The organism is Hymenobacter sp. YIM 151500-1, assembly GCF_025979885.1.
In the GTDB taxonomy this organism is placed as follows: Bacteria; Bacteroidota; Bacteroidia; order Cytophagales; family Hymenobacteraceae; genus Hymenobacter.
Window position 1 is genome coordinate 2,304,612 of record NZ_CP110139.1, and the last position, 115,343, is coordinate 2,419,954.

General features: G+C 58.8%; 100 protein-coding genes, 2 tRNA genes and 1 pseudogene (1 of these 103 only partly in view). 42 read left to right on the plus strand and 61 right to left on the minus strand.

Annotation, left to right across the window (positions count from 1 at the left end; translation table 11 throughout):
• Positions 1–228: 228 nt before the first annotated feature.
• Complete coding sequence (locus tag OIS53_RS09615) at positions 229–591, minus strand: MGMT family protein (protein ID WP_264682186.1); 363 nt, start codon at positions 589–591, stop codon at positions 229–231.
• Between the two features lie 171 nt (positions 592–762).
• Between OIS53_RS09615 and OIS53_RS09620 the strand changes: the two genes are divergently transcribed.
• The 6 genes from OIS53_RS09620 (at position 763) to OIS53_RS09645 (ending at position 8,408) form a co-directional block, all read left to right on the plus strand.
• Positions 763–1,257 (plus strand): YciE/YciF ferroxidase family protein, encoded by a 495-nt coding sequence (locus OIS53_RS09620; protein ID WP_264682188.1) that lies wholly within the window; start codon positions 763–765, stop codon positions 1,255–1,257.
• A gap of 246 nt (positions 1,258–1,503) precedes the next feature.
• Positions 1,504–2,601, plus strand: coding sequence for an efflux RND transporter periplasmic adaptor subunit (locus OIS53_RS09625; RefSeq protein WP_264682190.1), 1,098 nt, complete (start codon positions 1,504–1,506; stop codon positions 2,599–2,601).
• Positions 2,602–2,639: 38 nt separating this feature from the next.
• Positions 2,640–3,029, plus strand: a complete 390-nt coding sequence (locus tag OIS53_RS09630; RefSeq protein ID WP_264682191.1) for a four helix bundle protein — start codon at positions 2,640–2,642, stop codon at positions 3,027–3,029.
• A 20-nt stretch (positions 3,030–3,049) separates the two neighbouring features.
• Positions 3,050–6,124: an efflux RND transporter permease subunit gene (locus tag OIS53_RS09635; RefSeq protein ID WP_264682193.1), complete on the plus strand. Its 3,075-nt coding sequence runs from the start codon at positions 3,050–3,052 to the stop codon at positions 6,122–6,124.
• Positions 6,125–6,341: 217 nt separating this feature from the next.
• Complete coding sequence (locus OIS53_RS09640) at positions 6,342–7,733, plus strand: TolC family protein (RefSeq protein ID WP_264682194.1); 1,392 nt, start codon at positions 6,342–6,344, stop codon at positions 7,731–7,733.
• 264 nt (positions 7,734–7,997) lie between these two features.
• The gene (locus OIS53_RS09645) at positions 7,998–8,408 is read left to right on the plus strand and encodes a hypothetical protein (protein ID WP_264682196.1); all 411 of its coding nucleotides are present in this window, start codon (positions 7,998–8,000) and stop codon (positions 8,406–8,408) included.
• A gap of 75 nt (positions 8,409–8,483) precedes the next feature.
• Here OIS53_RS09645 and OIS53_RS09650 read toward each other — a convergent pair whose 3' ends face one another.
• The gene (locus OIS53_RS09650) at positions 8,484–9,956 is read right to left on the minus strand and encodes a zinc dependent phospholipase C family protein (protein ID WP_264682197.1); all 1,473 of its coding nucleotides are present in this window, start codon (positions 9,954–9,956) and stop codon (positions 8,484–8,486) included.
• Between OIS53_RS09650 and OIS53_RS09655 the strand changes: the two genes are divergently transcribed.
• The 4 genes from OIS53_RS09655 to OIS53_RS09670 all read left to right on the plus strand — a co-directional run bounded on the left by OIS53_RS09655 (position 9,955) and on the right by OIS53_RS09670 (position 16,834).
• Positions 9,955–10,371 (plus strand): hypothetical protein, encoded by a 417-nt coding sequence (locus OIS53_RS09655; protein ID WP_264682198.1) that lies wholly within the window; start codon positions 9,955–9,957, stop codon positions 10,369–10,371. The two genes, OIS53_RS09650 and OIS53_RS09655, sit on opposite strands and share 2 nt — an antisense overlap.
• 356 nt (positions 10,372–10,727) lie before the next feature.
• Positions 10,728–13,847, plus strand: coding sequence for an efflux RND transporter permease subunit (locus OIS53_RS09660; RefSeq protein ID WP_264682199.1), 3,120 nt, complete (start codon positions 10,728–10,730; stop codon positions 13,845–13,847).
• Positions 13,848–14,137: 290 nt separating this feature from the next.
• Positions 14,138–15,382 carry a TolC family protein gene (locus OIS53_RS09665; RefSeq protein WP_264682200.1) on the plus strand — a complete coding sequence of 415 codons (1,245 nt, stop codon included), beginning with the start codon at positions 14,138–14,140 and terminating at the stop codon, positions 15,380–15,382.
• Positions 15,383–15,676: 294 nt separating this feature from the next.
• Positions 15,677–16,834 (plus strand): efflux RND transporter periplasmic adaptor subunit, encoded by a 1,158-nt coding sequence (locus tag OIS53_RS09670; RefSeq protein ID WP_264682201.1) that lies wholly within the window; start codon positions 15,677–15,679, stop codon positions 16,832–16,834.
• Between the two features lie 188 nt (positions 16,835–17,022).
• On the opposite strand, the gene OIS53_RS09675 is transcribed toward OIS53_RS09670, so the two are convergent.
• The 7 genes from OIS53_RS09675 to mltG all read right to left on the minus strand — a co-directional run bounded on the left by OIS53_RS09675 (position 17,023) and on the right by mltG (position 22,416).
• Positions 17,023–18,645: a PAS domain-containing protein gene (locus OIS53_RS09675; protein ID WP_264682202.1), complete on the minus strand. Its 1,623-nt coding sequence runs from the start codon at positions 18,643–18,645 to the stop codon at positions 17,023–17,025.
• 29 nt (positions 18,646–18,674) lie between these two features.
• The gene (locus OIS53_RS09680; RefSeq protein ID WP_264682203.1) at positions 18,675–19,034 is read right to left on the minus strand and encodes a hypothetical protein; all 360 of its coding nucleotides are present in this window, start codon (positions 19,032–19,034) and stop codon (positions 18,675–18,677) included.
• 208 nt (positions 19,035–19,242) lie between these two features.
• Positions 19,243–19,327: transfer RNA gene (locus OIS53_RS09685), tRNA-Ser, on the minus strand.
• A 75-nt stretch (positions 19,328–19,402) separates the two neighbouring features.
• Positions 19,403–19,489, minus strand: a tRNA-Ser gene (locus OIS53_RS09690).
• Between the two features lie 118 nt (positions 19,490–19,607).
• Positions 19,608–20,561, minus strand: a complete 954-nt coding sequence (locus OIS53_RS09695) for a YihY/virulence factor BrkB family protein (protein ID WP_264682205.1) — start codon at positions 20,559–20,561, stop codon at positions 19,608–19,610.
• A gap of 169 nt (positions 20,562–20,730) precedes the next feature.
• Entirely contained in the window at positions 20,731–21,219 is a 489-nt protein-coding gene (locus OIS53_RS09700; protein WP_264682206.1) for an acyl-CoA thioesterase, read from the minus strand.
• Positions 21,220–21,336: 117 nt separating this feature from the next.
• Entirely contained in the window at positions 21,337–22,416 is a 1,080-nt protein-coding gene (gene mltG / locus OIS53_RS09705) for an endolytic transglycosylase MltG (RefSeq protein WP_264682207.1), read from the minus strand.
• Positions 22,417–22,730: 314 nt separating this feature from the next.
• Here mltG and OIS53_RS09710 point away from each other — a divergent pair, with 314 nt between their 5' ends.
• The gene (locus OIS53_RS09710; protein ID WP_264682208.1) at positions 22,731–23,360 is read left to right on the plus strand and encodes an L-threonylcarbamoyladenylate synthase; all 630 of its coding nucleotides are present in this window, start codon (positions 22,731–22,733) and stop codon (positions 23,358–23,360) included.
• Between the two features lie 81 nt (positions 23,361–23,441).
• On the opposite strand, the gene OIS53_RS09715 is transcribed toward OIS53_RS09710, so the two are convergent.
• Together OIS53_RS09715 and OIS53_RS09720 are read right to left on the minus strand one after the other, a co-directional pair.
• Complete coding sequence (locus OIS53_RS09715; protein WP_264682209.1) at positions 23,442–24,356, minus strand: lysophospholipid acyltransferase family protein; 915 nt, start codon at positions 24,354–24,356, stop codon at positions 23,442–23,444.
• Positions 24,353–25,228, minus strand: coding sequence for a hypothetical protein (locus OIS53_RS09720; protein WP_264682210.1), 876 nt, complete (start codon positions 25,226–25,228; stop codon positions 24,353–24,355). Before OIS53_RS09720 ends, OIS53_RS09715 begins: the two co-directional genes overlap by 4 nt.
• A gap of 181 nt (positions 25,229–25,409) precedes the next feature.
• On the opposite strand from OIS53_RS09720, the gene OIS53_RS09725 reads away from it, so the two are divergent.
• The 3 genes from OIS53_RS09725 to OIS53_RS09735 all read left to right on the plus strand — a co-directional run bounded on the left by OIS53_RS09725 (position 25,410) and on the right by OIS53_RS09735 (position 29,505).
• Positions 25,410–26,057 carry a WbqC family protein gene (locus OIS53_RS09725; RefSeq protein ID WP_264682330.1) on the plus strand — a complete coding sequence of 216 codons (648 nt, stop codon included), beginning with the start codon at positions 25,410–25,412 and terminating at the stop codon, positions 26,055–26,057.
• A gap of 135 nt (positions 26,058–26,192) precedes the next feature.
• Positions 26,193–28,802, plus strand: coding sequence for an ATP-dependent Clp protease ATP-binding subunit (locus tag OIS53_RS09730; protein ID WP_264682211.1), 2,610 nt, complete (start codon positions 26,193–26,195; stop codon positions 28,800–28,802).
• 82 nt (positions 28,803–28,884) lie between these two features.
• Positions 28,885–29,505 carry a Uma2 family endonuclease gene (locus OIS53_RS09735; RefSeq protein ID WP_264682212.1) on the plus strand — a complete coding sequence of 207 codons (621 nt, stop codon included), beginning with the start codon at positions 28,885–28,887 and terminating at the stop codon, positions 29,503–29,505.
• A gap of 560 nt (positions 29,506–30,065) precedes the next feature.
• On the opposite strand, the gene OIS53_RS09740 is transcribed toward OIS53_RS09735, so the two are convergent.
• The 4 genes from OIS53_RS09740 to OIS53_RS09755 are packed head-to-tail and all read right to left on the minus strand — an operon-like array spanning position 30,066 to position 33,562.
• Positions 30,066–31,073 carry a glycosyltransferase family 2 protein gene (locus tag OIS53_RS09740; protein ID WP_264682213.1) on the minus strand — a complete coding sequence of 336 codons (1,008 nt, stop codon included), beginning with the start codon at positions 31,071–31,073 and terminating at the stop codon, positions 30,066–30,068.
• A 9-nt stretch (positions 31,074–31,082) separates the two neighbouring features.
• Positions 31,083–31,742, minus strand: coding sequence for a class I SAM-dependent methyltransferase (locus tag OIS53_RS09745; protein WP_264682214.1), 660 nt, complete (start codon positions 31,740–31,742; stop codon positions 31,083–31,085).
• A 35-nt stretch (positions 31,743–31,777) separates the two neighbouring features.
• Positions 31,778–32,464, minus strand: a complete 687-nt coding sequence (locus OIS53_RS09750) for a WbqC family protein (RefSeq protein WP_264682332.1) — start codon at positions 32,462–32,464, stop codon at positions 31,778–31,780.
• Between the two features lie 21 nt (positions 32,465–32,485).
• Positions 32,486–33,562, minus strand: coding sequence for a DegT/DnrJ/EryC1/StrS family aminotransferase (locus OIS53_RS09755; RefSeq protein ID WP_264682215.1), 1,077 nt, complete (start codon positions 33,560–33,562; stop codon positions 32,486–32,488).
• 352 nt (positions 33,563–33,914) lie between these two features.
• Here OIS53_RS09755 and OIS53_RS09760 point away from each other — a divergent pair, with 352 nt between their 5' ends.
• The 5 genes from OIS53_RS09760 to OIS53_RS09770 all read left to right on the plus strand — a co-directional run bounded on the left by OIS53_RS09760 (position 33,915) and on the right by OIS53_RS09770 (position 38,008).
• Positions 33,915–35,483 (plus strand): acyl-CoA carboxylase subunit beta, encoded by a 1,569-nt coding sequence (locus tag OIS53_RS09760; RefSeq protein WP_264682216.1) that lies wholly within the window; start codon positions 33,915–33,917, stop codon positions 35,481–35,483.
• Between the two features lie 8 nt (positions 35,484–35,491).
• The gene (locus tag OIS53_RS20475) at positions 35,492–35,785 is read left to right on the plus strand and encodes a DUF4258 domain-containing protein (RefSeq protein ID WP_413775185.1); all 294 of its coding nucleotides are present in this window, start codon (positions 35,492–35,494) and stop codon (positions 35,783–35,785) included.
• Positions 35,782–36,015, plus strand: coding sequence for a type II toxin-antitoxin system MqsA family antitoxin (locus tag OIS53_RS20480; protein WP_413775186.1), 234 nt, complete (start codon positions 35,782–35,784; stop codon positions 36,013–36,015). Before OIS53_RS20475 ends, OIS53_RS20480 begins: the two co-directional genes overlap by 4 nt.
• A gap of 16 nt (positions 36,016–36,031) precedes the next feature.
• A complete protein-coding gene (locus OIS53_RS09765; protein WP_264682217.1) occupies positions 36,032–37,102 on the plus strand; it encodes a M42 family metallopeptidase in 1,071 nt (356 codons plus the stop codon).
• Between the two features lie 144 nt (positions 37,103–37,246).
• Positions 37,247–38,008: an ABC transporter substrate-binding protein gene (locus OIS53_RS09770; RefSeq protein WP_264682334.1), complete on the plus strand. Its 762-nt coding sequence runs from the start codon at positions 37,247–37,249 to the stop codon at positions 38,006–38,008.
• A gap of 58 nt (positions 38,009–38,066) precedes the next feature.
• Here OIS53_RS09770 and OIS53_RS09775 read toward each other — a convergent pair whose 3' ends face one another.
• Both OIS53_RS09775 and aroB read right to left on the minus strand, forming a co-directional pair.
• Positions 38,067–39,308 carry a 3-phosphoshikimate 1-carboxyvinyltransferase gene (locus OIS53_RS09775; protein ID WP_264682219.1) on the minus strand — a complete coding sequence of 414 codons (1,242 nt, stop codon included), beginning with the start codon at positions 39,306–39,308 and terminating at the stop codon, positions 38,067–38,069.
• Between the two features lie 243 nt (positions 39,309–39,551).
• Positions 39,552–40,595 carry a 3-dehydroquinate synthase gene (gene aroB, locus OIS53_RS09780; protein ID WP_264682221.1) on the minus strand — a complete coding sequence of 348 codons (1,044 nt, stop codon included), beginning with the start codon at positions 40,593–40,595 and terminating at the stop codon, positions 39,552–39,554.
• Between the two features lie 176 nt (positions 40,596–40,771).
• On the opposite strand from aroB, the gene OIS53_RS09785 reads away from it, so the two are divergent.
• Together OIS53_RS09785 and OIS53_RS09790 are read left to right on the plus strand one after the other, a co-directional pair.
• Positions 40,772–41,176, plus strand: a complete 405-nt coding sequence (locus OIS53_RS09785) for a hypothetical protein (RefSeq protein ID WP_264682223.1) — start codon at positions 40,772–40,774, stop codon at positions 41,174–41,176.
• A 189-nt stretch (positions 41,177–41,365) separates the two neighbouring features.
• Entirely contained in the window at positions 41,366–41,791 is a 426-nt protein-coding gene (locus OIS53_RS09790) for a hypothetical protein (RefSeq protein WP_264682224.1), read from the plus strand.
• Between the two features lie 28 nt (positions 41,792–41,819).
• Here OIS53_RS09790 and OIS53_RS09795 read toward each other — a convergent pair whose 3' ends face one another.
• Positions 41,820–42,917, minus strand: a complete 1,098-nt coding sequence (locus OIS53_RS09795) for a bifunctional 3-deoxy-7-phosphoheptulonate synthase/chorismate mutase type II (protein WP_264682225.1) — start codon at positions 42,915–42,917, stop codon at positions 41,820–41,822.
• A gap of 148 nt (positions 42,918–43,065) precedes the next feature.
• On the opposite strand from OIS53_RS09795, the gene OIS53_RS09800 reads away from it, so the two are divergent.
• The 6 genes from OIS53_RS09800 (at position 43,066) to lysS (ending at position 51,494) form a co-directional block, all read left to right on the plus strand.
• Positions 43,066–44,259 (plus strand): proline dehydrogenase family protein, encoded by a 1,194-nt coding sequence (locus OIS53_RS09800; RefSeq protein WP_264682226.1) that lies wholly within the window; start codon positions 43,066–43,068, stop codon positions 44,257–44,259.
• A gap of 108 nt (positions 44,260–44,367) precedes the next feature.
• Positions 44,368–44,736: a hypothetical protein gene (locus tag OIS53_RS09805; RefSeq protein WP_264682228.1), complete on the plus strand. Its 369-nt coding sequence runs from the start codon at positions 44,368–44,370 to the stop codon at positions 44,734–44,736.
• Between the two features lie 315 nt (positions 44,737–45,051).
• Positions 45,052–45,921: a hypothetical protein gene (locus tag OIS53_RS20390; RefSeq protein WP_319805487.1), complete on the plus strand. Its 870-nt coding sequence runs from the start codon at positions 45,052–45,054 to the stop codon at positions 45,919–45,921.
• Positions 45,922–46,245: 324 nt separating this feature from the next.
• The gene (locus tag OIS53_RS09815; protein WP_264682229.1) at positions 46,246–48,393 is read left to right on the plus strand and encodes a carboxy terminal-processing peptidase; all 2,148 of its coding nucleotides are present in this window, start codon (positions 46,246–46,248) and stop codon (positions 48,391–48,393) included.
• A gap of 237 nt (positions 48,394–48,630) precedes the next feature.
• Positions 48,631–49,668 carry a hypothetical protein gene (locus tag OIS53_RS09820; protein ID WP_264682230.1) on the plus strand — a complete coding sequence of 346 codons (1,038 nt, stop codon included), beginning with the start codon at positions 48,631–48,633 and terminating at the stop codon, positions 49,666–49,668.
• A 275-nt stretch (positions 49,669–49,943) separates the two neighbouring features.
• Positions 49,944–51,494: a lysine--tRNA ligase gene (gene lysS / locus OIS53_RS09825; RefSeq protein ID WP_264682231.1), complete on the plus strand. Its 1,551-nt coding sequence runs from the start codon at positions 49,944–49,946 to the stop codon at positions 51,492–51,494.
• A gap of 624 nt (positions 51,495–52,118) precedes the next feature.
• Here the strand turns inward: lysS and OIS53_RS09830 are convergent.
• Together OIS53_RS09830 and OIS53_RS20395 are read right to left on the minus strand one after the other, a co-directional pair.
• Complete coding sequence (locus OIS53_RS09830) at positions 52,119–52,502, minus strand: YtxH domain-containing protein (RefSeq protein ID WP_264682232.1); 384 nt, start codon at positions 52,500–52,502, stop codon at positions 52,119–52,121.
• Between the two features lie 144 nt (positions 52,503–52,646).
• Entirely contained in the window at positions 52,647–53,081 is a 435-nt protein-coding gene (locus tag OIS53_RS20395; protein ID WP_319805488.1) for a CsbD family protein, read from the minus strand.
• Between the two features lie 241 nt (positions 53,082–53,322).
• On the opposite strand from OIS53_RS20395, the gene OIS53_RS09840 reads away from it, so the two are divergent.
• From OIS53_RS09840 to OIS53_RS09850, 3 genes are all read left to right on the plus strand, one after another.
• On the plus strand, positions 53,323–53,574 hold the full coding sequence (locus OIS53_RS09840) for a Kazal-type serine protease inhibitor family protein (RefSeq protein ID WP_264682233.1): 252 nt from the start codon (positions 53,323–53,325) through the stop codon (positions 53,572–53,574).
• A 33-nt stretch (positions 53,575–53,607) separates the two neighbouring features.
• Complete coding sequence (locus OIS53_RS09845) at positions 53,608–53,976, plus strand: cupin domain-containing protein (protein ID WP_264682234.1); 369 nt, start codon at positions 53,608–53,610, stop codon at positions 53,974–53,976.
• A gap of 88 nt (positions 53,977–54,064) precedes the next feature.
• A complete protein-coding gene (locus OIS53_RS09850; RefSeq protein WP_264682236.1) occupies positions 54,065–54,925 on the plus strand; it encodes a dienelactone hydrolase family protein in 861 nt (286 codons plus the stop codon).
• A gap of 193 nt (positions 54,926–55,118) precedes the next feature.
• Here the strand turns inward: OIS53_RS09850 and OIS53_RS09855 are convergent, their stop codons facing one another.
• Entirely contained in the window at positions 55,119–56,696 is a 1,578-nt protein-coding gene (locus tag OIS53_RS09855; protein WP_264682237.1) for a M28 family metallopeptidase, read from the minus strand.
• 274 nt (positions 56,697–56,970) lie between these two features.
• Here OIS53_RS09855 and OIS53_RS09860 point away from each other — a divergent pair, with 274 nt between their 5' ends.
• The gene (locus tag OIS53_RS09860) at positions 56,971–57,849 is read left to right on the plus strand and encodes a proline iminopeptidase-family hydrolase (RefSeq protein WP_264682238.1); all 879 of its coding nucleotides are present in this window, start codon (positions 56,971–56,973) and stop codon (positions 57,847–57,849) included.
• 70 nt (positions 57,850–57,919) lie between these two features.
• On the opposite strand, the gene OIS53_RS09865 is transcribed toward OIS53_RS09860, so the two are convergent.
• From OIS53_RS09865 to OIS53_RS09880, 4 genes are read right to left on the minus strand one after another with little or no spacing between them, the layout of a single operon-like run.
• Positions 57,920–58,552, minus strand: coding sequence for a class I SAM-dependent DNA methyltransferase (locus OIS53_RS09865; RefSeq protein ID WP_264682239.1), 633 nt, complete (start codon positions 58,550–58,552; stop codon positions 57,920–57,922).
• 40 nt (positions 58,553–58,592) lie between these two features.
• On the minus strand, positions 58,593–59,009 hold the full coding sequence (locus OIS53_RS09870) for a TerB family tellurite resistance protein (protein ID WP_264682240.1): 417 nt from the start codon (positions 59,007–59,009) through the stop codon (positions 58,593–58,595).
• A gap of 42 nt (positions 59,010–59,051) precedes the next feature.
• Positions 59,052–59,969 (minus strand): cytochrome P450, encoded by a 918-nt coding sequence (locus OIS53_RS09875; protein WP_264682241.1) that lies wholly within the window; start codon positions 59,967–59,969, stop codon positions 59,052–59,054.
• Between the two features lie 9 nt (positions 59,970–59,978).
• Positions 59,979–60,362: a cytochrome P450 family protein gene (locus tag OIS53_RS09880; RefSeq protein WP_264682242.1), complete on the minus strand. Its 384-nt coding sequence runs from the start codon at positions 60,360–60,362 to the stop codon at positions 59,979–59,981.
• A gap of 232 nt (positions 60,363–60,594) precedes the next feature.
• Here OIS53_RS09880 and OIS53_RS09885 point away from each other — a divergent pair, with 232 nt between their 5' ends.
• Positions 60,595–60,837 carry a Kazal-type serine protease inhibitor domain-containing protein gene (locus OIS53_RS09885; RefSeq protein ID WP_264682243.1) on the plus strand — a complete coding sequence of 81 codons (243 nt, stop codon included), beginning with the start codon at positions 60,595–60,597 and terminating at the stop codon, positions 60,835–60,837.
• An 86-nt stretch (positions 60,838–60,923) separates the two neighbouring features.
• Here OIS53_RS09885 and OIS53_RS09890 read toward each other — a convergent pair whose 3' ends face one another.
• From OIS53_RS09890 to OIS53_RS09925, 8 genes and pseudogenes are all read right to left on the minus strand, one after another.
• Positions 60,924–61,745, minus strand: a complete 822-nt coding sequence (locus OIS53_RS09890; RefSeq protein WP_264682244.1) for an enoyl-ACP reductase FabI — start codon at positions 61,743–61,745, stop codon at positions 60,924–60,926.
• A 137-nt stretch (positions 61,746–61,882) separates the two neighbouring features.
• Positions 61,883–63,556 carry a DNA repair protein RecN gene (recN, locus tag OIS53_RS09895; RefSeq protein ID WP_264682245.1) on the minus strand — a complete coding sequence of 558 codons (1,674 nt, stop codon included), beginning with the start codon at positions 63,554–63,556 and terminating at the stop codon, positions 61,883–61,885.
• Between the two features lie 172 nt (positions 63,557–63,728).
• Complete coding sequence (gene porD, locus OIS53_RS09900; RefSeq protein ID WP_264682246.1) at positions 63,729–64,655, minus strand: type IX secretion system protein PorD; 927 nt, start codon at positions 64,653–64,655, stop codon at positions 63,729–63,731.
• Positions 64,648–65,298, minus strand: coding sequence for a phosphopantothenoylcysteine decarboxylase (locus OIS53_RS09905; RefSeq protein WP_264682247.1), 651 nt, complete (start codon positions 65,296–65,298; stop codon positions 64,648–64,650). Before OIS53_RS09905 ends, porD begins: the two co-directional genes overlap by 8 nt.
• Before the next feature lie 307 nt (positions 65,299–65,605).
• A pseudogene (locus OIS53_RS09910) lies at positions 65,606–66,142 on the minus strand (flavoprotein); the annotation flags it as partial.
• Between the two features lie 201 nt (positions 66,143–66,343).
• Complete coding sequence (locus OIS53_RS09915; protein ID WP_264682248.1) at positions 66,344–66,688, minus strand: DNA-directed RNA polymerase subunit omega; 345 nt, start codon at positions 66,686–66,688, stop codon at positions 66,344–66,346.
• A 126-nt stretch (positions 66,689–66,814) separates the two neighbouring features.
• Entirely contained in the window at positions 66,815–67,642 is an 828-nt protein-coding gene (locus OIS53_RS09920) for an outer membrane protein assembly factor BamD (protein WP_264682249.1), read from the minus strand.
• Between the two features lie 60 nt (positions 67,643–67,702).
• A complete protein-coding gene (locus tag OIS53_RS09925; protein ID WP_264682250.1) occupies positions 67,703–69,352 on the minus strand; it encodes an OstA-like protein in 1,650 nt (549 codons plus the stop codon).
• A gap of 376 nt (positions 69,353–69,728) precedes the next feature.
• On the opposite strand from OIS53_RS09925, the gene tilS reads away from it, so the two are divergent.
• Positions 69,729–71,057 (plus strand): tRNA lysidine(34) synthetase TilS, encoded by a 1,329-nt coding sequence (tilS, locus tag OIS53_RS09930; protein ID WP_264682251.1) that lies wholly within the window; start codon positions 69,729–69,731, stop codon positions 71,055–71,057.
• 157 nt (positions 71,058–71,214) lie between these two features.
• Complete coding sequence (mdh, locus tag OIS53_RS09935) at positions 71,215–72,156, plus strand: malate dehydrogenase (RefSeq protein WP_264682252.1); 942 nt, start codon at positions 71,215–71,217, stop codon at positions 72,154–72,156.
• A 135-nt stretch (positions 72,157–72,291) separates the two neighbouring features.
• On the opposite strand, the gene OIS53_RS09940 is transcribed toward mdh, so the two are convergent.
• The 3 genes from OIS53_RS09940 to mutL all read right to left on the minus strand — a co-directional run bounded on the left by OIS53_RS09940 (position 72,292) and on the right by mutL (position 76,369).
• The gene (locus tag OIS53_RS09940; protein ID WP_264682253.1) at positions 72,292–73,191 is read right to left on the minus strand and encodes a rhomboid family intramembrane serine protease; all 900 of its coding nucleotides are present in this window, start codon (positions 73,189–73,191) and stop codon (positions 72,292–72,294) included.
• Between the two features lie 108 nt (positions 73,192–73,299).
• Positions 73,300–74,085: a rhomboid family intramembrane serine protease gene (locus tag OIS53_RS09945; protein ID WP_264682254.1), complete on the minus strand. Its 786-nt coding sequence runs from the start codon at positions 74,083–74,085 to the stop codon at positions 73,300–73,302.
• 232 nt (positions 74,086–74,317) lie between these two features.
• Complete coding sequence (mutL, locus tag OIS53_RS09950; protein ID WP_264682255.1) at positions 74,318–76,369, minus strand: DNA mismatch repair endonuclease MutL; 2,052 nt, start codon at positions 76,367–76,369, stop codon at positions 74,318–74,320.
• A 317-nt stretch (positions 76,370–76,686) separates the two neighbouring features.
• Here mutL and OIS53_RS09955 point away from each other — a divergent pair, with 317 nt between their 5' ends.
• On the plus strand, positions 76,687–79,644 hold the full coding sequence (locus tag OIS53_RS09955; RefSeq protein ID WP_264682257.1) for a glycoside hydrolase family 3 N-terminal domain-containing protein: 2,958 nt from the start codon (positions 76,687–76,689) through the stop codon (positions 79,642–79,644).
• A gap of 318 nt (positions 79,645–79,962) precedes the next feature.
• Positions 79,963–81,099: an N-acetyl-alpha-D-glucosaminyl L-malate synthase BshA gene (gene bshA, locus OIS53_RS09960; RefSeq protein WP_264682258.1), complete on the plus strand. Its 1,137-nt coding sequence runs from the start codon at positions 79,963–79,965 to the stop codon at positions 81,097–81,099.
• Positions 81,100–81,252: 153 nt separating this feature from the next.
• On the opposite strand, the gene OIS53_RS09965 is transcribed toward bshA, so the two are convergent.
• Both OIS53_RS09965 and OIS53_RS09970 read right to left on the minus strand, forming a co-directional pair.
• Positions 81,253–81,630 (minus strand): hypothetical protein, encoded by a 378-nt coding sequence (locus OIS53_RS09965; RefSeq protein ID WP_264682259.1) that lies wholly within the window; start codon positions 81,628–81,630, stop codon positions 81,253–81,255.
• 10 nt (positions 81,631–81,640) lie between these two features.
• On the minus strand, positions 81,641–82,177 hold the full coding sequence (locus tag OIS53_RS09970) for a DUF7935 family protein (RefSeq protein WP_264682261.1): 537 nt from the start codon (positions 82,175–82,177) through the stop codon (positions 81,641–81,643).
• Positions 82,178–82,440: 263 nt separating this feature from the next.
• Between OIS53_RS09970 and OIS53_RS09975 the strand changes: the two genes are divergently transcribed.
• Positions 82,441–82,794, plus strand: a complete 354-nt coding sequence (locus OIS53_RS09975; protein WP_264682262.1) for a HesB/IscA family protein — start codon at positions 82,441–82,443, stop codon at positions 82,792–82,794.
• Positions 82,795–82,893: 99 nt separating this feature from the next.
• Here OIS53_RS09975 and OIS53_RS09980 read toward each other — a convergent pair whose 3' ends face one another.
• From OIS53_RS09980 to OIS53_RS10055, 16 genes are all read right to left on the minus strand, one after another.
• The gene (locus OIS53_RS09980; RefSeq protein WP_264682263.1) at positions 82,894–83,250 is read right to left on the minus strand and encodes a PH domain-containing protein; all 357 of its coding nucleotides are present in this window, start codon (positions 83,248–83,250) and stop codon (positions 82,894–82,896) included.
• Between the two features lie 65 nt (positions 83,251–83,315).
• The gene (locus OIS53_RS09985) at positions 83,316–85,436 is read right to left on the minus strand and encodes a glycoside hydrolase family 97 protein (RefSeq protein ID WP_264682264.1); all 2,121 of its coding nucleotides are present in this window, start codon (positions 85,434–85,436) and stop codon (positions 83,316–83,318) included.
• A gap of 58 nt (positions 85,437–85,494) precedes the next feature.
• Complete coding sequence (locus OIS53_RS09990) at positions 85,495–86,028, minus strand: hypothetical protein (protein WP_264682265.1); 534 nt, start codon at positions 86,026–86,028, stop codon at positions 85,495–85,497.
• Between the two features lie 296 nt (positions 86,029–86,324).
• Positions 86,325–86,966 carry a hypothetical protein gene (locus OIS53_RS09995; RefSeq protein WP_264682266.1) on the minus strand — a complete coding sequence of 214 codons (642 nt, stop codon included), beginning with the start codon at positions 86,964–86,966 and terminating at the stop codon, positions 86,325–86,327.
• Positions 86,967–87,187: 221 nt separating this feature from the next.
• Complete coding sequence (locus OIS53_RS10000; protein ID WP_264682267.1) at positions 87,188–88,078, minus strand: ChaN family lipoprotein; 891 nt, start codon at positions 88,076–88,078, stop codon at positions 87,188–87,190.
• A 135-nt stretch (positions 88,079–88,213) separates the two neighbouring features.
• Positions 88,214–89,551, minus strand: coding sequence for an ABC transporter permease (locus tag OIS53_RS10005; RefSeq protein ID WP_264682268.1), 1,338 nt, complete (start codon positions 89,549–89,551; stop codon positions 88,214–88,216).
• A gap of 161 nt (positions 89,552–89,712) precedes the next feature.
• Positions 89,713–90,660 (minus strand): ABC transporter ATP-binding protein, encoded by a 948-nt coding sequence (locus OIS53_RS10010; RefSeq protein WP_264682270.1) that lies wholly within the window; start codon positions 90,658–90,660, stop codon positions 89,713–89,715.
• 90 nt (positions 90,661–90,750) lie between these two features.
• Positions 90,751–91,368 (minus strand): hypothetical protein, encoded by a 618-nt coding sequence (locus tag OIS53_RS10015; protein WP_264682271.1) that lies wholly within the window; start codon positions 91,366–91,368, stop codon positions 90,751–90,753.
• Complete coding sequence (locus OIS53_RS10020) at positions 91,355–91,897, minus strand: RNA polymerase sigma factor (RefSeq protein WP_264682273.1); 543 nt, start codon at positions 91,895–91,897, stop codon at positions 91,355–91,357. The genes OIS53_RS10015 and OIS53_RS10020 overlap by 14 nt, the downstream gene beginning before the upstream one ends.
• A 372-nt stretch (positions 91,898–92,269) precedes the next feature.
• Complete coding sequence (dnaJ, locus tag OIS53_RS10025) at positions 92,270–93,409, minus strand: molecular chaperone DnaJ (RefSeq protein WP_264682274.1); 1,140 nt, start codon at positions 93,407–93,409, stop codon at positions 92,270–92,272.
• 124 nt (positions 93,410–93,533) lie between these two features.
• Positions 93,534–94,118, minus strand: a complete 585-nt coding sequence (locus OIS53_RS10030; protein WP_264682275.1) for a nucleotide exchange factor GrpE — start codon at positions 94,116–94,118, stop codon at positions 93,534–93,536.
• Between the two features lie 183 nt (positions 94,119–94,301).
• Positions 94,302–95,297, minus strand: a complete 996-nt coding sequence (obgE, locus tag OIS53_RS10035) for a GTPase ObgE (RefSeq protein WP_264682276.1) — start codon at positions 95,295–95,297, stop codon at positions 94,302–94,304.
• A gap of 137 nt (positions 95,298–95,434) precedes the next feature.
• On the minus strand, positions 95,435–96,058 hold the full coding sequence (locus OIS53_RS10040; protein WP_264682277.1) for an adenylate kinase: 624 nt from the start codon (positions 96,056–96,058) through the stop codon (positions 95,435–95,437).
• A 113-nt stretch (positions 96,059–96,171) separates the two neighbouring features.
• Positions 96,172–96,711 carry a hypoxanthine phosphoribosyltransferase gene (gene hpt / locus OIS53_RS10045; protein WP_264682279.1) on the minus strand — a complete coding sequence of 180 codons (540 nt, stop codon included), beginning with the start codon at positions 96,709–96,711 and terminating at the stop codon, positions 96,172–96,174.
• Between the two features lie 235 nt (positions 96,712–96,946).
• Positions 96,947–99,187 (minus strand): sodium-translocating pyrophosphatase, encoded by a 2,241-nt coding sequence (locus tag OIS53_RS10050; protein ID WP_264682280.1) that lies wholly within the window; start codon positions 99,185–99,187, stop codon positions 96,947–96,949.
• A 186-nt stretch (positions 99,188–99,373) separates the two neighbouring features.
• Positions 99,374–100,288: a M20/M25/M40 family metallo-hydrolase gene (locus OIS53_RS10055; protein ID WP_264682281.1), complete on the minus strand. Its 915-nt coding sequence runs from the start codon at positions 100,286–100,288 to the stop codon at positions 99,374–99,376.
• Between the two features lie 112 nt (positions 100,289–100,400).
• Here OIS53_RS10055 and OIS53_RS10060 point away from each other — a divergent pair, with 112 nt between their 5' ends.
• Positions 100,401–101,660 carry a tol-pal system protein YbgF gene (locus tag OIS53_RS10060; protein WP_264682283.1) on the plus strand — a complete coding sequence of 420 codons (1,260 nt, stop codon included), beginning with the start codon at positions 100,401–100,403 and terminating at the stop codon, positions 101,658–101,660.
• A 15-nt stretch (positions 101,661–101,675) separates the two neighbouring features.
• The gene (locus OIS53_RS10065) at positions 101,676–103,037 is read left to right on the plus strand and encodes a hypothetical protein (protein WP_264682284.1); all 1,362 of its coding nucleotides are present in this window, start codon (positions 101,676–101,678) and stop codon (positions 103,035–103,037) included.
• Here OIS53_RS10065 and OIS53_RS10070 read toward each other — a convergent pair.
• Positions 102,989–104,056: a glycosyltransferase gene (locus OIS53_RS10070; RefSeq protein WP_264682286.1), complete on the minus strand. Its 1,068-nt coding sequence runs from the start codon at positions 104,054–104,056 to the stop codon at positions 102,989–102,991. The two genes, OIS53_RS10065 and OIS53_RS10070, sit on opposite strands and share 49 nt — an antisense overlap.
• A 254-nt stretch (positions 104,057–104,310) precedes the next feature.
• Between OIS53_RS10070 and rffA the strand changes: the two genes are divergently transcribed.
• Positions 104,311–105,474 (plus strand): dTDP-4-amino-4,6-dideoxygalactose transaminase, encoded by a 1,164-nt coding sequence (gene rffA, locus OIS53_RS10075; RefSeq protein ID WP_264678443.1) that lies wholly within the window; start codon positions 104,311–104,313, stop codon positions 105,472–105,474.
• 9 nt (positions 105,475–105,483) lie between these two features.
• Here rffA and OIS53_RS10080 read toward each other — a convergent pair whose 3' ends face one another.
• The 6 genes from OIS53_RS10080 to OIS53_RS10105 form a co-directional block, all read right to left on the minus strand.
• Positions 105,484–106,623 carry a glycosyltransferase family 4 protein gene (locus OIS53_RS10080; protein WP_264678444.1) on the minus strand — a complete coding sequence of 380 codons (1,140 nt, stop codon included), beginning with the start codon at positions 106,621–106,623 and terminating at the stop codon, positions 105,484–105,486.
• Positions 106,620–107,870 (minus strand): glycosyltransferase, encoded by a 1,251-nt coding sequence (locus OIS53_RS10085; RefSeq protein WP_264678445.1) that lies wholly within the window; start codon positions 107,868–107,870, stop codon positions 106,620–106,622. The genes OIS53_RS10080 and OIS53_RS10085 overlap by 4 nt, the downstream gene beginning before the upstream one ends.
• Positions 107,871–107,902: 32 nt before the next feature.
• Complete coding sequence (locus tag OIS53_RS10090) at positions 107,903–108,700, minus strand: glycosyltransferase family 25 protein (RefSeq protein WP_264678446.1); 798 nt, start codon at positions 108,698–108,700, stop codon at positions 107,903–107,905.
• Between the two features lie 104 nt (positions 108,701–108,804).
• A complete protein-coding gene (locus tag OIS53_RS10095; protein WP_264678447.1) occupies positions 108,805–110,052 on the minus strand; it encodes a glycosyltransferase family 4 protein in 1,248 nt (415 codons plus the stop codon).
• Between the two features lie 32 nt (positions 110,053–110,084).
• Complete coding sequence (locus OIS53_RS10100) at positions 110,085–111,272, minus strand: glycosyltransferase family 4 protein (RefSeq protein WP_264678448.1); 1,188 nt, start codon at positions 111,270–111,272, stop codon at positions 110,085–110,087.
• Positions 111,272–112,264 (minus strand): NAD-dependent epimerase/dehydratase family protein, encoded by a 993-nt coding sequence (locus tag OIS53_RS10105; RefSeq protein ID WP_264678449.1) that lies wholly within the window; start codon positions 112,262–112,264, stop codon positions 111,272–111,274. The genes OIS53_RS10100 and OIS53_RS10105 overlap by 1 nt, the downstream gene beginning before the upstream one ends.
• Before the next feature lie 776 nt (positions 112,265–113,040).
• Between OIS53_RS10105 and OIS53_RS10110 the strand changes: the two genes are divergently transcribed.
• Both OIS53_RS10110 and OIS53_RS10115 read left to right on the plus strand, forming a co-directional pair.
• Complete coding sequence (locus OIS53_RS10110) at positions 113,041–114,810, plus strand: ABC transporter ATP-binding protein (RefSeq protein ID WP_264678450.1); 1,770 nt, start codon at positions 113,041–113,043, stop codon at positions 114,808–114,810.
• A gap of 139 nt (positions 114,811–114,949) precedes the next feature.
• A protein-coding gene (locus OIS53_RS10115) for a glycosyltransferase family 4 protein (protein WP_264678451.1) crosses the window boundary here: on the plus strand, positions 114,950–115,343 show its start. The gene runs 884 nt beyond the window's last position; the window shows 394 of its 1,278 coding nt (coding positions 1–394); the start codon lies at positions 114,950–114,952; its stop codon lies off the right edge, out of view.

Genomic DNA, 115,343 nt, shown 5'->3' on the forward strand with positions numbered 1-115,343 from the left:
TAAGGCTCCCGGCAGAATGGTCGGACCTCCTCAGCCGCATAGCAGCCTATAGGTTTACAGAACAAACCGCACCTGGGAGTACCGCGCTGCATAGCGGTGCCGAAGACGCGCCCGTGCAACTCCGATACCTCTCTGGCACTGCTACGCGGCGCCGACCGGCTACAGCATGGCTTTGCTACAAAGCTTCGGGCTTACTATGCGGCTGAGGTGATACACTATAATAGTGGGTCAGATTAGCTCTTTGCTGGGGTTCCAGAACAGCTTGTCGAAGTCTACCACCTGGTCGTCGACTACGCGCACCCCTTCGGCTTCCAGGGCTTCCTGCATGGCGGTGGGGGTGGCGAAGTGGTGGCGGCCCGTGAGCAAGCCGTTGCGGTTGACGACGCGCTGGGCCGGGATGTCGTCGAGGCCGTGGGCGGGGACGGCGGCAATCAGGGCGTAGCCGACCATGCGGGCTCCGTGCCGGGCACCCAGGTAGTGGGCAATGGCGCCGTAGGTGCTCACCCGGCCCCGCGGAATCAGCCGTACTACCTCGTGTACATCCTGAAAAAACGTGGGCGCCGCCCCGGAAGAACGAGAAGCAGTGGTCATGCCGGCCAAGATACGCAACCGGGTCAGCACGCCCAAAAACAAGCTCAGCGGTAGAAAAAGCGCATTTTTTATACCAACCTCCCGTCAGCTCCTACCGTATGGTAACCCAGGCCGCCTGTGCTGGACGGCCTTACCCTTTCTTCCTGAGTAAACCACTAACCACCTAACACTATGTTCGACAAACTTGAAACCTTGGATGACCTGTTTGAAATGCAACTCAAGGACCTGTACAGCGCCGAGAATCAGCTGGTAAAGGCCCTGCCCAAAATGGCCAGCGCCGCCAAAGATGCTCGTTTGCGCCAGGGCTTCGAGAAGCACTTGCAGGAAACCCAAAACCAGGTAGCCCGCCTGGAGCAGATTGGTCAGGCGCTTAACCTCGACCTGGGTGGCCACACCTGCAAAGCCATGGAAGGCCTGATTGCCGAAGGCCAGGAAACCATGTCGGAGCGCGCCACCGATGAGGTAATGGACGCCGCCCTGATTGCCGCTTCCCAGCGCATCGAGCACTACGAAATTTCGGGCTACGGCACGGCCGCCCACTTTGCCGAGCGCTTGGGCTACGACGAAGCCGCCAACCTGCTACGCCAGACGCTGGAAGAGGAGCAGCTGACCGACACCAAGCTAAACGACCTGGCCAAGAGCTACATCAACCAGAAAGCCATGTAAGCTCTCTGCTTCTACCTGAAAAAAGCCTGCAACCCGCAGGCTTTTTTTGTGTCTTACCCGCATCCTTTTGAGGCTTTACTGCCTGGGCTCGAACTACACTTTGGTTTCACGCGTTGGAACTGATTGCGTTCTGCCGTTTGGCGAGGGTGCCGCTAGTTTACTTTTTACATGCAAACGCAAGAACGAGAAGAAGTTCTCATACCCGAAGACACTCCTTCCGCCCGGTCTTCCTCGGCTGGGCGCCGGTTGTTGTGGCTTTTAGTGGCCGCGGCCGTGGTGGCGGGTCTGGTATTCGTGAAGATGAAATACTTCCCTTCGCCATCGGCCGAGGGCAAAGGCAGCAAAGGCGGGCCCGCCGGAGGGCGGGGGGCCGGTGGTTCGGGCGGGGCCGGCCCCGGTGGTGCTCAGCGCCTGCCGGTGCAGGTGTACGTGCTGCGGCCCACCAGCCTAGCCGACGAAGTAGCCGCTACGGGCTCGGTGCTGGCCGAAGAAGCAGTGATTATCCGCAGTGAAATTGCGGGCAAGATTACGTCCCTCAACATCCGGGAAGGGCAGCCGGTCCGCAAGGGCCAGCTGCTGCTCAGCATCAACGCCGATGAAATGCAGGCCGAGCTGCGCAAGCAGGAGTATAACATCAGGCTGTATCGGGAGCAGGAAAAGCGCCAGCGCACCCTGCTCGACAAGGAGTACATCAGCGCCCAGGAATACGAGCAGGCCCAGAACCAGCTGCTCACAGCCCAGGCCGACTTGCAGGCCCTGCGCGCCTCCCTGGCCAAGGCCTACGTGCGCGCCCCCTTCGACGGGGTGCTGGGCCTGACCACTGCCACAGTAGGCACCTACGTGAGCCCCGGCACCGATATCACCACCCTATCGAAGGTCAAGCCGGTGAAAATCAGCTTCTCCATTCCCAGCCGCTTCGCCAACCTGGTGCGCGTCGGCGACGAGGTGCGCATCACTGACGAAGCCACTAACCGCCAGTACGAAGCGCGGGTGTACGCCCTCGACCCGCAGATTGACCCCGTAAGCCGCACCCTGACCGTGCGGGCCCGCTATGCCAATGCCGCTAACGAGCTGCGGCCCGGCGCCTTCGTGCGCGTGAACCTCCAGCTGGGCGAAACCAGCCAGGCCCTGCAAGTGCCCACCGAAGCGGTAATCCCCGAAGCCAGCGGCTACAGCGTGTACACCGTGCGGGGCGGCAAGATGGTCCCGAAGAAAGTGAAAATCGGGGTGCGCTCCGAAAAGCTGATCCAAGTAACGGAGGGCCTGGCCGTGGGCGACTCCGTGATTCGCACCGGGATTCTCCAGGTGAAGCCCGGCGACGCTGTTAAGGTAATTAGTAATTAGGAATTAATAATTAATAATTGACGTGTTAGGCGGATAGCATGAGAGAAGACAACATAATTTTACAAAAAAGCTATGCTTTTGCTGTTAGAGTTGTTAAGCTAAGTCAGTTTTCGGTTAGGAAAAAACAAGCCTATCAATTAGCCGATCAAGTGCGCCGGAGCGGCACTAGCGGCACTTCGATTGGAGCCAACATGGAGGAAGCAGTAGGCGGCTTCTCTCGCAAAGACTTTATTGCCAAGTGTGGTATTGCCTATAAAGAAACCCGTGAAACGTATTATTGGCTTCGGCTGCTCCGTGACACTGAATATATAGATATTACCCAGGCTAATTCGCTTCTACAGGATTGCGAGGAGTTATTGAAAAATAATTACCGCTATTATTCGGTCATCTCGCGACGACTCCGCCAATTCTTAATTATTAATTTCTAATTACTAATTAAAGACGAAGCATGAGTCTTTCATCCACCAGCATCAACCGCCCGGTTTTGGCTATTGTGATGAGCCTGGTCATTGTCATTTTTGGCGTGATTGGGTTCCGCTCACTCAGCATCCGGGAGTACCCCAGCGTCGACCCGCCCATTATTACGGTGTCGGCCTCCTACACCGGCGCCTCGGCCGACGTGATTCAGAGCCAGGTGACGGAGCCGCTGGAGGAAGCCCTCAACGGCATTGCCGGCATCCGGAACCTGACCTCGAACTCGCGCGACGGCCGCTCCCAGATTACGGTGGAGTTCGACCTCGATGCCGACCTGGAAACGGCCGCCAACGACGTACGCGACAAGGTGTCGGGGGCCCAGGGGCGCCTGCCGCGCGACATCGACCCGCCCGTGGTGAGCAAGGCTAATGCTGACTCCCAGCCCATCGTGCTCAGCTACCTCAGCTCCTCGAAGCGCAACCTGCTGGAGCTGACCGACTATGCTAACAACGTGCTCAAGGAGCGCCTGCAAACCATTCCGGGCGTGTCGGAAATCCGGGTGTACGGGGAGCGGCGCTACTCCATGCGCCTGTGGCTGGACCCGGTGAAGCTCTCGGCCCTGGGCGTGAGCCCCGTAGATGTGCAGGCCGCCCTCACCCGCGAGAACGTGGAGCTGCCCAGCGGCTCGGTGCAGGGCGCGGCCACCCAGCTTACCCTGCGCACCATGGGCCGCCTGAGCACCGTGGAGGAATTCAACAACCTCATCATCCGCCGCGACGCCGCCTCCCTGGTGCGCCTCTCCGACGTGGGCTACGCCGAGCTGTACCCCGAAAACGACCAGACCATCTTCCGCGTCAACGGCATTCCGGGCGTGGCCCTGGCGGTTATTCCGCAGCCAGGCTCCAACCAGATTGACATTGCCGACGAGTTCAACAAGCGCCTGGAGCAGTACGGCAAAGACCTGCCCGCCGACCTGGAGCTGCGCCCGGCCATCGACAACTCCATCTTTATCCGCAACTCCATCAGCGAGGTGGAGCACACCATCATCGAGGCCTTCGTGCTGGTGGTGGTCATCATCTTCCTGTTTCTGCGCGACTGGCGCTCCACGCTGATTCCGGTGGTAGCCATTCCGGTGTCCTTGGTGGGTATTTTCTTCGTGATGTACCTGCTCGACTTCTCCATCAACGTGCTGACGCTGCTGGGCGTGGTGCTGGCCATTGGCCTGGTAGTAGACGACGCCATTGTGGTACTGGAAAATATCTACTCCCGCATTGAGGAGGGCGAAGACCCGCGCACGGCCGCCATCCACGGCTCCGAGGAAATCTTGATGGCCGTTATCAGCACGACCATTGTGCTGGCGGCCGTGTTTCTGCCGGTGGTGTTTCTGACGGGCATCACCGGGCGCCTGTTCCGGGAGTTTGGCATTGTGGTGGCGGGCTCGGTGTTGATTTCGGCCTTCGTCTCGCTCACGCTCACGCCCATGATGTGCTCCAAGCTGCTGAAGCGTCAGGAAACGCACAACTGGTTTTACCGCAAGACCGAGCCGTTTTTTGAGCGTATGATTGGCGGCTACCAGGACAGCCTTCAGACCTTTTTGCGCAACCGCTGGCTAGCCTGGGTGGTGGTGGCGGGCACGGGCGTGGGCATCTGGTACTTCGTGGGCGCTCTGCCCTCGGAGCTGGCCCCGGTGGAGGACCGCAGCCGCGTCAACGTGAATGCCACAGGGCCCGAGGGCGCTTCGTTTGAGTTCATGGACGAGTATATGGCCCAGGTAACCCAGTTAGTCCAGGACTCGGCCGGCCGGGATTTGAGCAGCGTGTTTACCGTGACGTCGCCGGGCTTCGGGGGTGGCGCCAACTCTGGTTTTGCGCGGGTGCTGCTCAAGCCCGCCGATGAGCGGCCCCGCACCCAGGACCAGGTAGCCACCAGCCTCACGGCCGGCGTGAAGCGGCTCACGGCCGCCCGTACCTCTGTTAGCCAGGACCAGAGTATCGGCTCGGGCGGGGGCGGGCTGCCGGTGCAGTTTGTGGTGCAGACCCAGGACTTCGACAAGCTGCGCACGGCCGTGCCCAAGTTTCTGGAAGCTGCGCGCCAGGACCCCACGTTTCAGTTCGTGGACGTGAACTTGAAGTTCAACAAGCCCGAGCTGCGCATCAACATCGACCGGGAGAAGGCCCAGAGCCTGGGCGTAAGCGTGCAGAGCATCAGCCAGACCCTGCAAGCCGGCCTGAGCGGGCAGCGCTACGGTTACTTTATCCGGGGTGGCAAGCAGTACCAGATTATCGGGCAGGTGGCCCGCGAGGACCGGGACCAGCCCCTGGACGTGCGCCTGCTGTCGGTGAAGAATGCCAACGGGGAGCTGGTGCAGCTCGACAACGTGATTCGGCTGACCGAAAGCAGCACCCCGCCCCAGCTCTACCGCTTCAACCGCTACAACTCGGCCACTTTCTCGGCGGCGCTGGCGCCCGGCCGCACGCTTGGCGACGGTATTGCCGCTATGCAGGCCATTGCCGATAAGCAGCTCGACGACACCTTCTCCACGGAGCTGGCCGGCGCCTCCCGCGACTTCCAGGAAAGCTCCTCGTCCCTGCTGTTTGCCTTTGGCCTGGCCCTGGTCTTGATTTACTTGGTGCTGGCGGCCCAGTTCGAGAGCTTCCGCGACCCGGTGATTATCATGGTGACGGTGCCGCTGGCCTTGTCGGGCGCGTTGCTCAGCCTGTGGTACTTCAACCAGACGCTTAACCTGTTCTCGCAAATCGGCATCATCATGCTGGTGGGGCTGGTGACGAAGAACGGCATCCTCATCGTGGAATTTGCCAACCAGCGCGTAGAGCACGGCGTGGACTACATGACCGGCCTCATTGAAGGCGCTACGGCCCGCTTCCGCCCCATCCTGATGACTTCGCTCTGCGCCATCCTCGGCATTCTGCCTATTGCCATAGCTACCGGCGCGGGCGCCCTGAGCCGCCGGGCCATGGGCATCGGCGTGGTGGGCGGCCTGCTGTTTGCCACGGCTCTGACCCTGTACGTGGTGCCGGTGATGTACTCCTACTTCGCTACGGCCAAGAAGCACAGTGGCAAGGCCGTAGCCAGGAAGGCAGTGGCGTAGCCCTATCCTCCCGTTGACCCCACCCCAACCCCTCCCCAAAAGAGAGGGGCTCTAGTTCTAGTCTTAGTCTACTTAAACCACCTCCCAGTCATTCCTGACCTCTTGCTATCAGGAGGAAATTAACTCCAGGTTCTAACCTAGAAAACTAGCTCTAGAACTAGAGCCCCTCCCTTTTGGGGAGGGGTTGGGGTGGGGTCAACGGGAGGTCCTACTTGCAATGCGCCGTAACCTCTTCCTTTTTTTCTGCCTGCTTCCCCTCACGCTTCGGGCCCAACAGCCTACGGCCAAGCCGCAGTCGAAACCCCAGCTGGAGAAGCCGGCGACGGTGGCGCCCGCACCGCCGCTGACGCTGGAGGACGCCATCCGGCTGGGACTGGAAAACAACTACGGCATCCGGCTGGCGCGGCGCGACGAGCAGATTGCCGACAATAACGTGACCCGCGGCAACGCCGGGCAATTGCCCCAGCTGAACGGCAACTTCACCCGCACCTTCAACCGCAACAACGTGCGCCAGCAGCTGGGCACCCAGGACCCGCGCATCGCCAACGGAGCCCAGTCCAACCTGTTCAACACCAACGTGGCCCTGAACTGGACGGTGTTTGATGGGCTGGGCATGTTCATTGCCTACGACCGGCTGGAGGCCCTGCGCAGCCAGCAGCGCCAGGTGACCCGCGCCACCGTGCAGCAAACCGTGGCCGACATCACCGACGCCTACTATGCCGTGGTGCGCGAAGCTGGCCGTACCCGCTCTTTTGAGGAGGCCCTGACCATCGGCCAGCAGCGCATCGACCTGACCCAGGCCCGCGTGGACGTGGGGCTGAGCGCCAAGGTGGAGGTGCTGACGGCCCGCGTGGACTTCAACGCCGACCGTTCGGCCCTGATTCAGCAGCAGGAGGCCCTGGCTTCGGCCAAGATTCAGTTGAACACCCTGCTGGGCCGCACCCCGCGCATCGACTTCCAGCCTACCGACTCCATTGTGGTAGCCCGCTCCCTCGACCTGGGCGTGGTGGCCGAGCAGCTGCGCCAGCAGAACCCGCGCCTTCAGCAGGCCCGCCTGGGCATCGACGTGGCCACCTATGACCGGCGCCTGGTGCGCGCCTCCCGCTTCCCGCAAATAGGGCTGACCACGGGCTACGGCCTCAACCGCAACATCAACGGCGCGGCCTTTTTCGGGACCCAGCTGGCTACCAACGTCAGCCGCGTGTATGGCCTCAACTATGGTGTGGTGGCCTCGGTGCCTATTTTCGACGGCTTCAACCGGCGGCGCCTGGAGCAAAACGCCCGCGTGGCCGAGGAGCAGAGCCGCCTGAGCCTGGAGCAAACCCAGCTGCAGCTCGACGCGGAGCTGGAGCAGGCCTACGTGCAGTACCGCAACCGCCTGCAACTGCTGGAGCTGGAGGAAGACAACATCCTGCTGACCCGCCAGAATGTGGCCATTGCCCTGGAGCGCTACCGCCTGGGCCTGCTCACACCCCTGGTGCTGCGCGAGGCCCAGCGCACCCAGCTCGACGCCGAAATTCGCCTGCTCGACATCCGCTTCCAGGCCAAGCAGGCCGAAACCGTGCTGCGCCGCCTCAGCGGCGAGCTGGTGCAGGAAGTCGGGCAGTAACCCCTCCTCCCGTAGCCGCTTGGGCGCAGCATTCTACGCAGACAGGAGCTTGACGATTTTCGCCTTGCGGCCCTGCTGCGGCTTGCGCTTCCGGAACAACCACTGCTAGGCTAGTAGTCCGTTAGAATTCCTCTTCGAGCAATACCGCCAGCTCACGGCCCCCTGCCGCCAGATGCCCGGCCCACGGGCTGACGCGGGAGCCGGCGCAGCCCCTGACCTTGCGCGGGGCCTTGCTGGTACTGGCCCTGCCCCTATTTTTACCGCGTGAATGACCCTGCTCCCCTTCTCATCCAGTACCGCTCGGACCTGCACCTGCTCATTGGCCGCTGGCTCGACACGGCAACGTCGGAGCACTTGCAAGCCGGCTACCGCAGCCTCCTGGAAGCTGCCCAGCAGCACGGCAGCCACCGCTGGCTGATTGACGTGCGGCGGCGGCCCATTCCCACGCCCGAGCAGGCCCGCTGGATAACCCACGAATGGCTACCCCAGCTGGCTGCGGCCGTAGCTCCCCAACGCCTGCGCTTGGCTTATCTGCTCTCGCCCGCTTACGAGCAGAGCCTGAGCAGCAACCCCGCCATCCAGCCCAGCGTGCAAGCCGCCTTCGCCCCCGACCGTCCCTACGACCTGTCCACCTTCATCGACGAAGGCACCGCCATGGCCTGGCTTACGGAGTGAGGCGCGAACCGGCGGATTGAATACGCAGACGGCGCAGCTGGCGGCTCCATGGCACTGGGCGTGTCTACCTTGCGGCTACCTTGTCTTGGCGGTTCGCAGTTGGTGCAGGGCCTCCTGGGTTTGCTGGTACTTTTTCTTTTCTTCCTCATCCACCGGGGCGGCGCGGGAGCTGTCGAAAAAGGAAAGCAAGTGCTGCTGCTGAGCCGGTGTCAGGTACTCAAATTTTTTGTCGGCCAACTTGCGTAGCCACTCTCCGTAGGTTTCATCGGTGAGGGCGTACTCGCCCAGCTTGGTAGGCTGGCCGGTGTCGAAGTCGGTATTGGGCAGGCGAGGACCCGGAGTGGTGACGGCACGGGGTTCCTGGCTGGCCAGACGGCGGTAGTTCTGCATCACGGAGCTGAAACTGGCCTTGAACAGCTCCTGAGCTTCGGGCGTGGGCAGGGTGAAGGCAAACGGCTTAAGCGGCCCGATTTTGGGCAGCACGCGCACCACGTATGACAGCATCCGGGCCCCCGTGCCGGGATGCTCGTAGGTGGTGCCGAACTCCCGGCGGTAAGCCCGCTCACTCTGCCGGTACACGTACTCGCGCCGCCGGGCGCGGGGGCTCAGGCGACGGATTTCCTTTCGCTGACTTTGCCAAGCGGCCCGACTGGCAATGGGAATGAGGCTGCGCACGGCAAACCGAAATGAGCCGATGGCCAGGTCCACATTGAACACCACTTGTCCCAGCTCCAGGCCGTAAGTTTTCAGAAACGCCCGCTCCAGTACCGGCTTGCTCACCTCAAACCCAATGAAGCGCTGGTAGTCGCTGCTGCGGTAGCGCCCGGCCGCCACCTGCACCACGTCGAAGGCAAACTCCAGCTGGGTGTGCTGCACGGGAGCTTGCTCGTAGGTGATGCTGGGCCCAAACCTGGCTCCCAGCTCGGGGTACACCGAAGGCATGGCGCGGTTGGTGCCCTCGGGGTGGCCGCTGATGTCAGCGGCGTAGTGGGCCAGGGCGCCCAGGGCAAAGGCATACTCGTTGCGGTCCTGGGCCTCGTCGAGCAGGGCGCGCACGAAGTCACCGGAGCGCACGTAATGGGTCAGGTTGGTAAACAGTTCGGAGCCAAAGGGGTAGTAGCCCATGTCTTGCAGAATGGAGCCGCCGTAGGCGTAGCTTTTGGCCGTGTTGAGCTGGTCGTCGGTGGCGCCGGGGTAGCGCCCTTGCAGCAGGGGCACTAGGCTGCGTTGCCACGCCGAGTCGATGTTGGCCTGGTGCGTGAGCACGGAGTAGGCAGCGGCCGGGCGCGAGCTCAGCCACAACAGAGCCGCCACGCACCCTATCATCCACTTCATCATGCGTGGAAAAAGATAGGTCAAGAGAAATGCCGACGTGATGCCGCCGGTTGGCTTTTGGTCGTTTAACGAGGTCGTGGGCAAGATGGCTGTGCGCAGTTCGCTCAACGCCACCCGACTGTCGATGAGGGAGAGCCAGAGGCCGGCGAAGCTATTCTCCTGGGCCCCACCCCCAGCCCACCAACCACCCGTATCGTCTATCTTTACCGACATGAAATCCGTGGCGGCTTTCTTGCTGGGAGTGTGGATGCTGCTCGGGAGCATGGTGCCCCGGCACGACTTAACGGAGCTGAGCAAGCTGCCTCAACTGCTGGACCACTACCGCTACCACCGCAGCCTGGCCGCCGGCCGCCTGTCGATGCTGGAGTTTCTGGCCCTGCACTACGGCCCCCAAGGCCCCGGCCACCGCCGCCGTCCCGCCTCCGCCCGCGACGCCCAAGACCACCATCACCTCCCGCTGGAGCATCACCACCACGACTGCCTACTGGTGAGCTTCGTGCTGCCCGCCGGCCGCCTAGCCCTGCCTCCGCGCCTCCTGCCCTGGCCCGCGCCCACCTACCGCCCGGTCCCCGGCACCCTCTACACGTTCAGTGTCAGCTCCCCGCTGCCGCCGCCGCCGCGGGTGTAGCCCTAGCCCAACCCCGGTTCTAGTTCTAGTTGCCTCACCCCCAACCCCCTCTCCGGGGGAGAGGGGGCTCTAGTTCTAGTTTGTAGCTTGTTAGACTAGTTCCCCTCCTTGTCAGCTGTCGCGCATCAAGCATTGCGTATTAAGCAATATGGGCTAAGGGTGGTTGACGACCGGCAGCACAGGGCTACAAACTAGAACTAGTCCCCCCTCTCCCCCGGAGAGGGGGCTAGGGGGTGAGGCACCCCGGCAACCCACACACATTATCAAACCACCCCAGGACTAGCCCTAAAAAACTAGAGAGCTAGTTCCCCCTCTCTTTTGGAGAGGGGGCTAGGGGGTGAGGTCCTTTTTCCCTTATGCTTGCACAGATTATTGCGGCCAGCATCCGCAACAAGCTGCTGGTGGCCCTGCTGGTGCTGGGCCTGGTGGGCTGGGGCGGCTACGCGGCCGTGCACCTGCCCCTGGATGCCATTCCCGACGTCACCAACAACCAGGTGCAGGTTATTACTCAGGCCCCGGCCCTGGCGGCCCAGGAGGTGGAGCAGCTGCTCACCGTGCCCCTGGAGCTGAGCTTGCGCACCGTGCCGGGCGTCACGGAAATCCGCTCCACGTCGCGCTTTGGGCTGTCGGTGATTACCGTGGTGTTCGACGACGATATTCCCACTCTGCACACCCGGCAGCTGGTGGCCGAAAAGCTGCGCACCGCCGAAGCCGACCTCGGCCCCGGCCTGGGCCGCCCCGAAATGGCGCCCATCACCACCGGCCTGGGCGAAATCTACCAGTACACGCTGGCCGTGCAGCCCGCCTACGCCGGGCGCTACTCCCTGGCCCGCCTGCGCGAGGTGCAGGACTGGCTGGTGAAGCGCCAGCTGGCGGGCGTGCCGGGCGTGGTGGACGTGAGCAGCTTCGGGGGCTATGTGCGCCAGTACGAGGTGAGCGTGAACCCCGAGCAGCTAAGCGCCAGCGGGGTGAGCATGGCCGAGCTGTACGCGGCCCTGGAAGCCGGCAACGCCAACACCGGCGGCTCCTATCTGGAGCGGGGCCCCAACGCCTACTTTATCCGGGGCGAGGGCCGGGCCGCTACCTTGCAGGACGTGGGCAGCATGGTGGTGAAGCACACGCCCGGCGGCACGCCCCTGCTGGTGCGCGACGTGGCCACCGTGCGCTTCGGGCACGCCGTGCGCTACGGGGCCATGACCCAGAACGGCCGCGGCGAGGTGGTGGGCGGCATCGTGCTCATGCTCAAAGGCGCCTCCTCGGAGCAGACCATCCGGGCCGTGAAGCAGCGGGTGCAGGAAATCAACCGCCAGCTGCCGCCCGGCCTGGAGGTACGCCCCTTCCTCGACCGCACCAAGCTCATCGATAAAGCCATTCGCACGGTAAGCGAGAACCTGCTGGAGGGCGGGCTGATTGTGGTGCTGGTGCTGCTGGTGCTACTCGGCAACTGGCGGGCCGGGCTGGTGGTGGCCTCCATGATTCCGCTGTGCATGCTGTTTGCCCTGGGGCTGATGCACACGTTTGAGGTGTCGGCCAACCTGATGAGCCTGGGCGCCCTCGACTTCGGGCTGCTAGTGGATGGGGCCGTGATTATTGTGGAGGCCATGATTTTCCACCTCGTGCACCTGCGGGCTCAGGCCGCGCAGGAAACCATGGATGAGGTAGCCCACTCGGCCGCCACCCGCATGATGCGCTCCGCCTTGTTCGGGCAGCTCATCATCCTGATAGTGTACCTGCCCATTCTGGCTCTCACTGGCATTGAGGGCAAGATGTTCCGGCCCATGGCCCTGACCGTGAGCTTCGCCATTGTGGGGGCCATGCTCTTGTGCCTCACCTACGTGCCGGCCGTGGCCGCCTGGGCGTTGCGCAAAGACCTCAAAGAGGAAGGCACCCTGGCCGACCGGCTGATGCGCCGCCTGTACGGCCTCTACGCCCCCGTGCTGGGCGGGGCCCTGCGGCGGCGCGGCCTGGTGGTGGGCCTGGCCCTGGGCCTGCTGGCCCTGGCCGGCGGATTGTTTGCCCGCCTGGGCGGCGAGTTTGTGCCCCAGCTCGACGAGGGCGACTTTGCCATGTACCTGGGCCTGCGGCCGGGCTCCTCGCTCAGCCAAACCATTCAGACTACCACCCAAGTGCAGCAGCGCCTGCTGAAGCAGTTTCCTGAGGTGGTGCAAGTGGTGGGCAAAATCGGCACTTCTGAAATTCCCACCGACCCCATGAGCCTGGAAGACGCCGACCTGATTATTGTGCTCAAAGACCAGCGCGAGTGGACCTCGGCCGGCTCGCGCGAGGAGCTGGCCTCCCGCATGAGCGAGGCCCTTTCTGACGTGCCCGGCGTAAACCTGGAATTTCAGCAGCCCATTCAAATGCGCTTCAACGAGCTGATTTCAGGAGTAAAATCCGATATCAGCATCAAGATTTACGGCGACGACCTGGACCTGCTCTACGAAAAGGCCAACGAAGCCGCGGCCCTTATTCGCCCCCTGGCCGGGGTGGGCGACCTGCGCGTGGAGCAGATTGCGGCCCTGCCCCAGCTGCGCGTGACGTATAACCGCGCCAAGCTGGCCCAGTACGGCCTGCGCGTCGAGGACGTGAACACCCTGCTGCGGGCCTCGTTTGCGGGCGAAGTGGCCGGGCAGGTGTACGAAGGCGAGCGGCGCTTCGACCTAGTGGTGCGCCTCGACAGCCTGCACCGCCGCGGCCTTCAGGACCTGCGCCGCCTGTACGTGGACGGGCCGGGCGGCCAGAAAATCCCCCTGGAGGAAGTGGCCGCCGTGGACTACCGCAACGCCCCCGTGCAGGTGTCGCGCGACGATGCCCGCCGCCGCATCAACATCGGCGTGAACGTGCGCCAGCGCGACGTGGAAAGCCTGGTGGCCGACATCCAGCAGCAGCTCACGGCCCGCCTGCGCCTGCCCCCCGGCTACGAGGTGCGCTACGGCGGGCAGTTCGAGAACCTCCAGCAAGCCAAAAGTCGCCTGGCCGTGGCCGTGCCGGTGGCCCTGGCCCTGATTTTCGCCCTGCTCTTTCTGTCGTTTCGGTCGGTGAAGCAGGCTTTGCTCATCTTCACGGGCATCCCGCTGGCGGCCATCGGGGGCGTGCTGGCCTTGTGGCTGCGCGACATGCCGTTCAGCATCTCGGCGGGCGTGGGCTTCATTGCCCTGTTTGGGGTGGCCGTGCTCAACGGCATCGTGCTGGTGGCCAGCCTTAATGAGCTGGCCCTTTTGGGCGTTGAGGATGTGCACGAGCGGGCCCGCCGCGCCACCGCCGAGCGGTTTCGGCCAGTGCTGCTGACGGCAGCGGTGGCCTCGCTGGGCTTCTTACCCATGGCCCTGAGCACCTCGGCCGGCGCCGAGGTGCAGAAGCCTCTGGCCACTGTCGTCGTGGGCGGGCTGATTTCCGCCACCCTGCTCACGCTGGTCGTGTTGCCCGTACTCTACACGCTGGTAACGAAAGATGGTGAGCTGGCTGGTAGTGAGTAAAGGCACGTCCTGCTGAGCTTGTCAGCTAAACTGGCTTTCCGAACGGAAATACAATAATGAGTAAAGGACCGTCATGCTGAGCGCAGCCGAAGCATCCCGCGTGCTGATGTTGGAGTGGTAAACGTCATGCTCCATCTGGCGTCCGCTTGTCGAAGCATCTCTACCGCTTCGTTGCAGCCGTTAGAAGTTAGCCAAAGGTAGAGATGCTTCGACTCCGCTCCGCTGCGCTCAGCACGACCATCTACATATCACCCCATTACCTCAGCACCTTCCCGTTCCCTCTCTACTCCATGCTCCGCGTTTTCTTCGCCTTTCTCTGCTTCCTCCTACCCGCCCTAGCTCAGGCCCAAACTACCCTGCGGACCTTGCCGCCACCCACGCCGGCCGCGCCGCCGGGCGGGCCGCTGACGTTGACGACGGCCCTGCAAACCGGCCTCGGCCAGAGCCTGCTGCTGCAAACCGGCGCCCTGGAAGTGGAACGCCAGCGGGCCCTGGGCCGTACCGCCTACGACCTGCCCCGCACCGTGCTCGACTACCAAGTGGGCCAGATTTCGGGGCCGCTGCGCGACTACAGCTTCAACCTGGTGCAGCAAGTGGCGTTTCCGGCGGTGTACGGGGCCCAGCGCCGCCTGCTCAATGGCCAAGTGCTGGCCGCCGAGCAGCGGGTGCGGGTGCAGCGCCGGGAGTTGGCCCTGCGCATCAGCCTGACGTACTACGAGCTGCTGCTCAATTACCAGCAGGCCGCCGTGCTGCGCCGCCAGGACAGCCTCTACCGCCGGGCCGCCCGCGCGGCCCGCATCCGCTACCAGGTGGGCGAAACCAACCGCCTGGAGCAGGTGTCGGCTGAGGCGCGGCTGCGGGAGCTGCAACAGCGCCTGCGCCTGACCCTCACCGACGTGCAGGTGCAGCGCCAGCAGCTGGGCGTGCTGCTCAACCTCGGCCAGCCGGCCACCATCGACACCGCCGCCGCCCCGCTGGCCCCCGCTCCCGACTCCGTAGCCCTGGCCGCCGACAACAATCCAACCCTGGCCCTGCTAATCCAGGAAGTAGCCGTGAGCCGCCAGCTGACCCGCGTGGAGGAGCTGCGTCGCCTGCCCGACCTGCGGGCCGGGTATTTCTACCAGACCATCAACCAGGAGCGCGGCTTTCAGGTGGCCCAGGCCGGTATTGCCCTGCCGCTGGTGGGCGGAGCCCAGAAAAACCGCATCCGGGCGGCCCGCCTCGGCGAGCAGGCCGCCGAGGCCCAGCTGAACTACGTGCAAGCTCAGCTCAGCGGCCAGCTGCTTACGCTGCGTCAGCAGTTGAGCCGCGCCCGCGCCTCGGTGGCCTACTACCGGCAAACCGCGCTGCCCCAGGCCCAACTGGTGCTCAGCACCGCCGAAAAAAGCTTCCGGGCCGGCGACATCGACTACGTGGAGTACGTGGTGAACACCGAGCCCGCCTGGCAGATTCAGCAGGCTTACCTGACCCAGCTGCGCCAGTACAACGAACTGGCCCTCACCCTCAGCTCCCTCACTAGCCCCGACAGTCCATAGATAATGTGTCTTCGCCTCGTTGAACAGCTGTAGAGACGCAATATGTTGCGTCTCATCGTCCGCGCCGCTTGCACGGTTGTTCTGCAGGTGTCGTTCAACGACAAGACGCAAAATATTGCGTCTCTACGACTTAAGTGCACCGTGCTAAAAACTAAGAAGTACTATACGACATCGTTCAACCACGAAACGCGAAGGGTCGCGTTTCTACAGAGCATCCTCTTTTCTGACATTGTGCGTTTTTGTTTTTCCATGCGCCGCCTCATTTATCTTCCTCTCAGCTTCTGCTCCCTACTCTTGCTTCTTACAACCGCGGCGCTGCTCACGGCCTGCCAGTCGCGGCCCGAGGCGGGGGCTTCGGCGGCGCCGGCTGAGGCTGCCCGGCCGGCGGCTTCCTCCCCCAATCAGGTGCAGCTAACGCCGGCCCAGGCCGAGGCGGCGGGGCTGGAGTTGGGTTCGTTTACCTGGCAGAATGTGGCTTCGGCCGTGCGGGCTTCGGGGGTGGTGGATGTGCCGCCCCAGCACCGGGCGTCCATCAGCGCGGTGCTGGGTGGCTACGTGCACACCGTGGCGGTGCTGCCCGGCCAGGCCGTGCGCCGGGGCGGCACCGTGGCCGTGCTCCGCCACCCCGACTACATCAAGCTCCAGCAGGACTATTTGCAGACCAAGGCCCGCGTTACGTTTTTGCAGCAGGAGCAGCGCCGCCAGCAGGTGCTGAACGCCGAAGACGTGGGCGCCCGCCGCAAGCTGGAGCAAGCCGAAAGTGAGCTACGCTCCGAAACCGCCCGGCTCCGCGCCACCGCGGCCCAGCTACGCCTGCTCGGCCTGTCTCTGGCTCGCCTCGACCGAGGTACCATCGTGCCGGAGGTGCCGCTAGTGTCGCCGATTGGGGGATACGTGACGGAAGTGCGCATCAACCCCGGCCAGTACGTAAACCCGCAAGATGTGCTGGTGGAAGTAGTGAACCGCTCCGACCTGCATCTGGAGCTACAAGTGTTTGAGCGTGATATTGCCCGCGTCCGGAATGGCCAGCGCATCCTGTTTACGCTACCCAGCCGGGGCAGCGCCGAGCAGCTCACGGCCCGCGTGTTTTTGGTGGGCAAGGCCTTCGACGCCGAGAAGCGCACCGTGAGCGTGCACGCCCACCTGGAGCCGCCCGGCACCGATGTGCTGCCCGGCCAGTACGTCACCGCCCAGATTCAAACCGACGGCACCCGCCAGCGCACCCTCCCCGAAGACGCCCTCATCCAGGCCGGCGACATCAGCTACATCTTCGCCCGCACCAGCACCTCTCCACTCACCTTTGGCCGCTACCCCGTTCGCGCCACCCCCACGCCCAGCGGCGAAGTAGCCGTCGTCCCGCTTGAGCCCATTGCCGACACCACTCACCTGGTCCGGCGCGGCGCATACTTCTTGGATGCCGAGCTGAGGAAAGGCCAGGACGAGGAGGAGTAGCTTCGATTGAAGCGCAAGCTGATGGAGCTACAGTGTGTGGCCAATAAACAGTATACAGAAAGACCGTCATGCTGAGCTTGCCGAAGCATCTCTACCGGAGGTAATTCCAATCGTGCGGACGGAGCGGGAGAGATGCTTCGACTGCGCTCAGCATGACGGTCTTTTTTGCTCTCTTTACAACGAGCAACCTACTCTCCAAGTCGCCGGCGCAGCTCCTGGACTTCGCGCTCCAGGTCCAGGGTGCGGAACATGACTTTGGCTTCGAGGTCGGAATAGGCGCGCTCCAGCTGGTCCTGGAGCTGCTTTTGCTCGGTTACATCGGTGTTAGTGCCGCACCAGCGCACTACCTGGCCGGCCTCGTTGTGCACGGGCAGGGCGCGGCTCAAGAACCAGCGGTACTCGCCGTCGTGGCGGCGCAGGGGGAAGGTGTCCTCCCACTTTTCACCGCTCGCCACGGCGGCCCGGAAGCCCTCTGTCACGCGCTCCACGTGGTTGGGGTCGTGGACTTGCTGCCAGCCCCAGCCACGCATCTGGTCCAGCGTAGTGCCCGTGAAGCGAAACCACCGGTCGTTGTACCAGAAGATGCTACCGGTTTCGTCGGCCATCCAGGCCAGTTGCGGAATGGCGTTGGCCAGGGTCATAAACTCCGCTTCCCGCTCCCGCAGGGCAAACTCCTGGAGCTTTTGGTCGTGAATGTCGGTGCAGGTGCCAAACCACTTCACGATGTAGCCGGCCTCGTCGCGCACGGGCAGGGCCTGGCCCAGGAACCAGCGGTAGGAGTCGTCTTTGGCCTTGAAGCGGTACTCGATTTCGTAAAACTCGCCCGTAGCCAGCGAGTGGCCCCAGCGCTGCCGGGCCCGCTGCCGGTCGTCGGGGTGCAGCAGGTTGTTCCACATATCGGACCCGATGCTGTCCTTAAGGGTGTAGCCCGTAAAGTCAATCCAGCGCTGGTTGAAGTAGGTGTGGAAGCCCGTGGGGTCGGTCAGCCACACCAGCTGCGGAATGTACTCGGTAACCATGCGGAACTCCTGCTCACTGGCCGCCAGGCGGGCAGCGGTGCTTTTCTGCTCGCTGCTATCGAGGCAGAACGATACGCCCTCGGTACCGCCGGGCTCCAGCAGGGAGCCGGCCAGCAGCACCGGCACCCGCCGGCCGTCGCGCAGCACATACTCTTTCTCAAACGGCCGGTGCGTGCCCGTACGCCGCAGCTCTGCAATAATGCGCTCCTCCTCGGCCATGCCTTCGGGCGGAGTAAGGGCCCTCCAGTCGACGAGGCCGGCTTGCAGCTCTTCGCGGGTGTAGCCAATCAGGCGCAGGTACTGGTCGTTGGCGTCGAGCACGCGGCTGCTGTTCAGGTCCCAGAACAGCACCCCAATCACGTCCGACTCCAGCAGGCGCTGCAAGTGCAGGCTGCGGCGCTTGGCTTCGGTGATGTCGGTGATGGTGCCGATGAAGCGCAGGGCCTGGGTGCGGTCTTCGTTGAAGAACACCCGGCCCGTGGCCCGCACCCAGCGCAGCCGGCCACCGTCTTCCAGGCCCACCGTGCGGTATTCAATGTCGTACTCGCCCGTGCCGGCCGGGTCAAGCGCCTGGGCTACCACAGCATCGGTGCGGGCCCGGTCGTCGGGGTGCAGGCCGGCCAGAAAGCGGGCGTAGTCGACCGTGGCGGTAGGCGGCAGCCCAAACAGCTCCTTGCAGCGGTCCGACCAGAGCAGCTCCCCGGTCAGGAGGTTGAGGTCCCAAGTGCCGATGCCGGCGGCTTCCACTGCGGTGTGCAAACGCTCGTAATTGCTGGTGCTTTCGGAGTTCATGCGGCAATAAAAAAAAAGAGGGACGAAGCTCAGGCCTGCACCAGCTGAACTTCCATCCCCGACATAAAATACAGATTAAGCTGGCTGCTGAGGCCATCGGCCGAGCGGCGCAGGCGCGTAATTAGGGCGCGGGTGTGCTCCTGGGCCACTTCCAGCTCCAGGTACGGCCGGCCCAGCACTTCGTCGCGCTGCACCCGCCACTGGCCTTGTTCCTCGTAGTCATCGGCGGCTACCTTCAAGTGGCCCGTCCGGAGCTGAAACCGGTCGGCGCGGGCCAGGGGGCTGTGTGGGTCGGTACGGTTCAGCACCCGGTCGGCTACGCGCCACTCCCCGGCCAGGTACTCGTCGGGCAGTTGCTGCAGGTTGATGTCGAACAACAATTCGGACATGGACGCGGGATACGAGCACTGCGGTGTGCTCAGCAGAGAAACGGGAACAGCTGATCAGAACGTACCGGCCTACAACTACGGGGCGCGGGGAAAGTTTCGGCGCTGGTGTAGCGCACACCTGCGGGCGCCGCCGGCCAGCGGGCAAACACAACGCCCCGGCCTAGGGACCGGGGCGCTGCTTGGTTTCTGACGTGTTCGGGGTGCTGTGCAGAGGAGGAGGGATTCGAACCCCCGGAGGTGTTACCCTCAACGGTTTTCAAGACCGCCGCAATCGACCACTCTGCCACTCCTCTAAGTGGGACAAACTACATGCTCCACCGAAACACGTCAAGAAAAAAGGCTTTCTCACGCATTGAAAAAGCCTTGTGCAGAGAGGGGGGGATTCGAACCCCCGATACCGTTGCCGGTATAACGGATTTCGAATCCGTCGCATTCGACCACTCTGCCACCTCTCTGTAAGGCCCAAAACGAGTGGTTTGGGATGGCAAAAGTAGAAAGCAAAATCTATTGCGCAATACCGGGCCGCAAGTTTTCTTTTCCGGGCTGCTTGCCCCGCGCTTACTCACCCTGGCCCTACGCGGGGTGCGGTACCCGGCGTTGCTGCCCGGTTACCACGTCAATGCTGACGTTGACTTCAAAGCCCAGAATCAGGGTCATGCACACGAAATCCAGCCACACCATAAAGCCCACCAGCGTGCCAATGGAGCCATAGAAGTGGTTGTAGGAGTCGAAAATCTTGATGTAGAGAATGAACAGAAACGACACCAGGAAAATCAGCAGCGTAGCTACCACCGACCCCGCCGACACGAACCGCCACTTGCGGTGCACCGGCGGCACGTAGTAGTACACCAGGCTGGTCGTGAGCAGGAACAGCCCCACCACCGAGCCGTAGCGCAACAGGGCAATAAGCTGGTTGGTTAGCCGCTCAGGCACGATTTCGTGGTACACCAGCGCATCAATGATGTAAGTACCGAAGAAAATGCCCGCCACCGCAAACAGCAGCACCGACGACAGCACCACCGTCAGCAGCGTAGCAATGACGCGCTTACGCACGTACGTACGCTTTTTAAACGTGGGGTACTTTTTCTCAAACGCGTCGAGCAGGGCCATGATGCCGTTGGAGCTGAGCACCAGGGCCGTGGCAAAACCAAACGAGAGTAGCCCGCCATGCGGAATGTTCACGATGTCCTCAATGGTACCGGAAATAGCCACGTACATCTCCCGCGGAATCAAATCGGCCAGGAACTGTAGAATGTCCTGGTTCAGGTTCGGAACGGGGATGTAAGGAATGAGCGTGAACAAGAAGATGATGGTGGGGAAGATGGCAATGGTGAAGTTGAAGGCCATGTAAGAAGCCCGCTTGGCAATACCATCCAGCTTGATTTCCTGCAAAAGCCGGTCTACCACATCGTACACCGAGGCCTGCCCACCGTTGAAGCGCAGGCGCTTGAGCCACACAATAAAGCGGCGGTAGCGGCGGCCGCGCCGCACATCCGGCAACCGATACCGGCGAACAGGGAGGCGCATTTGGTTAGGGTCTTAGGGACTTGGGGGCTAGGGGCTTAGTAGGCAGTTTCGCTCTATCTGAGGTCCGCTTATTGAAGCATCTTGCCAAAAGCAGAGGATAACCTGAATCGTCAGGCTCCCCCTCTCCTTTTCGGAGAGGGGGCCGGGGGGTGAGGCGAACCGTTAGAACTCACTTCTTCAGAAACGCCGCGGGAGCTGGAGCATCGGCGGGCGTCTTGGGGGGCGTGAGGGGGCCGGCGGTTTCGTCGTCGGTGAAGTAGGGAGCCAGCTTGGCCTGGATGTGCTGTGGCACGGGCACGGGGCGGCCTGTAGTCATGCTCACGAACACCATCAACGTGTGGCCTTCGGTGAGCAGTTCCTGGGCCTCGTTGTAGATTTCGTACTCGAACAGCACCCGCGAGCCTTCGGCAGGCTGCTTCAGCAAGAGGCGTACCGTGAGCAAGTCGTCGTAGCGGGCGGGGCGGCGGAAGCGGGTCCGCAGCTCTCCCACCGGCATCCCCACGCCATCGGCTTCCAGGTCTTTGTAGCTGATGCCCAGCTGCCGGAACGCCTCGGTGCGGCACACCTCAAAGTAGGCCGCGTAGTTGCCGTGATACACGTACCCCATTTGGTCCGTCTCGGCGTACCGCACGCGGATGTGGGTGTCGGATTGATACATAAGGAAATGTGCGTAATGTGAAAAATGTGGTCAAAATGTGCAGAATGAAATGCGGTATGGTGCACCAAGTGCAGCACCTATTTTTCACATTATGTACATTTCATCCACATTCTCACATTATTTCATGATTCCACTGCGCGTTAGGGCCGCTTGGTAGCGGCGGGCGTTTACCAGGTGCTCCTGCTCGGTGCGGGCGAAGGCGTGGTAGCCGCTGAAGTCCTCTTTGGCGCAGAAGTACAGGTAGTTGTGCTGCTCGGGGTTGAGCACGGCGTCGATGCTGGCAATGCTGGGCAGGTTAATGGGGCCGGGCGGCAGGCCGCCGTACTTATAGGTGTTGTAGGGCGAGTCTTTGGTCAGGTGCACGTTGAGCACCCGCTTGATGCCGAAGTCGCCGTTGGCGTACACCACGGTGGGGTCGGCTTGCAGCTTCATGCCGCGCCGGAGGCGGTTGAGGTAGACGCCGGCCACGCGGGGCCGCTCGTCGGGGTGCTGCTGTTGCTCGGCCTCCACGATGCTGGCCAGGGTGCTAACCTCGGCACGGCTCAGGCCCAGCGCCTTGCGCTTAGCGTCACGGGCCGGCGTCCAGAACTTCTCGTATTCCTTCTTCATGCGCTGCATGAGCTTGTCGGCCGAGGTGTTCCAGTACAGCTCGTAGGTGTTGGGGATGAACATGGTCAGGATGCTCGTCGTGTCGAAGCCCAGGCTCTTGGTGTAGCTGGGGCTGCGCAAAAGCGAGTCGAGGGTGCGGGCGGGCACGTCGACTTGGGCTGCCAGGCGGCTCACGAGGTCCTGGCGCAAGCGCACCGTGTTAAACGTGAGTTGCAGCGGCGACTGAGACCCGCTCTTGAGCACGTTGAGTAGCTGGCGGTTGGTCAGGCCTTCCTTCAGCTCGTAGTTGCCGGGCTTTACGGCGCCCGGTTGGTCGTACTTCATCAGGCGGGCCACGAAGCGCAGACTCAGCTTGTCTACCACGGCCCCGGTCTGCTCGATGCGGCTCAGCGCCGTTTTCCAGTCGGCCCCGCGCGGAATCAGCACGTAGGTGCGCTGGCCTTTGGTTTCAATGTTGGGCGTAAAGAATACCTGGTAGAAATAGTAGGAAAACGTAACCAGCAGCAGCCCGATGATGCCCGTGGCGTAGGCAAAACGCTTGCGGCGCTTCAGGGCGCGGGCTTTGTAGTCGATGCGGGTTGTAGTCATGCGAAAAAAAGAATGTGGCAAGACGGCGGCGCCGTGGTAAAGGAAAGAGGGAGACCAGCAGGAATGCTACCAGCTCAAAAGTACGGGTTCTGCTTTTCACCCTGTTTTCAAATCTATAGGCGGCGGCGCAGGGCTCTATAATCCCATGAGGCCGAAGGCGTTGCAATTCATCGCAAAATTACCTGCTGCCGCCAGCTTCGCTTTCGGCGCAATTTGTTCGTATGCGTACCAGATACCTGGTACACCGCGTACCTTGCCCGGACTGGCCCGGCAGGCCGCAGTTCCGTCCTCTTCACTCATTCTACCCCCATGCTATGGCTGCAACTCTGCTTCGCATTCATCCTGATAACCCGCCCATGAACCGCCTGCTCCAGGCCGTAGAAGTACTGCGCAACGGCGGCGTCATCATCTACCCCACCGATACCATCTATGGCCTGGGCTGCGACATTCACAACGCCCGCGCCGTCGAGAAGCTGTGCCGCATCAAGGGCGTGCAGCCCGAAAAAGCCAATCTGTCTTTTATCTGCTCCGACCTGGCTCACATCACCGACTACGCCAACGGCATCACCACGCCGGTATATAAGGTGCTGAAAAAGGCCCTGCCCGGCCCGTTCACGTTTATTTTCGAGGCCAGCACCAAAGCCCCGCGCTACGGCGGCGTCAAGCGCAAAACCGTGGGCATCCGGGTGCCCGACAACAACATCTGCCTAAGCCTGGTGCGTGAGCTGGGCAACCCCATCGTCAGCACCTCCATCCACGACGAAGACGAGGTGCTGGAGTACAGCACCGACCCCGACCTGATTTACGAGAAGTACCGTCCCCTGGTGGATATGGTTATCGACGGCGGCTTCGGCAACAACATCGCCAGCACGGTCGTCGACTGCACCAACGAGGACTTCGACATCATCCGCCAAGGCGCCGGCGACATTGAGCAGTATTTGTGAGACCTGAGACAGTGAGAGGTGAGAAGTGAGACGATGTTCTAGCGGCGCGGCCGTCAGCACGAAAGTCTCACTTCTCACCTCTCACTGTCTCAGGTCTCTCTTATGTTTCCACCGCCGGTGGCTCCAGAGGTAGTCGGCGGGGGCGGACTGGATGTCGCGCTCCAGGTGGCGGGCAAAGGCTTCGGTGATGACGGTGGCGTTTTTGTTGAGGGGAGTCTGGCCATCGTGCAGCTCTGCTACTACCAGCTCGTAGTAGCCCCGGCGCAGGCGCCGGATATTCACGTAGGCCACCGGGCAGTTGAACTGCGCCGCCAGCCGGTCGGCGCCGGTGTAGAAGCTGGTTTCTTGGTGTAGAAACGTCGTCCAGTGCGGCTTATCTTCCGGGCCGGCGGCTTGGTCGCTAAGCAAACTCAGCACGCGGGCTTCGTGGCGGTGCTGCACCATATGGCGCAGGGTTTCGCGCATGGGCACCAGGTGGGCACCCGTGCGGGTGCGCAGGCGCAGCAGGAAATGCTCGAAAAACGGGTTCATCAGCGGCTTGTACACGCCATCCACGGCTCCCTGCCGCAGCCGCAGCGCCCCCGACGTTAGAATCCATTCCCAATTGCCGGCATGAGAACCTAGGGCTAGTACCAACCGCCCTTCAGCCAGCCACCGGTCCAGCAACTCGGCATTCCGAAACTGCACCCGGCTTAGCAGCTCGGCCGGGGGCATCACGGCCAGCTTCAGAATTTCCACCATTACCTGCGAGAAATGCCGGTAGAACGTATGCGACAGGCGCTGAATTTCGGCCTCCGTTTTCTCCGGGAAGGAGTTGCGCAAGTTGGTTAGGATGACGCGGCGGCGGTAGCGCAGCACGTAGGCCAGGAGCCCGTAAATTACATTGGCCAGCCCGTACAGTACCGGCCACGGCAGCCGCGCCAGGCCCAGCAGCAGCCACTCTACGGGCCGGTAATACCATGGAAACGGCTTGGTAGGTACAGTAGCTGGGCTCATCGGGGCACTACGGCCCCGGTCGGCGCGTATTCAGTTAGGTTGCGGGTAAAGCGCGCGGTTTGCGTCGTCACTGGCTTGTTGGTAGCGTTGCGTATTTCAAGGGTCAGTACGTACTCGCCGGCTGCCAGGCTCCCGAAGGCCAGCTCCCCGGCCACCGTGGTAGGTCGGCCGCTGGCGGCCTGCACCACATGCTGTCCGGTTAGCGCGTCTTTGGCGGCACCAGCGGCCCGCACCCGGTAGCGCACAGTCAGGCCCTGGCCAGCGGGAGCATCGTACAACTCGGCGTAAAAGTACAGCTTCTCCTGCCCCCGCGCATACAAGGCCCCGGCAGCTCGCGTCAAGCTCAGCCCGTTCCGCACGAAAGCCGTGGGCTCGGCGGCCGTACGGGCGGCCGGCCGGCTCAGCAGCACAATGTCACTTAGCTGCGGCTTGCCCGTGGGCTCAGCTACCACAAGTGCCCGCTCCACGAGGCCCAGGCTGCCGGTTTGGTACTGGTCGCGCACCTGGGCCCGCACGGTGTAGGTGCCGGGCGGCAGGATTAGTCGCTTCTGGAAGTTCAGCGGGTTTTTGTTGGCGGCGGTAGTGTCACGCAGCACCGGCGGTTTCAGCGTGACAGTTTCCTGGTACACGGCTGCCCCATCGGGCCGCACTACTTCCAGCGTGAGAGCAGCGGCAGCCTGAAACAGCTTCGGGCCGCGCTGCTTGTACAGGAGCTGCTGAGTGGAAACGGTAGTGAACAGCTCCACCACGGCGCCTTTCACGGTGCGGTCTTCCGGCCGGAACCGGGCCACATCCAGCCGCAGCTGGAGTGGGGCGGCAGCCCAGGCCAGCACCGTTTGCAGACACAGAAATACAACTACTACGATGCGCATACTGTCAGCTTGTCTGGTTTGAAACGAACACACTCATGCCGGAAGCTTTCGGCAGGAAAATAGCGTAACCCGCTGTCATATATACCATCCTAGCGCCACTCAGCCGGCCTCTTATGCTTAACCGGCTTCTGGGAGCTAGTAATTGGTATTGTTTACCTGTCTGTTTCTTGTGTGCTGCCGTATGGCTGTTGTCTTGTTTGAAGCCCAGTATAATCCGCCCATAGCTTTTTTTGCCGCTTTGGTGGGAGCCGACACGCTGCTGCTGGAAGCCCAGGAACATTACCGTAAGCAAACCTACCGCAACCGCTGCCTGATTCTGACGGCCCAAGGCGTGCAGCCGCTTACGGTGCCTGTGGTGGACGGCAACCGCAGCGAAAAAGTCAAAAGCAGTGAAATCGAAATCGACTACCGCCAAAACTGGACCCACCGCCATTGGCGCACCTTGCAAACCGCCTATGGCAGCAGTCCGTACTTCGAGTATTATGCCGACTACCTGCACGACCTGTACCGGCAAAAACCTGCGCTTTTATTTGACTTCAACGTCAGCCTGCTGCATTTTTATCTAAAATGCCTGCGCTTCCGACTGCCAGTAGAGTTTACAGCCGAGTACGTCTCTCCTACTTCACACTCACTTATTCACTCACTCGCCCATTCACTCATCGAGGACCGGCGCGACTGGCTGACACCCAAGCCTGCTGCCGCAGCTGAACCTGACAGGACGTCGGCGCGGCCGTACGCGCAAAGCTTTGGTAAAGATTTTGTTCCCGGTCTCAGCATCTTAGACCTGCTGTTTATGCAGGGCCCGGCCGCCGGCAGTTTTCTTGCGTAGTGTAGCTGCCGCCCCCGAACCTTCGCCCGCACCCATCTGTTTTCAGACCAGTAGCGGCCCAACCTGCTCCCATGTCGTATAGTCGCGTATACATCGGGGTTGCGGGGTTCCGTTTTTCTTCACTACCTTATCTGCATGGAAGCTAAATTCTCAAATCGAGTCAAGGAGGTCATCTCCCTGAGCCGGGAAGAGGCCATCCGGCTCGGGCACGATTATATCGGCACCGAACACCTGTTGCTGGGCATGATTCGCGAAGGGGAAGGCACGGCCATCGGCCTGCTCAAGAAATTGGGTGTGTCGGTAGACGAGCTAAAGTATGCCTTGGAGCAAGCCACCCGGAATACGGCTACGCAGGGCACGAGCATTACCGGCTCGATTCCTCTTACGAAGCAAACCGAAAAGGTCCTCAAAATCACCTACCTCGAAGCCAAAATCTTCAAGAGCGAGATTATTGGCACTGAGCATCTGTTGTTGTCCATCCTGCGGGATGAAGACAACATTTCGTCCCAAATCCTGAGCAAATTCAACGTGAACTACGAATCCGTGCGCGATTCGCTGGATTACCACGGTAACACGGCGAACAACCCGACCTCCGGCCCCGAGGCCGACGACGACGACAACGACCGTCTGTTTGGCGGCTCCGGCGCTGGCCGGGGCGGTGCTGGCAGCGGCTCGGCCGCTAAAAAAGGCAACGAAAAGTCGCGCACGCCGGTGCTCGACAACTTTGGCCGCGACCTGACCAAGCTGGCGGAAGAAGATAAACTGGACCCCATTGTGGGCCGCGAAAAAGAAATTGAGCGCGTAGCCCAGATTCTGAGCCGCCGCAAAAAAAACAACCCCATTCTCATCGGGGAGCCCGGCGTTGGTAAAACCGCCATTGCTGAAGGCTTGGCCCTGCGCATCATCCAGAAGAAAGTGTCGCGGGTGCTATTCGGCAAGCGCGTGGTAACGCTGGACCTGGCTTCGCTGGTGGCTGGTACCAAATACCGCGGCCAGTTTGAGGAGCGCATGAAGGCCGTAATGAACGAGCTGGAGAAGTCGCCCGACGTTATCCTGTTCATTGACGAGCTGCATACTATCGTGGGCGCTGGCGGCGCTTCGGGTTCCCTGGATGCCTCGAACATGTTTAAGCCGGCCCTGGCCCGCGGCGAAATTCAGTGCATCGGTGCTACTACGCTCGATGAGTATCGGCAGTACATCGAGAAAGATGGCGCCCTGGCCCGTCGTTTTCAGATGGTAATGGTGGACCCCACCTCGCCGGAGGAAACCATCGAAATCCTGCACAACATCAAAGACAAGTACCAGGACCACCACCACGTCCTGTACACCGACAAAGCCATTGAGGCCTGTGTGAAGCTGTCGGACCGCTACATGTCAGACCGCTTCTTGCCGGACAAGGCCATTGACATTCTGGACGAGGCCGGAGCCCGTGTGCACATCAACAACATCGTGGTACCGGAGGATATTCTCAAGCTCGAAGAGCAGATTGAGAACATCAAGACCGAGAAAAACCGGGTGGTGAAGTCGCAGAAGTATGAGGAGGCCGCCAAGCTCCGCGACACGGAGAAGAAACTTATTGATCAGCTCGACCAGGCCAAGAAGGACTGGGAGGAGGAGACCAAGAAGAAGCGCTACACTGTGAAGGAGGAAAACGTGGCTGAGGTTATTGCCATGATGACCGGCATTCCCGTTTCGCGCGTGGCCCAGAACGAAAGCCAGAAGCTGCTCAATATGGGTGAGGAGCTGCAAGGCAAGGTCATTGGCCAGGACAAGGCCATTACCCAACTGGTAAAAGCCATTCAGCGTACCCGCGTAGGCCTAAAAGACCCCAAGAAGCCCATCGGCTCCTTCGTGTTCCTCGGCCCGACGGGCGTGGGTAAGACGGAACTGGCCAAAGTACTGGCTACCTACCTCTTCGACAAGGAAGACGCGCTGGTGCGCATCGACATGTCGGAGTACATGGAGAAGTTCAGCGTGTCGCGCCTGGTGGGTGCGCCTCCCGGTTATGTAGGGTATGAAGAAGGCGGGCAGCTGACGGAAAAAATCCGCCGCAAGCCTTACTCGGTAATCCTGCTCGACGAAATTGAGAAGGCTCACCCTGACGTATACAACCTGCTGCTACAAGTGCTCGACGACGGTATCCTGACCGACGGCTTGGGCCGCAAGGTGGACTTCCGCAATACCATCATCATCATGACCTCCAACATTGGGGCGCGTGACTTGCAGGACTTCGGCGCGGGCATCGGCTTCGGTACCAAGGCCCGGCAAGAAAACATGGACGAGATTACGAAGGGCACCATTACCAATGCCCTGCGCAAAACCTTCTCGCCCGAGTTCCTCAACCGCTTGGACGACGTGATTGTCTTTAACTCGCTGGAGAAGAAAGACATCCACCGCATTATCGACATCTCGCTGCACAAGCTGCTCTCGCGCATCCAAACGCTGGGCTACCGCGTAGAGCTGACCGATGCTGCCAAGGACTTCGTGGCCGAGAAAGGCTATGACCCCAAGTTTGGCGCCCGTCCGCTGAACCGGGCCATCCAGAAATACATCGAGGACCCGATAGCGGAGGAAATTCTGAAAGCTGAAATTGCTCAGGGCGACGTCATCACCGCCGACTACAAAGAAGGCAGCGAGGAGCTAACCTTCGCCGTCAGCAAGAGTGGCGAAGCCCCAGACCTTCCCAGCGACGAGCGACCCGCCGAAGCCCCTGAGTCGGGTGACGACGCTGATGCAAAGAAGTAAAGTGAGTAGTACATAATCTAAACCGGCCGGTTCCTGCGAAGGAGCCGGCCGGTTTTGTATTTTTGAGAAAACCTCAGTTTCCATGGAATCACCCCGCAAGCGCCGTTACACCGAGGAGGAATACTTAGCTATGGAATATGTCTCTGAGTTCAAGCATGAATTCGTAGACGGCCAAATTTATCCCTGGGGCCATCCCAATATGCTGGGCATGTACGATGTGCAGGCTATGTCAGGTGCCTCGCTACCGCATAATACCATTGCTGGCAATGCTTTTGGTTTGCTTCGCAATGCGCTACGAGGCAAAGGCTGCCGTCCGCACAATAGCGACATGCGCGTGCATATTCCATTAACCGGAACGTACCTCTATCCAGATGTGCTAGTAGTATGTGGCCAGCCCGAAATTCTCAAAAATGGCAAGATAGACCTGCTGCTGAATCCCGTGGTCATCATTGAAGTGCTATCTGACTCCACGGCTGACTACGACCGAAGCGGCAAGTTTATGCGCTACCGCAGTATTGAATCGGTACGGGACTACTTGTTGCTTGACTCGCGCAGTGTGCGGGCGGAGCTGTATTCGCGCATGGAAAACGGACAGTGGACGTTAACGGAAATCCTGGACCCGGCCGGGGCGGTTATTTTAGCGAGTGTAAAATCTACGCTGGCAATGGCTGAGTTGTATGAGGATGTAACGTTTGAACTATAGTGCCAGCTAATGGTATGAAAATACAGGTCATGGCCGCTCTAATTGCGGCAGTATCATTACCGTGTACAGCGCAGACTCAAGTAGACTCACTGCTTAAAAATGTGCGGCTAGAAATTACTGATAGGACGCGGAAGGTTTACAGTTTGTATGTGTTAAACGACTTAGGACAAGAAAGCCTATCAGCTTCTTTCGCTATTCAAGACACTGATAGCACCATCTATTATTTTGACAACCAAGCCTTTACAATTACCGCATCCAAACATAACAAGCAGCTTTGGAAGGCTGATTACAGATACGCGTTCTTACTTACCAAGGCGGGCAGGTTCACGACATATGGCTTGACGATAAGTTCATCCACCTAGCTTGCGGGACTTGTGAGGGTGTCTTCAATAAGAAGACGGGCGCAGAAATACCTGCGGGGGGCTGCGATTAAACTGCCCACACCGCTCGTACCATCTACCGCACCCGAAATTCTAGTGCGGCTTTTCTGTACCTACACGTTACCATTGACCTACGGGTCAGTGTAGCTGTTCAGGCGCAACTATGTCAGTGATGCTCACTTATGAACGACTTGTGTGCCGCTGAGAAAGCAGCTTGGCCAGCATTCGTAATCCAGCTGCTCCGTAGCGGTGCGCCCGGCTGAAAGTCGGTAAGGGGGCGGGCAGTTGGGGCCAGTCTACCAGGCGGAAGTAGTGCAGAGCAGCCTTTATATTTTTTTGCTTCACGGTTTCCATCAGCAAGTCATAAAGCACCACTTGGCGCTCAGCCTCAACTTGCTGATAATAATGGGCAGGTAGATGGTGGCGAATAATGTCGAAGAAGGCTAATGAATCCTGGCGTTTCTGGTACCAGCTGGCACCTGAGAAGGCTCCTTTGGCGTGCACTCGGTACACGCCCATTACCTCGGGCCAGTAGCGCGCCTTACCGCCTCCGGCCAGCACCCAGTAGTAGATAGCCAAGTCGGGATAAGGCAGCTCATAATAATATGCGGGCAGCTCCTGCACCGGCCGGCGGAATATGGCTGATACAGTATAGATTGGATTGCCCAAGTAGATAATTTCGTGTAGGTTCAGGATATGCCGTGCGGTACCTAACTGGGGGGCAGCAGGCTGCGTGTGCTGCCGGGTAGTTTCGTGATACAGCTGCACGCCGTGGAAGCTGACGTGGCAAGTGGCATCCGCTTCCATTAGCTCCACCTGTTTTTGCAGCTTCAGTGGATCGGTCCAGTAGTCGTCGCCGTCGAGCATGGCTACGTACTTGCCGGTGCACATGCGGTAGGTAGGCTCCAGCACCGGCACCATGCCCAGATTTTTAGGCGACAGGAACAGCTTGATCCGGTCAGGATATTGTTTCTGGTAGGCTTGCACGATTTCACGCGTCCGGTCTGAAGAGCAGTCCTCGCCGATTATCAGCTCCACTCTGAACGTGGTTTCCTGCATCAGCACGCCCTCAATGGCCTGCGCAATGTAGGGCTCGTGGTTGTAGGTAATAAGCCAGACGCTCACCAGCGGCTGCTCGGCGGGGCAGACTGAAGGGGCAGCGGAGGCAGCAGCAACTAAAGTGTTCATCCGTGCCGCTCAGCGCTGGGGTTCCCGGTACACGTAGGTCGTATACTCATATAGGCCGTAGTCGTGGCGAAATACCACGTGTCTGCTCAGCTGGCGCTTCAGAAAGGCGGCCAGCGTGTCTAGCGGCAGGTGGAACAAATCGTCCCGCTCCCAGTCTACGTGCTTGGTCATGACGTTGAAGGCTAGGCCTACTCGGGCTTTGGCAAACACGGTTTGCAGCAGTTGCTGCGCATAGGTCCACATGTCGTCGAAGCCAACCGTACACTTTTGGGTTAGCACCCCATTCATCAGGATGTAGTCGAAAGCGGGCAAGGCTTCCGGCTCACGCAGCACATCCAGAGCTAGAAGCGGCACCTCCGGGTATTTGGCGCGGGCCAGTTGCAGGTACTTCTCCGAAACATCGAGTCCTGTATAGTGTATGCGGTGTTGCAGGCCGTGGTCGAGTAGATACTGGTAGAGGTGGGCCGGGCCGCAGCCGAAGTCGAGGACGCGCACCGGCTCGGGCCCGCCAAGGCGTAGCAGGTCCAGCATCACCCCGTAACGGGTCTGAGCATCGGCTTCGTTGGGCCAGCCCACGCCCAGGTGGTTGTCGCCGTGCGCTTGCAGGTAGTCTTCGCAATGAGCAACAATGGTATGGTGAGGCGGCGGAGAGAAGTCAGTGGGCTGCATAGGTGGAAAAGGTAGATGGGGTAGTGTTCTGGCGGCTATAGCACTTGAGCTTGCATTAGGGTTTGCCGGATCCAGGCCGGGGAGTTGTGCATCAGCACATCAATGATGGACAAGCCCGGAACAAAAACCGGAGCGGCCTGCGGATACGGCGGCAACCACGGCCGCAGCAGCCGCAGCTGCACTTCGTGCCGGGCAAGGTGAGCCGCCGAGTACAGATGGCCCCCGCCTTCCATGTTCAGGTACTCGTCGGCACGCAGGTGCGTGCAAATGGCCGCTATCCGGTCGGCTCCCACCAGGCCAGGGGCTTTGGGCAAGGCTGAGCTACGGGAAAGCTGAGGCTTCCAACCCAGATACTGCGCCACGGCCAGCAGACTTTCCTGGACGATATCCGTAACATTCAGCGAGGATGGCCTGAGCAGAATCTGCTCCAGCAGCGGAAAGCACGCCGCGAAGTACGGTGCTTTCCTGTAGGCTTGCTCAATAGTCCGGATCAGCTTGCGCCGGGCGTGGTCACCGGGCTGTAGCTGCACTTGGTGAATTAGCTTATTCTGGGAAGCCTGCTCTAAAGGCACCGTAAACAGATGCTCCCGTCCTGCTACCAAAATACGGTTGCGGTTGATCCAGCCCCGGGTGATGAACTGCACATCATCCAGCAGCACAAACTTGTCGGCGGCGTGCAAGAGCTGAAAATAGCCCAGGTACGGAAACAAATAGGGTTGCATCACGGCCACGCGCATAGCTCCCTACGCCATGGTAAGCTGAATAATCTGGGCAATGCGGGCTACATCTGCTTCGGCCAGCTCATAGTACAGCGGCAGACACAGCACCCGACTGGCTACATCCGTTGCCACAGGACAATCAGCCGAGGGCGCGTAAGGCAACGTGGTCAGAACTGGGTAGAAGTAACGCCGGGGGTAGATACCGGCTTGTTGCAGGGCGTCACATACCCGCAGCAGTTCAGCTTCGGAGCGAAACAGCACTGGATAATATGAGTACGTGGGCGTGGTTGCGGGTGGCAGCTGGGGGCACTGGAGCTTGGCCGGAGCTAGCAGTTGGTCGTAGAGCTGCACTAAGGCACGGCGGCGGCGCATCAGCTCCGGCACATGGGGCAATACGCATAATCCCAGAGCGGCATGAATCTCGGAGTTTTTTGCGTTGATGCCCAGGCCGGCAAACGTATGGGCTCCTTCGTGGCCGAAGTTGCGCATGTACGCCAGCTTACGAGCCAACTCGTCGTTATCGGTTACAATGGCCCCCCCTTCCCCCGTGTGAAAAAGCTTGGTGGCGTGAAAGCTCAGCGTTGATACGTCGCCGTGCCGGAGCAGGGAAGTGCCGTGGTATTGCACGCCAAAGGCGTGGGCGGCATCGTAAATAACCCGCAGGCCGTGTCGCTGCGCCACCTGTTCGATTTGCTCCACAGCGCAGGGTGTGCCAAAAACGTGGGTAGCCACAATGGCCTGAGTGGCTGGTGTGATGGCGGCCTCCAGCAGGTCGGGGTTCAGGCACAGGCTGCGCGGGTCCACGTCCACGAACACGGGGCGGCACTGCTCCCACACAATGCTGCTGGTGGTGGCCACGTACGAAAACGGGGTCGTAAGTACGTCGCCACGAATATCCAAGGCTTTGATGGCCAGCTGTAAAGCCAGCGTACCGTTGCTGACAAAAAGCAAGTGCTTGACACCCAGATACTGCCGAAGCGCCTCTTCCAGTTCCGTTACTAAAGGCCCCTCGTTGGTTATCCAGCCGCACTCCCAGACACCACGCAGGCGCGCATGGTATTCTTCAAGAGGCGGTAAAAAAGCCTTTGTTACGGTAATCATGTACTAAACGAAGCAACCCGGCGTTATCCTAAGTTTCGGCAAGATACGCATTGAAGCAAAGGTTAAGCCACACCTGTGTAGCGTCAATAGCTTACTTGAAGCTTAGCACTAGTTCTTGTCATTGTACCAGGCGGAGCGTAGCACACTGAGTGTGAGGCACTACGAGCGCAGATGAAGGCCGAGGCCGGCTTCATCCGTGGGCACAGTCGACGACGCTGAAAAGAGGCCGTGTACTGTGACCGGCCCGTTATAAAAGACGCGCCGCACCCGAAATTCTGGTGCGGCTTTTCTTACCCCGTGCGTTACCTTTGGCTTACCGACCAAAGTAGCTACACTGAATTCCCCACCCCGCATGTCTGACCTGCACGCTGAAGCCCAACTAAGCAAACTCGAAATCCTTGACCGTAAAAACCAGGAGGCTCTGCTCGGCGGCGGCCAGGCCCGCATCGACGCCCAGCACGCCAAGGGCAAACTGACGGCCCGGGAGCGAATCGACTTACTGCTGGATGAAGGCTCGTTTGAGGAAATCGGCAAGTTTGTGATGCACCGCTCCAAGGACTTCGGCCTCGATAAAGAATACTACCTCGGCGACGGGGTAGTGACGGGCTATGGCACGGTGAACGGCCGGCTGGTGTACGTGTTTTCGCAGGATTTCACGGTGTTTGGCGGCTCGCTGAGCGAAACGCACGCCGAGAAAATCGTGAAAATCATGGACCTGGCCATGAAGAACGGCGCCCCGGTTATTGGCCTCAACGACTCAGGCGGGGCCCGGATACAGGAAGGTGTGGTGAGCCTGGGCGGCTACGCCGACATTTTCTACAAGAATACGCTGGCCTCGGGCGTAGTGCCGCAGCTGTCGGCTATCATGGGGCCGTGCGCGGGCGGGGCGGTGTACTCGCCGGCCATTACGGACTTCATCCTGATGGTCGAAAACACGAGCTACATGTTCGTGACCGGGCCCAACGTAGTGAAAACCGTGACCCACGAAAACGTGACCAGCGAGGAGTTGGGCGGGGCCAGCACCCACTCGGCCAAAAGCGGCGTTACGCACTTCACGGCTCCCAATGAGGTAGCCTGCATCAACCAGCTCAAGGCGCTGCTGAGCTACATGCCCCAGAACTGCGAGGAAACGGCCCCCGTCGTGCCTTATGAGCCGCAGGGCGACGAGGCCCGGCCCGCCCTGGACAGCATCATTCCCGACAACCCCAACCAACCCTACGACATCCGGGAGGTTATCGAAGGCATCATCGACGCCAATACCTTCCTGGAAGTGCACCAGAACTTTGCCGAAAACATCGTCGTGGGGTTTGCCCGGCTCGGGGGCCGCAGCATCGGCATCGTGGGCAACCAGCCGGCGGTGCTGGCCGGCGTGCTCGACATCAACGCCTCAACCAAAGCGGCCCGCTTCGTGCGGTTCTGCGACTCGTTCAATATTCCGCTGCTGGTGCTGGAGGACGTGCCCGGTTTCCTGCCCGGCACCGACCAGGAGTGGCGCGGCATCATCACCAACGGCGCCAAGCTGCTCTACGCCTTCTGCGAAGCCACCGTGCCGCGCATCACCGTCATCACCCGCAAAGCCTACGGCGGGGCCTACGACGTGATGAACTCCAAGCACATCGGGGCCGACATGAACTACGCCTGGCCCACGGCCGAAATTGCCGTAATGGGCGCCAAAGGCGCGGCCGAAATCATCTTCAAGCGCGAAATAGCCCAGGCCCAGGACCCCGAAGCCAAGCTCCAGGAGAAGGTAGATGAATACCAGCAGAAGTTTGCCACCCCCTACCGGGCCGCCCACCGCGGCTTCGTGGACGAGGTAATCCGGCCCTCGCAGACGCGGCAAAAGCTGATTCGCGCCTTCAAGATGCTAGAAAACAAGGCGGATACACTGCCGCGTAAAAAGCACGGCAACATTCCGCTGTAGTTTTTCTGATGTTTACGTGTTTGAGCGTTGAGGTAAAAGCTCACGCTGCGCAGCGAATGTACGAGCGAAACATCACGCGGGCCGAAGTAGAATTTGTGTTGGAACACGGGCAGGTCATAATTGACTATCTTAATGATCAGCCATTGCCAAGCTTTCTGTTGTTAGCGTTTCCAACGGGTCGTCCAATTCACTTGTTGGCTGGTCATGATGCCAGCACGCATCATTGCGTCATAGTTACTGTTTACGAACCCGATCCTGCAAGATGGTCGGCTGATTTCACTTCAAAACTGCCCCACACATGAGTAAATGTTTGACGTGTCGGGCCGGAGACATGATTCCGGGTCACACTACCGTCACCTTCACTAAGTCAGATAGGGTGACGATTTTTCGGCATGTTCCAGCGTTAGTATGCGACTGTTGCGGCGACTATTCACTTAGCCTCGACGTGACCGAACAATTATTAAATGAAGCCCAAAATGCCGAGCGCCGTGGCGTGCAGATTGAAATAGTTGATTGGCAAATTGCGGCCTAGCCATACTTAAAAATTTATGCGTCAAGAATCTTTCGACTTCCTACAGAAATACCTGAACAACCCCTCTCCTACCGGCTTCGAGAAGGAGGGCCAGCAGCTGTGGCTGGAGTACCTCAAGCCTTACGTCGACGAGTACCTGGTGGACACCTACGGCACGGTGGTGGGCGTTATCAATCCCCAGGCTCAGTACAAAGTGGTGATTGAGGCTCACGCCGACGAAATCAGCTACTTCGTCAACTACATCACCAAAGAAGGCTACCTGTACCTGCGCAAAAACGGCGGCTCCGACCCGCTGGTAGCCCCGAGCAAGCGCGTGAACATCCACACCAAAAAAGGCATCGTGAAAGCCGTGTTCGGCTGGCCGGCCATTCACGTGCGCAAGGTGGAGCAGGACAAGGCCCCGACCATCGAAACCGTGTTTCTGGACTGCGGCGCTTCCTCGCGGGAAGAGGTAGAGGAAATGGGCGTGCACGTGGGCTCGGTAGTGACGTTCGAGGACGAATTCACGGTGCTCAACGAGAAGTATTACGTGGGCCGGGCCCTGGACAACCGTATCGGCGGCTTCATGATTGCCGAGGTGGCCCGGATGCTGCGCGAGAACAACAAGCAGCTGCCTTTCGGGCTCTATATCGTGAATGCGGTGCAGGAGGAAATCGGCCTGCGCGGCGCCGAGATGATTGCCCACCGCATTCAGCCCGATGTGGCCATCATCACCGACGTGATTCACGATACCCAGGCGCCGATGTACGAAAAGAAAACGTCCGGCGACCTGCACTGCGGCAAAGGCCCGGTCATCACCTACGGTCCGGCCGTGCAAAACAACCTGCGTGAGCTAATCATCGAAGCGGCCCAGGGAGCCGAAATTCCGTTTCAGCGGGCGGCAGCCACCCGCGCCACCGGCACCGACACCGACGCCTTTGCCTACTCCAACGCCGGCGTAGCCTCTGCCCTGATTTCGCTGCCGCTGAAATACATGCACACCACCGTGGAAACCGTGCACCGCGACGACGTAGAAAACGTAACCAGGCTCATCTACGAAACCCTGCTCCGCATCCAAGACGGCCACGACTTTCGGTATTTCAGTTAATTGTAAAGTAGGATTGTGAGGTCTTAAGAAAGAGAAGCTGTTTGGAATCTGGGTTTCCAAACAGCTTCTCTTTTTTAAGTTTTGACAGCTTTCAGTTACCAACCTATGGGGCATATTCTTCCGCCTTTGACCGTAGTCGACCAGATGGGTCGTCAAGTGGCCATTCCTTATCCGCCGCACCGTATTGTGTCATTAGTGCCTTCCCAAACAGAGTTACTTTATGATTTAGGCCTTAGTCACCGAATTGTTGGCGTAACAAAATTCTGCATTCATCCACCTACCGCCCGCCACACGGCTGCTGTCATTGGCGGCACCAAGAACTTCCACTTTGACAAAATAGCCTCTTGCCAGCCTCACCTCATTCTCGGCAACAAAGAGGAAAACTACCAGGAAGGCATTGAGCAGCTAGCCACCCGGCACCCGGTCTGGATGAGCGACATTGCCACGCTGGCCGACTCGCTGGACATGATTCGGCGGGTGGGGCTACTCACCGGCCGCAAAGAAGCCGCCGATACGTTGGCGGCAGAAATTGCCAACTCGTTTGCCGGCTTGGTGCCGGCTTCCGAGCCCGTTCCAGCCGCCTACTTTATCTGGCGCAAACCGTACATGGTGGCTGCTGGGGGTACTTTCATTGACGACATGCTGGCGCGCGCCGGTTTCCACAATGTGTTCGGCCACCTGGGCCGCTACCCGGAAATCACGCCGGAGCAACTGCAAGCCGCCGCGCCTCGGCAGATTCTGCTGTCGTCGGAGCCGTATCCGTTTGGGGAAAAGCACGTGGCAGAGTTTCAGGCCATATGTCCGACAGCTGAAATCCGCATTGTCGATGGGGAATTATTCAGCTGGTATGGCAGCCGGTTGCGGTATTCGGCGACATACTTTCGGGAGTTGTGGCCTACGCTTTAGCTTGGGCCGGGCATCGGCAGCTCTCAGTCTTACCGTTTGCTTGCAGCCAACGCACGGCCTAAGCTGAAGCGTAGGCCACATTCATTCCTGCCTTCTCCAGCTCGGCCCAGAACTGCGGGTACGACTTACGCACCACCTGCGGAGCCTCGATAGTAAGCGGGCCGCGCATGGCCAGCGGCGCAAAAGCCATAGCCATGCGGTGGTCGTGGTAGGTGGCTACCGTTTGGCCGCTGACCTGGAAACCTTCGGACGTAACCCGGAAGCTGCCGTTGCCCTCGTCGGTTAGGGCGCCGCCGAACTTGGCCAGTTCCGTTTGCAGGGCGGCAATCCGGTCGGTTTCCTTGATGCGCAGGCTTTCCAGGCCGGTCATGGTGGCGGGTACTCCTAAGGCGGCAGCTACCACGGCTACGGTCTGGGCCAGGTCGGGGCAGTCGGTGAAGTCCTGAGTGAGGGACTCGGTGGGCGTGGTTTGGGTGAGGCGGATGGTTTCGCCGGCCAGAAACTCGGTCTGCACACCCAGCTTTGCCATAATATCGGCAATGGCCTGGTCGCCCTGCCAGGAGTAGCGGCGCAAGGTGGGCAGCGTGAGAAAGGAGCCCGGCGGCGCCAGGGCCACCAGTGCATACCAGTAGCTGGCCGCCGACCAGTCGCCCTCCACGGTGTAATCGGTGGGTTGGTAGGGCTGGGGGCGCACCTCCAGCACCCGGCCCAGGTCGCGGCACTGGGCCCCGAAATGCTGCATCAGAGCCTGAGTCATGCGGATGTAGGGCCGGGAGCCGACTTTGCCGGTCAGCCAGATGCGCAGGCCGTGGGGCAAAGTGGGCCCCACCATCAGCAGAGCCGAAATGTACTGGCTGCTGATGTCGCCGCGCACGGTTAGCTCCGTGAAGTCGGCGGCTTCTTCGGTGGCGGGCTGGGGCGTGCGGCCGTGCAGGCGCAGGGGCGGGTAGCCTTCTTGCCCCGCATACTCGATGCGGGCTCCCAGCTGGCGCAGGGCCTCCACCAGCACCCCAATGGGCCGCTCCTGCATGCGGGCCGTGCCGGTCAGCGCGGTGGCGCGGCCGGTCATGGCTAGGTAGGCTGTCAGAAAGCGCATCACCGTGCCGGCGTCCTCGGCGTCGAACACCTCGGCGGCGGGGTCGTGCAGCAGGCGCTGCATGAGTTGGGTGTCGTTGGCGTCGGAGAGGTTGTGCAGGGCGCCGCCCCCGGCCAGGGCCCGGATAATGAGGGCACGGTTGCTTTCACTTTTGGACGCCGGCACCTGGGCCGTGCCCCGCACGGGCCCGCCCGCCCAGGTCAAAGAAACAGAAGAGTTAATAGTCGTAGAGGTGGAAGGGCGAAGCCGGACTTCAACCCAAGGTGAAACATGGAAACAGAGAGAAGCAGCTTAGAAAGCTGAAAAGACCGTCCTGCTGAGCGCAGCCGGAGGCGCAGTCGAAGCATCTCTACCGCGCTTCGTTGCAGTGCTAGATGATTAGCCCCGGTAGAGATGCTTCGCGGGACTCAGCATGATGGTCGAGTGACTCTTGAACAGCTGTAAGGTCTACAGTCGGTGGTAGTAGCGTAGGGCGGCGGCAATGTCTTCCTCGGTGACAGGCTGGTCGTAGATGCCGTGGCCAATGCCTTCGAGCAGCGTGCAGTTGATGACGGCGCCCGTGTTTTTCTTGTCCTGGCGGGCAAAGTCGGCAATGGGGTCGGCTTCGAGCGACACAAACTGCACCTTCTCGAACACCGACAGCACGCAAGTTTCTACCTTTTCCAGCCCGGCCGCCGACAACAAGCCTTTCCGGTGGCTCAGCCAAGCCTCGCACACCAGCCCGGCGGCCACCGCTTCGCCGTGCAGAATTTCGCGGCCCGGCTGGAGCAGCAGGTAACTCTCCAGGGCGTGACCTACGGTATGCCCGAAGTTAAGCAGCTTGCGCGGCCCGCTTTCCCGCGGGTCCTGCTCCACAATGCGCTGCTTCAGGGCCACCGAGTCGCGGATGATGGGCGTCCAGTCGATGGTGAGCACGCCCTGGGCGCCGTAGGTGGCGAAGGCGTCGGCGTCGGCAATCAGCCAGTGCTTGAGCACTTCGGCGTAGCCAGCCTTGAGCTGGCGGGGGTCGAGGGTGGCCAGGAAATCAGGGTTGATGCATACCAGCCAGGGCTCCTGAAATACGCCAAGCTGGTTTTTGAACCCCAGGAAATCAACGCCGGTCTTGCCGCCTACGCTGGCATCTACCTGGGCCAGCAACGTGGTGGGCACCTGCACAAACCGGATGCCGCGCTTATACAAAGCCGCGCAGAAGCCGCCCAGGTCCGTTACCACGCCCCCACCCAGGTTGACCAGCACTGCATGGCGGTCGGCGCGCAGCTCGGTGAGCTGGCGCCACACTTCCTCGCAGGTAGTCAACGTCTTATGCTCTTCGCCGGCCGCAATTTCTATCAGTGTGTGGGTGGCGGGCAAGTGGGGCTTAAGCCGCGGATAGCATAAGGTGGCCGTGTTGGTATCGGCCAACACCACTACTTGCCCTAAGCCTGGGCGGGCCAGTCGGGCGCCTAACTCAGACAGAATCTGGTTGCCAATCAGCAAATCTTCGTTCAACACAAGCTTGCTTTAAAAGATATTTATGTGCATTTTATTCCAACATAAGACAAAAATAGCTTGCTTTGATGCAACTAAATGGCCTGATTTTTGAAATATGCGCCGCAACTTACAGGGTATTTTCGATGAAGCATTGTGTACAAGTTGCTTGCTGGGGAGCTTCGCTTTTCGCAGTTTCCTTGCTGAGTGCCTGCAACCGGGAGTCGCTGCCCACGGTGGAGGAAAAGCTGGTGGGCCGGTGGGAATGGCAGCAAACCGCCGATGCCGACCAGAACACGCTTACTCCGGCCAACACTGGCCATCAGGTGGTAGTCGAGTTTGACCGCCGCGGCCGGGCCCGCTTTTACCAGGACGGCGCTTTGGTTAGTGCCGCGGCCTTCTCGTTGCGCCGGGAGATGAGCGGTTTCGGCCGGCCAGCGCGGCAGGTTATCATCTACCGCGGCTACCGCTCCAACCAGGTGTACACCGTTACGGGCAACCAGCTGAGCCTGCAAGAAACCAGTGGCGCAAAGCTGGCCGAACACACGTACACCCGTCTGGTTCCGGCTGGCCCAGACCACCTACCGGAGCAGAAAAAATTATAATACCTGGTTGCCCTGGCTTCTGCTTTGCCGCCGGCTCTGCTGTTTGATGCGCGAAAGGCATCAGGCGGCAGAGCTTTTTTTTGCAGAAAACGCCGTCCCCCGCTAGTTCAGTTGGGGGTTTGGGTTGCAACCGAGGCGCCGAAAACAAGCTCTAGCGAAAAAGCATTGCCCCCAATTTCGCTTGCCTCTATGTACCCATCTATTCTACCCGCCCGACTGCTACAGCTAACGAGCCTTCTGGCACTGGCTACCACGTTGCTGGCCTGCCAGCAAGACGAAGAAACTCCCAGCACCGGTCTTGTCGGCCGCTGGCAGCTTACCAACCGGCAGTGCTTCTGTGCACCTGGTCCAGTACCCGACGAAACGGTTATTTTCACTGAGAAAGAATACTTCTTCTATGAAAACGGGCAGCTGGCCCGCCAGGGCACTTATACAATGGGCGCCGGAAAGATATGCGGACTTTCCGTTCAGGAAGGCCTGCTCAACCTCACGCCTGCCTCTACCAATCCGCCTGCCCTGACCTCCGCAACGCCCACCGCCAACGCCACGACGCTGACGCTGGACTTTGGCCGGGCCTGCGACGCGCCTTTCAACACTTACCGGCGCCTGAAATAAGCCACACGCAGCTCCGGCCAGGCCCCCTTTATTCCGGCCGCTGCAGAATCTCGGTTTGCTTGCGGATGCTTTCAATGTGAATGAGCTTGTACAGCTCCGCCACAAACTTCTCGTTGACGCCTACCCGACCGGCCCAGTCCCGGCGCGAGGCAAAGATTTCCTGCCAGCGGTCCAGCTGCAAAATCTTCACGTTGTTTTCGCGCTTGTACTCGGCCAGCTCCTCCACCAGCGACATGCGCCGGGCCAGGGCCTCGATGATTTCCCGGTCGGCCACGTCCATTTTCTGGCGCAGCTCCTCGGCTTTGTTGCGGTACTCGGCGTTGTCGGAGGAGCGGTAGCGGTACTTCAGCTCTTGGAGCAGCTCGCCCAGGCGCTGGGGCGTAATCTGCTGCTCGGCGTCCGAGAGGGCTTGGTCGGGCGTGGGGTGGGTTTCAATCATCAGGCCATCGTAGTCCAAGTCGAGGGCCTTTTGGGCGATGGGCAGCAGCAGGTCGCGCCGGCCACCGATGTGGCTTGGGTCGCAGATGAGCGGAATGTGAGGGAAGCGGGTTTTCAGCTCGATGGGCAGGGCCCAGGTGGGCGCGTTGCGGTAGCGCGAAGGCGCAAACGTGCTGAAGCCGCGGTGAATGGCGGCCAGGTCCCGAATGCCGGCCCGCTCCAGTCGCTCCAGGGCTCCGGCCCACAAGGCCACGTCGGGGTTCACGGGATTTTTCACCATCACGGGCACGCCGGTACCGGCCAGCGCATCGGCCAGTTCCTGCACCGCAAACGGATTGACGGTGGTGCGGGCCCCAATCCAGAGCACATCCACGCCGTAAGCCAGGGCTTCCTCTACGTGGCGCGGGGTGGCTACTTCGATGGTTACCGGCAGGCCGGTTTCCGCTTTCACCCGCTGCAACCAGGGTAGGGCGGCCGCGCCGCGTCCCTCAAAAGAACCCGGCCGGGTGCGGGGCTTCCACACCCCGGCCCGAAACAGCTGCACCCGCCCCAAAGCTCGCAGGCCGTGGGCAGTGGCCAGCACCTGCTCCTCGGTTTCGGCTGAGCAGGGTCCGGCAATGAGCAGTGGAGCCGCCTGGGCGTGCAGCAGGCGGGTGAAATACGTTTCGGGGGCAGATACGGAGGGCATGAAACAGCGGAGAAAAGCAGTGGGGCCGGGCAGATGCGGCCAGCGGAAAAGCGCCTCGCGTCGGGGTAACTATCCACTCCCAAACGATGTTTAACGGCTATCTTCGCACCGGCCAAATTCCACCCTGCGCCGCCAAAGCTAGCACCCGATGTCCGTAACCCAAGCCCCGCCCCTCTCCTTCGACAACACTGCCGTGGCGTTTGCCTCCAAGTCCGACGCCGACCTGCGCAAAATGTACGCGCTGTTTGCGGCCATGAACAACAATGCCTTGGTGAAAACCGGGGGCGGCCTGATGAAGACGGCGCTGAAATGGCAGTTGCCCGGCACCAAGTTCCTCATCAAAAACTCCATCTTCGAGCAGTTTTGCGGGGGCGAAACCATTCAGGAATGCCTGCCTGTCATTCAGGAGCTGGGGCGCTACAACATCGGCACCATCCTCGACTACTCGGTGGAGGGCGAGGGCAACGACAAAAGCTACGACGCCACAACCACCGAAATTCTGGCGACGCTGGACCTGGCCCACCGCTCCCGCCACATTCCGTTTTCTGTATTTAAGGTGACGGGCGTAGCCGATGCGGCTATCTTGGAGAAGGTACAGGCCGGCACCGCCCTCAGCCCCACCGAGCAGGCCAGCCTGGAGCGCAGCAAAAAGCGCATCAACGCCATTTGTGCCCGCGCCCACCAGTATGGGGTGCGTGTGTTCGTGGATGCCGAGGAAAGCTGGTTTCAGGAAACCATCGACCAGCTGGCCACCGAGATGATGGCCCGCTACAACCGCGAATCGGCCATCGTGTGGAACACCTACCAGCTCTACCGCCACGACCGACTCGAAGCCTTGCAGGAGGACCACGCCGCCGCCGAGCGAGGCAGCTACTACCTGGGCGTGAAGCTGGTGCGCGGGGCCTACATGGAAAAAGAAGCCCGCGTAGCCGCTCATCAGGGCCGCCCCAACCCCATCAACCCCACCAAGCAAGCCACCGACGACCTGTACAACGAAGCCCTACGCTACTGCGTGCAGCACATCGACCGAATCAGCATTTGCGCGGGCACCCACAACGAGGCCAGCTCCCTGCTGCTCACCGAACTGATGCAGGAGCATGGCGTGGCCCCTAACGACCCGCGGGTGTGGTTTGCCCAGCTCTACGGCATGAGCGACAACCTGAGCTACAACCTCGCCAACGCCGGGTACAACACCGCTAAGTACGTACCGTACGGTCCCGTAGAGGCCGTAATGCCTTATCTGCTGCGCCGCGCCGATGAGAATACGGCCATTGCCGGCCAGAGCAGCCGCGAGTTTCTCTTAATCCAGCGAGAAATAGCCCGGCGCAAATCCAGGGGGTAGCTCGTCAGCCAAAACGGCACAGTTTTGGTGAAGCCCGCCCGACGCATTGGCTGCAAAACCAATGCGTCGGGCTTTTTTGCTACATTCCGTTCCCATCTCACCGCGCTCATGACTGGTCGAGTACGCAGGCATCTGATCCGTTTTTCCCGCACGCAGGTAGGCACTACCAGCTACCTCAACTTGGTTCAGGAGGCCGAGTTGGGCTTTAACCTGGATATTTCCCACGAGAAAGCCCGGCTGAATGAGATTCTGGCGGAAATTTCGGAAACCGAGCATCGTGCCGGCCGCCCCGTGCTTAGCTGCCTCGTGAAGGTGGAAGGTTCCAAAGGGCAGGGCGACAATTTCTATAAGCTGTGCGAACGGCTAGGCCTGGGGGAGTGGCGCACGCTAAAGCAGCAGGAAGACTTTCTGAAGAACATGCGCCGCGAATGCCGCGAGTTCTGGAAGAATGAGGAGAACTACGAGAAGTTCGCGTAGGCTCTATCTTTTGGAGGTTAGGGAGAAGAGTAGTTGGGTTTTGTAGATAATACAGCAGTTTCAGAAGCTGCTATACAGTAAAAAGACGGTCCTGCTGCGCCCTGCGTAGCAGGACCGTCTGCGTTCTGCTTTCTGCTACATGCCCACCCAGCGCAGAGGCGAATAACAAAATATTGGCTTACTGAAATAGAAATGGGAAGCGGGCCGCAACCTCAACTAAGGCGTAGCCGTTAAGCTCCCTCGAAGGCTACGCCACTCTCCCTTTTATGCGGCGGGCCATTCTCTCCTTCATCATTAATTCAACACCCCACCCCCATGAACAACGATTCGAACAACCCGACGAACACTGGCACTGGCTCTGGCGCAAACTATGGTACTGGCTCGGCTGGCTCGGGCTATGGTACCGGCACCGGCAGCTCTACCTCGGGCGGTAATATGGGCAACTCCAGCACCGGCAACTCGGGGCTTTCTGATTCTTCAACTGGCACTGGCTCCACCTACGGCAGCTCGACCAGCGGCGACAGCCAGCACCATGACTACAGCGCCACGCAGAAAGGTGCTGCTCTGGCCGGCTCGGCTGGCGCCGCAGTAGGTGCCGGCATCGACGCAGTACAGAACGCCGCCGGCGATGCAGCCCGCGCCGTAACCGGCAGCAACACTACCTACGGCTCGGGTGGCATGATGACCAGCTCGTTCCGCGACCGTGAAAGCGCTGAGCGTGCTTACTCTACGCTCTCGTCGCGCGGCTATAGCAAAGACGACGTGAACGTGCTGATGTCGGATGACACCCGCAAGCGCCACTTCGGCGACGATACGGCTCACACGGAGTTGGGCGACAAAGCTATGGAAGGTGCTGGCGTAGGCTCGGCCATTGGTGGTACCGCTGGTGCTATCATTGGTGCTATTGCTGCCATCGGCACGTCGGTAGCTCTGCCTGGCCTGGGCCTGGTAATTGCCGGCCCGATTGCCGCTGCTCTGGCTGGTGCCGGCGCGGGTGGCCTAACGGGTGGCCTGGTAGGCGCTCTAGTAGGCTCGGGCATTCCGGAAGAACACGCTGCCGAGTATGAGAGCGACATTAAGAACGGCAATATTGTAATGGGCGTGCGTCCGCGCAGCGACGAAGACGCTCGTTACTTTGAAGAAGAATTCCGCCGCCACAATGGTGACAAAGTACGCCGCTACTAGTTTCTAGACTTGTAGCTAAAAAAGCCCTTCTCTTCAGTGAGAAGGGCTTTTTTGTTTGTAGCTTACGCTGTACTCTATTGGGTTTACGCCCTGGTCTGCTATCGACTTAGCAGCCCGGAGACAACCCAACGCGGCCTGAGGCTGTCTTTGTAGCACAGAACAGGCAACTAGCCCGCTTTTTGCTGTCTTACAACCCCGCTGGCTACGGGGCACTTATTTCGCTGGCAATAGCGTTTTCAGACAGAACCAGGCATCTGGGCGGCCCGTACCGTCAGGAGTGCGTTTTGCTTACATTTGATTTTCCTCATCTCACCCCGATCCTTCATGTCATCCCCCCGACTCAAGATAGGCTTGTATGCCTCGGTGTTGCTGGCGGTGTTTGTGCTGGCTTCTTACAAGCTGTACCAGCGCAACGACGCCCGGGCTCCGCAAAAAGACGAAGTGCTGATCAAGGCCATGCTGCAAGCCTTGAGTGCAGCCCACTACCAACCGGAGCGTATCGACGACAGCTTCTCCAAGCGCGTTTTCGACTTATATCTAAAGCGTATTGATGCCAGCAAGAAGTTCTTGTTGCAGCCGGACATAGCTCAGCTGCGCAAGTACCAGAACGACATCGACAACCAGGTGCAGCGCGGCACCCATGAGTTTTTGGACCTGAGCACCCAGCTCATGGACCAGCGCGTGAAGGAGGTCCAGGGCTTATACCGCGAGATTCTGGCTAAGCCTTTCGACTTCACGGTAGAAGAAAACTTTGAAACCGAGTCCGACAAGATCAACTTCGCGGCCGACAAAGCGGCGCAACGGGAGGAATGGCGCAAGTTTCTGAAGTATCAGACGCTGGTGCGGGTTTCGGAGATGATGGATGAGCAGGCAAAGAAAAAGGATAAGCCGTTGGCTTCGTCGTCGGTTACCCCGTCGCCGGCCACTACGTCGGAGCCCATGCGCACGCCCGAGCAGATGGAAGCCGAAGCCCGCAAGCGGGTGCTGAAGTATTTCGATGACTACTTCAAGGACCTGCAACAGACCGACGCCAACGACCGGCTGGCTATGTATGCCAACACGATTTCCAACACCTACGACCCGCACACCGAATACTTTGCTCCCCGCGACAAAGACAACTTCGATATTGCCATGACGGGCCGCTTCGAGGGCATTGGGGCAACGCTGCAAGAAAAAGAAGGCCAGATTAAAGTGGCCGACATCGTGCCCGGCTCCGCCTCGTACCGCCAAGGCGACCTGAAAGCCGGCGACATCATTTTGCGTGTGGCCCAGGGTGCCGAAGAGCCCGTGTCGGTCGAAGGCTGGCGCCTTGACAAGGCCATCACCCTGATTCGGGGCCGCAAGGGTACGGAAGTACGTCTGACCGTGCGCAAACCCGACAACAGCACCAAGATTATTCCCATTATCCGCGACGTGGTGGTAATCGAGGAAACCTACGCGCAGTCGGCTACCATCAATGAGAATGGTAAAAAGCTGGGCTACATCAAGCTGCCAAACTTCTACGCCGACTTTAACGACAACGGTAGCCGCAGCTCGGCCGCCGACGTGAAAAAGGAGCTGGAAAAGCTGAAAGCCGAAAATGTACAGGGCATTGTGCTTGACTTGCGCTTCAACGGCGGCGGCTCGTTGCAGGACGCGGTGGAAATGGCAGGCTTGTTCTTCGAGAGCGGCCCGGTAGTGCAGGTGCGTGGCGGCCAGGGTGCTCCCACCATCATCAACGACCGGGACCCGCGGGTGCAATACAGTGGCCCGCTGGTGGTGCTGGTGAACAAATACAGCGCCTCGGCTTCGGAAATCCTGGCTGCTGCCGTGCAGGATTATAAGCGCGGCGTAGTAATGGGCTCGGCCAGCACGTACGGCAAGGGCACGGTACAGCGCATCTTCGACTTGGACGACGCCATGCCCGCCGAGTTTAATAGCATCAAGCCGTTTGGCTCGCTTAAGCTCACTACGCAGAAGTTCTACCGTGTTAACGGAGGCTCTACGCAGTTTAAAGGGGTAATTCCGGATATCGTACTGCCCGACGCCTATAGCTACCTGGACCAGGGCGAAAAGGAAACCGACTACCCGCTGAAGTGGGACGAAATCAGCCCGGCCAAGTACCGCCCGTGGAACGCTCAGCCCAACTACGACAAGCTGAAGCAAGCCAGCTCGGCCCGCGTAGCCAGCAGCCCAAGCTTCAAGCAGCTTTCGGACATGGTGCAGCGCATGGTAAAGCGTAAAGACGACACCAAGGTATCGTTGAAGCTGACTACTTACCGCGCCGAACATCAGCAGGCCAAAGCGGAGTCCGATAAATACGAGGCTATTCAGAATGCCGCTCAGGCCATGGCCATTGCCCCGCTAGCCTCTGACCTGCGCCAGCAAGGCGCTGATACGGTTAAAGTGAACCGTGCCTCACGTTTTGTAAAGCCGCTGAAAAAGGACATTACCCTTCGCGAAGCCGTAGCGGTGCTGAAAGACCAGATTTAAGTTATAACTCTGCTTGGCCGCCGGGCCTAAAGCCTTCCTGCTCGCTGAGTGGGAAGGCTTTTTTCTGTGCTTATTCCGTTAGCCAACTATGTTAGCAAATCAACTGTTTCCAAAAACTTTTAATTAATAAGAAATTTTCTTTGTAATCCATTGATTTACAGCATACTATTTTTAGTAATTTCAGACAATTATTTTAGCAAATAAGAACTAGAAAAGCAGTATCTTGGTTTACTAAGCATGACAACGACAGACATGGAAACGACCATCATCCCGCTCGTAACGGACGAGCAGAAGCAGGCCGAGGAAACCTGGCGCAAGTCCATTCCGGCGCAGGTGTTTCTGAACTACTTCTTTGCCATCAACTACCACATTCAGCAGGCCGACGACGCCACAGGCGGCTTACAGCACCTGCCCTACTTCCGGGCGCACCAGGCTGAGCTGACCGAGGCCGACGTGCAGGCAATCAGCAAGCTGCTGCACGCCTGCTGGAGCACGGAGTACGCCCTGCGCTCCACCGCCGAGCTGGGCGACGAGGACTACCTGCGCAACGCCCTGCACTGGACGTTCCCGCAGGCTTACCACACCATCATGGCGGGTTTGCAGGCATTCCTGTACACGGCCGGCGTGCGTAGCAACAACCCCTCGCTGATTCGGCGGGAGGTGGGCCGCCTGGTGGTGCGCAACGCCTACCCGCGCCCGATTTCGTTCTACGCCGCTGGCGCTTACGGCGACTTCAGCATTCACCGCTTGCCGCTGGCTGGCTACAAGGCCGGGCTGCACATTGCCAGCAAGGAAATCGACGCTCAGGCCCAGATTGGTCAGTTCCTGCGCACTACCCGCAAGATCAAGGCCCAGGCCACCCGCCAGCAGGTGCAGGCTAACCCCAACACCGCGCTGCGCAGCCAGAAGACCGGCAAGGTGCTCGATAAGTGGACGGCTTCGCACTGGCAGCAGATTACCTGGCGCCTGGGCTACACCACCATCTTCGACCTGCTGGGCCGCCTGCGCATCTCGCAGACCAGCCGCGAGATTGAGCGCTACGTGGAGGCTGAGATTGACTTCAAGCTGTTTCACCAGTCCCTGCTCAACATTGTGAGCTACCTCAACGGCATCCACGAAACCTACGTGGCCAAAGCTATGGGGCTGGAGCGCTACCAGCAGCTAGTAGCCGAGCTGCCCCGGCACCTGCAGAATTCCTTTGTGCAGGAGCGCCTACGTACCCGTGTGGAGCCCACGTTGCAGGAAGAAGCGCCTACTATGCGCCTGGCTGCCTAAACCACGGATTCCGGCGGATTCATCGGATTACTCGGATTTTGTAGACGATTGTTCGTGTATGTTATGTATATCTCAACGGCTCGCCTATCTGGCGGGCCGTTTTTTATTGCCAGTATGCTACACTATACGCTTGCGCTGTTTGTCTACAGTTCAGAGGCTTGAACAACAATCGTTTGCAAAATCCGGGGAATCCGATGAATCCGCCGGAATCCGTGGTCTATCTTTGCGGCTTGACTTTTCGGCCCCCGGCGGGCTTTCTTTTTAACCGTAGCCCCATGCACCACCTCAGCGAACAGGAAATTATTCGCCGCAACAAGCTGGAAGAGCTTCGGCAGCTTGGCATCGAGCCCTACCCTTCGGAGCTGTTCGACGTGAACTTCTACGCCCAGGAAATCCTCGACAACTACCATCCGGAGCTAAACAACTTCCAGGAGGTACGCCTGGCGGGCCGGCTGATGTCGGTGCGGGTGATGGGCAAGGCCTCGTTTGCGGAATTGCAGGACGCGTCGGGCCGGATTCAGCTCTACATCAACCGCGACGAAATCTGCCCTGGTGAAGACAAAACGCTGTACAACACCGTCTTCAAGAAGCTCGTGGACCTGGGCGACTTTGTGGGCGTACAAGGCCACGTATTCAAGACCCAGGTGGGCGAAACTTCGGTGCATGTGACGAGCTTCCAGCTGCTAAGCAAGAGCCTGCGCCCCTTGCCGGTGGTGAAGGAGCGCGTGGATGAAGCCACCGGCGAAAAGGTTGTCTACGACGGCCTCACTGACCCCGAGATGCGCTACCGCCAACGCTACGTCGACCTCGTGGTGAACCCGCATGTGCGCGACGCTTTCATTAAGCGTACCCAGCTGGTGCAGGCCATGCGCAACTTTCTCAACGACAAAGGTTACCTGGAGGTAGAAACTCCAATTTTGCAGCCCTTGTACGGTGGGGCAGCGGCTCGGCCCTTCAAGACTCACCACAACACGCTGGACATGACGCTCTACCTGCGCATTGCCAACGAGCTGTACCTGAAGCGCCTCATCGTGGGTGGGTTTGATGGGGTGTACGAATTTTCCAAGGACTTCCGCAACGAGGGCATGAGCCGCTTCCACAACCCGGAGTTCACCCAGATGGAGCTTTACGTGGCCTACAAGGACTACTACTGGATGATGGACCTAGTGGAAGAAATGGTGGAGCGCGTAGCCTTGGCCCTGCACGACAAAACCGAAGTGCAGGTGGGCGACAACCTCATCAACTTCCAGCGCCCCTGGAAGCGCTTCACCATGGCCGAGGCCATCGAGCACTACACCGGCCTAAACATCGAAGGCAAGAGCGAGGACGAGCTGCGCGCCGCAGCCAAAGACCTGAAGGTGGCGCTGGAGCCGAGCATGGGCAAAGCCAAGATCATCGACGAAATTTTCGGGGAGCACGTGGAGCCCAAGCTGATCCAGCCCACGTTCATCACCGACTATCCGGTGGAAATGTCGCCGCTAGCCAAGAAGCACCGCTCGAAGCCGGGACTGGTGGAGCGGTTTGAGGCTATTTGTAATGGCAAAGAAATCTGCAACGCTTTCTCAGAGCTAAACGACCCCATCGACCAGCGCCAACGCTTCGAGGAGCAGCTGGAGCTAGGCAAGCGCGGCGACACCGAAGCCATGGTGCTCGACGAGGACTTTTTGCGGGCCTTGGAGTACGGTATGCCACCCACGGCCGGCCTGGGCATCGGCATCGACCGCCTAAGCATGATAATGACCAATTCCCACTCGATTCAGGACGTGCTATTCTTCCCGCAGATGAAGCCGGAATACACCAAGTCGGAAAACGCGCCTAAACACTAATCAACCACAGATGAAACGGATTTTTACTGATTACACAGATGCAATTAATCTGTGTAATCAGTAAAAATCCGTTTCATCTGTGATTATAAATCAGAAAGCCTCCCGCTGTGTGTAGCGGGAGGCTTTCTTTTGTAACAGACTAAGCGGTTGTTGAAGTGCCTTTGCCTGAAGAAGCTTGCGATGGGCGAATCTGATTTTGCTACCAGGTTATCTTAACCTTCCCCCGGTAGAAGCTCTTACTGCCGGCAATTTTGCAACAGGTGCATATCCAACTTCCTGTAAGTCGGTTATGATAGCTTTAACGGGTCAGTAATTTGGAAGGTTACAGTAAGAATTATTTTTTTGGTTACGCACACGCTACTCGTAAAAAGTAGAAAGCCTCCCGCAGCACGTGGCGCGGGAGGCTTTCCTTTTGTACAAACGGCTTACCCTTCCAATTGGGACTACTGAAAGAAGCTTGCGATGGACAGCGTATGATTTTACTGACGGGTTGTTTTACCAGATCCTATCAGAAGCTCTACGGTCGGCAATTTTACTTTCGCAGTTTCTCCAATCTTCTTTCAAGCCGGATGTATGTTCTTTAACGCCATTGTTTCGGCAAGGTTACGGCCGCAGTAATTTTTTTTAAGAACGGTAGCCGGGGTAATGCCGGGAGTCGCCGCCCGAGCCGTCGTAGTCGGAGTCGGAATCGTCGGGCAGGCTCTCTTCGGCGGGAGTGCTGCCGCCGGCCCGCGCTGTAGAGAGGGACTGAAGCAGCTCATCGGCGGCGGCTTTATCGGTAATGGAGCGGTGCTGGGGGGCCGCGGTGGGACCGGGGGCTTCGGTGGCGCCAGAATCGGGGGTGCTGCTGAGCAGCTTGGCCAAACTGTCGCCGAGGCGGGTAGCCGACTTCTTTAAGCTGGCTCGGGTGTCTTCGCCGGTTTCGGGGGCTAGCAGCAGGCCAGCTACTGCGCCGGCCGTGGCTCCTACCAGCAGCGAGAGAATCACTTTGCCTTTCGTGTCTTCCATAAACCTACGTGCGTTGAGAACCACCCCTGCCCACCGTGAGCCGGGACTCAGGTAACGAGCTACTCCCTGGAATTGTTAGCCAAAAAGCCCCCGCTTCTGGTCAGAAGCGGGGGCTTTTGCTGAATGCTGACGGTAAGCTTAGGCCTACAGGTCGTTTAGCATCTTCGTGATTTCGTTTTTCGATTTGCCGAGCTTGTTTTGCAGACGGCCTACCAGCTCATCACCTTTGCCTTCGGCATAATCGAGGTCTTCATCGGTAAGCTGAGCGAATTGCTGCTTCAGCTTGCCTTTGTTGGCATTCCAGTCGCCTTTCATCTTCAGGCTGCTGCCAACGCCGGTTACTCCCATGTCTTCGAGCTTCTCGATATAGCCTTTGAACTTGGCATCCAGGTCTTCGCCGTATTTCGAGAGCTGCTCACCCAGCTGGCCGCTGTACTTGGTAGCCAGGCCTTTCCAGTTTTCGCGGGTTGCCGAGCCTTTATCGGGAGCCAGCAGCATACCGGCAATGATACCGGCGCCAGCACCGGCCAGCGCAGCGAGGAGGATTTTACCTGAGTTGTCTTCTTCGTGGTACGACATGATCAGTAAGGGAGAGAGAAGTGAATGATTACGTTGGGTACTTGCGGGGCCCACCGTCAGGGAAGGTGAGCCGGCAATCTGGAGAACTATACGAAGCTCGGCGGCGGGGGTTTTAAGGCAAGGTAAAAATCGGCGCCGAAAAATCAGACCGTCAGACCATCAAACCGCCGGAGGCTACCGTACTTAGCGGCACTACGCGCGTTGTGGTATACTCATGTTTCACGAAAGCCCTCTTGCCTGTATGCAACAGCTTCTTTCGGCCAGTCTGCTGCTGGCGGTTTTGGCACTGGGCGGCTGCCAGCAGCCTGCCCCACCCACGGCCCAGCAACCAGCGCCGCCTTGCATTGATGAAAGTAAAATCCGTGGAGCTGCGGCGTGCACTATGCAGTACGACCCGGTGTGTGGCTGCAACACCAAAACCTACAGCAACGCCTGCGTAGCTACCAACGCCGGCGTGACAAGCTACACCAAAGGCGCCTGCCCCAGCCACTAAGCTTTCCGGTTATTCTCTCTTCTATTAGTTCTGATGTCAGAAAAACGCTACTTCCGCCAGCAAAAGCCATTCGTGGTACCCACTACCGACGGCAAGCTCATAGAGGAGCACATTGGGCTAGCCAGCACCCGCACCAGCCAGTACAGCGTGGCCCACATGGTCGCGCCGCCCCATTGGAGCGAGCCGCACCAGCGCCCGGAGTTTGACGAAGTCACCATTGTGGTGCGGGGCCGCAAGCGGTTTGAGGTAGATGGCGACGTTATCGAGCTGGCAGCTGGCGAGTCGCTGCTGATTAAGGCCGGGGCCCGGGTACGCTATTCCAATCCTTTTGACGAGGAGTGCGAGTATTGGTCGGTGTGTGTGCCGGCGTTTTCGCTGGACACGGTGCATCGGGAGGAGTGATGCTAGACCGGAGACGGTGAGACTACGTGCTGAATGACTGGTAAAGCGCTGCTTCGCTCGCCTCCCCCGAAAATGCGTAGCTTGAGCTATGGACCAGCGCATTATTAACCTGTTCGACGAATACACGCACGCCCCGCTTTCGCGGCAGGAGTTTCTGGAGCGACTGGTGAAGCTGGCGGGCGGCACGGCCCTGGCGGCTGCGGCGCTGGCGGCGCTGGAGCCTGGCTACGCCCAGGCGGCTACCGTGGCGGAGGACGACAAAAACCTCGTGAGCGAGGACGTCACCTGGCCCGGCGAGGCCGGCGTGACCATGCGCGGCTACCTTGTGCGGTCCAAAGGCCGGAAGAAGCGCGGCGCCGTGGTAGTCATTCACGAAAACCGGGGCCTGACGCCCCACATCAAAGACGTAACGCGGCGCGTGGCCCAAGCCGGCTACCTGGCATTGGGGGTTGATGCGTTGTCGGGGTTTGGCGGCACGCCGGCCAACGAGGACGAGGGCCGCACGCTGATTGGCAAACTAGATGCCGAACAAAACCTTAATAACTACCTTCGGGCCCTGGCCTACCTGCGCGCCCGCCCCGATTCCAACGGCCGCACCGGCTGCGTGGGCTTCTGCTGGGGCGGGGCCCTGGCCAACCGCCTCGCCACCCACGACCCGCAGCTGAACGCCGCCGTGGCCTACTACGGCCGCCAGCCCGACGCTGCCGAAGCCCCTGCCATCAAGGCACGCCTCTTGTTGCACTACGCCGGCCAGGACGAGCGAGTAAATGCCGGCATAGCCGCCTGGGAGGCAGCCTTGAAGGCGGCCGGTGTGCGCTTTGAGCAGTACCTATACAAAGGTGCTCAGCATGCTTTCAACAACGACTCCTCCCCCGCCCGCTACAACGCCGAAGCTGCCAAACTAGCCTGGGACCGTACGCTGAAGCTGTTCCGGGAGGCGCTGGGGTAGAGGTGATAGGTGAGGGAGTGAATGGTAACAGGTGACAGGAGAACGGTCATGCTGAGCTTGCCGAAGCATCTCTACTGGGGGTAACCTCAATCGTGCGGACGAAGCGGCAGAGATGCTTCGACAAGCTCAGCATGACGGTCCTCCTGTCACCTGTTACCCCCTCACCTATCACCTCTCACCTCATCACTTCCCATTACATCCGCTGCTCGGGTTTGGCGGCGGGCAGGGGCTTGCGGGGTAGTTTTTGGTCGCGCATGGCGGCCTGGTACACGAAAGAGGCCACGATGACGGACGCCTGCTTGAGGTCGTCGGCGGGCAGCCGCTCGTAGGTGTCCATGTTGGTGTGGTGGGTGCGGGTACCGTAGTCGAGTGGGTCCTGGATGAATTGAAAGCCGGGCAAGCCTACGGCGTCAAACGACAGGTGGTCGGTGCCGCCGGTGTTGCGCAGCGTGACGGTGGTGGCGCCCAGGTCGGCAAACGGCTTCAGCCAGTCCTGGAAGATGGGTACCACGGCCTCGTTGCCCTGGGCGTAGATGCCCCGGATTTTGCCGGCGCCGTTGTCGAGGTTGAAGTAGGCGGCCAGCTTTTCGTGTTCCGGCAGCAGCTTCATGGTGGCAGGGTCGGCGAAATGGTTTTTGACGTAGCCGCGGGAGCCGTGCAGACCCTGCTCCTCGGCGCCCCACAAGGCAATGCGGATGGTGCGGCGGGGCTGCACGCCGGCCGCCTTCAGAATGCGCACGGCCTCCATCATCACGGCGCAGCCGGCGGCATTGTCGGTGGCGCCGGTGGCGGCGTGCCAGGAGTCGAGGTGGCCGCCCAGCATTACTACTTCGCTTTTCAACTTCCGGTCGGTGCCCGGAATTTCGGCCACCACATTGTAACCCTGTAAGTCCTGGGTTTGGAAGCGGGTCCGGGTTTCCAGCTCCACCTCTACCGGAATGCCCGCTTCGGCCAGCCGAATCAGGCGCAATTGGTCTTCGGGAGCCATTTCCAGCTCGGGCAGCACGGGCTTGGCGTCGGCGGCGTAAGAGGCGCCGTTGGAAGTAAAGAACGTGCCGTCGGAGCCGCCGCGGGAGCTAAGCACCGCTGCCGCGCCTTCGGTCAGCAGCATGTCGCTGAGCTTGGTGCGCAGGGCGGCGCGGGCGCGCAACGCGGCAACGCGCTCCGCATCGGCGGCGGCCGGGGAGGTAGCGGGAGTACCGGGGGCGTAGTCGGCCAGCTTCTTCAGCTCCTCGTCGGTGTAGCGCCGGGCGTCGGCCTCGAAGGTGAGCTTGGGCGGGTTGACGACCTCCAGCACCACAATTTTGTCGCGCAGCTGGCCTTTGTATTTGTCTAGGTCCGCTTCCGCAGCGGCTTTCACCACGGCCACCTGCTTTTTCACGACTCCGCTGGTGCTGGGCGTCCAGGCTTTGGGGGCGCCGACGAGGGTGTGGTAGTAAGGCGCCGTCATAGCCACGTACGACTTCTCGATGTCCCAGCCGCGGCCGAAGGTGCCCCACGGCTCGATGGCGGCGTTGGCGAGGCCCCAACTGGTGAGCTGCTTTTGCGTCCATTGGTTGGCGCGGGCCAGGCCGTCGGAGCCGGCCAGGCGGGGGCCGCACACGTCGGTCAGGTAAAAGGCTGTTTCCATCACCTTGGAACGGTTCAGGCCTTCGTCTTTGATTTTAGCCAGCATGGCCGGGTCGGCCTTGGTGCCGGTCGTCTGCTGGGCCGCGGTGGGCGCGGCCAGGGCCAGGCCGCCGGCCAGCGTGAGGAGTCGGAGAGTATGCATACGGAGCGGAAAAGAGCGTGAAAAATGGAAGTGCAAATCAAGAGAAACCTCTGGCAACCAAAGAAACGAAAGCAGCGGCAGCGTTGCGCAAAGTCTGTACCTTGCCTAGCTTCACAACGCACCGGCGGCCACGCACGCTTCCCGCTTATTTATTTCGCGTATTCACCCTATCCTCTTCCTGATGCCATTTCGCTCTATTCTACTTCTGCTTTTCTTGCTGGTAATTCCTCTGTTAGCCGGAGCACAGGCCAAAGACAGTAGCTACGCTGCTAAAATGAAGGCGCCCGGTGTGCGCATGATTACCGTGGATGGGCGCTACAAAGTATGGACCCAAAAGGTGGGGCAGGGCAAGATCAAGCTACTGCTCTTACACGGCGGCCCAGCCAACAGCCACGAGTATTTCGAGAACTTTCCGGCGTATCTGACCAAGGAAGGCGTGGAAATATATTTCTACGACCAGCTGGGCTCCTACCATTCAGACCAGCCCAAAGACACTACCATTTGGAACATCAGCCGCTTCGTGGACGAAGTAGAGCAGGTGCGCCAGGGCTTGGGCCTGGAGCAGTTTTACCTGCTAGGCCACTCCTGGGGTGGACTACTAGCCTTGGAGTACGCCGCCAAGTATCCAGCCCAGCTGAAAGGCCTTATCATATCGAATATGGGCTATAGTGCCCCCATCTACAACAAGTACCGGTTTGGACTGTACGCCGACATCGTCCGCAGCCAGGCCGCTGCCGCCGGCCGCCGGGTGCCCGCCGCCGACAGCTTAGTGGGCCAGAGGCTGTATCCACTAATCACTAAAGAGGTAAGGGACGAATTTTTTCGGCAGCACATGCTACGCCTGGATAAGGAGCCCGAGCCGTCCGTCCGCAATTTTGCCCATATCAACCAGAAAGACCGGATACCTATGTTCCGGTCGCTGGCAGTGTGGGATTTTACTGCGCGGCTGCCGCTCATTCAAGTTTCTACCCTGCTGCTGGGTGCTCAGCATGACTTTGTACCTCCCTCGTCCTATTCATTTATGCAAAAGCAGATGCCGCGTAGCCAGGTATACATTTGCCCTGCTGGTTCTCACTTTGCCATGTGGGACGATCCGCAGCACTATTTTCCGACGCTGCTGAAGTTTCTGAAAAAGACAAACCGCAGAAGCTAGCCGCGGCAGCTGTCTAGCGTTTTCACCCGTACTCCGTTGATAGCACGAGACTCCAGCCTCACGCCATCGTTTACTTTTCCCGCCGAAACAAAAACGATACGATGCGCGGCGTGCCAGCGCGGTGCTCGTCATCAAACCACTCTTGCAGGCGCTGGCAGCTGAACCCATGGCGCCGGGCGCTTTCCGTGAAGTCGGAAATGTGGTGGACGTAGCATTCTAGCTCGAACACGCCGCCCTCAGCCGTGTCGAAACGGGCCTTGGAGCCCTGGTACTGCTTAAACGGGTGCAGTTCGCCGATGTAGAACAGTCCGCCGGGACGCAGGGCCATTTGGGCCAGGGCAAACACCACGTCGAGGCGCTGGATATGCTCCAGGATGAGGCTGCACGTGAGCAGATCGGCCGGGGCGGTTAGCCAGAACCAGGGCTGGGTAATGTCGGCTTGCTGAAAGCGCACATGCGGAGGCTGAGGTGCGGCCTGAGCCCGCGCCAGCATCTCGGAGGAGAAGTCGACGGCCGTGAGCCGATGAGCCCGTTGGGCCAGCCAAGCGGTGTTCTTGCCGGTGCCGCAGCCCAGCTCCACCACCTCCGCATACGAACCTGGGGGCAGCACGGCGCGCAGCACCTGTGCCTCCAGGTCGCGGGTAAGGTTGCGGACCATATCGTAGCTGCTGGCCCAGGTGTTGTAGGCTTGCTGAACGTTCATGGCAGAAGGTACGTGTTTTACCAGCAGCAGCCCGGTTCTGCTAACTCACCGTCGGCGGATTGCGGTTGGGTACGGGCGGGCCGCCGGCCAGCTGGCTTACCATGTCGTCGAGGATGGCTTTGCCGTAGCCGATGCGGTGGGCATACTCCAGGCACAGGCCGTACTCGCGGGGGTCAATCTGCCCGTCTTGCAGCATCATCTGCACCAGGGTTTGCAGCTCCAGGGTGCGCTGCAAGCCGTCGGCGGGCACGATAAAGCTCAGCACATCCAGGTTTTCGGCTATGGGCTGCACGTCCTCGGCGCTCAGGCCCAGCCGCTGCCCCAGCTCCAGCAGAAACTGACTTTCGCTGGTATCAATGGCCCCATCGGCAGCGGCCACAAGTATCAGGTTCTGAAAGAAAGCCAGCTTCTTATGCTGGGTGTCAAGGAGTTGGTCGAGAGTGTGGGTGGTTTGCATGGTTGAGTCGGTGAAAGCAAAAACGCTTTAGCTAAACAGCTACTAATGAAACGGGCAGCCGCTGGCCTCTTCTACGGGAACGGCCGGCAGTGGGTGGGCGGGCTCCCCTACCAGCTGCACGTTCCGCATTACGAAGCCACTACGGGGTAAGGTGGGCATGCGGCTCAGGTCGTAGCCCAGGTCCTGCGGCGGCAGCTCGTAGCGCAGACGGCTGCTCAGAAAGGTAACGGCGTGCTTCAGGACTTCGATGGTTATCCACTCGCCGGCGCAGCGGTGGCCGGTGGCGTAGCCTCCCCCACCCTGCGGGATAAAGTCAAACGGATTCTCCTGCCAGTTGCGGAACCGGTCGGGCCAGAACGTATCGGGGTCGGGCCAGAGGTGGGGGTCATGGTTGGTGCCGTACACATCGAGCAGTACCAGCCGGCCTTTCGGGAAGCGGTAGCCGTGCCAGGTGAAATCTTCACATACCCGCGCGCCCAAAAACGGCGCAAGCGGCGAGTGGCGGCGCACCTCCTGCACAAACAGCTCGGTGTAGTCTTCTTCAGGATTTTGCAGCAGTTGCCGGTAAGATGGGTGCCCGTGCAAGGCCACGGCCGCAAACGTCACGTAAGTAGCAATGGCCACAATAGGCCGCAGCAGGTTGATCAACTCCACGGCCGCCATCTGGTCGCTGAGCAGTTTCCCATCCGGCTCCCGGTGCCTGGCAATGGCGGCCAAGGGCGAGTTGTGGGCCGGCCGTAGCGAGCCGCGGCGCACGTGCCGGATAACGTCCCGAATCCAGCTTTCGGCCCGCTGCCGGGCCTGCTTGCCCCGCGAGTGCCGGGCCCCCACTGCCCCAAAGGCATCTACCATAGCCCCAAAGTCGGCGGCCCGCCGGCGTACTTCCGCCTCCCGCAACGGCACCTGGCACCAGGCGCAGGCGGCCCGGCACAGAATGTCCTGCACCTCCGGGAACAGCACTACCTCCGGCTATTGCTCCCAGCGGCGGGCGGCGGTTTCCCACTCGCGGGCCAGCAGCGTCAGCAGGCGGTGGCGGCTGCCGGGCGTCATCACGGCCATAAACATGTCTTTGCGGCAGCGGTGGTTGGTGCCGTCCAGGGTTTGCACGGCATCCTGGCCCATGAGGGTGGTTTGCACCCGGCGCGGCACGGCGCCCAACCGCACGAAGCGGCTAGAGTTGTAGAACAGTTCGGCGCCTTCGGGACCGTGCAGGCAAATCACCGGCATGCCCAGCAGCCGGATCTGGAAGATGTCGGAATCGAGCCGCTCACTGCGGTTCAGCAGAAACGGAAACCCCTCGCGCAGCAGGTCCAAGGTAGAATCAAAGCTAGAGTCGCGCGGAATGGCGGGCATAGCAGGCAAGTATTTGCCTGCTTCCTACGGCTGGCCGGCAGCCGGGATGCGGAGGAGCTTGGCAGGTATTGCGTAGCGGATGCCACGGCATACTTGCCCGGCCAAACTGAAACGGCGGAATCTTAATGTCTTCTTGACTCTGGCATAACCTGTTATATAGGGTATCGAAAATAGTTTTGTGACGTGCAACACCGCACACTGTCACCCCCATTCCACCCTTCTTCATCACCCTATGAAAACCCTTGTGCTATCCTCCATCGGCGCCCTACTGCTTGCCGCTTGCACCACCCCCACCACGCCGGCACCCTCCACCGCCTGCGTTGATGCCAGCCTGAAAAATCCCGCCGTGCTGTGCACCGCCGACTACGACCCCGTGTGCGGCTGTGACGGGAAAACCTATAGCAACGCCTGCAACGCTACCAACGGCGCGGGCGTCAAGTCCTTCACCAAAGGCGCCTGCCCGGACAAGAAGTAAGGGGTACCGCGTCTCTGTATCTAATAAGAAAAAAGCCTGACCGGTGTGGTCAGGCTTTTTCATGCGGCAGTTAATTATCTGCTCGCCTAGCTATTCATCTGCTCAATCACGCCCACAATGTCTTCCGAGATGCCGGTGCTGCTGAAGCCGCCGTCGTGCAGCAGGTTTTGCATGGTTACGTAGCGGGTCAGGTCCGAGAACAGGCTGATGCAGTAGTCGGCGCAGGCTTCGGCCGGGGCGTTGCCTAGGGGCGACATCTTGTCGGCGTAGTCGAAGAAGGCGTCGAAGCCGCCCACGCCGGTGCCGGCCGTGGTTTTGGTGGGCGACTGGCTGATGGTGTTTACGCGCACTTTCTTGAGCTTGCCCAGGCGGTAGCCGTAGTTGCGGGCGATGCTTTCGAGCACGGCCTTGGCCTGCGACATGTCGGTGTAGTCGGGGAATACGCGCTGGGCGGCAATGTAGCTCAGGGCCACCACCGAGCCCCACTCGTTGAGGGCGTCCTGCTTCTCAGCCACGGCCATCATCTTATGAAACGACAGCGCCGACACGTCCAGGGTTTTCAGAAACCACTCGTAGTTCAGCTCGCCGTAGTGCTTGCCCTTGCGGATGTTGGTGCTCATGCCGATGCTGTGCAACACGAAGTCGAGCTTGCCGCCGAGCTGCTCCTGAGCCCCGCTGAACAGCTTCTCCAAATCCTCCACCGACGTAGCATCGGCCGGGATGATGGGGGCCTGGCACTCCTCAGCCAGCCGGTTGATTTCGCCCATGCGCATGGCCAGCGGGGCATTGGTCAGCACGAACCGGGCGCCCTCGGCGTAGGCGCGCTGGGCCACTTTCCAGGCAATAGACCGTTCGTCAAGGGCACCCGAAATGATGCCGACTTTACCGGCGAGTAGGTTGTTAGGCATATGGTGAAATGAGTGAATGAGCGAATGAGTGATTAATTGAATGATGCCGGTCAGCTTTTATGTCTGACCAAAGGCCTCATTGACGGCTGGCAAGTTAGCCATTCACTCAGTTACTCATTCGCTCATTCACCTATTTCTCACCCCGCCATCTCGGCCCCGCGCAGGGCTAGCAGCTCCCGGGCGCTCTGGAAGGCGTGGGGGCTGGGATTGGCGCCGGATATCATCTGGGCAATTTCCTGGATACGCTCGTCGAGGTTGAGCGGGCGGATGCGGCTCACGGTGCGGTCGGCGCGGTCTTCCTTGTACACGAAATAGTGCGCGTCGCCGGCGGCGGCCATCTGGGGCAGGTGGCTGATGGCAATGAGCTGGTGCTTCTTGGCCATCTGCTGCATCATGCGGCCCACTTTCACCGCAATTTCCCCGCTGATGCCGGTGTCAATTTCGTCGAACACTATCGTGGGCAGGGCGGTTTTGTCGGCCAGCATGTACTTGATGCACAGCATCAGCCGGGAGAATTCCCCACCCGAAGCGGCTTTGCTCAGGGTCTGGGGCTGGGCGCCCTTGTTGGCCGTAAACAGAATACTAATCACGTCGAGGCCGCTGGCGGCCAGGGGGCCCTCCTGGTGCTGCACCACAATGCGGGAGTGCGGCATGCCCAGGTCCGCGAGCAGGGCGGCCAGTTCCTTCTCAAACTTCGGAAACGATTTGCGCCGGGCCTCCGAGAGGCGGGCGGCCTGCTTGGTGGCCGTGGCCAGGGCGGCATCGGCGTCGCGGCGGAGGCGGCCGATTTGCTTGTCCAGGTTCAGCACCGAGCCCACTTTGTCGCGCAAGTCGTCGCGCACGGCCAGCAGGGCCACCACGTCGCGCACCTGGTGCTTGCGCTGGAGGCTGTAGAGCACGTTCAGGCGCCCTTGCAGCTCATCGATGCGGGCTGGGTCGCCCTCGGTGCGACGCTCGGCAGCTTCTATTTCGTCGGCAATGTCGTGTAGCTCAATCAGGCAGGAGTCGAGGCGCTGCTTCAGCTCCTTGGCCTGCTCTGAGTAGCTGGCAATCTGCCCTAGCAATGTGGAGGCCTCTTTCATGCTGGAGGCGGCGCAGTATTCACTTTCCGAGAGGCTTTGCAGGGCGTGGGTCAGCTTGAATTTGATTTCCTCGGCGTGCTCCAGCTCCTTTACCTCCTGCTCCACTTCCTCCTGGTTTTCGTTGTCGAGGCGGGCGTCTTCCAGCTCACTGAGCAGAAAACTGTGGTAGTCCAGCTCCTTGTTGGCCTGGGCCACCCGGCTTTCCAGCTCGCGCAGTTCGGCGTCGAGCTTGCGGTACTGGCGGTAGGCGCTGCTGTACTGGCTGCGCGTGGGCACGAGGCCAGCATAGAGGTCGAGCAGGTTGAGCTGAAACACGGCATCCCCGAGCAGCAGCGTGTCGTGCTGGGAGTGGATGTCCATGAGGTTGGCCCCGATGTGGCGCAGGGTTTCCAGCGTCACCGGCGTGTCGTTCACGAAGGCCCGGGACTTGCCGCCGGGGCTGATTTCGCGGCGCAGAATGCACTGGGTGTCGTAGTCCAGGTCTTCGGCCTCAAAAATGTCCTGAAGCTGGTAGCTGCTGATGTCAAACTGGCCTTCAATCACGCATTTCTTCTCCGTGTCGAAGAGCATGCGCGAGTCGGCGCGGTTGCCGAGCAGCAGGCCAATGGCGCCCAGCATGATGGACTTACCGGCGCCCGTTTCGCCGGTGATGATATTGAGCAAGGCCGAGGGCTGCAGCTGGAGCTGCTCAATCAGGGCGTAATTGCGGATGCGAAGGTCAATCAGCATAACAAACCACGTGAGGGAGCTGACAAAAAGAAAAGCCACCATCACTAGGTGGCTTTAGCAAAGCTACTAACTCCTTTAGTGTTATGCCAATAGTTTTTGCAAAACAAAATTTTGGGTGCTAAAAAATTTCTCGCTGAGGTCCGCTGAGGTTTACATAGAGGTTCGCTGAGGGCTACTGGCGCAGGATGGACTGGTATTTGGCGGAGTTGGTGGGGTCTACTTCGCTGAGCAGGGTTACGACCTGGGTTTTCTGCTGCTGGTCGGGGCTGGTGCGGAACACGTTGGCAATTTCGTCGGCCTTGGTGGTGAAAAAGGCGCGGGCCAGTAAGGTGCCGGGGCGGCGCTGCACCGCCTGCTGCACGCCTTGCAGCGCCGTGGCAATGCTGGCGCGGGCTTCCTCGGGCTTGGTAATGAACACGTCCATGCCCTGGCGGTAGTAGGCGTACATGCCGGTGCGGAAAGCTTCCAGCTGCGGATCCTGGAGGTTGTTGAGCAGCCAATACCGGTTGCTGGCTTCACTGTCGCTCCACCCTGCGTCGTTTTCATTGGTGACGTTCTGCGACAAGGCATTCGTCTGAATCGTGCGGGCCCGGTCGTAGTAGGGCGAGCCGCTCAGGCGGGCGAAGCTGTCCTGGTCCATGCCAATGATGATGTAGGCATAAAAAGACAGCAGTGACGACAAATTGCCTACGAACGTATTCTCCGAGTAGTCGAGCGGGTTTTGGGGTGAGTAGTTGAACACCCAGCTGGGGTCGGCGTAGCTCAGCAGATTAGTTTCGTAGCCGGTGCCGTACACGGGGCGGGTGCTCAGAATGCGCACGGTGGCCCGGTACGTGCCGGTTTGCGGAATATCCCGGATGCCGATAAACAAGCGACACCGAATCCGCTCCTCGGGCCGGTAGGTTTGGTTGGTGAAGGTGCGCGTGTTAAGAAACGTCTGGATGTCGTTCTGCATCTGCTGAATCAGCTGGCGGTCCGCCACGGTGACGTTTTCGGTGGTGACGCGCACTTCGCTGAGCAGTTCCTGGGCGCAGACGGCGCCGGGTGCCAGCAACAAGGCCAGCAGGAGCAGCAAAGAAGGCAAAAAGAGGTTACGCATGATGGGGCAAACGGGCAAGAACGGTACGCACGATGTCGCGGGCCACCTCGGCCTTGAGCTTCAGCTCAAAGGTAGTCACGCGCCCGTCGGCTTCCAGCAGCGTCACTTGGTTGGTATCGTGCCGAAACCCGGCTCCCGCGTCGCGCAGGGAGTTCAACACTACCAGGTCAAAGTTTTTGCGCCGGAGCTTGTCGAGGGCGTAAGCCCGCTCATCGTTCGTCTCCAACGCAAAACCTACCGAATATTGTTCAGGCCGCTTCGTTCGGCCCAGCGTAGCGGCAATATCCACGTTCTTGACCAGCTCCAGCGTGAGCGTGTCGCCGTCTTTTTTGATTTTCTGGGTGGCCGCCTGCGCCGGCTTATAGTCGGCCACGGCGGCGGCAAACACCCACACGTCGGCCACCGGAGCCACGGCAGCGGCGGCGGCATACATCTGGTCGGCTGTTTCCACGCGCTGAGTACGGATGCGCGCGGCCGCAGGGTCCGGCAGGTTGGTAGGGCCGCTGATAAGGGTCACGTTCGCGCCGGCCTCGGCAAAGGCTTCGGCCAAGGCGTAGCCCATTTTGCCGGTGCTGTGGTTGCCGATGAAGCGCACCGGGTCCAGTGGTTCATACGTGGGGCCAGCCGTGACGAGGACGTGCATTTTTTTGAATTAAAAATTAAGAATTAGGAATTAAAAATTGGAACGTATAGCACAACGAGGTGAAGCTATTTGGAAGATTGTTTGAAACATACAAGACCGTCATGCTGAGCCCCGCGAAGCATCTCTACCGCTTCGCTGAGCAAGCGTTAAAAATTAGCCAGAGGTAGAGATACTTCAACAAGCGGACGTCAGATGAAGCATGACGGTCTATCAACTTCCTAAACAGCTTCTCTGCGCAAGACTCTCAACCCTCACACAAGGCGAAGACGCCTCACTATTTTTACTTGTTACTTCTCAGTTTCTACTTGAAAAACCTTTCCAGCTCCGCCACAATGTCTTCCGGCTCCAGCATGCGGCCGGGGCCGCTAAGGCCGCTGGCCAGCTCGCCGGCGGGCGAGTCCCAGATGGTATTGCCGTAGCTGCGCAGGCGCTGGAGGTTGGCCTGAGTGGCGGGGTGCTGGTACATATCGAGGTCCATGGCCGGGGCCAGAAACACGGGGCAGCGGGCCGAGAGGTAGACGGCATCGAGCAGGGTTTCGCAGAGGCCGTTGGCGAGGTGGGCCAGGGTATTAGCCGAGGCCGGCGCCACCACCAGCGCATCGGCCCACAACCCCAGGTGAACGTGGTTGTGCCACTCGCCGGCTTGCTCGTCCTTCAAAAAACCCTGCAATACTGGCTTCTTAGAAAGCGTGCCCAGCGTAAGCGGCGTCACGAAGGCCGTAGCCGCCGGCGTCAGGAGTACCTGCACCTCGGCGCCGGCTTTCACCAGCAGCCGCACCAGCACCACCGACTTATACGCCGCAATGCTGCCGCTCACGCCCAGCAGTATCTTACGCCCTTGCATGATTTAGAAGTGAGAAGTCAGAGGTAAGAAGTGAGAAAACTGAAAGCCAGAACGTCATGCCTTATCTGACGTCCGCTTGCCGAAGCATCTCTACCGCTTACCGCTTTGTTGCTAACAACAGAAGTTAGCCCGCGGTAGAGATGCTTCGGCAAGCGGACGTCAGATAAGGCATGACGTTCTTTTATCCTGGTCGTATTCTGCCTACTCCGCCTTGCGGGTTTCGGTTTGCTCTTCTTCCTCGGGAGTATGGAAGTACACTTTGCCTTCCAGGAACTCCTCTACGGCCAAGTTAGTGGGCTTGGGCAGCCGCTCGTAGTGCTTGCTGATTTCGATTTGCTCCCGGTTCTCAAACACCTCCTCCAGGTTATCGACGGTGGTGGCAAACTCGGCCAGCTTGCTATTCAGCTCTTCCTTCAGCTTCACGGCAATCTGGTTGGCACGCTTCGAAATGATGGCAATGCTCTCATACACGTTGCCGGTGTCCTCGGTGAAGTCCGACATGTTGCGGGTCACGATGGAGGCGGGGACGTTATTAGGAGTCTTCATATCAGGAATGTGAAAATGTGTTGGTAATGTGCGGAATGTGGCTGAAGGCAGTAGATGTGAAAAGTAAGAACATGCGTGGCCGCACAGCCAGCTTTATCATTTTCATATTCTACCACATTCCGCACATTAATTTGCGGCAGTTGAGTCGGCGGGTTTGAGCTTGGCTACCTGCTCACGGGCGTCTTCGTACATGCGCTCGGCGTCCTTGAGGTTTTTGCTTTTCGGATAGGTATCCACGAAATTTTGGTAGAAGGCAATGGCTTCCAGGTACCGTTCGCGCTGCTTTTCTTCCACGCTTTCGCGGGCCAGGTCGTACTGAGCGCTGAGCTTCAGGAAGGCGGCTTCCTCGTTGAAGGCCGAGGCCGGAAACTGCTGCTGGAAGCCCGCCAGCGCCGTCACGGCCGACTGGTAGTAGCGGAGGTCGTAGTAGAGGCGGGCGCTGCGGAAGGCCTTGTTCTCCAGCTTGGTTTGCAGCTCCCTGGACATATTCTCGGCCTCGGGCCGGAACTTGCTTTCGGGGTAGCGGTTCAGGAAATCCTGGATGCCTTCCAGGGCCGAGAACGTGCTGGTTTGGTCGAGCTGGAACTCCGGCGAGTCGCGGAACTGCGACTTGGCGTACATGAAGTTCGCCTCTTCGGCGTAGGGCGAGTTCGGGTAAGTGTCGGCAAACTGCCGGAAGTAGTAGGCGCTGAGCGTGTAGTTGCGCTGGCGGAAGTTGGTATTGGCAAAGTAGAACTGGGCTTTCTCAGCCTCAGGCCGGCCCTTTAGCAGCGGAATCAGCTCTTCCAGCAGGGTGCCAGCCTTGAAAAAGTCGCCTTTCTCGTAGTATTGAATGGCAGCTTCGTACTTCTTGTTTACGTCGGTGCTCTTGAGCAGCTTCTGGTAGCCGCTGCACGAGCCCAGCAGCAACGCGCTCAGCAACAAGACAAACAAGGTAGGGCGGAAAGACAGCATAAGGGGCGCAAAGGTAAGGATAAATTGTAGCCGCGGCAGCACTTCTCCACCAGGAGCTTCCTACTTGCGGCCGGCCACCGGCGGGGGTGCCGGGCGGCGGGGCTTGGGTTTGGCCGGGGCCGGCTTGCGGACCGGGGCTTTCTTCTTGACGGGAGCGGCCTTTTTCTTGGGCTTGGCCGGCGCCGCAAAGTGCTTGCCTAACGTCAGGCGGCGCGTAGGGCGTTCCTTTTCCCGCCACTGGAAACCCTTGAGCTTCTGGTCGGCGGGCGTCAGCTCGTGGGGTGGAATAAAGCTGGCATCGGGGTTGGTGCGGAAGGTGATGGTCTGGAGCTTGCGCTGGTCGAAGCGCAGGGCCATGGTGGCGGCCACGGCTTTGTTCAGGCCGCTCACGGCCGTGTCGCCCTCAAGAGCATAGTAGAGGCTCTCGGCGTTGCCAAGCACATCCACTTTTTTTATGGCACTCTCCCGGAAGTAGGCCACCATGGTGCGGCCCTTCACCTGATTGAAGTTCAGCAGCGTATCCTGGCCCGCAATGAAGGCGTTGCCGTACAGGCGCATCTGGTCGATTTTGCCGCGGCGCTGCTGAATCTCCATGCTGTCGGCCGTGAGCTGGTTGCGCTCATTCCAGAGTACCGGGTCGTGGCTGAGGTAGATGACGGAGTCCTGGCGGTTGTAGGTCAGCGAGTCGCAGCGGCCCTGCAAGTCGCGGCGGAAGATGCGCACCTTGCGGTAGGCGTAGATGATGCCGGCCTCGTTGCGGGGCGGGCGCCCTTCCACGCTCACCAGCGTGTCGGCCGATAGGTAGAGCGTGTCCCGGTCCGAGATATTGCGCATCACCGGGCGGCTGCCGTACACCTTGGCCCGGCCCTCCGTGCGCCAGTACCGCCCCACGTCGCCCCGAATCACGAGGTTGTCTTTCTTCGAGGTCATCGACACGCGGCCGGTGGCCACACCGTACTGCCGGGCTTCGTCGTACATCAGCCGGTCGCCGCCCAGCAGGTAGTTCGGCGTCTCGATTTTGGCATTCTGGGCGAAGTTGGATACGCGCGTGATGGTATTGTAGGTACCATTTTCGGCATAAAGCGTGCCCTGGCGGCCCTTGATGCGCGTGGGCCCCAGAAACGTAGCCACCTTGGAAACCGTGTTGTACTGGAGCGTGTCGGTGTCGATGGTGTTGTCTTTGGTTACCAGCTTCACGTCGCGCTTAAAGCTGAACACCTTGCTCTGGGTGTTGTAGTAGCCGAAGCGGCTGTCGAGGGTGTTTTCGGGGTCCTGGAGGTGGCCGCCGGTGCTGTAGTAGGCCAGGTTGCGGTTCAGGTCGTAGTCGAGGGCTTGGGTGGTGAGCGTCATGCGCGGGTCGCGCATGGTCACGTTACCGGTGAGGCGGGCCTGGCGGGTGTCGCCGTCGTAGGTGCCCCGGTCGCCGGTGATGGTGATGGTGTCGTTCTGGATGATACGCACATTGCTAAATGCCTCCAGCGCATTGCGCTCCGTGTACTGATAGGCTGAGTCGCAATAGAGTAGCGTAGTACCCTGCCGAAAGCTCACGTTGCCTATGATCTTCCGTATCTCGACGCCGTTAAAATCACCTCCCACCAATTTGCCAGCACCAGGCAGTAGCTCAATCTGCTGGCCTTTGGGCGGTGCGGGTTGGGTGCCGGGGCGCGGTGCTGGAAGCTGCTGCCCCCACACCAGGACCGGCAGCAGCAAGAGAAGGAAAAGGAAAACAGACTTAGGAAAGGACATTTCAGCGCAAAGGTACGGAAGGCCCGCTGCTAACGGCTTTCTTTGCGGGATAGTGTAGTACCATCTCTTCTCCGAAACCTCACCCCCTAGCCCCCTCTCCAAAAGAGAGGAGGGACTAGTTGCTAGGTTAGCAAAGCTAGATTCTAGTTCCCCTCCTTGGAAAGGAGGGGTTAGGGGTGGTTGATTGACGGTAGAACGATGTTAGAACTAGTGCTAAAAATCGTTCTGTCGATTGTCAACTACCCCCAGCCCCTCCTTTCTAAGGAGGGGAACTAGAGCTAGAAAACTAGTCCCCCCTCTCTTTTGGAGAGGGGGCTAGGGGGTGAGGTCCACGTCTGCCATGCTCGACCGTATTCAAGCTTACATTCAAGAACACCAGCTCTTCTCCCCTACCGATAAGCTGCTCGTCGCCGTCAGCGGCGGGCTCGACTCGGTGGTGCTGGCCCACGTGCTGCGCAAGCTGGGGGTGGCGTTTGCCGTGGCCCACTGCCACTTCGGGCTGCGCGGCGAGGAGGCCGACGCCGACGAGCAGTTTGTGCGCAAGCTGGCGGCCCAGTACGACGTGCCCTACTTCGTGGAGTTCTTTCAGACCAAGCAGTTTGCCCAGCAGGAAAGCATTTCAGTCCAGATGGCGGCCCGCGCCCTGCGCTACGAGTGGTTTGAGCGGACGCGCCAGGCCCAGGGCCTCGACTACATTGCCACGGCCCACCACCAGCGCGACACGGCCGAAACCATGCTGCTCAACCTCACCCACGGCACCGGCCTGGCCGGCCTGCACGGCATCCGGCCCAAAGCCGGCCGCCTGGTGCGGCCCCTGCTGGCCGTGGGCAAGGAAGACCTGTATGACTACGTGGTGGAAAACCGCCTGATTTGGCGCGAAGATGCCTCCAACGACTCGCCCGTGTACCAGCGCAACCGCCTGCGCCTGGAGGTGCTGCCCGTGCTGCGCGACATCAACCCCAACCTCGACCAGACCCTGAGCATTACGGCCGAGCGGGTGGGCGGGGCCGAGGAAATCGTGCGGCGCTACGTGGAGGAAACCGCCGCCCAGGCCCAGCGCCAGGAGCCCGAAGCTACCTACCTCGACATCCGCACTTTGCAGCGCACGGCCGCCACCACGCTCGTGCTGCACGAGCTGCTGCGGCCCTTCGGCTTCTCTTACCTGGTGGTAAAAGACATTGTGCACAGCTTTGGAGCCGAGCCAGGCCGGCGCTTCGAGTCGCCGACGCACCGGCTGGTCAAGGACCGGGAGCAGCTGGTCATCACCCCGCGCAGCCTCACCAAATTCGGCACCCACCAGCTCCAGGCCGGGCAGGAGGCCCTGAAAATCGACGGCCTGCACTTGCGCACCGAGCTGCTGGAACGCACCGAGGGCTTCGACATTCCGCGCGGCAAAGCCGTAGCCGCCCTCGATGCCGACCAGCTCAAATTTCCGCTCACGGTGCGCCCCTGGCAGGAGGGCGACTGGTTTATGCCCATCGGCCTCAAAGGCAAAAAGAAGCTTTCCGACTTCCTCATCGACCAGAAAGTGCCCCTCAACCTCAAAGACCAGGTGCAGGTGCTCGTCTCCGCCGACGGCAAAATAGCCTGGGTTATCGGCTTCCGGCCAGATGAGCGGTTCAAGGTGACGGACGAAACAGAACGGGTGCTGGTGGTGAAGCGGATGTGAAGTGTAGAAATGAGAAGGTGAGACATGAGAAGTGAGACTTTATGCACTGGAAGCTATGCTGCCTGAACAAAGTCTCACTTCTCATGTCTCACCTTCTCATTTCTATAAAGTAGCTTTAGGCTCCGAATTCAAACGTACCACCCAATTCCATTCTCTGATGAAAGTTACTGTAGTTGGAGCCGGCAACGTGGGCGCAACCTGCGCCGACGTATTGGCCACCCGCGAAATTGCCAACGAGATTGTACTAGTTGACATCAAAGAAGGCTTCGCCGAAGGCAAGGCCCTCGATATCTGGCAGAAAGCCCCCATCATCGGCTACGACTCCCGCACGGTGGGCGTCACCGGCGACTACAGCCGCACGGCGGGCTCCGATGTGGTAGTCATTACCTCGGGCCTGCCCCGCAAGCCGGGCATGAGCCGCGACGACCTGATTTCGACCAACGCCGGCATCGTGAAGTCGGTAACGGAGCAGGTGGTGCAGCACTCACCCAACGCCATCATCATTGTGGTGTCGAACCCGCTGGACGTAATGACCTACCAGGCCCACCTAACTTCGGGTTTGCCCCGCGAGAAGGTGTTTGGCATGGCCGGCATCCTGGATACGGCCCGCTACCGCGCCTTCCTGGCCGAGGCCCTCAACGTGAGTCCCAAAGATATTCAGGCGGTGCTCATGGGCGGCCACGGCGACACCATGGTGCCCCTGCCCCGCTACACCACCGTGGGCGGCATCCCTGTGACGGAGCTGATTGAGAAAGACAAGCTCGACGCCATTGTGCAGCGCACGGCCGTGGGCGGCGGTGAGTTGGTGAAGCTCATGGGCACCTCGGCCTGGTACGCCCCCGGCGCCGCTGCCGCCCAGATGGTCGAGGCCATCGTGCGCGACCAGCGCCGCGTGTTCCCCGTGTGCATCGAGTTGCAAGGCGAGTATGGTATTAACGGCGTGTACCTGGGCGCCCCGGTTATTCTGGGCAAAAACGGCATTGAGCGGGTTATCGAGCTGCAACTCAACGACGAGGAAAAAGCTCTGCTCGAAACCTCCCGCGGCCACGTGAAAGAAGTAATGGACGCTCTCGACAACATGAGCCAGGCTTCGGCCTAGGTGTAGAAGTGAGAGGTTAGAGCCTAGAACTTAGATTCTGGGCTTGATACTAGAAGGGCCACTTGGCAGCTGTCCAGGTGGCCCTTCTAATATTTAAAATTTGCGCAATCCAATTAATCTGCACAATCTGCGCTCCTACTTCTGGCTGGCGCGGAAGAGCTTCTGCTTTTCGTCTTTTGACAGGCTTTCGTAGCCGGAGCGGGAAATCTTATCCAGAATCAGGTCGATTTCGTCTTGCTCGGGCCTGGGAAAGGCACTTTTCTTGGGGGCCGGCGCGCTGGGGGCTGGGGCCGGCGTGCTACGGTGCGATACGCGCAGGCGGGGCCGGCCGCTGAGCAGCGCCCCTACCCAGTCGCCGACGGCCTGCACGGGGCGGCCCAGGTCACGGCCGCGCTGGAGCTGCTTCACAAACAGAAAGCCGATAAGCGCCCCGCCAATGTGGGCAATGCCGCCGCCGGGGTTGCCCTGGTTAATAGCCAGCACCGACAGCAGAATTACCACGGCCGCAATGTATTTGATGCGCACGGCCCCAAACAGAAACAGCATAAACGTGTACTCCGGGAGCAGCGTGGCCGCGGCCATAATCACGGCCGTCACGGATGCTGAGGCGCCCAACAAGGGCATCCCCACCATGCCACGCAGGGCCGGCAGCAAGTTGAAGGCCAGCAGAAACAACACGCCACCCGCCAACGCCCCCAAGACGTACAGACTCACCAGCCGGCGGTTGCCCAGGTATTCACGAATGAGCGCCCCAAACCAGTACAGGTTCAGCAGGTTGAACAGAATATGGAACGGTCCTTCGTGGGTGAAGGCGTACGTAAGCAGCGTCCAGGGGTGGCGTAGCAGGGAAGGCAAGTCGGAAGGCAGCACAAACTGCCGCAGCACGCTGGGATAATACTCGAACGTACCCGACAGCCGCATCACCGCGTTGGTGAGCACCAAGAACACGAATACCAGCACGTTAATCAGCAACAGCTGATTCAGGGCATTGTCGCGGCGGCTAAAAGCGGTCCGGATGTCATTGAAAATACTCATGAGTGAGGCAAGTTTGAAAGTCGGGCCACGCAGGGCAGCGGCCGCAACGAAGCGGTAATTTCCGCAATTTTCGGGCTAGCGGCCCGCCGGGTGACTGCTTCTGACAACTTAGTACAGGCGGGTCCGGTCGCGCTGCCAGAGTAGCAACAAGATCAGCCCTACCAGCATTCCGCCTAAGTGGGCGAAGTGCGCCACATTGTCACCAGGCACGCGATGCACGCCCGTGTAGAACTCGTAGAGACCATAGAAGCCAATCAGGTACTTGGCCTTCACGGGGATTGGTATGGGGAAGAGCACCAATACGGTATTCGGGAAGAAGAAAGCAAAGGCCAGCATCACCCCAAACAGGGCCCCCGACGCCCCTACCATGGGCGCGCTTATGCTGTCCTCATACATTCTCTGCATTGAGGCCAGCGCCCCGCTGATCAGTTGCGGGTCGTTGGGGGTGCGGTGCAGCTGGGTGGCTACGGTTTCGTACGCCTCACGGTGCTGCTTCAAATGGTTGTCGACGAAGTCCATCAGGTGCACACCGGTGGGCTCCCGCTGGAAGGTTGTAATGTCCCGCTGCATACCGTTCAGCTCGTAGGAGCGCACCCCGTTGTAGAGCAGCCCCGCCCCCAGGCCGCAAATCAGCCAGTAAGTGAGAAAGCGACGGGCGCCCCAGCGCTGCTCCAGCATCGGCCCGAAGACCATAAGCCCCAGCATGTTGGAGAACAGATGCCCCAGGCCGCCGTGCATAAACATGTGCGTCAGCGGCTGCCACACCCGGAAATACGATGACTCAAACGGATACATGCCCAACAATCCCACCCGGCTGCCCAGCTGCAAGGTGATAAAAAACACCACCACATTGGCGATGAGCAGGTTGCGAACCGTAGGCGTGAGCTGGAACATGAAGCGCAGATTGGGCAGATTAAGGTGATTTCACAGATTTTTTGTGCTTACGGGAATTCGGTTGAATTCGCTGGCTGCCGGCAGCGCGAAGCGGAAGCTTCGCGCATCGTTGGATGATTGTGGCCTTCGACGCCCGTACGAATGGCGTTCAACGATGCGTGAAGCGGAAGCTTCGCGCTGCCGGCATCAGCTGGCACTCTGCGAAATCAGGCCAATCTGCATAATCTGTGATTTAGCGAGTAAAGAAAGCTTGCAGCTGGCCCAGCTCCAGCAGTACCAGGGTGCGGCGGCCGTCGGGGGTGTAGTTGGGTACCTGGCAGGCGAAGAGCTTATCCACGAGGGCCGTCATTTCCAGCTCGGAGAGGCGGGAGCCGGCGGCGCTGGCCGCCACGCGCCGGGCCAGGGCGCGGGCCAACTGCTCACGGCGGTCCAGCTTAACGGTGCCGCTGCCGGTGCGAAACTGCTCGATGAGGCCTTCCAGCAGCTCCTTTTCGTCGCGGGCCGGCACGTCGGCCGGAATGCCCTCCACGGCAATGGTGTTTTTGCCGAAGTCGGTGAAGCGGAAGCCCAGGGCACGCAGGGCTTCTTCTACTTCGCGCAGCACGGCGAAATCCTGGGGCGTAAACGTGACCGTGCGCGGAAACAGCAGGGTCTGGGAGGCGCTGGTGTCGCGCTCCAGGGCCTGAGCGTACTGCTCAAACAGGATTCGCTCCCGCGCCGCCACCTGGTCAATCAGCATGACGCCCGATTTCACGGGCACCAGCAGATACTGCTGGTGCAGCTGGAGCACCTTATTGCCCGGCCCCGTGGACGACTCGCGCAGGGGCAACTCCGGCGCCGGGGCGGCGGATTGAGCTGGAATAGTTTCCAAGGGCGGCAGGCCAGCAAAAGCTGCCGCTGCTACAGAGGCTCCGGACTCATCTTCAGCTTCAGGAACAGGCGGCGCGGGACGGGCGGCAGTGAAGGCGGTGGCCGAGGGCACCGGCACGCCGGTGGCTGTGGCTTCGCGCTCCACATCGGGCACCTTTACCTGCTGAAGACTTTTATAAAACTCTTCCAGCTCCCGCTTGGCCTGCTCAGTAGGCCGGGGCGGCAATTGCCGCTCGTACGCATCGGTTCGGGCGGGGGGAAAACCGGCAGGTGTCGTGCGAGGCGTGGCCGCGCGAGCGGCGGCCGAGGCCAGGGCGTCCGGCTGGAAGTCCTGCGTAAACGGGTGCTGCTCGGTGCCCGCTAGGCGCAGGGGCTGAATGGGGGCGAAGTTCACGTCCCCGTCAAAATCCAGGGAGGGCGCCATGTTGTGCAGGCCCAGGCTTTGCTTCACGGCGGCCCGCACAATGGCGTACACGGTCTTCTCGTCCTCGAACTTGATTTCCGTCTTGGTGGGGTGCACATTGATGTCGATGGCCTTGGGGTCCAGCTCCAGAAACAGCACGTAGAACGGGTGCGTGTCTTTAGGCAACAGGCCTTCGTAGGCGGCCAGCACGGCGTGGTTGAGGTAGGCCGAGCGGATAAACCGGTTGTTGACGAAGAAAAACTGGTCGCCCCGGCTTTTCTTGGCCGACTCCGGCTTACCGATAAAGCCCTTTACGGTAATAAAGGGCGTCACCTCCTCCACCTGGGCCAGCTGCTCCTTGTAGCCGTTGCCGAGCAGGCTTACGATGCGCTGGCTTAGCTTGCCGGCCGGCAGGTTGAACACCTCCAGGTCGTTCTGAAACAGCGAGAAGCCAATCTGCGGATTTGCCAGGGCCACGTGCTGAAACTCGTCCAGGATGTGGCGCATTTCCACCGCGTTGCTCTTGAGGAAGTTGCGGCGGGCCGGCACGTTGAAGAACAGGTTCTTGACGCTGATGCTGGTGCCGTCGGGGCAGGCTACGGGCTGCTGGGAGCTGATCTGGGAGCCTTCCACCAGCAGCAGGGTGCCGGTATCCTGGTCGCGCTGCTTGGTGCGCAGCTCCAGCTGGGATACGGCGGCAATGGAGGCCAGGGCCTCGCCCCGGAACCCCAGGGTACGGATGCGGAACAGGTCGTCGGTGGTGCGGATTTTGGAGGTGGCGTGGCGCTCCAGGCTCATGCGCGCGTCGGTGGGGCTCATGCCCGAGCCGTTGTCGACCACCTGCACCAGCTGCTTGCCGGCTTCTTTCACGATGAGCTGCACCTGGGTGGCGCCGGCGTCCACGGCGTTTTCCAGGAGTTCTTTCACCACCGAAGCCGGGCGCTGCACCACCTCGCCAGCCGCAATCTGGTTGGCTAAGTACTCGGGGAGCAGCTGAATAATATCTGCCATACACAAAAGGAATTTCGACGAGAAAGGCGGGCGGTTCACCCCGCCAGCGGCCGGCCCTAGGTGCCTGACTACAACCGGCGTCGGGAAATAATCCGTAAGTTTGCGGCCAGCTTTTGTGCGCGCCGCACTGGACGGATTTTTGCGCTGGTGCGTTAGGAAGGGGAAAGTTGGCAGGGACGCCGCGGCCACAAACACCAGCGGCGGCCCCGGCCGGCGCTCCGCTGGAGCCCGCACGAGAGTGGGCAAAAGTAGGGCTATTTCCGCTTGCTTTCAATCTTGCCCGAACCCTCTTATCAGACCCGAACTCCCGAGAGCCGATGCTCAAAGACTTGCGGATTAGACTCCTTCTGCTGCTGTTGGCCGTTACGGGTCTAGTCATTTCCTCGTCGGCGCCGCGCCTGCCCGACGACGGCACCCGGCCCATGTCGGTGGCGGAGCAAACCTGGGTGGACAGCGTATTCAACTCCCTGACGCCCGACCAGCGCCTGGGTCAGCTGTTTATGGTGGCGGCCTACTCCAACAAGGACCGTAAGCACGCGCAGTACATCGAGTTCCTGGTCAAGAACTACAACATCGGGGGGCTGATGTTTTTGCAGGGTGGCCCGCGCCGGCAGGCCTTGCTCACCAACCGCTACCAAGCGGCTGCCAAGGTGCCCCTGCTCGTGGCCATGGACGCCGAGTGGGGCCTCGATATGCGCCTCGACTCGTCCATGCACTTTGCCAAGCAGATGACGCTGGGCGCCATGGACGACGACCAGTACGTGTACCAGATGGGCCGCGAAATAGCCCTGAAGATGAAGGCCTTGGGCGTGCACGTGAGCTTTTCGCCGGTCGTGGATGTCAACTCCAACCCCAGCAATCCGGTTATCGGCAACCGCTCCTTCGGTGAAAACAAGGAGCAGGTGGCCCGGCGCGGTATTCAGTACATCCGCGGCTTGCAGGACCACGGCGTGCTGGCCGTAGCCAAGCACTTCCCCGGTCACGGCGACACTGATGTGGACTCCCACGTAGCCCTGCCAGTTATCAACTCCGACCTGGCCCGCCTGACCAACGTGGACCTGTACCCGTTCCAGAAATCGTTTGAGCAGGGCGTGATGGGCGTGATGGTGGGCCACTTGTATATGCCCTTGTTCGACACGGTGCGTACCTTATCGGCTACCATTTCCCGGAACCTGGTAACGGGCCTGCTCAAGGAGAAGATGGGCTACCGGGGCCTGGTGTTCACCGACGCGCTGAATATGAAAAGCGTGTCGAACCTGTACAAGGCCGGGGAGCTGGACGCCTTGGCCCTGGCCGCTGGCAACGACGTGCTCCTGTTTTCGGAAGACGTGCCCGTGGCCCTGGTGAAGATCAAGGAAGCCATTGCCGCCGGGCAGATTACCCAGGAAGACGTGGACCAACGGGTGCGTAAGATGCTGCGGGCCAAGTACTGGGCCGGCCTCAACCGCTACCGCCCCATCGACGTGCCCAACCTGATGACCAACCTGAACCGGCCCCTGAGCCGGCTGGTGCAGCAGCAGATTTACGAGCACGCCACCACCGTCGTCAAAAATGACGACGACCTGTTGCCCTTCCACCGCCTCGACACGCTGCGCATTGCGGCCGTCACCATCGGGTCGGAGGCCTCGACCTACCGCGAGATTATGGGCAAGTACCAGAGCGGCCCGGTGTACGCCGTGCCCAACCGCTACGCCCTCGACTCGACCTTTGCCCGCATTGCCGGCCGCCTGGCGCCCTACAATGTGGTGGTGGTGAGTTTGCACAACATGAACAACACGCCCACCCACAACTACGGCATCGGGGAAGGGGCGCTGAAGTTTCTGCAAGAGCTGCAAGCCAACCCGCGCGTCAAAACCGTGGTGGTGGCTTTCGGTAATGCCTACTCGCTCAAGCACCTGGAAGCCAGCCGCACGCTGGTGTGCGGCTACGAAGACAACTACCCCGCCCAGCTGGTGGTGCCCCAGGTGCTATTTGGGGCCCTGCCCGCCAAGGGCCGCCTGCCGGTCACGGTGTCCGAAACCCTCAAAGCCGGCCAGGGCCTGCCCACCCCCGACTTCCGCCGCCTACGCTACGGCACGCCAGAGGCCGTAAACCTCGACTCCCGCATCTTGGCCCAGATTGACAACGTGGCCCTGGAGTCGGTGGCTTACGCGGCGGCGCCGGGCTGCCAGGTGCTGGTAGCCAAGGACGGCATGGTGGTGTTCGACAAAAGCTACGGCTACTGCACCTACGACAAGTCGCAGCCCGTCAACAGCAGCACGCTCTACGACCTGGCGTCGGTGACGAAGGTGGCCGGCACCTTGCAGGCCATCATGTATCTGAAAGACCAGGGCCGCATCAACCTCGACGATAAAGTAGCGGCCTACCTCACGGAGCTGAAGCAAACCAACAAGCGCGACATGACCGTGCGCGACGTGCTGCTGCACCAGGCTGGCCTCAAGCCGGGCATTCCCACCTGGGAGCGAACCATCACCAAGGCCAGTCCCAAGCCCACGTTCTACGCCAGCACGGCTTCGCCCGAGTTTCCGCGCCCCGTGACGCCCGAGCTGTACAGCATCCGCACCGCCGACGACTCGGTGTGGACCTGGGTGCAGCGCTCGGGCCTGCTGCCCAAGGTGAAGGGCAAGTATCCGGTAGAGTATTCTGACCTGAGCTTTATTATTCTGAAGCGCTTGGCTGAAAAGGTGCTCAAGGAGCCGCTGGATGCGTTTTTGCAGAAGAATTTCTATCAGCCCCTGGGCCTGGGCACCATGACTTACAACCCGCTCACGCGGTTCCCGAAGTCGTGCATTGCCCCTACCGAGAACGACACCTACTTCCGGCGCACCCAGCTGCAAGGCACCGTGCACGACCAGTCAGCGGCCATGGTGGGCGGCGTGGGCGGGCACGCGGGCCTGTTCTCGAATGCCAACGACCTGGCCGTGCTGATGCAGATGAACCTGCAAAATGGCCGCTACGGCGGGCACCGCTTCTACCAGACGCCCGTAGTGACGGAGTTTGCCCGCAGCACCGAGGCCGGCAACCGCCGCGGCCTGGGCTGGGACCGGGGCGACCCATCCAAGCCCGAGGGCCCCACCAGCAACCTGTCGCCGGCCAGCACCTTTGGGCACACCGGCTTCACAGGCACCTGCGTGTGGATGGACCCCGAAAACAAAATCCTCTACATCTTTCTTTCTAACCGCGTGTACCCGGACGCCGGCAACAACAAGCTGCGCCAGTACAACATCCGCACCCGCATCCACGACGTGATTTATAAGTCCTTGCAGAAGACATGACCTGTTGTCCGGCTTTTCTGTTTCTTTGACTCCGCAATCGGCGGTAGGGCGTTCTTTAGAGCGACTTGCCGCCGATTTTTGTTGTCATTCCGAGCGGAGCGAGGAATCTGAATCGCGGATTGAGCAGATTTTAGGATTGCACGGATTTTGGTCACATTATATACAGTCATCTGTCTCGTCACCGAAATCCGCGAAATCTGAGCAATCCGCTCAATCCGCGATTCAGATTTCTCGCTCCGCTCGGAATGACAGTTCTCTTCCCCTACCCTTGCTTGCCCGTCTCGCCCCCTTGACGGCGCAAGCTGAAGCTACCGCCACATGAACATCGGCATTGTCTGTTATCCTACGTACGGCGGTTCCGGCGTGGTGGCTACGGAGTTGGGCAAGGCCCTGGCCCAGCGCGGCCACCGCGTCCACTTTATTACTTACAGCCAGCCCGTCCGCCTCGACTTCTTCAACGAGAACCTGTTCTACCACGAGGTCTACATTCCGCCCTACCCGCTGTTCCAGTTTCCGCCCTACGAGCTGGCCCTGGCCTCGAAGATGGTGGACATCGTGCAGAACGAGAAGCTCGACGTGCTGCACGTGCACTACGCCATTCCGCACGCCTCGGCGGCCTTTATGGCCAAGCAGATTCTGCTGACCCGCGGCATCCGCATCCCGGTGGTAACTACGCTGCACGGCACCGATATTACGCTGGTGGGCAAGGACGTGAGCTACGAGCCGGTAGTGACGTTCAGCATCAACCAGTCGGACGGCGTGACGGCCGTGTCGGCGGACCTGCGGCGGGAGACGTACGAGTATTTTGCCGTGGAGAAGGATATTGAGGTGATTCCCAACTTCATCAACCTGGAGCGCTTCAAGAAGCAGAACAAAGGCCACTTCAAGGCCGCCATTGCCCCGGAGGGCGAACAGCTGCTCGTGCACACCAGCAACTTCCGCTCGGTGAAGCGCGTGGACGACGTGCTGCACATTTTTGCCGGGGTGCGGAAGCAGATTCCGGCCAAGCTCCTGCTCGTCGGCGACGGGCCCGACCGGCCCCGCATCGAAAAGCTCTGCCGCGACATTGGCTTCTGCAACGACATCCGCTTCCTGGGCAAGCTCGAAGCCGTGGAAGAAGTGCTGAGCATTGCCGACCTGTTCCTGATGCCTTCCGAAAAAGAAAGCTTCGGCCTGGCTGCCCTGGAAGCCATGGCCTGCGAGGTGCCCGTCATCAGCACCGACGCGGGCGGCATCCCGGAGCTGAACGTGCACGGCCAAACCGGCATGGTCAGCCACGTCGGCGACGTAGACGACATGGTAAAGAACGCCCTGTTTGTGTTGGATGAAGAAAACCTGCCCCGCTTCAAAGCCGCCGCCCGCGCCCGCGCCGAGACGTTTGCCGTGGACAACATCGTACCCCGCTACGAAGCCTGTTACCAGCGGGCCATTGATGCGGTACTGGCAACAGTATAATTGCTCTTCCAAGAGGAAGAATCCGTCTTTTTTATAAAGAACACAATCTTTGGAATGCCGAAAGCCCCTTACATCAACATGGATGTAAGGGGCTTTTTGATGGGCTATAGTACTAATACTTGGTCGGTTATCAGAGCTGAGAAGCTGTGTCGTTTAAATACCTTCATCTGGAGCAGATGAATCGACACTTCCCAAACCTAAAGCAACGGTCAGTACCAATACGCTCAGCACGATGAGCCACAGGGTGTCCGAGCCTGATGCATCACTATATTGCCAGATCAGGTATAGCCCACCCCACCAGCCACCAAAGGCGGGTAGTGTTATAGCTAGCAGGCTAGGCCGTTTATTCTTAAGTAAGGCCACCAACCAGAACGCAATCAATCCTATAATGAAGGGAATGCCGGCTACGAAGAATATAATCGTCCAGAGTATTTCACCAACGGACCTATTTTTCATCATTTCGGCCAGCGCAGGAGTAGTGGCAAGTATCCAAGCCATACCTACTGCCGCCAAACGTTTAATTCTGCTCATGCACTAATGGCTAGAACATAGCCACCGCCTCTCGTTTCACAGCCAACAAGGCGCCTGCGGTGGGGTCGGTTTCGTCGGTGATGAGGCTTTCGAGGATGCGCTTGGCCAGCTCGGGGCCGCGGGCGTGCTGGGGGTCGGGCAGGGTGCGAAAGGTGGTGTTGATGCGGTTTACCACGTTTTCCTGGGCCTGGCGCACCTGGGCCCAGGTTTCGGGCTGCATGTAAAGTTGCTGGCTGAGGTTGTGCTCCACCTCGGCCCGGATTTCCTGGAGCAGCAGGCGGTGGTAGTCGGCGGCGGAAAGGCCGGCCGAGCTGACGCGCACCAGCAGGTTGCTGGGCGTGATGCGCTCCAGCAGCATCGTGACGCGCTCCAGGGCTTGCAGGCGCAGGGGCAGCGTGGTTTTGCTGGCTTCCAGGCGCAGCTCCATCAGCCGGCGCTGCTGCTCCTTCTCCAGAAACTGCTGAAACAGAAAGTAGATGGCCCCGGCCACAATGAGTGCCGGCAGGATAATCTTTAGCAAATCGAACAGATACTCAGTGGTGTTCATTAGCGAAAGGTGGTGAGAGAACGATGATGGACGCGTAGGCCGGAAAACGTCATGTCATTCCGAGCAGCGCGAGGAATGACAATAGCCTTGGCACACATGAATTGGGCAAAGATAGGCCGTGAACCGCGGGCCCCAAGCCGTTGTTATACGACCAAACGCAGCTACGGCTCGACGCAGTGTCCGTTCTTCTATTCCGAAGGCACACTGCTACTCTTGCGGGCTTCGTATCTTTGCGACCTACCTTCCCTAACGACGAACAACTTATGGCAACGGCCGTTTCCACGAAACTTGCTCCCATCAGCCTCACTCCCCGCGCCCTGGAGGAGGTGAAGAATATTCTGCGCGAGAAGAACGTGCCCACTGAGTACGGCTTGCGCGTAGGCGTGCAGGGTGGCGGCTGCTCGGGCCTGAGCTACCTGCTCGGCTTCGACAAACCGAAAGACCAGGACGAAACCTTCGACCTGGAAGGCGTGACGCTCATCATGGACAAAAAGCACGCTATGTACGTGCTGGGCATGGAGGTTGACTTCCAGGATGGCCTCAACGCCCGCGGCTTCGTCTTCAACAACCCCCAGGCCAAGAGCACCTGCGGCTGCGGCTCCTCGTTCTCGGCATAATCACCGATTGGCGCTGATTTCTTTGCTTGCGCTGATTAGCTAAAAAACAGCCCCGGCTTTGCGGCCGGGGCTGTTTTAGTACTATGCTGTAGCTGGCAACTAGGCTGTTACCGGCGTGCCAAGCAATTCCATTACTGCCGCAGGATTCTTGACTTCAATGACGAGCTGATCGTAGCTGTCATCCTTTAGGTCGATAACGAGGGCGTTCTTGGCGTTGCGCACATCCCAGAAGACGCATTTACCCTCACGCAGATAGGTGCCCGCCACTAGTACGCCGGGAATATGGGTGCCCGGCACCCGCCAGCCTTTCCACCAGCCGCGGTGCGCGTTTGGGTCTTGGCGTACGGCTCGGATGTGAGCCCGCGGAATCTGCAACTGGCTTTTGAATGCCCATAGCTTATGCAGCCCTTTGACGTCGAATAGCACGTCACTGCCCTGGATTGTTACGTCTACCATATCGATGTGAGAAGTAAAGAATTGTTACGTGAATATACTTTGCTTCTCAGGAAAAGCAACTGCTTCTACTGCCCTACTGGCTTGATACTCACGGCCGTGCCGCCGCCGGGGGCCAGCTGAAGCTTCAGCACGGTTTTGCTGTCTACTTTCTGCTTGCGAATCTGATACGTCATAGGGTTTTGTTCCCAGTGGGCGCCCTTGCCGTCGGCGTAGATGGTGGCTTCGTAGCGCTGGCCGGGCCGCAGGAAATCCAGCTTTACCTGCTGTTGGCGGGCGTTTTCGTCGGTGATGCTGCCTAGGTACCATTCGTCCTTGCTTTTGGCCTGGCGGGCAATGGTGATATAGTCGCCGGGCTCGGCCAGTAGCACGCGGGTGTCGTCCCAGTCCACGGGCACATCCTTGATAAATTGGAAAGCGTCGAGGTGCTGCTCGTAGGCTTCGGGCAGGTCGGCGGCCATTTGCAGGGGCGAGTACATCGTCACGTACAGGGCCAGCTGCTTGGCCAGGGTGGTATGCACCTGGCGGCCTTTGTTGGCGGTGGGGTTCCAGCGTTCGAGCTTGATCTGGAAGATGCCGGGCGTGTAGTCCATGGGGCCGCCCATGAGGCGGGTGAAGGGCAGAATGGTTTCGTGCTCGGGCGGGTTGCCGCTGCTCCATGCGTTGAACTCGTTGCCACGGGCGGCTTCCGAGGCCAGCCAGTTGGGGTAGGTGCGGTGCAGGCCCGTGGGCCGCACCGACTCGTGCATGTCCACCATAATCTGCTGCTGGGCCATTTTCTGGGCCGTGCGCACAAAGTGGTTGACCATCCATTGCCCATCGTGGTGCTCCCCGCGCGGGATGATGCGGCCCACGTAGCCGGTTTTTACGGCCTGGTAGCCGTGCTGCTTCATGAAGCGCAGTGCCTCATCCTGGCGCCGCTCGTAGTTGGTGACGGAGGAGCTGGTTTCGTGGTGCATCATAAGCTGCACGCCTTTACTGGCGGCGTAGCGGTGCAGCTCGTCCACGTTGAAGTCGGGGTAGGGCGTCACGAAGTCGAATACTTCTTCTTTCCAGTTGCCGGCCCAATCTTCCCAGCCTACGTTCCAGCCCTCCACCAGCACGCTTTGCAAGCCGTGTTTGGCCGCGAAGTCGATGTAGCGCTTCACGTTTTGGGTGTTGGCGGCGTGGCGGCCGTTGGGCGTGAGCTGGCTCCAGTCGGTGGTGGCCAGCTTGATATTGCTCACGTCGGCGTAGTTCCAGCTGCCTTTGTTGACGTGCATCTCCCACCACACGCCCACAAACTTCTGGGGCTTGATCCAGCTGGGGTTCTGGATGGTGCTGGGCTCGTTGAGGTTGAGGATGAGCTTGGAAGCCAGCACCTCGGGGGCCCGGTCACTGACCACGATGGTGCGCCAGGGCGTGTGCTCGGGGGCTTGCAAGTAGGCCTTGGCCCCGGTGCCCGTGGCGTCGGGCACGAGCTGGCTGGTGAGGCCAAAGCTCCGGGTGTCCACGTTCAGCATCAGAGCCGGGTAGTTTACCAGCGCGGCCTCGTGCAGGTTCACGTACAACCCATCATCCGACTTCAGCATCAGGGGGGTCTGAATTCGGTTCGGGGCGGCTTTCTGCTGAATGGCCTCAATCGGCGTGGTGTTCACCTCGCTTAGGCGGGTGGTGCTGTAAGTGTACTCGTTGGAGTCGTAGTCGCCGGGTATCCAGAAGGCGTGGTGGTTGGCGGGCAGGTTGAACTCGGTTTGCTCGTCCTGCACCGTGAAATAGGTAAGACCTGGCTGCTCCGGCACCTCGTAGCGGAAGCCCAGGCCGTCGTCGTACAACCGAAACCGCACCACCAAGCGGCGACCCTGCGGCGCGGGCTGCTGCAAGGTCACGGCCAGCTCCCGGTAGTGGTTGCGGATGCTCTTCACCTCGCCCCACACCGGCTGCCAGGTGTCGTCGTGCTGGCTGCTGTCGATGTGGGCCACGGAGAAACCCTGGGCAAGGCCCGGCTGGTTTTGCAGTACCAGCCCGAGGCGGCTGGGCCGCACCACCGTTTTCGGGCCGAAGCTGAGGGCGTAGGTCGGCTCCCCGCTCGGACTCAGCTGAAAGCGGAGCGTAAGCTTACGGGACGGTGAGCGGAGAGTTTGGGCCAGGGCGGGCACAACGAAGCCAGCCAGCAAGGCGGCAGCCAGGACGAGAGCAGCACGGTTCATACCTTGAAGGTACACCGCCTCCCCGACCCAACCAATTCAGTTACCTGAGCTACGTCACTTACAGCAACACGTCGAGCGTGAGCGTGGGCATTGCCAGCAGGCGGCGGCCCACGATGGACATGGTGCCCTCCCGATACTCGGCGCGGAAGCCATTGGCCAGGAATACGTTGACACCCGCCCGGAACCGGCGGCTGAAGCAGAAGTTGGTACCGAAAGCGCCGCCCACGTTCAGGTCGTGGAGGGTGCCGCTGCCGCCGAGCAGGTTCCAATGATACCACGAGTACACCCCACCCACGCCCACCAGGGGCTCCAGAAACGGGTGGCGGCTGGGCAGGTAGTAGGTCAGCAGCCCAATGCCCGCACCGCCATGCTCTTCCCGGCGCACGTAATCCAGGGAGCGGGCCCCCACGGCTTTCAGGGCAAACCGGGAGCTAAAGCGCAGTTCGGCCTGCACGCCCACGGCCTGGTAGGTGGCGAGGATGCCAGCAGCCAATCGGTAGCCGGAATTGCGCGCGGTGCTGTCCGGCTTCTGCTGGGCTAAGACAGAAAGCGGCAGGGCAAAACTGATGCTGAGGAGTAACGGTTTTATCATGCAGGAGAAGAATAGTAGCCCAGAAATATAGTGGAAGGCCGCGCAGAATCTGCTACTTGGCTTAGCGGCATCGGTGCCGGGCTTAGCAGCAGTGGTGCTGGGCGTAGAAGGATTGGGGCTAAGGTTAGCAGCGTTGGTGCCGGGCTTAGCAGCATCGGCGCCAGGCTTAGGAGCATCGGTGCCAGGGTTGGAAGCCTTGGCGCCGGGGTTAGGAGCATCGGTGCCGGGCTTAGCAGGATTGGGGCGAGGGTTAGAAGGATCTGCGCGGGAGTTAGAGGGGTTTTACCTGTGCATGATTAGCTGAAATCGTACGGGTAGCCGATGGCTTGCAGGTCGGCTTCGAGCTGGTACCAGTCGGGGGTGGTGTTGACCAGGGCGTGCACCATGGGCCGGGTGAGCGGGGTGCCGTGGTAAATCTGCTGCACCACGGCGAAGGGCAGGCCGCCGACGTGGAAGATGTCCTCTTCGCCGTAGTATTCCTCGGCCCAGTCGATGTAGGTTTGGGGGTTATTGTCGAAGATGCCGAGCAGGTCTTCGGAGCCGTCTTCCGGCTGGTTGGAGTCGCCGAGCTGCCACTGGCCGGGCTGGGTTTGCCAGAAGCAAAACGTGGTGCCAATGGAGCTGACTGGCTCTCCAAACATGAACTCCCGAAACACTTCGGGCAGGCGCCGGGTTAGCTGCTCCTTGTCGGGCTCCGGGAGGCCGTCGGCGTAGCCGTTGAGCACGCACCCCTCCGCCCGAAACAGCGCCAGCAATTGGTCCCCTTCCCCATCGTTCATCTCAAAAAACTCCTCCCCCGGAGCCCAATGCGCATCGTAGGAGTAATACCGGTACTCCAAGTCCGGGTAGATAACCGCATCCAACGTAGCCAGCGCCTTGCAGAGCTGTTGCAGAGCGGCTTTATCGGGCAGGGCGGTGTAGGCAGCGGTGGAAAGCATGGGATGGTGAGGTGGTGAAGAGTGGGTGGTGAGTTGTCATTGTGAGGAGGCAGGACGACGCAATCCGTCTTGGTCACGGCGCTAAGCTCTACCGTGGCGCCTCACCCCCCGGCCCCCTCTCCGAAAATGGAGAGGGGGCGCCTGGCGTCAGGAAGTTACCGGCAGAAGAAGTGCCAACCTGATCAGTGAAATTAGTTCAACATCTGCCCAATCTGTGATGATTAATACGTCTTGGTCATGTCGGTGGGCACAACGAGCACGAAATCGGCTTTTTGCTCGTGCTCTTTTTCCAGCTCATCGAGCTGCTCCTGGCTCACGGTGCTGATGGTAAGCACGCGCAGGCGGGGGTTGAGCTGGCGTAGGTAGGCCAAGATGCCGTCGTGGTGGTCAGAGTGGTAGGCGCCGTTGAGATGGAGCAGCAGGTGGCCTTCAGTTCGGGCCTGGTTCAGGAAGTAGGCCATGGTGGCGTCTTTCAGGGCCTGGGCCTGAATGATGCGCTGGGCTCCGGCGCCGTGGGTCGCGTCGGCGCCGCCGAACATCTTGGCCATGTTCTTATAGCCCGGCAGCTCGTAGTCGACCGTCAGTGGCAACGGGGCCAGCCAGGCTTTTTCGGCGGTGGGCAGGGCATCGAGCACGCCCAGGCCGCCCTTGGCTACCTGGGAGGCGTAACGGCGCGGTACGTTGGTGCCCACCACGCGAAACTTCTGCTGGCGGGCCAGTTGGAGCAGGGGCTTGTAGTCGGTGGCGTAGTTGGGCCAGGGGCGGCTTTGTTCCTCGAAGGCCTTATCGTCCAGCTCGCCGGTGGTGTACTGGTCCACGAGGGGCTGCACGTCGCGCTCAAACATTTCCAGGCCCAGCACCAGCTGGCCCTGGCGCAGGCGCAATAGGTCTTTGACAACTTGCAGCTCCAGCCAGTGGGCCAGCGGGTCGTTGTGCTGCTCCCCGAAGAACACCACGTCGGCGCGGGCCAGCTCGCGCACCATCTGGTTGTAGCTGGCGGGCCGGCCGGCGGCCGTGAACAGGCGGTAGGCGGGCTTGTCGTCGGCGGGGGGGTGGGGGCCGAAGCTGGAGAGTACCAGGCAGGCCAGCACAAGTGAAAGAAACAGGCGCATTCCCGAAGATACCGCACAGCTCCCGATTACCCCTACGCGCCCGGCCTTCTACGCCATGCGCTCCGGCCAGAAACCGAAAACCCCGCCGTTGCAGGGCGGGGTTTTCGGTAAAAACCTGCGGAAGCGGGTGCCAGGCTAGGCTTTATAGAACATCCATTTCGCCAGCTCCCGGTAGTTTACCTTTTTGCCGTACATGAGAATGCCTACGCGGTAGATGCGCCCGGCCAGCCAGGTAGTAAACACAAAGCCTGCCACCAGCAGAGCCATAGACAAGGCCAGCTGCCAGGCCGGCACGCCCCCGAAGGGCAGGCGCATCATCATAGCAATGGGCGAGGTAAACGGAATCATCGACATCCAGAAAGCCACCGTGCCGTTGGGGTTGGTGGTGAGAATGGCCTGCGACACCACAAACGCCAGGATCAGCGGCATAGTCACGGGCATCATAAACTGCTGGGTATCAGTGTCGTTGTCGACGGCTGAACCAATAGCCCCGAACAGGGCACCGTAGAACAGATAGCCACCCAGGAAATAGAACAGAAAGCAGCCGATAAGCAGCGGCACGTTCAGGTCGGCATTGCGCAGAGCATTGCTAAACTTGGCAGCTATGTTGGTTTCTTTCTTGGCGGCTTGTTGGGCGGGCGTATCCTGGCGCACTACCGCGGTAGCCTGGGCTGCCCGAGCCTCCACTACTTTGTCGGGGCTGATAGAGCCGGCCATTACCGTGCTGATGCCCATGGACAGCAGCACCCAGATGCCCAGCTGGGTGAGGCCTACAGCGGCAATACCAAGCACCTTGCCCATCATTAATTGGAAGGGCTTTACGGTCGAAATGACCACCTCCACGATGCGGCTGGTTTTCTCTTCCATCACCCCACGCATAATCTGCACGCCGTAAATGAAGATGAACATGTAAATCAGGAAGCCGCAGAAGTAGGCCACACCGGTGCTGATGCCCGTGCTGGAGCTTTTCTCGCCCTCGTCGCTCAGGCTCACCGTTTGCAGGTCTACGTCCACTTTGAGCTTGTCGAGGGTGGCGCGGTCAATGCCGGACTGGGCCAGACGCTGGTTCTCAATCTGCCGATTCACGGCACGCTTGACATCCGTTTCCAGGCTCAGGCTCAGTCCCTTGCGCGAAAACACCTGGAAGCCGCCTGGGTTGGCCAGGTCGAGCTTGGGCACGTAGAGCAGGGCATCATACTTGCCTTTCTTGAACTCCTCCTTGGCCTGGGCCAAATCCGGTGCGGCGGCCACAAAGCGGATGTCGTCCTTGGGCTCGGGCAGCTGGCCGGCAAATAGGTTGCCGGCGTCGGCTACGGCCACCACTTTGCCGTTGTCGGCCATGCGCGCAATGAGCACGGGCACGGCAAACAAGGCCACCGTGAGCAGCGGCCCAATCAGCGACATAATCAAAAAACTCTTCTTGCGCACCCGCGTGAGGTATTCGCGCTGCACAATAAGCCAGATTTTATCCATGGGTTGTTGGGTCTTGGGGGCTTGGGGTCTTGGGGTCTTAGCCGGTGGGTAGTGAGGTGGTGAGCTGATGTTCTGTCATCCTGAGCTTGAGAACTACGGGATGATAGAGGTTCATTTCTCACATTCTCCACATTCCACCACATTTTTCACATTTAAAAACGTCATGCTACTTCTTCCTCCACCAGGGTTTCGGGCATGGTTTCGCGCACGCGGCGGATAAAGATGTCGTTGATGCTCGGAATCAGCTCCCGGAAGGCGTGTACCTCCACCTGGCCGGGCCCGATGAGGTAGCGCAGCAGGTCGTTGGGGGTAGTGCCGCCGTGCAGCTTGATGACATCGTAGAAGTAGCCGTTTTCGCGCTCCTGGTGCTTAAGTACCTCAAAGTCGGGATGCAGCAGCATCAGGCGGCCCTTGCCTTCCACTTCGTAGGTCTGGGTTTTGAACTCGTTTTTGATGGCGCTAACCGGCCCGTCGAGCACTTTGCGGGAGCGGTTGATGAGGGCAATATTGTCGCACATCTCCTCCACCGACTCCATGCGGTGCGTGCTGAAGATGATAGTGGCGCCTTCGTCGCGCAGGCGCAGAATTTCGTCCTTGATGAGGTTGGCGTTGATGGGGTCGAAGCCCGAAAAAGGCTCGTCCAGAATAATCAGGCTGGGCGCGTGCAGCACGGTGGCCACAAACTGCACCTTTTGCTGCATGCCCTTGCTCAGGTCTTCCACGTTTTTGTCGGCCCAGGCCTTGATGTCGAAGCGCGTCAGCCAGCCTTTGATGCGCTCCGTGGCGTCGGCCTGGCTCAGGCCGCGCAGGCGGGCCAGGTACAGCAGCTGCTCTCCCACCTTCATCTTCTTGTAGAGCCCCCGCTCCTCGGGCAGGTAGCCCACGTGGGCAATGTGGCTGGGGTTGAGCCGTTCGCCCCGGAAGCGGACCTCGCCCTCATCGGCCCCGGTTATCTGGGTGATGATGCGGATAAGGGACGTTTTGCCGGCGCCATTGGGGCCCAGCAGGCCGAAGATGCTGCCCTCCGGAATGTCGAGGCTCACGCCATCGAGGGCCACGTGGGCGGCGTAGGCCTTGCGCACGTTCAGGGCTTGGAGAATGGGTTGCACAGGCTGTTGAGAATGAGGTGAAAGTGTGGTGAAACGAATGTAGGCGTTTTGCCGGCTAGTGTACCGGAAAAATTCAACTAACGGGCTGCTTTACTCCTCCAACTCCTTTAGCAGCGCCTCCAGTCGGTCGAGGTGCTGGCCGTAGAGCTTTTGCAAGTACCAGCGCGTAAACCAGCGCATAAAGAAGTAGCCGAGTAGCCCCACGAAGGCATAAAAAGCAACGAGTATCCCAAGCCCCAGCAGCAGCTTTTGCCCCGACAGCTCCTGCGCTAACTTACTGCCAATGAAGAATAAGCCGATGCCGAAGGTGATGGGCAATGACCACATAGTAGCCCGGTAGTACAGCTGCACCAGCCCCCGCAGGCTGCTTAGCTGCCGGGCCACATGCTCCCGCAACGCCCCGGCGGAATCGTTCAGGCTCCGCAGCACGGCGAGTTTGCGGCGGAAATAGAAGCCGCTGAGTAGGCACATGATCAGCATCCATACCAACATAGCCTGAGTGTGTCCATCCTTCACTTCACGTAAAGCACTAGCAGCCAGCAGAACGAAGGCGACAGCAATACCAATTTCCAGCCACACATTACGCCGCATCTTGGCCACTGGACTGCCAGAGCGGCGAGCCAGCAGCAGGCGCACGGTCTTATCGTCGAGGATAGGTTCGGATGGCGCCGACTGCTGCCAGCGGCGGCGCAAGTCATCGAGTTCCATGAGCGGCGGGGCGGGTAAGGAGTTGGCGGAGCTTGTCTTGGATGCGGTGCATTTTCACACGCACGTTGTTTTGGGTAATGCCAAGGATATCGGCCATTTCCTCGTAGGTGCGTTCTTCGAGGTAGAGCAGCACAAAGGCCTTGTCCACGTCGGACAGGCGGTTGATGGCGCGGTAGAGGGCAGCCATTTCTTCGGGTTCGTACGTAGCGGGTTCGTCGGGCTGGGCCAGATGATGAGCCGCGTTGCCCTCGTCGGCGCCGAGGCGACTGGACCGGGGGCGGCGGGTACGCTGGCGCAAGCCGCTGATGGCCACGTTCAGGGCAATGCGGTAAAGCCAGGTGCTGAGCTTAGCCCCGGCCTGAGGCTGGTAGCGCGGCCACGCCCGCCACAGCTGCAATACCACTTCCTGAAACAGGTCCTGCCGGTCGTCAGGGTCGGAGCAGTACAGGCGGCACACCCGCCGCAGCAAGGGCTGGTACTCCTTCACGACAGCTGTAAAATCAGGCGGCGCAGGGGCGGCGGGGCTCATAGCAGGGCAGCAAAGTCAAGGCATATATCGGCGGGCTCGGCTCGGCATTACAGAAGCGCTGCAGATTTTTTTGAACAGATAAAAAGCTGAACCTACTAGCCCCCTGCTGGCGCGAGTTTAGCGTAGCGTAACTCGTGCCTGAGCATGAGGTGGAGGCTGCGCCTCCACTGCCGCGCCAGCGGCAAGCCGGTACCGGGCCACCAGGAGCAGACGTCGGTCGTTCTGGCGGGGGGAGGCGCAGCCTCCCGTCATAGTGGGCACGAGTTACGCTGCGCTAAACTCGCGCCAGTACCATACAAACAAAAAGCCCGCCTTCCGAAAATGAAGACGGGCTCTTGCAGAATCGACGGAATCAGCAGTAATCCGTGGTTCTTACTGGAAATACTCCTTCACTTTCTCGAAGAAGCCTTTCTCGTTTTTGCCGGGATTGGGCGTGAAGTTGCGCGAGTCGCGCAGGCGCTCCAGCAACTCCCGCTCTTCGCCGGTCACGTTCTTGGGCGTCCACACGTTCAGGTGAATCAGCTGGTCGCCGCGGCCGTAGCCGTTGATGTCCTTGATGCCTTTGCCACGCAGACGCAGGATTTTGCCCGGCTGGGTGCCCGGCTCCACCTTAATCTTCACCTTGCCTTCGATGGTCGGCACCTCAATGCTGGCGCCCAGGGCGGCATCTACGAACGAAATGTACTGCTCGAACATAATGTTGTTGCCGTCGCGCTTGAGCAGCTCGTGGGGCTCCTCCTCAATCTGAATAAGCAGGTCGCCAGGCACGCCGCCCCGCTCGGGGTAGTTGCCTTTGCCGTTCATGCTCAGCTGCATCCCCTCGGCCACCCCGGCCGGAATGTTGATTGGAATAACCTCTTCGTGCAGCTGGCGGCCTTCGCCGTGGCAGGTATCGCACTTGCTGGTTACGACCTTGCCCTCGCCTTCGCAAGTGGGGCAGGTGCTGGCACTCACCATCTGGCCCAGCATGGTGTTTACCACGCGCTTCACCTGGCCCTGGCCGTTGCAGGTGCCGCAGGTTTGCAGGTCGGTGCCGTTTTTGGCGCCCGTGCCCGTGCAAGTGGTGCAGGCCACGTAGCGTTTCACCTTGATTTTCTTCTCGACCCCGTTGGCGACTTCCTCCAGGTCGAGCTTAAGCTTGATGCGCAGGTTGGAGCCCTTACGCACCCGCCGGCCCTGGCTGCGGCCATTGCCGCCCCCGAAGAAGCTCTCGAAGCCGCCGCCCCCGAAGATGTCGCCGAACTGGCTGAAGATATCCTCCATGTTAGGGCCAGCGCCGTTGCCGCCCACGCCTTGGTGGCCGTACCGGTCGTAGCGGGCCCGCTTCTGCTCGTCGCTGAGCACCTCGTACGCTTCAGCGGCTTCCTTGAATTTGTCTTCGGCGGTGGGGTCGTCCGGGTTTTTATCGGGGTGATACTTGATGGCCACCTTGCGGTAGGCCTTCTTTATCTCCTCCCCCGACGCCGTTTTCGCGACGCCCAGCACCTCGTAATAATCTCGCTTCGTTGCCATTGTTGTGGGGGTACTAATCCGTCATGCTGGGCGCAGCCCCTCGCGTGCCGACGTTGGAATACTAATTCAACGGTGCCACGCCAAGTGCTCGGGTAAGCTCAGCATGACAACCATTCAATGATACTTACTGGCCCAGCACCACCTTGGCGTGCCGGATTACCCGGTCGCCGAGGTAGTAGCCTTTTTCTACCTCATCAACAACCTTGCCCTTCAGCTCATCTGTCGGGGCCGGAATTTGGGTAATGGCTTCGTGCAGGTCGGGGTCGAAGGCGCCGCCCCTGGTTTCCATGGGGGCCAGGCCCTTTTGGCTAAGCGTTTTTTGCAGCTTGCTATAGATAATGTCGATGCTTTCGCGCACGGCATTAGCATCAGCAGTGTCTCTGGTGTGGTGGCGGGCCCGGTCGAAATCGTCGAGTACGGGTAGCAGGGCCACCATCAGCTCCTGGTTGGCGGTTTTGAACAGGTCGGCGCGCTCCTTGGTGGTGCGGCGCTTGTAGTTTTCAAACTCGGCGGCCAGGCGCAGGTATTTGTCTTTCAAATCAGCCAGCTCCGTTTCAGCTTTGCCACCCGCCGGTACGGCTTCCGAGCCCTCTGCCTCCCCTAGTTCAGGAGCATTCGGTTCCTCGGGCAGCTCACCGGCTGCAAAGTTGGTGGCAGAATCCTGGTTGAATTGAACGTCGTCGGGGTTGGGATAGGTGTTATTAGCCATGGTTGCGAAGAATCTTCGAAATGGGTTAAATCGGTTAGCCATAGGCAGCCAGAGCAGGCACAAGGAGCCTGCCAAAGCCCCTTGCCGTGTCAATTTGGCACAACAACCGTAGGTACTTGAGCTTTAGTTCAGACGCAGTGGCCGGTGCGGTGTTCCGGCGTTACAGCCGTGGTATCCTGCTCGCTACTCACTGTGTAAGGCCTGCCAAATCATATCTTTCAGCTGCTGGATATTCTTATTCGTGAGGCTGGAAATGAAGATGCTGGGCACATCGGCGGGCAGGCTTTGACGGATTTCGGCTTCCAGTTCCTCATCCAGCATATCCGTTTTGGTGATGGCCAGCAGGCGCTTCTTGTCCAGCAGCTCCGGGTTGAACTGTTCCAGCTCGCCCAGCAGCACCTGGTACTCGGCCACGATATCAGGCGAGTCGCAGGCAATCATGAACAGCAGGATGGAGTTGCGCTCAATGTGGCGCAGGAAGCGGTGGCCCAGCCCCCGCCCTTCGGCCGCACCCTCGATGATGCCGGGAATGTCGGCCATCACGAAGGACTTGTAGTCGCGGTAGGGCACCACGCCGAGGTTGGGCGTGAGCGTGGTGAAGGCGTAGTCGGCAATCTTAGGCTTGGCCGCCGACACCACCGAGAGCAGGGTGCTCTTGCCGGCGTTGGGAAAACCCACCAAGCCCACATCGGCCAGCAGCTTCAACTCCAGAATCACCCACTCGTCGATGCCCGGCTCGCCGGGCTGGGCATACTGGGGCGCCTGGTTGGTGGCCGACTTGAAATGGTCGTTGCCGAGGCCGCCACGGCCACCGGGCGTCAGAATCACGCGCTGGCCGTGCTCGGTGATTTCCACTTTCTTTTCGCCGGTTTCGGCGTCGCGGGCCACGGTGCCCAGGGGCACCTGAATAATAACGTCTTCGCCCTGGGCGCCGGTGCGCAGGTTTTCGCCCCCGTTTTCGCCGGGCTTGGCAATCAGGTGCTTCTGGTACTGCAGGTGCAGCAGGGTCCAGAGCTGGGAGTTGCCTTCCAGAATGATGTGGCCGCCGCGGCCGCCGTCGCCGCCGTCGGGGCCGCCGTTGGGCAGGCCCTTGGCCCGGAAGAAGTGGTGGGAGCCCGCCCCACCCCGGCCCGAACGACAGTTAATCTTTACGTAGTCGATGAAGTTATTGCTGGCCATGTTGCGCTTGGATGAAAAAGAACTGTCATCCTGAGCGCAGCGAAGGATCTGAAAAACAGCCACCAGAGCGGGGCTATTGTCCTCCAGATCCTTCGCTGCGCTCAGGATGACAGACGATACTGTTTACGGCTGCGAAGTTACGCTTTTACTTCGTCGGTGGCCTGGCGGCTGCTTTCCGAGGTGGCGGGCTGGTGCTGGTCGATGATGGCGCAAATCTGGCCGAAGATGTCCTCGATGGCGCCGATGCCGTTCAGGGCGTGAAACTTGCGCTGCTCGGCGTAGTAGCCGGCTACCTGGGCGGTTTCGGTGTTGTACACCGTCACGCGCTTGCGGATTTTAGTTTCGTCCTGGTCGTCGGGGCGGCCCGAGGTTTTGCCGCGCTCCAGCAGGCGCTTAACCAGCTCCTCCTCGTCTACTTCCAGCGCCACCATGCACGATACCTTAGTATCGTGCTGGGCCAGCAGCTGGTCGAGGCTTTGAGCCTGGGGCACGGTGCGCGGGAAGCCGTCGAAGATGAACCCGGCGGCTTGTTTGTTGGCGTTCAGGGCCGAATCAATCATGCCGATTACCACTTCGTCGGGCACTAGCAGGCCTTCGTCCATGAGCTTTTTGGCCCGCAGGCCTAGTTCGGTGCCCTGGGCAATCTGGGCGCGCAGCAGGTCGCCGGTGGAGAGGTGCACCAGGTTGTAGCGGGCAATCAGCTTCTGGCTTTGCGTTCCTTTGCCGGCGCCGGGCGGGCCGAAGAGCACGAGATTCAGCATGAGTAGCGGGGTGTTACGCGGAGGAAGGGGGAAAACGGGGAGGAAAGAAAGATACGGAATCAAGACCAACAAAGTGCGACCCGCCGGCACGCCGGCGAATTTTAGCTAGTGCCCTACACCGCTTTGTACACGTCAGGATAGTTGCGCCCCAGGCCGTCGTAGTCGAGGCCGTAGCCCACGATGAAGTCGTTGGGGATACGCAGGCCCACGTAGCGGATGGACAGCTCGTGCTGCAAGCATTCAGGCTTCAAAAACAGCGTGGCTACCTCCAGCGAGGCCGGCTGGTGCTGGCTGAGCTGGCCCAGGAGCTGGTGCATGGTATGGCCCGTATCCACAATATCTTCGACGATGACGACGTGGCGCCCGGCCAGCTCCTCGGTCAGGCCCAGCACCTCCTGCACTTGGCCGGTGCTGCTGGTGCCCTGGTAGGAAGCCACCCGAATAAAGCAGACCTCGCAGGGCAAACTGATGTGCTTCAGCAGGTCGGCCGCAAACATAAAGGAGCCGTTGAGCACCACTACAAACAGCAGCGTCTGGCCGGCGTAGTCGTGGTTGAGGCGGGTGCCAACCTCCCGCACGGCGGCGGCCAGCTGAGCCGCCGGGAGGTAAGAAGCAAACTGCTTGTTGTGCAGCGAAATATGATCCGGATTCATCCGTGCTAGGGTTTGGCCGAGGAGGGAGGCCGGCCAAAGGTAGCAGAAAAAGCCGCCCCTCGGGTGCAGAAGGGCGGCTTGATCTGGCGTTTTTCGGGGTTGCTTTTGGATTGTTTGCCCGTCGAAGCTAGCTATTCAGGGCTTTCTGCAAGACCGGTGAAGCGGGTTTATCAGCTGAGCTATGGCTTAGACTCAGCCTAACCAATGAACAACACAAACGATAAACGAGCGGCTTCTAGCGGCCCAGCAGCACCAGCACCGATTCGGCAGTGCGGTTGGTCAGGTCGGCGTACTTCACCTTGGGGCGAATCTGCTCCTGGGTTTTCCGCTCCCACTCGCCGGGCCGGGCTACGCCCTGCTCGGGGGCCGCAATGTGGGGCGCAATAACCAGGGACACAATGCTCATCAGCTTGATAAGGATGTTCATGCTGGGGCCGGAGGTGTCCTTGAACGGGTCGCCCACCGTGTCGCCGGTCACGGAAGCCTTGTGGGCCTCGGAGCCTTTGTACTGCATGGTGCCGTCAATCATTACGCCCTTCTCAAACGACTTCTTGGCATTGTCCCAGGCGCCACCGGCGTTGCTCTGGAACATAGCCATGAGCACCCCGGCCACCGTAACGCCGGCCAGCGTGCCGCCCAGCACTTCGGGCCCCATGGTGAAGCCCACGATGACGGGCACGATGAGGGCAATGGCGCCGGGCAACAGCATTTCGCGGATGGCGGCCTGGGTGCTGATGGCTACGCACTTCTCGTACTCGGGCCGGCCGGTGCCCTCCATGATGCCGGGAATCTCGCGGAACTGCCGGCGCACTTCCTGCACCATGGCCATGGCCGCGCGCCCCACCGCCGAAATGGCCAGGGCCGAGAAGATAAACGGAATCATGGCGCCCACGAACAGCCCTGCCAGCACGCGGGCATTGCTGATGTCGATCCGGTCGATGTTGGACGTGCCCATGAAGGCCGCAAACAAGGCCAGCGACGTGAGAGCCGCCGAGGCAATGGCGAAGCCTTTGCCCGTGGCGGCGGTGGTGTTGCCCACGGCGTCCAGAATATCGGTCCGCTCGCGCACTTCCTTGGGCAGCTCGCTCATTTCGGCAATGCCGCCGGCATTGTCGGCAATGGGCCCGAAGGCGTCGATGGCCAGCTGCATAGCGGTGGTGGCCATCATCCCGGCTGCGGCAATGGCTACGCCGTAGAGCCCGGCCGCCTCAAAGCTTAGCACAATGCCCGCCGCCAGCACAAGGATGGGTAGCACGGTGCTTTCCATGCCCACGGCCAAGCCCCCAATAACGGTGGTGGCGTGCCCCGTGGAGCTTTGGCGCACGATGCTCAGCACGGGCCGCTTGCCCATGGCCGTGTAGTATTCGGTGATAATGCTCATCAGCGTGCCCACAACCAAGCCCACGAGCACGGCCCAGAACACGTCGGTGGCGGTAAACGGCGCGGCACCGGGCCGGTTGATTACCAGGTCGCCGGCCGGCAGCATCCATTGAATGAGGAAGTAGGAAGCCACTGCCGACACGCCCACCGATACGTAGTTGCCCAGGTTCAGGGCGCCCTGCACGTTGCCGCCTTCCTTGACGCGTACCATCAGAATGCCTATCAGCGAAGCCACAATGCCGGCCCCGGCAATAACCATGGGCAGCAGAATCGGCGAGAGGCCCTGAAACTGGTCGCCGACGGCCACTACTTCGCGGCCCAGCACCATGGTAGCCAGAATAGTAGCCACGTAGGACCCGAATAGGTCGGCGCCCATGCCGGCCACGTCGCCCACGTTGTCGCCCACGTTGTCGGCGATGGTGGCGGGGTTGCGGGGGTCGTCTTCGGGGATGCCGGCTTCCACCTTGCCCACGAGGTCGGCTCCCACGTCGGCGGCTTTGGTGTAGATGCCGCCACCCACGCGGGCAAACAGGGCAATGCTTTCAGCCCCGAGCGAGAAGCCAGTCAGTACCTCCAGGGCCGTTTCCATCTCAATGCCATTGGCCCCGCCGCCCTTGCTCACGACAAATAGCTGGTAGAAGACAATAAACAACGAGCCCAAGCCCAGCACCGCCAGCCCGGCCACGCCCATGCCCATCACCGAGCCCCCGGAAAACGACACGTTCAGGGCCCGGCTCAGGGAAGTGCGGGCCGCCTGGGCTGTACGCACGTTGGCCTTGGTGGCAATCTTCATCCCGATGTAGCCGGCCAGCGCCGAAAACACCGCCCCGATGATGAAGGCAATAACGATAACGGGGCTCGACTTTTCGCCGGTGCTGCCCAAGTAGAACAGGAAGACGCTGGCCACCAGCCCAAACAAGGCCAGCACGCGGTACTCCGCTTTCAAAAAGGCAATGGCGCCGTCGGCAATGTAGCCGGCAATGGTGCGCATCCGCTCATCACCGGCGTCTTGGCGGCTTACCCAGCCCGAACGGAGCCACGTGTACAGCAACGCCAGCACACCCAGTGCCGGCACTACGTAAAGAAAATTCATCATAAACGGTGGGAAAAGAGAGTGGTGTTAAGGTTGCGAAAAGAACGAATGGGCGGGTAAAATACAGGAAATATATAGACCTTGGTCTAGACTTGAGACAGAGAGAGGTGAGAAGTGAGACTTTCATTCTAGCATCATCAGAACGAAAGTCTTACTTCTCACCTCTCTCTGTCTCAAGTCTATCTGAAACTACAGCTCCCGCATCAGCGCCTGGTAGAGCGCCAGCATACTCGCAATGTCCCGCTTGTCCACGATTTCGTGGGGCGTGTGCACGTTGTCCTCGGGGGCGCCCACGAAGCACCAGTCCCAGGGCTGGGCGCCGTGCTGCAGTTCTTTGGCGTCGGAGCCGCCGCCGCTTTCTACTTCCAGCTGGTGCGGAATGCCGGCCTGCCGGGCAATGTGCCGAATGCGCTCCACGTAGCTGCGGCGCGGGATAAGCGAGTCGCGTAGGGAAATTACGCAGCCTTGGCCAGCGTGCACGCCTTCCGTCACCCACGTAATGTCAGATATCAGCGCCTGGCGTACGTCGTAGGTTTCGTAGATGTGCTTGGCCAGGTAGGCCACCGAGCCGCCACCGTGTTCTTCCCAGCAGCTGAAGGCTACTATTCCGTCTTGCAGTGTTTCGCAGAGCCGCAAGGCGTTCCAGACGCCAAGCCGGTTGTCGAGCGTGCAGCTCTGCACGGTGGTGGCGGTTTCGCGGAAGTCACAGCGAAAAGTCAGCTCCGTGCCCCGCTCAATTTCGCGGTGGTACCTGTAGCGCAAAGCGCCGGTATTTTTGTCTACTTCCAGCGTGCACTCGATGGGCCCTTGGGTGTCGTGCCCTACCAGCGGGTAGCCGGTTGCTACATCGGGCCCGCCAATGCGCACCAGCTGGCGGCCGTAGCGCACCGTGAAGCCGATACTGTCGAGGTGGGCAAACACGGCCGTGCGTGGTGTGCCAAATACTAGAATAATACAATCCTGCAATTCTTCACCCGCCACTATTGTGGGCTGTACCTGCCAGGTAGCCTGGTGCTGCTGAACGTAGCGCAGAACAAAATCCGTCAAGGGAGCTTCATTACCAGAAGGCGCGGCAATCTGACACAAAGACCGTAAAAGCTGCATGAGAGGTATGTTATTCGTCCAAATCTAGGAGAAAAGCCCTACTTTAGCTTTTCCGTTGGGCTTGTCTGTTTTGCAGCTTTCTATCAGCCTCCGGTTACCATCCAACGTGACTATGCTTTCCCGACTCCGTTTTGTCCTGTTGCTGGCCCTCCTCCCCTCCCTGGCGCAGGCGCAACAATCCGGCTCGGCCCCTCCGTCAGTTCCTGCGCCCGACACGCTCCGGCAGGTGCAGCTGGAAAACGTAGACGTGGCCCCGGCCGCCGTAGATACCAAGGGCTGGCTGCTGCTCGACAAAGACATTCAAACGGAACTGGAAGGAGCAGTTTTCAACCTGTATAATTTCAAGTACGACAAGGCCGAGCGTCAGTTCCGGTCGTTGCGCCGCCGCTACCCCCACCACCCCATGCCCTACTTTCTGATGGGCCTGAGCACGTGGTGGAAAATCGTGCCCACCAACCAACAGACCAAGCAGTACGACAAGCTGTTTTTCGCCTATATGGACACGGCCATTACCAAAGGCGAAAAGCTGTACGAGGCCGATAACCGCAACTACGAGGCCTGCTTCTTCCTGGCCGCCGCCTATGGCTTCGATGGCCGCCTGCACGCCGACCGCCGCGACTGGCGCAAAGCCACGGTCAGTGCCAAACGCTCCTTAGACTATCTGGAGAAAAGCAAGGAAGCCAACGGGCTGAGTCCGGAATTCCTGTTTGGACAGGCCATTTTCAACTACTACGCCGTCTGGATTCCGGACAATTATCCGCTTCTGAAACCAGTGCTGCTGTTCTTCCCCAAGGGCAACAAGCAGCTGGGCCTACAACAGCTGCGCAACGTGGCCGACAACGGCTTTTATGTAGCGCCCGAAGCGCGGGTATTCCTCATGAGGATCCTCATGAACGAGGAAGACAAGCCCGACTTGGCCTTGCCCGTTGCCCGCTACATGGCCACTACCTACCCCGACAATGCGTATTGTCAGCGGTTTTACGCCTTGGCGTGCTTCAACCAGGGCGAGTACAAGGAGTGCGAGCGGGTCAGCCGAGACATCCTCGACAAATTAAATCAGGGGTTGCCGGGCTACGAGGCCATTAGTGGGCGTTATGCCACTTACTTTATGGGCTGGCTGATGCAGAACAAGTATAAGAATATCTCTAAAGCCAGAGATTACTACCAGCGTTGCATCGTCTTTGCCGAAAGCACCGGGGATGTGAGCGGAGGCTTTTACCTGTATGCCAACCTGGCTCTGGCCCGCCTCGCCGACAAAGACAAGGACGCCAAAACTGCGGTTCGGTACTACGGCGTCGTGCGCGACAAATCGGACCGCAAATCGGAACAATACCAGGAGGCGAAAGCGTATTTGAAGAAAAACCGCCAGTAGCGAATTGCTTTCTTCATGGACCTCAAGGACCTCTTCCTCACCCCGTTATATCTGGCTTTGTTCTATGGGTTGGCTTTCGCCGTACGGCGCCGCTTTACCAATGCCTTAACCCGAAAATATTTTATTCCTGCGTTGTCGGTCAAGTTTCTGGGGGCCATTTCCTTAGGGCTGATTTATCAATTTTATTACGGAGGTGGCGACACGTTTAATTATTACAATCACATTAAGGTTATCTACGGTGCTTTCGGTGATTCTTTCGCAGCAGGCCTGAAGCTATTATTTCCGCAGCGGCCTCCTGATTCTACCATACTCCGCTACACGGCCCAGATGTATTGGTACGACTCGCCTACCGAGTATTTTATTGCGCAAGTAGGAGCTGTGTTTGCCTTGCTTTCATTTAATACGTATTCTGTTATCGGTCTTGGTTTCGCCCTTATCAGCTTTTGGGGCGTTTGGGCTATGTATATTACATTTTTACGAATTTATCCGCTGGCTTATAAAAAATTAGCCTTCGCTATTTTCTTTTTGCCCTCCGTTTTTTTCTGGGGCTCTGGGCTTATGAAAGACTCTCTTTGCATGGGAGCACTGGGCTGGGCATTCTATGGTTTTTATCACCTTTTTATTGAAAAGAAAAACCTGCTTACGGCTGCTGCCCTACTGGGTGCCGGGGCTTTTGTGCTGGTTTCAGTTAAGGTTTATATTCTGCTTTCCTTTCTGCCCCCGGCCTTGCTCTGGGTTTTCAATGAAAATAACCAGCGAATAAAATCGGCTGCCATCCGCGCTGTTTCCAAACCTATCTTCCTGGTGCTTGGATTAGGCATCGGCTACCTGGGCGCCACCAACCTGACAGCCGGCGACGAGCGGTATGACGTGGAGAAAATCGGGGAGCGTAGCAAAATCACCAAGGATTATCTCAGCAAATACGTGAGCAGCGGCTCAGCCTACGACATTGGGCAGCTGGACGGCTCTATTGGTTCCATCGTGCGTGTAGCACCGCAAGCTGTTTTTATTTCTTTGTTCCGCCCGTTTTTATTTGAAGCGCGCAACCCGGTTATGTTACTATCAGCACTGGAAGCTACCTTGTTTATCTGGCTTACGGTTAGTCTTTTTTATAAAACCGGTTTAATTAAAAGTTTTAGATTAATAGCCGCCAAACCTATCCTTACGTTCAGCTTTGTTTTCTCCATTATTTTTGCAATTGGGGTTGGAACCAATAGCGGAAACTTTGGCACCCTAGTACGCTATAAAATTCCCTTGATGCCTTTCTATCTATCGGCTTTATATATCATGCAGTCGATGGCGGCTCCTAAGAAGAAAGCACAGCCACTTCAACTGAATAATTCCAAAAAGTTTCGCCGGTTAGCCGTAACCGAGTAGCGCTGCTCAATGGTTTGGCGGGCGTGGCGTCCCATCTCCTGGCGTAAACCAGGGTTTTGCAAAAGTCGGCGCAGGCTGTTCTCCCACTCGGCAGCAGTGGCGCACACGTTGCCGTTCACTCCTTCCTGCACCACTTCGGTGTTCATTCCCACCGGCGACACCAAAGCCGGAATACCCAGGGCCATGTACTGCAAGGCTTTGAAAGCGCATTTGCCCTTGGCCCAAGGGTCGTCTTCCAGCGGCATCAGCCCCACGTGAAAGGCCAGCAGATCGGCTATTTCGGTTTCCTTGCGCCAGGGCACGTACACCAAAGAGCGAAGCGGCAGCTCCGGCGGCTGGTTGGAAATTACCCGAAACTCGAAGTCGAATTCCTGCTCCAGTCTGGCCAGCACTGGCACTACCTGGTGCAGATATTTCAAGGTCGAGTGAGTCCCCGTCCACCCAATCACCAGCCGCCCAGGCTCACTTTGGTCTTTCACCTGATTGTGCAGGTGAACCGTGTCGATGGTGGTTGGGTTGATGATGGCGTTAGGGTTGAACTGCCGGGCGTAGTCGCGCAGGTAGGCGTTGCCGCAGCTCACCTTGTAGGCCCAGCGGCAAATGCTCTGCACTTTATGGTGCCACTTCACGCCCGCCACTAGCTTGTTGGCCTCCGAAGTGTTCGGAATCCAGATGGCGTCGTCGAAGTCGTAAATAACCCGCTTACTCAGCAGCCGGCTGATTACCCATTCAAATACCGGAGGGCCAATTGGTGATGCTTCCCGGTGAACAAAGACGTAGTCGTATTGCGGCACGCTGAATAGCAATACGACCCGTCGGGCAAATCCGGCCAGTATCCCGGCGGCCTTGGCTAGGGTATGACCGGGCTTGTACAAAATAGCCCAGGTTTGGTTGGATATGAAAGGAGCCATTCGCCAGGAATGGCCTTCTTGGGTGAGAAAATCCAGATACTGCTCGAATCGGAACCGTTGCGAAGGCGCCTTGCCGATGGGGTACGGTACAACAAAAAGAATACGCATACTATACAAACTGCTTACGCTAGCCCACTGAGGAAGTAAGGTTATTTCAACCGCTGCCGGGCTTGCCGTGGCAAAGGTACGAGCCCGTCAGGCATTCGCTTCGGTGCGGCGGCCCGGCCCTGTTATCTTTGGTCATAGACTCCCGTTGTTCTGGGCCGGTTTTTTCCGGGCAATCCAGCCTGGGCAGTTCGTTGCCGCCGGCCCATGCGGTGCACAGCCACGGGCCGCCGCCAGGCACTCCTCTATCTGATCTGATGCTTCCTTCTCCCCTACCGCCTGACTTCATTCCTTTCAATAAGCCCCACTTGGTAGGGCCTGAACTAGAGTACATCCGCCAAGCTGTGGCGGCGGGCAAGCTTTCCGGCAACGGCGAATTCACGCAGCGCTGCCAGCAGTTTTTTGAACAGCGCTACGGCATTCACAAAGCCTTGCTGACAACCAGCGGCACCGATGCCTTGGAAATGGCTGCTTTACTCTTGGATATCAAGCCCGGCGACGAGGTAATTGTCCCTAGCTACACCTTCACGTCTACGGCCAATGCCTTTGTGCTGCGAGGCGCCCGAATTGTATTCGTTGACAGCGGCCCGGAGCATCCCAACCTGGACGTAGCGCAGGTGGCAGCGCGCATCACCTCCCGTACTCGCGCCATTGTACCCGTGCACTACGGCGGGCAGGCTGCCGACAACTTTACGGAGTTGCTTGCTTTGGCGCGGCAGCACCACTTGTGGGTAGTTGAGGATGCCGCGCAGGCAATTGAAGCCCGCTACCGGGGGCAGGCCCTTGGCACGCTGGGCCACCTGGCTGCTTTCTCGTTTCACGAAACAAAAAACGTAAGCGCCGGCGAAGGCGGGTTATTAGCCATCAACGACCCTACTTTGGCTGCCCGGGCCGAAATCTTGTGGGAAAAAGGCACCAACCGGGCCGCCTTCTTTCGCGGGGAGGCAGCCCGGTACGAATGGGTAGATGTAGGCTCTTCTTTTCTACCGTCTGAGCTAAACGCGGCGTATCTCTGGGCACAATTGGAGGCTATCGACCTGATCCAGCAGCGCCGGCAGCAACTGTGGCAAACGTACGCCACCGCGCTGGCACCACTTGTCACGGCTGGGCAGGTTCGTGTGCTACCTACCCAGACGGATTCGGCACCAAACTGGCACCTGTTTGGGATGCTATGTCGCCACGAAGCCGAACGGGACGAACTGCTTGCCTACCTGCGCCACCGGCATATTCTGGCCGTCTTTCACTATCTCCCGCTGCACCGTAGCCCATATTATGTATCCCGGCACGGCAATGCAGAGCCGCTTCCTCACGCGGAGCGGTTTGGCCAGACGCTGGTGCGCCTCCCGCTGTTTCAGGACCTCCAGCCTGATCAGCAGCAACGCGTAATCGATGCTATCAACGAGTTTTATACCACTCGCTAGTCAGCTTCCCTAGCGCGCCAGCAGTTCGGCATATACTTGCCCGAGCTTTGCATACGTAGCCTCGGGCCGGAATTTATGGCGCACAAATTCTCGCCCTGCCGCAGCAAAGCGACGCCGAAGCTCAGCGTCGGTACCCAGCGTCACCATCGCGGCAGCCATGGCGGGCACGTCGCGGTTGGGCACCAACAGGCCCGACTTCCCGGATTCAAAGAGTTCTGCCGGCCCCCCGCAATCTGTAGCTATTAAAGGCGTACCAAAATACAGAGCGTCGAGGCAGGTCAATGAGAATGATTCCGACTCCGAAAAATTGAGCACGATGTCGGCCTGTTTGATAGCCGCTTCCACATCCTGCACAAATCCGCCGAACGTCACTACTTCCTGCAGGCCGGCCGCTGCCACGTCGGCCTCCAGTTGCTGCCGAAATGCTCGGTTTTTCTCCAGGCCCATATCCCCACCCGCAAAATGCAGGCGCAGGCCGGGTAGCTGAGCATAAGCTCGTTGGAATGCTTGCACGGCAAAGTTTTGCCCTTTGCCGGGAATATAATTTCCAAGGTACAGCATCCTGACTGTACCATCTTCTCGTTGCACCAGCTCGGCGGGCGGATATTTTTCCTGCCCTGGTATCGGGTCGTAAATGACCTGCACTTTGGGCAGCGGCCGGAAATATGTATGCACTGCCCGTGATACGCACACCACCCGCTGCGCCAAGTGCTCCGCTACCCAGCGCCACGTCCGCGCCAGGGGCTGCAGCTGCGTGTGCGGCAGAAAGCGCACGTGTGTAATTAGAGGCAGCCCCGTCAGAAACCGCGCTATAACCCCCGTAAGGTTATAGAAATCATTCATGTGCAGTGCGGCTGCTCTTTCGCGCCGCGCCAGCCGCGCCAGTCGCCAGCCGTTCAGCACCAGCCTAGGCACGTAGAGTAGCAAGCTGCTGGGTCGCCGGCTAATTTCTACGAACGGCAGTTCATGTACTTTATAGCCGGCTTTTTCCAGTGTGGGTCGGCCTTGGCTGCCATTGGGCAACACGTATACAAACTCGTAGTGGGGGCGCAGCCGATCTGTAGCATTGCGGATGGCTACCAAAGCTCCCGTTACTGCTGTGGAATTGTCGGTAATAAGTATAACGGGTTTACGGGAGATACCTATCATGAACGGGCAAGTACGTCATCGAGCATCGTTACCCACTGGCGAAAAATTTTTTCGCGAGTAAAGTCTTGCATCCGCTGGCTAGCTAAACGCCCTAGCCGTTCTCGTTCTGTAACATCGTTTAGCAATTGGCACAAGGTATCTGTCCACACACGTAGGTCGGCGGCTAAGCTGGCTGGCTGGTTAAGCATAGGCATTAGCACTCCAAATTCAGCTTTTTCAGCAGCCCGAATGCTGACACGAGGTGTGTCTGTATTGGGCGCAAGTATTTCCCGAGGTCCAGTAGGGCAATCGGTTGTTACAGCCGGCACCCCGCAGATCATAGCTTCCCCCAATGCCATTGGGAAACCCTCCCAGGCTGAGGGAAACACAAACAATGATGCTGGCCGGATGTACTTAAATGGGTTCTGCTTCAGTCCGAGGAAGTAGACGTCACATTCTGGCGTTAGCGCATCCTGGCTCCAAGCTTCATATACCCGCAAACCTAACTGACGCGCGTGGCGGGTCAGGTCATTCCGTAGCTCTCCGTCGCCTACAAACACCAGCTTTGCCGACCTGCGTTGAATAAGAGTAGCAAAAGCATCTAGCAGCGGGGCTTGGTTCTTTTGGATGGTAAGCCGGCCGGAGGTTACTAGCACCGGCGCTGCGTCGTATACGGCTTGCTCTTCCGTAGAGAGTGGCTCTTGCGACTTTTGCTCAATCTGAGTTACCTCAAAGAAATTATTAATAGTGACTAGTTTCTCCGGCTTTACTCCAAAGCCATTGATCAACTCAGGATTAATGTCGCGACTTACAGTCACGATTTTATCGGCGCGGTTGTATAGGCCAGGCATGAGAATTTTTTTTCGCAGCCAGCCTACCAATCCCATAATATTGCCATCGTGCAGCTTAGATCCGTGAATGCAGAGTACTACTTTCTCTGGGCCCTTGCTAAGCAGGTTCACATAGTCGGCACCTTCCAGATGGCTTATGCACACATCAGTGTGCAAGCGTCGTTTCAGGGCCCGCAGCCGCCCAATGCGCCGGCCGAAATTGCGGATCTTCTCGGTTGCACTGCCCCCACCCCCTACTTCTAGGCTCACCATCTTGTTGCCGCTGGGGTACATGTTGCCACCCTCTGTATTGAAGACGGCTTCCGTCACAGCATAGTGCTTGGCCAGCTCTACGCTATGGTCGTGAAATACCCGCTGAGCCCCGCCAAAGCCAAGATTAGGAATGAGTAATAGCAAATTTGTTGATTGCAATTTCATCTAATCTTTAGTTAAGAGCTAAATTACATATTTTATTTAATATGAAACGGTTTTTTTTCTATCATATTGATTGCATGTTTTTGATCTATCAAATTCTGACTCCTTTTCTCCAAGTATGAATACAGAAAAGGAACTTTATAATTCCTGACGAATGAAGCTAGTCTGCTTTTTAAGCTAGAGGCTGACGCATAATCTAATGTACTACGAAACGCAGCTGGCTTTGCCTGAATTGGATATAAGCATTTAAACGATTTAAAAGCCCCTTTTTCATAATATACGCCCCAATAATCAGGCTGAACGCTAATAGGCATTAATATATCAGCCATCTTTTCTGCTACACTTCGTGTTATGATATAGGCCATAGTTGAGGCAATGCATTCTATATCAACCGGGTAAAAAAGCTTGTTTCCAGATGCTAAACTTATAGCACCTTTGTTACTCAGCTCCGTTACATCTCCGGAATGACTATAATAGGAAAGTGTTATCACTTCATCATCAGCAACTACACTCTCGATTTCACGAAGTATGGTGTCAATATTTTTGGGCAAAGAAACATCGTCCTCCACAACTAAGGCTTTCTCTATATTATCATTAACTATCTTTTTAAAAATTTTAACATGTGACAATGCACAAGCTACCATTCCCTTTGTCAGATAGGGATTTTTAGCCATTGCCTCGCTACTTGCTAATGTAGCAAATTCATGATCAGTTAACTGTTTATAGTCAACTGCATCTATTATTTCATAATCAACATTCAACGCTGAAAAATGAGATTTAATATACTCTCTTCTTTCAGTAGCTCTTTCTAAGCTGATGACAAAAACTTTCATTGAAAAAATTAGTAAAAGGAAAGTAATCCAGTTTGTTTGCCTCTTTTTAATTCAGAAGTTTGCTGAGTGCAAGTGTGAGCAGTCAATTGGGTAGAAGAAAATATTTATGCAAATTCTCTGGCTAACCGTCCCTGACAACTTTGATACAGCGCTGTGTAAGCCTGCACACAATACTTCATATCAAATTTCTCAAACGCCTGCTGAGCCAGTTGCTGATGCAGGGATAAGAGTTCATTATCGGTAGCATAGCAGCGCATGGCCTGATACAGCTGCCGTGTATCGGTTAGTTCTTCGACAGGAAATTCAACTAATAATCCGGCCTCTTGTCCGTCGCTCGTACGAATCATCTGCCTGATTTCGCCTATATCCGTTGAAATAACCGCTTTGCCACAGAATAGATATTCAGCAATGGAATTGGGCAGGCTCTCCCTCAAAGATGAAGCTAGAATACCGACGTCGAAGGACATCACACAATCCACTGGGTTGTTCACAAAGCCTAAAAAGCGCAAGCTTTCGTCTGCTTTATATTTTTCCCGTAACTGATCCAGAAAAAAACTTGCTCCTACCAGCACCAAGTTCATTGGCCGAAGTATCTCCGCTCTTAGCTGTTGATACGCCTGAATTACGGGTTCCCAGCCTTTTTCCGGTACCCCACGGGCCACCATCCCGTATACCAAAGCATCATCGGATATATTAAGAGCGGCGCGAGTAAACCGGAATGCTTCATTTGAAAAACGGCCATCAAGCCCGTTATAAATACGCCGTACATGTATATGATCAGTGGTAATGCCTACCACTTCCGGCCGCAACGATTCCAAGTTCTGATCCGATAGATAAGCGACGCCGTTAAGCCGGCTTACCGTCTCGGTAAGTTGAGTTATATACGCTGGAATAACGTGGTTTTTGCCCTCACGGTAAGATACCAGAAATTGTTCATAGTCACCGTGCATGGTTATTATCAGCGGGATATGAGGGAAATGCAGTAACACCTGGGCGCATAAATGGTCAGCCTTAAAAGTGTTGCTGCTAACTACTTCGATTTGCTTTTCTTGAATTACGCGCCGCAAGTGCTTGCGCAAACTTCTGGCTCGTAACTCTGAGTGTTTTCCCCGACGCTGCAGCCAACTATCAGCACGCATTATGAAGTTGTCCAGCTTCCGGTTGCAAGGCTGATACTGTACTAACTCTACATCCGGCGCCAGTCGCTTTACTAGATCGTGCTCCGTGTACTGCCAGTACATATTGTACAGGTACACCAGATGCCCGGCTTCATGTAATGCTTGAGCTAAACGCAAGGCAAATGTTTGGGCTCCCCCGATTCGGAGCTCTTCAACGGCAACAAGAATAGTCATCAGGGACTAATAGAAAGTTTGGCAAGCAAAGCTTAAAGCGCGGGAATGATATTACGCATCACTAATACGTCTCGCAGTTGCTTTGCCCATTCATCCCAGTTCAGGGTAGTTTCGTACTGCTGGCGAGCGTTCCATCTCATTTGAGTATACGTTTCCTGATGTTGAAACAGGTGCCGGATTGTGTTAGCAAAATCCTGCCCGGTACTAGTGAGTGGGAGCATTACGCCATTAGTTCCCTGCTTAATAAAACTGCTGATGCCGCCCACATCCGTGGTGATGACGGGTACTCCAAATGAATTTGCATCCGCAAAAGCAATAGCAGCACACTCCGCCCGGGATGGTAAAAGAAAAAAGTCAGCCTCACTAAAAAGCTGGTGGAGTTGGGCAGCCTCAGCAGGTACTGACATATTCAGAAAGGGCAGCAGTCGAAACCCCGGGTGCGTATATCGCGCCGCATCCGCCGGTTTACACCCCACTACTGTGAGACGAGCATCAACGCCCATCTCCGTTAATGCAACCAAAGTATCGTAAGCAATATCTCCTCCTTTACGTCCCCATTCTCCTCCCACAAATAGCAAATGGCACGTGCCATTAGAGCGAGTAGGGTGATTAATTGCTTCTGCGCGGGTTGGCGGATGCGGGTAGTTAGAGCCAAAGGGGATGACTACCACTTTATTAGGATCAACTCCGTAGTCACTGACCGCTGAGTGAGCGGCCCATTCCGACGAGTAGCATATCAACGAGGCTTTAATTAAAGCTTTTTTCTCTATAAAATTCAACTCTTTCTTCGAAACATCGAGTAACCCCATTAAGCCTGGATAAAAATCAATTAACTGGTTTAAGGTTGAGTCCTCGATGTATACAACCGGAGTAGTAGTATCAAGATAGGCTATTTCTGTAAACGAGGCAGGTGCCAGCAAAAGGTCGAACGCCTTATTTGCCAGTTTACGCTTGAATGTACGAGCGTATAACTTGGCTAATACTACACTCCAAGAATAATGATACCGTTTACCAGTAAGGGGTTTGATAAGCCGTCGATTCAGATTGTCACCAATACGTAACGGCCACACCATCGGCACCGGGCCCAAAGCTTCTACCGACCCAAGCACCCGTTCTGCTGCTCGGAAGATTGAGTAATGCACTCCCGACCAGGAACGTCTGTTTAAAGGATCCGTGCTGGTAAGAAAGCCTATACGCAAGGATTGGGAACGTTTGGTCATTAGCTTTTCGCTTGAGCAGAAAAAGCGGAGTGTTGATGTTTAGATAAGTACCACGCCCAAGTACGCTGTAATGCTTCCGGGAACGACATGCTGGGATACCAGCCGGTATCGTTATGTAACTTGGTATAATCGAGCACGTTTCTGGGCACATCAAAAGGTCGGCTAGGTTGCACTACCACCCGCACTTCGTGCCCAGCAGCCGTCGCTAGTGGTGCCAAGGCGTCAAGTACTTGGCGGTTTGATAGTCCTTGCCCACTGCCAATATTATATATCTCTCCCGGTCGGCCGTGCACCAAAGCTGCAACAATGCCGCTTGCCACATCGCGCACATGCAAATAGTCCCGAACAGTGCCCTGCGCCCCAAACAGCGTCAGTTCCCTTTCATCTAGCACGGATGCAATAGCCGTGGCTATAAAGCCCTGGCCAATATAAGGTCTTTGGCTTTCCCCAAAAGCATTAGAAGGCCGTACGCACACAATGGGCAGACCACGGCTTTCAAAGTACATGTGGGCGTATTTTTCAATAGCCAGCTTTGTAATTCCGTACGGTGACAAGGGCTGCGTTGGATGGCTTTCATCAATGCTTGCAGCCGTGGTGCGACCATACACAGTACCTCCGGAGGATACCCATACGAACTTACGAATGGGCAGTGCCGAAGCCATTTCAAATAGGCGTACAGCTTCTGGTAAGTTTACCAGAATGTCATTAACTGGGTCTTGGTAGCTTGTTTGAGGTACAGTGGCATAGGCTAGATCAACCACTTCATCAACCCGGGTTAGTGCTGCCTGCAAGGCTGCTCCTCCATCGTTAGGCGGATTTTCTAAGTAATCGACACCAGCCGGTAAAGTTGCAGGATCCGTGCCGCGTCCTACCACTAACACCCGGCGCCCTTGAGTTAACAACTCATCTACTACTGCCCGTCCAATAAAGCCCGCTCCACCAATGACACAAGTAGTAAGAACTAAGGGTGAGGATGAATGAAAGTCAGACACGGTGCAAAAGATGAAAACCAAGCTATTGGCCTGCCGAAGTAAAGTTGATTACGCAAAATTACAGGTTTTCTCACGTAGCTGACTCTTCAGCAGCTAATTCATGGAGCGACGCCCGAGCAACAATAAAGCCATCCTCGTCTTATTGTACTTGGCACGCCAGGACAAGAGTGACCTCTGCGTGCCAACCAGCAATTACCGTTTGCGGCTGTGCACGCGCTTGTGTGCGGCGAGTGCAGACCTCGAAAATGTGTGAAGCGAACTTGATGCTAGCTGTTTAGGTACCACCCCATGGTCACTGGGCTGGAGGGCCGCTGGCAAGCTACATCTTAGCAACCGCTGTAACATCCACCCGTAGCGAGGCTGCGCGTCCGTAACTTGTTGCTGGCACAAGCGCCGGCAGTAATATTACATCTACAGCCACGTCTGCATACTTTGTCCAAGTGTTTCAAGCAGATTAGAAGCCCTTAGCCACATGGCGAGCGGAAGCCAGCCTTCTCGCAACCTCCCAACCTTGCCTTGAGCCCCTACCCGTTATTATACTTATACCATCGGCTTGGCAAGGTACAGCGCTGTTGCCGTAATGAGAAGCAAACACTTTGATCTACCCATTACACTATAAACGCCCTGATAATAGATTGCAAAATACAAAGTTCTCAGCACCCTGATCTATACAACCGATAAGATACGATAAGATTGCTTCACATCCTGTGTATCTTTGCGGCCCTCATGCCTATGCCCTCTTGCTTAGGCATGAGCAACAAAAGCATTGTGTGCACATGAAACAGGGAGTTGTTGGTGAGTCGCTAGCGAGTGTATATTATTATCTGACTCCTGGTGACAAGCGTCAGTTTATATTGATGTTAGTGCTTCTACTAATCTCCTCATTGTTGGAGGTGTTTGGCTTAGCGTCTTTGGTGCCAATTATCATGGCAGCTTCACGTCCAGGAACTATCAATCAAAACAAGTATACCGCATGGATATACAATCTTGCAGGTTTTGAGAACGAAAAAACATTCCTTCTATTTGCTATATTATTAATATTACTGTTTTTTGTAGCGAAGAATATTTTTACAACTTGGGTAAATTACAAGCAAGTATCTTTTTCAACAAAGGTGGCTTTGCAAATTATAGAAGATCAATTCAAGAAATTTACCAGTTTGCCTTACTGGGATTTTATTAACGTAGGCTCTTCTATTTTTACTCATCATATACTCAATATTCCCCAGCAGTTTGTCACTATTGTGATTCGTCAATTATTCGTGTTGTTATCAGAAATCTTTATTGTTGCTATTATTATAGTAGCAATATTATTTTATCAGCCATTTTTGTTTCTCCTATTGGTGTTGGTATTAGTGCCTAGCACTCTATTAACATACCGCCTTCTGCGCCAACGTTCACAATATGTTGGCGCAAGATTAGATAAGCTACGACCCGTTCCTTACGCTATTTTAAGTGATATGTTTGCTGGCTTTACTGAACTCACCTTAGCCAACAAAAAACACAAATTCAAGGAACGACTTAATATAAATCAAGAAGAATTTCAAAAACTAGAGGGTCGGTCTTATTTATACTCATTAATACCCCTTAAGGTAATCGAGATGGTAGCTATATTTGCTATTTCTACTATCTTTATTTATTCATTATTTTTTACCGAAAATCCAGCAAACGTAATTACAATCATTGGCGCATTTGCGGCGGCAGCTTATAGATTAATGCCTTCCGTAAACAGGATCATTAGTTCTTTAGTCGCGCTAAAGCAAAGTGAGATTGTACGGAAAGAACTGGAGCGTTATCGCAAAGAAACATTTCCTCAGCTTTTATCCGCAAACAAGCAGCCCTTGCTGTTTACCCAAGATATCACCTTCAAAAACATCAGCTTTTCCTTTCCTTCATCGGACACACCAGTAATTAATAATATTTCATTTCAAGTAAAGAAAGGTGAAAAAATAGGTTTTATTGGAACTTCTGGTTCTGGAAAGACTACTCTGATGAATGTGTTGCTCCGATTCTATCCAGAAGAGTCTGGCAATATTCTTGTGGACGGCATACCGCTCAGTGGTGCAAATCTTTTGGCTTGGTATCAGCTTATTGGCTACGTCAAGCAAGATACTTTCCTGATGGAAGCTTCTATACAAGATAACATTACTTTGCACGATGACAATCCAGACGAGGAAAGGCTAAAATATGCAATCGAGCAAGCCTCATTGTCCCACTTTGTGAACTCGCTACCAGAAGGAGTGAACACTCGTATTGGTGAACGTGGCTCTAGACTATCAGGTGGCCAACGTCAACGCATTGGTATCGCGCGTGCACTTTATAAGAAGACTGAGATAATGATTCTGGATGAAGCAACCTCTGCTCTTGATAATGAAACCGAGCATGAAGTGAATGAATCTATCAACAGACTATCCCATACAGCTATTACTTTATTTATCATAGCACACCGATTGACCACTTTACGTTATTGCGACCGAATTTACGAGCTAAAAGAAGGAGAGATAATTGCAGAACACCAGTATGCTGATATTATAGCAGATCTTCATTAGGCTCTGCATTTATTGTTCAAGTATTTTTATTAGTAGATATTATTTTCAAGTGTCATAAGTTGGTATAATACAAGTGCTATATTATAATTTATTTGACAAATAGCAAACTTCTACACTCTCACTGCAAGCAAGTTTTCTCATGAACATACTTATATTGAATGACACCTTTACTGTAGGAGGAGCTGAAATTTTTTCAGCTCGCCTAGCTGAGGCGTTGCTAGCAAATGGGAATAATGTTTGGCTATACTCTGTTCATAATTCGAAACATATAGACAGCAAAATGCTCCAGCATAATGCTCCCAATGTTCCAGTAATTAGCTTACATACGAGATTTGACTGGTGGGTTGAAAAAGCTGATTCTCTTTCACGGCGTTTGGATGTAGACTTCAAGATGCGTGAATTTTTAGTCACTTCGCACCTTAAAAAATTCATACAAGAACACGATATTGAGGTAGTACATGCGCATATGTTCGTTAGTGATTACCTTGCTGCAACTGTAAAACACACCGGAGCCAAATTCGCACGAGTTGCTT

Coding starts and splice junctions, on each gene's coding strand:
- OIS53_RS09615 (WP_264682186.1), bottom strand. CDS start 591: ATGACCACTGCTTCTCGTTCTTCCGGGGCGGCGCCCACGTTTTTTCAG.
- OIS53_RS09620 (WP_264682188.1), top strand. CDS start 763: ATGTTCGACAAACTTGAAACCTTGGATGACCTGTTTGAAATGCAACTC.
- OIS53_RS09630 (WP_264682191.1), top strand. CDS start 2,640: ATGAGAGAAGACAACATAATTTTACAAAAAAGCTATGCTTTTGCTGTT.
- OIS53_RS09635 (WP_264682193.1), top strand. CDS start 3,050: ATGAGTCTTTCATCCACCAGCATCAACCGCCCGGTTTTGGCTATTGTG.
- OIS53_RS09640 (WP_264682194.1), top strand. CDS start 6,342: ATGCGCCGTAACCTCTTCCTTTTTTTCTGCCTGCTTCCCCTCACGCTT.
- OIS53_RS09655 (WP_264682198.1), top strand. CDS start 9,955: ATGAAATCCGTGGCGGCTTTCTTGCTGGGAGTGTGGATGCTGCTCGGG.
- OIS53_RS09650 (WP_264682197.1), bottom strand. CDS start 9,956: ATGTCGGTAAAGATAGACGATACGGGTGGTTGGTGGGCTGGGGGTGGG.
- OIS53_RS09660 (WP_264682199.1), top strand. CDS start 10,728: ATGCTTGCACAGATTATTGCGGCCAGCATCCGCAACAAGCTGCTGGTG.
- OIS53_RS09665 (WP_264682200.1), top strand. CDS start 14,138: ATGCTCCGCGTTTTCTTCGCCTTTCTCTGCTTCCTCCTACCCGCCCTA.
- OIS53_RS09675 (WP_264682202.1), bottom strand. CDS start 18,645: ATGAACTCCGAAAGCACCAGCAATTACGAGCGTTTGCACACCGCAGTG.
- OIS53_RS09680 (WP_264682203.1), bottom strand. CDS start 19,034: ATGTCCGAATTGTTGTTCGACATCAACCTGCAGCAACTGCCCGACGAG.
- OIS53_RS09695 (WP_264682205.1), bottom strand. CDS start 20,561: ATGCGCCTCCCTGTTCGCCGGTATCGGTTGCCGGATGTGCGGCGCGGC.
- OIS53_RS09700 (WP_264682206.1), bottom strand. CDS start 21,219: ATGTATCAATCCGACACCCACATCCGCGTGCGGTACGCCGAGACGGAC.
- mltG (WP_264682207.1), bottom strand. CDS start 22,416: ATGACTACAACCCGCATCGACTACAAAGCCCGCGCCCTGAAGCGCCGC.
- OIS53_RS09710 (WP_264682208.1), top strand. CDS start 22,731: ATGGCTGCAACTCTGCTTCGCATTCATCCTGATAACCCGCCCATGAAC.
- OIS53_RS09715 (WP_264682209.1), bottom strand. CDS start 24,356: ATGAGCCCAGCTACTGTACCTACCAAGCCGTTTCCATGGTATTACCGG.
- OIS53_RS09720 (WP_264682210.1), bottom strand. CDS start 25,228: ATGCGCATCGTAGTAGTTGTATTTCTGTGTCTGCAAACGGTGCTGGCC.
- OIS53_RS09725 (WP_264682330.1), top strand. CDS start 25,410: ATGGCTGTTGTCTTGTTTGAAGCCCAGTATAATCCGCCCATAGCTTTT.
- OIS53_RS09730 (WP_264682211.1), top strand. CDS start 26,193: ATGGAAGCTAAATTCTCAAATCGAGTCAAGGAGGTCATCTCCCTGAGC.
- OIS53_RS09735 (WP_264682212.1), top strand. CDS start 28,885: ATGGAATCACCCCGCAAGCGCCGTTACACCGAGGAGGAATACTTAGCT.
- OIS53_RS09740 (WP_264682213.1), bottom strand. CDS start 31,073: ATGAACACTTTAGTTGCTGCTGCCTCCGCTGCCCCTTCAGTCTGCCCC.
- OIS53_RS09745 (WP_264682214.1), bottom strand. CDS start 31,742: ATGCAGCCCACTGACTTCTCTCCGCCGCCTCACCATACCATTGTTGCT.
- OIS53_RS09750 (WP_264682332.1), bottom strand. CDS start 32,464: ATGCAACCCTATTTGTTTCCGTACCTGGGCTATTTTCAGCTCTTGCAC.
- OIS53_RS09755 (WP_264682215.1), bottom strand. CDS start 33,562: ATGATTACCGTAACAAAGGCTTTTTTACCGCCTCTTGAAGAATACCAT.
- OIS53_RS09760 (WP_264682216.1), top strand. CDS start 33,915: ATGTCTGACCTGCACGCTGAAGCCCAACTAAGCAAACTCGAAATCCTT.
- OIS53_RS20475 (WP_413775185.1), top strand. CDS start 35,492: ATGTTTACGTGTTTGAGCGTTGAGGTAAAAGCTCACGCTGCGCAGCGA.
- OIS53_RS20480 (WP_413775186.1), top strand. CDS start 35,782: ATGAGTAAATGTTTGACGTGTCGGGCCGGAGACATGATTCCGGGTCAC.
- OIS53_RS09765 (WP_264682217.1), top strand. CDS start 36,032: ATGCGTCAAGAATCTTTCGACTTCCTACAGAAATACCTGAACAACCCC.
- OIS53_RS09770 (WP_264682334.1), top strand. CDS start 37,247: ATGGGTCGTCAAGTGGCCATTCCTTATCCGCCGCACCGTATTGTGTCA.
- OIS53_RS09790 (WP_264682224.1), top strand. CDS start 41,366: ATGTACCCATCTATTCTACCCGCCCGACTGCTACAGCTAACGAGCCTT.
- OIS53_RS09795 (WP_264682225.1), bottom strand. CDS start 42,917: ATGCCCTCCGTATCTGCCCCCGAAACGTATTTCACCCGCCTGCTGCAC.
- OIS53_RS09800 (WP_264682226.1), top strand. CDS start 43,066: ATGTCCGTAACCCAAGCCCCGCCCCTCTCCTTCGACAACACTGCCGTG.
- OIS53_RS09805 (WP_264682228.1), top strand. CDS start 44,368: ATGACTGGTCGAGTACGCAGGCATCTGATCCGTTTTTCCCGCACGCAG.
- OIS53_RS20390 (WP_319805487.1), top strand. CDS start 45,052: ATGAACAACGATTCGAACAACCCGACGAACACTGGCACTGGCTCTGGC.
- OIS53_RS09815 (WP_264682229.1), top strand. CDS start 46,246: ATGTCATCCCCCCGACTCAAGATAGGCTTGTATGCCTCGGTGTTGCTG.
- OIS53_RS09820 (WP_264682230.1), top strand. CDS start 48,631: ATGACAACGACAGACATGGAAACGACCATCATCCCGCTCGTAACGGAC.
- lysS (WP_264682231.1), top strand. CDS start 49,944: ATGCACCACCTCAGCGAACAGGAAATTATTCGCCGCAACAAGCTGGAA.
- OIS53_RS09830 (WP_264682232.1), bottom strand. CDS start 52,502: ATGGAAGACACGAAAGGCAAAGTGATTCTCTCGCTGCTGGTAGGAGCC.
- OIS53_RS20395 (WP_319805488.1), bottom strand. CDS start 53,081: ATGTCGTACCACGAAGAAGACAACTCAGGTAAAATCCTCCTCGCTGCG.
- OIS53_RS09840 (WP_264682233.1), top strand. CDS start 53,323: ATGCAACAGCTTCTTTCGGCCAGTCTGCTGCTGGCGGTTTTGGCACTG.
- OIS53_RS09845 (WP_264682234.1), top strand. CDS start 53,608: ATGTCAGAAAAACGCTACTTCCGCCAGCAAAAGCCATTCGTGGTACCC.
- OIS53_RS09850 (WP_264682236.1), top strand. CDS start 54,065: ATGGACCAGCGCATTATTAACCTGTTCGACGAATACACGCACGCCCCG.
- OIS53_RS09855 (WP_264682237.1), bottom strand. CDS start 56,696: ATGCATACTCTCCGACTCCTCACGCTGGCCGGCGGCCTGGCCCTGGCC.
- OIS53_RS09860 (WP_264682238.1), top strand. CDS start 56,971: ATGAAGGCGCCCGGTGTGCGCATGATTACCGTGGATGGGCGCTACAAA.
- OIS53_RS09865 (WP_264682239.1), bottom strand. CDS start 58,552: ATGAACGTTCAGCAAGCCTACAACACCTGGGCCAGCAGCTACGATATG.
- OIS53_RS09870 (WP_264682240.1), bottom strand. CDS start 59,009: ATGCAAACCACCCACACTCTCGACCAACTCCTTGACACCCAGCATAAG.
- OIS53_RS09880 (WP_264682242.1), bottom strand. CDS start 60,362: ATGCCCGCCATTCCGCGCGACTCTAGCTTTGATTCTACCTTGGACCTG.
- OIS53_RS09885 (WP_264682243.1), top strand. CDS start 60,595: ATGAAAACCCTTGTGCTATCCTCCATCGGCGCCCTACTGCTTGCCGCT.
- OIS53_RS09890 (WP_264682244.1), bottom strand. CDS start 61,745: ATGCCTAACAACCTACTCGCCGGTAAAGTCGGCATCATTTCGGGTGCC.
- recN (WP_264682245.1), bottom strand. CDS start 63,556: ATGCTGATTGACCTTCGCATCCGCAATTACGCCCTGATTGAGCAGCTC.
- porD (WP_264682246.1), bottom strand. CDS start 64,655: ATGCGTAACCTCTTTTTGCCTTCTTTGCTGCTCCTGCTGGCCTTGTTG.
- OIS53_RS09905 (WP_264682247.1), bottom strand. CDS start 65,298: ATGCACGTCCTCGTCACGGCTGGCCCCACGTATGAACCACTGGACCCG.
- OIS53_RS09915 (WP_264682248.1), bottom strand. CDS start 66,688: ATGAAGACTCCTAATAACGTCCCCGCCTCCATCGTGACCCGCAACATG.
- OIS53_RS09920 (WP_264682249.1), bottom strand. CDS start 67,642: ATGCTGTCTTTCCGCCCTACCTTGTTTGTCTTGTTGCTGAGCGCGTTG.
- tilS (WP_264682251.1), top strand. CDS start 69,729: ATGCTCGACCGTATTCAAGCTTACATTCAAGAACACCAGCTCTTCTCC.
- mdh (WP_264682252.1), top strand. CDS start 71,215: ATGAAAGTTACTGTAGTTGGAGCCGGCAACGTGGGCGCAACCTGCGCC.
- OIS53_RS09940 (WP_264682253.1), bottom strand. CDS start 73,191: ATGAGTATTTTCAATGACATCCGGACCGCTTTTAGCCGCCGCGACAAT.
- OIS53_RS09945 (WP_264682254.1), bottom strand. CDS start 74,085: ATGTTCCAGCTCACGCCTACGGTTCGCAACCTGCTCATCGCCAATGTG.
- mutL (WP_264682255.1), bottom strand. CDS start 76,369: ATGGCAGATATTATTCAGCTGCTCCCCGAGTACTTAGCCAACCAGATT.
- OIS53_RS09955 (WP_264682257.1), top strand. CDS start 76,687: ATGCTCAAAGACTTGCGGATTAGACTCCTTCTGCTGCTGTTGGCCGTT.
- bshA (WP_264682258.1), top strand. CDS start 79,963: ATGAACATCGGCATTGTCTGTTATCCTACGTACGGCGGTTCCGGCGTG.
- OIS53_RS09965 (WP_264682259.1), bottom strand. CDS start 81,630: ATGAGCAGAATTAAACGTTTGGCGGCAGTAGGTATGGCTTGGATACTT.
- OIS53_RS09970 (WP_264682261.1), bottom strand. CDS start 82,177: ATGAACACCACTGAGTATCTGTTCGATTTGCTAAAGATTATCCTGCCG.
- OIS53_RS09975 (WP_264682262.1), top strand. CDS start 82,441: ATGGCAACGGCCGTTTCCACGAAACTTGCTCCCATCAGCCTCACTCCC.
- OIS53_RS09980 (WP_264682263.1), bottom strand. CDS start 83,250: ATGGTAGACGTAACAATCCAGGGCAGTGACGTGCTATTCGACGTCAAA.
- OIS53_RS09985 (WP_264682264.1), bottom strand. CDS start 85,436: ATGAACCGTGCTGCTCTCGTCCTGGCTGCCGCCTTGCTGGCTGGCTTC.
- OIS53_RS09990 (WP_264682265.1), bottom strand. CDS start 86,028: ATGATAAAACCGTTACTCCTCAGCATCAGTTTTGCCCTGCCGCTTTCT.
- OIS53_RS09995 (WP_264682266.1), bottom strand. CDS start 86,966: ATGCTTTCCACCGCTGCCTACACCGCCCTGCCCGATAAAGCCGCTCTG.
- OIS53_RS10000 (WP_264682267.1), bottom strand. CDS start 88,078: ATGCGCCTGTTTCTTTCACTTGTGCTGGCCTGCCTGGTACTCTCCAGC.
- OIS53_RS10005 (WP_264682268.1), bottom strand. CDS start 89,551: ATGGATAAAATCTGGCTTATTGTGCAGCGCGAATACCTCACGCGGGTG.
- OIS53_RS10015 (WP_264682271.1), bottom strand. CDS start 91,368: ATGGAACTCGATGACTTGCGCCGCCGCTGGCAGCAGTCGGCGCCATCC.
- OIS53_RS10020 (WP_264682273.1), bottom strand. CDS start 91,897: ATGAGCCCCGCCGCCCCTGCGCCGCCTGATTTTACAGCTGTCGTGAAG.
- dnaJ (WP_264682274.1), bottom strand. CDS start 93,409: ATGGCAACGAAGCGAGATTATTACGAGGTGCTGGGCGTCGCGAAAACG.
- OIS53_RS10030 (WP_264682275.1), bottom strand. CDS start 94,118: ATGGCTAATAACACCTATCCCAACCCCGACGACGTTCAATTCAACCAG.
- obgE (WP_264682276.1), bottom strand. CDS start 95,297: ATGGCCAGCAATAACTTCATCGACTACGTAAAGATTAACTGTCGTTCG.
- OIS53_RS10040 (WP_264682277.1), bottom strand. CDS start 96,058: ATGCTGAATCTCGTGCTCTTCGGCCCGCCCGGCGCCGGCAAAGGAACG.
- hpt (WP_264682279.1), bottom strand. CDS start 96,711: ATGAATCCGGATCATATTTCGCTGCACAACAAGCAGTTTGCTTCTTAC.
- OIS53_RS10050 (WP_264682280.1), bottom strand. CDS start 99,187: ATGATGAATTTTCTTTACGTAGTGCCGGCACTGGGTGTGCTGGCGTTG.
- OIS53_RS10055 (WP_264682281.1), bottom strand. CDS start 100,288: ATGCAGCTTTTACGGTCTTTGTGTCAGATTGCCGCGCCTTCTGGTAAT.
- OIS53_RS10060 (WP_264682283.1), top strand. CDS start 100,401: ATGCTTTCCCGACTCCGTTTTGTCCTGTTGCTGGCCCTCCTCCCCTCC.
- OIS53_RS10065 (WP_264682284.1), top strand. CDS start 101,676: ATGGACCTCAAGGACCTCTTCCTCACCCCGTTATATCTGGCTTTGTTC.
- OIS53_RS10070 (WP_264682286.1), bottom strand. CDS start 104,056: ATGCGTATTCTTTTTGTTGTACCGTACCCCATCGGCAAGGCGCCTTCG.
- rffA (WP_264678443.1), top strand. CDS start 104,311: ATGCTTCCTTCTCCCCTACCGCCTGACTTCATTCCTTTCAATAAGCCC.
- OIS53_RS10080 (WP_264678444.1), bottom strand. CDS start 106,623: ATGATAGGTATCTCCCGTAAACCCGTTATACTTATTACCGACAATTCC.
- OIS53_RS10085 (WP_264678445.1), bottom strand. CDS start 107,870: ATGAAATTGCAATCAACAAATTTGCTATTACTCATTCCTAATCTTGGC.
- OIS53_RS10090 (WP_264678446.1), bottom strand. CDS start 108,700: ATGAAAGTTTTTGTCATCAGCTTAGAAAGAGCTACTGAAAGAAGAGAG.
- OIS53_RS10095 (WP_264678447.1), bottom strand. CDS start 110,052: ATGACTATTCTTGTTGCCGTTGAAGAGCTCCGAATCGGGGGAGCCCAA.
- OIS53_RS10100 (WP_264678448.1), bottom strand. CDS start 111,272: ATGACCAAACGTTCCCAATCCTTGCGTATAGGCTTTCTTACCAGCACG.
- OIS53_RS10110 (WP_264678450.1), top strand. CDS start 113,041: ATGAAACAGGGAGTTGTTGGTGAGTCGCTAGCGAGTGTATATTATTAT.